This is a genomic window from Acinetobacter sp. TG2027 (assembly GCF_000302435.1).
Classification (GTDB): domain Bacteria; phylum Pseudomonadota; class Gammaproteobacteria; order Pseudomonadales; family Moraxellaceae; genus Acinetobacter; species Acinetobacter pittii.
This window is the reverse complement of the sequence record NZ_AMJN01000031.1, coordinates 115344-230686: the sequence shown is the minus strand read 5'-3', so window position 1 is coordinate 230686 and position 115343 is coordinate 115344. Positions and strand designations below refer to the sequence as shown.

Sequence of the window (115343 nt, the reverse complement as noted above, 5' to 3'; positions counted from 1 at the left end):
GACCGAGATGGCGAAGGTACAATATTTAGTAGTGTGTCATTGATAACTTTAAATCAGGTAAATACGACATTAGATGAGTTGTTGAATAATCAGCAACTCTTTGTTTAACATTAAAATTTATCTTTATAAAAGAGGCTATGAAAATAGCCTCTTTTATTTTGTGCTTTAAATTTAATAAAAACTCTTCACAACCTGTTAAAAAATGACCAAAAAAGATAAGTTTTTTTTCATTTTCCCCTTGAAGCCTTTTTTTTCATCCCCACAAAAGTGACATCTAAATATTTTGTTATTGCTCTGGATTAAAGCAATAACGATTAATCAAAAAGACTTAGTCTGATGGAGTTAATTATGAGCAACATTCGTCCATTACATGATCGCGTTGTAATTCGTCGCGTAGAAGAAGAAACCAAAACTGCTGGTGGTATTTTACTTCCAGGTTCTGCTGCTGAAAAACCATCTCAAGGTGAAGTAATTGCAGTAGGTAATGGTCAAATCACTGAGAATGGCGTACGTGCTTTGGATGTTAAAGTTGGTGACAAAGTATTGTTTGGTACTTATGCAGGTACAACAGTGAAAGTAAGTGGTGAAGAACTCTTAATCATGAAAGAGTCAGACATTTTAGCTGTGTTGGAAGGCTAATCAATCCATAACTCAATTCATTATCAGATTCAGTATTTAAAAAGATTCGGAGTTTAATATGTCAGCTAAAGACGTAAAATTTGGTGATTCAGCTCGCTCAAAAATGATTGCAGGCGTAAACGTACTTGCAGATGCGGTTAAAGTGACTTTAGGCCCTAAAGGACGTAACGTTGTTATCGATCGTTCTTTCGGTGCTCCGCATATTACTAAAGACGGTGTAACTGTTGCTAAAGAAATTTCATTAAAAGACAAGTTTGAAAACATGGGTGCTCAACTTGTTCGTGAAGTTTCTAGCAAAACTAACGACATCGCTGGTGACGGTACGACAACTGCAACTGTACTTGCTCAAGCAATTTTAAATGAAGGGATCAAATCTGTAACTGCAGGTATGAACCCAATGGATTTAAAACGTGGTATTGATATCGCAGTAAAAACTGTAGTTGAAAATATCCGTTCAAATGCAAAACCAGCTGACGATTTCAAAGCGATCGAGCAAGTAGGTTCTATCTCTGCTAACTCTGATACTACTGTTGGTAAACTTATCGCTCAAGCGATGGAAAAAGTAGGTAAAGAAGGCGTAATTACTGTAGAAGAAGGTTCTGGCTTCGAAGACGCGTTAGACGTTGTAGAAGGTATGCAGTTTGACCGTGGTTATATCTCTCCGTACTTCGCAAACAAGCAAGATACTTTAACTGCTGAACTTGAAAACCCATTCATCCTTCTTGTTGACAAGAAAATCAGCAACATCCGTGAATTGATTTCTGTTTTAGAAGCAGTTGCAAAAACTGGTAAACCACTTCTTATCATCGCTGAAGATGTTGAAGGTGAAGCGCTTGCTACACTTGTAGTAAACAACATGCGCGGTATTATCAAAGTATGTGCTGTTAAAGCTCCTGGTTTCGGTGACCGTCGTAAAGCAATGCTTCAAGATATCGCAATCTTGACTGGTGCAACTGTTATTTCTGAAGAAGTTGGTATGTCTTTAGAGCAAGCAACTCTTCAAGATTTAGGTACTGCGCACAAAATTACTGTTTCTAAAGAAAACACTGTTATTGTTGATGGTGCTGGTGATGCTGCTGGTATTGCTGAGCGTGTTCAACAAATCCGTGCTCAAATTGAAGAATCTACTTCAGAATATGACCGTGAAAAATTACAAGAACGCGTTGCTAAATTAGCAGGCGGTGTTGCTGTAATTAAAATCGGTGCAGCGACTGAAGTTGAAATGAAAGAGAAGAAAGACCGTGTAGATGACGCGCTTCATGCAACTCGTGCAGCAGTTGAAGAAGGTGTTGTTGCTGGTGGTGGTGTTGCTCTAGTACGTGCTGTTAATGCACTAGATGGCTTAAAAGGCGCTAATGAAGATCAAACAGCAGGTATCAACATTTTACGCCGTGCGATCGAAGCTCCACTTCGCCAAATCGTTGCAAACGCTGGTGATGAGCCATCTGTAGTGATCAATGCTGTTAAAGGTGGTGAAGGTAACTTTGGTTACAACGCTGCAACTGGTGAATATGGCGATATGTTAGAAATGGGTATTCTGGACCCAGCTAAAGTAACTCGTTCTGCTCTTGAGCATGCAGCTTCTGTTGCTGGCTTAATGTTAACTACAGAATGTATGATTACTGACATTCCTGAAGATAAACCAGCTGTTCCAGATATGGGCGGTATGGGTGGTATGGGCGGCATGATGTAATAACGCATCAACGCTTTAACCAAAAAATCCCTGCTTATGCAGGGATTTTTTATTTTTCACGTAATTTTAAGAAATAATTAAGTTCCATTATTTATATTAAAAACAGGAACAGCAGCTAGAAGTTCCTCTTTTGTTACAACCATGCTTATTTACTTGTAGGCATGGTTTTTTTTTAACCTAATAAAATAATTAACCATGTAATAGCAATGATAGAGAGTGCAACAAATTGGGCAGCACTTCCCATATCTTTTGCATTTTTAGAAAGCTGATGTTTTTCAAGTGAGACTCGGTCAACCACAGCCTCAATAGCAGAGTTGAATAGCTCAACAATCATTGCAAAAAGACATACAATAATCAGTAACACATGCTCACTACGGCTCACATCAAGAAAAAAACTAACCGGAATCAAAATAATATTAATCAAAACAATTTGGCGAAAAGCTGCCTCATTTTTATAAGCTGCTTTAAATCCTGAAATAGAGTAGCCCGTTGCATTTAATATGCGCTTAAGACCGCTTTTACCCTTATAGGGAGAATAGCTATTCATATACTTATATTTCTGACACTTTTCATGCATTATATAATTTGGGTCTTAAAAAATTATTAAATCTTTTTTAAAGATTTCGACTTTATAACTCAATAGAGAAGAAAAGATGAAAAAATTATGTGTAGCGTTGGGCCTTGCAATTGGAAGTATCCATGCAAGTTATGCTGAGCCAACAGCAACCCCGCAAGTACCAGGATATTATCACCATCAATTTGGAAACTACCGCGTAACCTCTTTACTTGATGGTACGATTTATTTAAATCCTGATTTATTCAAAAATTTAAATCAGGCCCAGAAAACTAAAATCTTAACGAAATATGCTGCTGTTAATGAAAAAGGGATTCAAACCTCGGTAAATGCATTTTTAGTTGATGATGGAAAAAGCTTAACGCTTGTAGACAGTGGTGCAGCAAGTTGTTTTGGCCCGCAACTTGGCTCGATTGCAAAAAATATTGAATTGGCTGGTTATAAGCTTGCTGATGTAAAAACTGTTTTACTTACTCATCTACACCCAGACCATGTATGCGGTATTGCTCAAAATGGAAAAGCCGTATTTCCAAATGCAACTGTATATGCACATGAGCGTGAAGCTGATTACTGGTTAAATCCAGCTTCTGAAAAAACAGTACCAGCAGACAAAAAAGAAAATTATTTGGGTACTGTTAAAAACGTAAAAACTGCTCTTGCTCCATACCAAGCAAAAAAAGCATTCAAGACATTTAAAGACGGTGATGTTATTCAAGGTTTTGAAGTGATCGATACGCGTGGTCATACACCAGGCCACCATAGCTTCCGCTTAAAAAGTAATGATCAGCAAATCATTTTTGTTGGAGACATTGTCCACTCACATTCATTGCAATTTGATGCTCCAAAAACTGGGGTAGATTTTGATGTGAATTCTGAGCAGGCGATTAATACACGTTTAAAAATGTTTGCTGAAATTTCAAATAAGCAACAATGGGTTGCCGCACCACATTTACCATTTCCGGGCATTGGCCATGTTTATAAAGTAAATGCTGAGCAATATCAGTGGATCCCACTTTATTTTGATAATGTTGTAGAGAAATAAAAAAACAGGGCATTTATTGCCCTGTTTTTTGTTAGAAACTTTATTTATTTTGCAGCTTTTTCAAAATTAATAACGGCTTCACGGCCAAGTGCTGGGTCATCTGTAAATACACCATCAACACCAGCTTTAAAATAGGCTTCAAACTCTTTTAAAGCACCAGATGGACAGCGCTCCGCTGGTTTATCTTGACTGCACTTTAAATGCGTTGGTAAATAATAATTTTCTGGGCGGAAAGTATAAGGATGTACTTTTAACCCAGCTGTATGTGCATCAGTGATAAACGAAGTTGTTTGAACTGAGCCACTGTCATTAAAGTTAAGAATATAGCCTTTGCTTGGCCCTACACCGTTTGCATATTTAGCCACGTCTTTTAAGCCTTGTGCTGTGGCTAAATCGGCATAAGTTTTAGTTTCGCCAGATTCAACGAAGTCGGCTGGTTGAGAGGTTTTAGCGTCATATAATTGAATGATTTGTGCATGTTTAATCGTTTTATGAAGGTCGAGCTGATCTTTTAAATATTTTAGATTACTCACTTCAAAAGACTGTAAATAGACAGGTGCAATATCACGTGTATATTCGTATTTGGCTAAGGTTTTAAGAAGGGTATCTTCCATTGCCAGTTTCTGATTTTTAAAGTAAGTCGGATGTTTGGTTTCAATATATAAACCAATAATTTTTCCCGTTTTCTTATAATTTGCTTCAGCCAGTTCAATCACTTGCTCTAGAGTCGGGACAGGGTAGAGGTCATTATAGGCTGTGTTTGCTGGACGGAACTCTGGAATGCGTTCACGCGCTTTAAGCTGCTGTAATTCACTTAACGTGAAGTCTTCTGTAAACCAGCCTGTTAAGTCTTTACCATCAATATTTTTTGTTGTTTTACGATCTGCAAACTGGCTTAAAGTGCTTACATTGGTTGTTCCACCAATCTCATTTTCATGGCGAGTAACCAATACGCCATCTTTTGTAGAGACTAGATCAGGTTCAATGAAATCTGCGCCATCATCAATCGCTTTTTGATATGAAGCTAATGTGTGTTCAGGACGCAAAGCGCTCGCGCCGCGATGTCCTACCACTAAAATTTTAGGAAGTTGATATTCTGGTGTGGTTGGTGAGTTTTCAGTTTTATCGTCATCATTACAACCAACCAAGCTAATTAAACTTAAGCATAAAAGTGCTCTTTTAAACATAATTCTACTCATATTGTTTTAGTCGAAACGTATTTAGTCTGATGATTGAACTTGACGTGATCATGAAGAATTCATGAATTTTCAGTGACACTTGTTAAAACCTTGTTTATGGGTTTGTAGGAAATGCCAGTTCTTGCTTTGTTTTTGTTCTAATTGCATTTATTGTGTTAATTCTACTTGTCTTTTTTATATCGCTCGTTGATGATCAAGAGGGCAAATTTGGTATTGCCATCTGTTAATTGACGACCTAATTCTGAGCAGCCATGCTATCTAAATTTTTTATTCAGCGTCCCATTTTTGCCAGTGTACTCGCAATTATTGTTATGGCATTTGGTATTTTCTCGGTGCTGAATTTACCCGTAGAGCGCTATCCTGATATTGCCCCTCCTAAAATTACAGTCTCGGCAAGTTATAGTGGTGCGGATGCACAAACGGTTGAGCAAAGTGTTACTCAGATTTTAGAACAACAAATACAAGGTATTGATAATTTACTTTATTTCAGCTCTACCAGTGATTCATCAGGACGTAGCCGAATTACTATTAGTTTTGATAATGGAACAAATCCAGATACAGCACAGGTCCAAGTACAAAATAGTATTAGTGGCGTCATAAGACGCTTACCCGATGAAGTACAACGCCAAGGGGTGACCGTGAGTAAGTCACTCGGCGATACTTTTATGGTGGTAGGCTTATATGACTCAACTGGTAAATCGGGCAATATTGAGCTATCGGACTATTTAACTACGCATGTGGTAGATGACCTGAACCGTATTGAAGGGGTGGGTGAGTCTGATGTTTTCGGTTCGCAATATGCGATGCGAATCTGGCTAAATCCAGAGAAATTAAAGCAATATAATTTAATGCCAAGTGATGTAGCGAATGCAATCACTGCTCAAAATACACAAGTTGCCGCAGGTGCAATCGGTGATTTACCTGTCATTGATGGACAATATTTAAATACGAAAGTCACCGCAGGATCTCGACTAAAAACAGTCGAAGATTTTAAAAATATTGTAGTGAAAGCAAATCAAACAGCGAGCTATGTCTACTTAAAAGATATTGCTAGAGTCGAGTTGGGTGCAGAAAATTATCAGTCTTTTAACACCATTAATGGTTATCCGGCCGCTGGTTTAGGCATTTCACTATCTTCTGGTGCAAACGCGATTCAGACCTCTAAACTCATCCATCAAACTCTAGATCAGCTTACAACCAAGCTACCTGCTGGCTATAAAATTGTTTATCCACGAGATAATACGCCGTTTGTTCAAGAGTCTATTAAAGAAGTTGTAAAGACGCTTATTGAAGCCATTATTTTAGTTATTTTGGTGATGTTCCTATTCTTGCAAAGCTGGCGCGCTACACTCATTCCGAGTATTACCGTTCCTGTTGTTATTTTAGGAACTTTTGCTGTTTTATATGTGCTCGGTTTTAGTATTAACACCTTGACGCTGTTTGCATTGGTGCTCGCCATTGGTTTGCTAGTAGATGATGCGATTGTGGTCGTTGAGAATGTTGAACGGCTCATGCATGAACAGCATTTAACGCCGAAAGAAGCAGCCATTGAGTCGATGGGCGAAATTAGTGGTGCCTTAGTCGGAATTACATTGGTTTTAACGGCCGTTTTTATTCCAATGTCGTTTTTAGGTGGTTCAATTGGCGTAATTTACCGTCAGTTTTCCATTACTTTAGTTGCCGCTATGGCGTTATCACTCGTCGTGGCATTAGTCTTAACACCCGCTTTATGTGCTTTAATTTTAAAACCGAATCCAGAGCCTATGCGCTGGGCAGTTTGGTTTAATAAAAAAATTGATCAACTTAAAAATCAATATATAAAAATCGTTCAAACAAGCATTCGCTACAGTAAATCGGTTATCGTGATTTTTGTGGCTTTGATTGCTGTTTTTGCACTGTTCTATAGTGGTTTAAAAAGTGGATTTATTCCTAAAGAAGACCAAGGCATTTTAAGTGTTCAAATTAAGCTTGTTGATAGTGCGCCAATCTCGCAAAGTCAGAAAATTGGAGAACAAGTCCGCCAATATTTCTTAACTCAAGAAGATAAGAATGTAGATCTGGTTTTAATCCGCTATGGCCGAAATTATTCTGGTACAGGCCAGAACTTGGCTCAAGGATTTATTGCCTTAAAACCTTGGGATGTGCGTACTGGAAAAGAAAATTCAGCTGACGCTATACAAAAGCGTGCGATGAAATATTTCAGTCAATTCAATAATGCACAAATTAATGTGACATTACCTGCTTCAGTCAATGGTTTAGGCCAAACAGATGGTCTGGATTTATGGATTCAAGATTTAAATGGCCAAGGGCAAGATTTTCTAGATAACACCTTCCGTCAGTTGCAAACACAGAGCAAAAGCTATTCAAGTTTTGAAAACTTTGATAAGCAATCTACTAACAGTAAAGCAAACCTCAATATCAAAATTGATCAGAAACAAGCATTAGCAAATGGATTAGAGCTACCCGCGATTAACAACACTTTGTCGAGTGCGTGGGGTGGAACGTATGTAAATGACTTTATTGACCGTGGTCGTATCAAGCGTGTCATGATTCAAGGTGATGCCCAGTTCAGATCAAAACCGGAAGATTTATATAATTGGTCTGTACGTAATAACCAAAATGAAATGGTACCTTTTAGCTCATTTGCTAACTTCAGTTGGGGCGGCGCTCCTGAAATTGTAAAACGTTATATGGGTTATAGTGCCTTACAGCTTCAAGCAGATGTTGCAAGTGGTAGTAGTTCAGGTCAGGCAATGAAAGATGTTGAACAACTCGTAAATCAGCAAAAAGACGTTGGCTTGGCATGGACAGGTTTATCTTTTGAAGAGCAAAAGTCGACAAATCAGGCCGTCTGGTTATATTTAATCTCGGCAGGCTTTATCTTCTTATGTTTAGCTGCTCTATATGAAAGCTTGAGCATTCCAGCCGCTGTGATGACCTCTATTCCACTTGGTGTAGGAGGAAGTGTCATATTCTCTTATCTTTTTGGACTGCCCAATGATGTGTATTTCCAAATTGCACTGTTAACCACAATTGGATTGTCATGTAAAAATGCCATTTTAATTGTTGAGTTTGCTGCCTTGGCTCAGGAAAAAGGTCAGAATGCAATTGAAGCAGCTTTAGAAGGCGCAAGCTTACGTTTAAGACCGATTTTAATGACTTCTTTGGCCTTTGGTGCAGGTGTAATTCCTTTGGTCTTTGCACAAGGCGCAGGGGCTGTAAGCCGTCAAGAAATCGGTATTAGTATTTTAGGTGGCGTAATGTTCGGTACAGTACTGGTTCTTTTCTTTATTCCAGTCATGTACGTGTTACTGCGTTCGCTGTTTAGATCGAAAACTACTAGTTAAAAGTAAACGATTTAAAAAGAGGTATTAAATCAAGTATATTAAGATTAACTTTCTCTTCATATATTTGATTTAAATGCCTCAAGAAAAAAAATTAACAGAGCAACAGGTCATCGCACTAGAACGAGATCTGGCCAAGTTTGCAACCATGATGGATAGTGCGGTTCGCATTCCTTTTACAAAGCAGGGCATTGGTGCCGATGCTGCGCTGAGTACGATTCCAATTGCAGGTGATGTCGCTGGTTTCGCATTGACCTGTTATGCCATCTATAAAGCCAAACAAATTGGTGTGCCTCAGCATAAGTTGACTCCAGTCATCAAACTAGCAGTTGTAGATGCTGTAGTCGGATTTGTTCCTGTGGCTGGGACTATTTTTGATATTTTTATAAGACCCAGTCGAAAAGCACTAGATGTAGTTCATACGCATATACGCGAAGAATATGCGATTCAGAGTGATATTCATGTCGTTCATCCATACTTACATGAAAAGCTCGAAAAGAAGCAGCAGAACTCAGCTTTCTGGCGAAATCCTGTTGTCAGTTGGTTATGGTTGCATATTCCCGATTTAGTAGGTGTGCTTGTACTGCTTTTAATTGGATTAGCTGTTTGGTGGGGCACAAGTTACCTGTGGGGTGTCTATCAAGCCATGTAATAAAAAATAAAGCCTCCATTTGGAGGCTTTATTTTTTACATTAAACGTTTTATGGGCAATCTAATTGATGTAAAGCTGCCACACGTTGTTCAATTGTTGGGTGGGTTTGGAACAAAGCAGCTAAGCTGAAACCTTGTTCTTTACCTTCCGCAATTGCGAAGGCTTTCATTTCTTTTGGCATTTGATCTGGCATTTCAGTCTCAGCTTGGAGACGTAATAATGCAGAAATCATTGCTTGTTTACCTGCTAAACGTGCACCTGCTTCATCAGCACGGTATTCACGATAACGAGAGAACCACATCACAATGGCAGAAGCGAGAATACCAAAGACGATATCCAATACCATGGTAATAATGAAGTAACCCATACCCGGGGCTTCATCGTCTTGACGACCAAAGACATTACGGTCGATAAAGTCACCAACTACACGAGCAAAGAACATAACAAAGGCGTTCACAACACCTTGGATGAGCGCTAGGGTAACCATGTCACCATTCGCAACGTGACCAATCTCGTGCGCAAGCACTGCACGTAGCTCATCTTTGTTCATACGTTCAAGTAGACCAGATGAAACGGCAACTAAGGCATCATTTTTGTTCCAGCCTGTTGCAAAGGCATTGGATTGATATGATGGAAAAATACCAACCTCTGGCATGTTGATACCAGCACGTTGAGAAAGTTCAGCGACTGTTTGCAATAACCAGCTTTCAGCTTGGTTACGAGGAGCATTCGGGTCGATCAGTTCTGTACCGGTCGTTTTCTTAGCCATCCATTTTGACATGAATAACGAGATTAAAGATCCCACCATACCAAACACAAAACAGATCACTAAAAGGTTGCCTAGATTCAAGCCACCCGCGCCATGGTAACTACCGACACCGAAGAGTGACAAAATAATGCCAGCTACAACCAGTACCGCGAGGTTGGTAAGCAAAAACAAACCAATCCGCATCATTGAGAAAATCCTCTTATAAATAAAATGTTATCTGATTTACAAATTCGAAATCATGAAGCTAATATGCGGGGCTTGGGGGAAAAATTCAAGAAAAAAATAAGGAATTGATACATTCTTTCATTTAGCAGAATGTGCCTAAATTTAAAGAATAATTGGCTAAGTTCGTCAAAATGGTAAAGATCAGGTAATAGATCATTACAATTTAAAACATCTGAACTTACCTAAATAGAAATGCGAGCCGCCGTTCTTCTTTACTGTTTATTCAATTCGTATATGAGCAATTGCGGTGGCATTATTGGTGACATAAGTGCCTGTTGGTGCATCGGTATAGGTACCGTCAGATAAAGTCACGATTTGACGAGAAGATGAATATTTAGGTGATTGAGTCGTGATTTGAGCTGTTGTGTTTTCTGCCAAATTAGAAGGATGTGAAACGGTTTGTACTGAAGTATTTGTAAAAGATGAAAAACCTGAACCCGATGCATATAGGTTTTGGTATCGACTTGTTACACGGCGCACATAATCTTGTGTTTCACGGAAAGGGGGAATACCGCCATATTTGTCGACATTACCTTCACCGGCATTGTAAGCCGCAAGTGCCATTTGCGTGTTTCCATTAAAACGCTTGAGTAACCAGCTTAAATATTTAGCGCCTGCAAAAATATTTTGTTGCGGGTCATAGGCGTTAGAGACATTAAAACGACGGGCAGTCGCAGGCATGAGCTGCATTAACCCTTGAGCACCTACTGGCGAACGAGCTCTTACGTTAAATCCTGACTCGGTGTGCATAACGGCTTTAATTAAACCTTCCGAGACACCATGTTGTTGTGCAGCTTGTCTAATAATGTGGTCGAAAGCATTTTTATTCTTATTGTAGCTTGGCAAAACAGAAGCTTCTGATGCTCCCCAGTTTGTATAACTGTGAATATTACTATCAGGGTAATAGGTCACTTTTACTTTTTTAAGAGAGTGGTCATAGCTTTTTCGGTTGGTGAGTAATGTACTACCGTTTTTATCTTGGTAAATATACATTTGACCTGCTGAACTCGAAATTATGCCGACCGTAAAAGTGGTCATCCCCAGCAAACAAGAAACAAGAAATTGAACCGAATTTTTCATTTTATGTTATTCACAATTTTTAGGTACTCAAAACTTGGAAAAGAGTTTATCAAAAAATATTACTTAAAGAAGATTTGTGTAATTTTTTTTATTTCGACTCTTTCAAAAAATCAAGCTGATTTGTTCGAATGCTCATCAAAAAAAATTAAAAAATTTTTTTAAAATGATTCTATTGACATGGTTAACTTGTTGATTATTAATAATAAAAAACATTGGTTAAAAAATGATCAATTTAAAGAAAACCCTTAACAGAAGGCCAAAACAGTTTGTCAAGTACGAAGAAATCCACAATTTTATCCACAGGTTTTGTGGAAAACTGTGGAAAAGTCCAAAAAGTAAGCATTTTGCACAAATTTTGAACGCTTCAGTCAAAATAGAGCATGTGTTTTGCATCATGCACGAGCAATGTGACGACTTCAAGAATTGAAACTATTCTTTTGATGCGATTCTCTTCTGAATCATATAAAATTGCGCGGTATTTTTATTTATGGGTATATCTCGTCTATGTACGCGCCAGTTGAGTCCAATCAGGGATTTAATTTTAAGCCTGAACTTCCAACAAGCTCGGCCTATTACCGTTTGCTCAAGAAGCTTCGCCGTCAAGTTGGGCATGCTATTCGTGACTTCAATATGATTGAAGATGGCGATAAGGTCATGGTGTGTGTGTCTGGTGGTAAAGACAGTTATACCTTGCTCGATATTTTGTTGCAGTTTAAGCGTATCGCACCGATTAATTTTGAGGTGGTTGCGGTTAACCTCGACCAAAAACAACCAGGCTTTCCTGAAGATGTTTTGCCTCGTTATATGGAAGAGAACAACATTCCATATTACATTTTAGAAAAAGACACCTATACCATTACTAAACGCTTAACGCCGGAAGGTAAAACCTACTGTGCAGTATGTTCACGTTTACGCCGTGGTTCTTTATATGGCTTTGCACAAGAGATTGGTGCCACTAAAGTTGCTTTAGGTCACCACCGTGATGACATCATTGCAACGTTCTTCTTGAATTTGTTCCATGGCGGTAGCTTAAAGGCGATGCCTCCAAAGCTTTTATCGTCAGATAAAAAGAACATTTTGATTCGTCCTTTGGCATATGTTGAAGAAAAAGACATTATTAAATATGCCGAGATTCGTCAGTTCCCAATCATTCCATGTAATCTTTGTGGTTCGCAGGAAAACTTACAGCGCGCAATGCTTAATGAAATGCTACGTGAATGGGATAAACAATATCCGAAGCGCTTACACAGCATTTTCGGGGCATTACAAAACGTATCTCCGTCTCAGTTAGCAGACCGCGAATTGTTTGATTTCGAGGCTCTAGATTCTCAGCGCGAGTTGGATATTAAAGATCCGGAAGAACTTAAGAACCGTTTAGATGTCGTGAACTTAAGCTTCGCTGCTGAATAAACGCTAGTATAAAGAATGTTAAAGGCACTTTATAAACAAGTGCCTTTAATGTATCAAAATACTAAAAAATGAATGTTCCGTACAAAAAGTCATAGCCCAAAATTTAAATTACATGCTATAACAAGCCACAAGCAGAATTGCTTCACATGATGTTGTCTGGATAGACAACCAGAGAAATTGAACAAATAAATTTGAGGAAGAATCATGCCTGCATTTTTAACTGAAGATTGGTTTGCGACTGTCGAAAAATTAACTGCTGAAGCAGGTGATCTTAATTTGCCACCCGCTCTTGCGAATTTGGCAATTAATTTAGTAGTTACAGATGCTGCTGGAAATACCGAATTAGCTTTAGATGGGGGTAAAATCCAAAAAGGTTTGTCTTCAAATGCCAAAACAACTTTAAATATGGATGCTGAAACTTTACGTAAAGTATTCTTAGAGTTTGATATGGCTGCTGCTATGCAGGCATTCATGACTGGTAAAATTAAAGTTCAAGGCGACATGTCTCAATTAATGGCTTTACAAACAGCTAAGCCAAGCCAAGAACAAAAAGATTTGTTTAAGAAAGTATTAGAGCATACTGCTTAAACTTAAAAGAATTCATATAAAAAGCTTACCCAAAGAGGTAAGCTTTTTATTTGTACAAACAATGAATTTATCAACTTTTAAAAATAAAAATTAGATATTGATTCGTGTTTGCGCCGTTTTGATATGTTCAAGATAAGCACGGATACGAGTGACATATTGAACTGCTTGCTTATATCGACCATTTCGCGTTTTATTACTTTGCAAATAGTCATAGAGATTGACCCATTTGTTCGGATCTTTCCCTTGAGATTGCAAGCGCTTCTGAATCTGACTTACCGCACCTGGTCCCATGTTATAGGCCACAAGTGCATACCAGTTCCGATCAGGGAACGGAATATTATCAAATTCAGTTAGCATCAGATCGTAATACTTCGCGCCGCCCTGAATACTCTGAGCAGGATCGCTACGATTACTTACACCCATTGCTCTAGCAGTGCTATTAGTTAACATCATTAAGCCGCGAACACCTGTAGGAGAAACAGATTCTGGCTTTAAATATGATTCTTGATAACCAATTGCGGCAAGTAAATGCCAATCTAGATCATACTTCGCTGCGCTTTGCTTAAAGCTCGCTTTGTAAATCGGTAAACGTGTGCTTAAGTCACGTTGAATGGTTGACCATGCTTCTGGTTTCACCACATTGCGGTTATAAAAAGAGGCAAGCTGTTGGGTCACACCATTTTGCTTACTTTGGCATACAAAGCCGCTGGCGGTCTGTGTGAGTGGGTCATCAGCCTGTTTAAATACCCAACTCAACTCAGGATTTAAGCCATTTTTTTGCAAATTTGCTGTGTCACCACAACTTGCAGAAAACGACATTAAACCTTTGTTTTCGATTGTGCTTAAACCTGCTGTAGTCATCGCAAAGTTTGCTTTACCTTGCTGAACCCATCTAAGTGCAGTGGCATTGTCTGCCACGATTTTAAAGTCCAGCTTTACATTTAGGTTCTGTGCATAGTTACGTGCTAAGTCGTAACCAAAACCATGTAAAAACTGATCTTCTTTGAAAACGGTTGTCGGGCTTTCTACCGCAACAACAGTTAAAGTGTTTGTGTTAACTACAGTATTGTACTGTAGGGTTTTTCCTGCATTAAGACTATGAAATGGGAGAAATATAGTACTGAGTGCAAGCGCTTTTAACGGGAGAGAAGAAAATAAAGAGTTAAGGCAAAGCCTCGACCCAGAACTTGAATTACTGTGCATGTTGTCTCCGCTACAGATAATTTATGCCCTAAAAGTCAGACAAAAAGCTGCCATAACTTCTAAAAGTTGATAAATTCAATAAGGGGTGGGCAGTCATGACGTCATTCAAAATGACATGAAATGAAAAAAACAAACTGTGTAGAAAATCTACATAGTTTTCGAGTGGGTTAAAAAATGCTCAACATTTAAACTGCGCGCATCATAATATTGAAAAAAAGTAATGTCAAATTTTGTACAATTAAAACTTCGATATATCATCATAAACACATGAATTTCTTAAGGAAGAAAATTTATACACTTCTGATGTGAGAAAATAGGGTATAAAATGCTACATCTTGTAAGCGATATGTTGTTGAACAGTGGTTTTTTATCATGAAATCTAACTTAATCACTCGGTCAGGGCATGACAAATTAGTTGCTGAATTAAAACAACTTTGGCATGAAGAACGTCCGGAAATCACCAAAAAAGTAAACTGGGCTGCAAGCTTAGGTGACCGCAGTGAAAACGCGGATTATCAATATAATAAGCAGCTCCTCAGAAAAATTGATCGACGTGTACGTTATTTAGGAAAACGCTTAGAAGAATTAAAAATCGTTGATTACTCACCTGAGCAAGATGGCAAAGTTTACTTTGGTGCTTGGGTCGAGATTGAAAACGAAGAAGGTGAGCAAAAAACTTTACGTATTGTTGGAATTGATGAAATTTATGATCATCACCCTCAACATATCTCGATTGAGTCACCCATGGCGCGCGCATTGCTCGGCAAAGAAGTCGATGATGAGATTGAAGTACACACGCCATCTGGAAAAAAGCTGTGGTATATCAATAAAATTCGCTATGAAAACACAGAAAACTCAGAAATTTAAATAGATATGTGTTTATTTTGAGCGGTTGAATTAAAAATTAAATAAAAGATTTGCCAACTTCAATTTTTATTTATATTATAGCGCTCGTTGGAAGCGTGGCAGAGCGGTTTAATGCACCGGTCTTGAAAACCGACGAGGGTGTGAGTCCTCCGTGAGTTCGAATCTCACCGCTTCCGCCAGATTCTTAAAAGGCCCTTGTTAATGACAAGGGTTTTTTTTATACCTAGTGTCTACATTACAGTAAGATTTAGCTTAAATACTGCTAATAAATCCTGAAAATTTCATATAAATCAAACAAGTATATATTTTAATCAAAATTACTATATTTATATAATATATTTTTTATTTTCAATATCTTACCAATTAAGCTTCTATATATCAGAATCGAACAAGTTATTTGTAGAATATTCATTTATTGATATATGATGAGCCAATATTTAGAAACTGTTTCAAAACATAATTCTATTGTTCAGCGAGCAAGTTCAAGGAAGGAATGATGCTGAATTCAGTTTTCTAAACCCGATATCTGGAAATTATTTCCGCCCCAAAATTGTATTTTGACCCATTGGTTGGCAATGCCTGACTCTTTTGTAAGATAGGCGTTTCCTATTTTAGGATGTATCTATGAAAAAATTATTTAGTGTTCTGTTCAGCGCATCTGTTCTAACACTGACTGCATGTAATAAAGAACCTGCAAAAACTGAAAATACAGCATCAGCTAAAGATAAAACTGAATCAGTACGAACTATTAAACTGGTTTCTACAGGTTCAGACACTGACGTATGGAAATATGTTGCAACGCTTCCTGAAACTGCTCAAGCGGGCATTAAACTCGAAGTGACTAACCTGACTGACTATGTTGTATTGAATACATCTGTAGCAAGTGGCGAACAAGACGTAAATGCGTTCCAGTCATTTAACTATTTGGCAGCTTATAACTCTTCAAATACCGCTAAAGTTGCTGCTGTTGCGACAACTTACCTAGAGCCAATGGGTATTTATGCAAATAAAGTTAAATCTGTTGAAGAGTTCCCACAAGGCGCAACTATCGCGATTCCAAACGATACTGCCAACGAAGCGCGCGCTTTAACATTATTACAGTCTGCTAAACTGATTAAACTCAAACCAGACTTTGACCCTGTAAAAGGGACGACCAATGACGTCGTTGAAAACCCGAAAAACTTACAATTAAAACCAATTCAAATGACTACAGCCATTCGTATTAAAAACGATGTAGATGCTATTGTGTTGGGTAATACATTGGCACTTGAGGGTGGCCTCAATGTAATGAAAGATTCTATCTTCCGTGAACCTATTGACCAGTCTACAAAGCTTTATGTAAATTTGTTGGGTGTTGCTGAAGCGAACAAAAACGACCCGATCTATACAAAACTTGGTGAACTTTACCACTTACCTAAAGTTCAAAAATTTGTGAGCGAAAAATTCGGTGGCACAAAAGTTGAAGTGAACAAACCTGTTTCTGAATTTGCAGACATCAAATAAGTAATTTTTTAATTTAAAAGTTATTTTTTTCAAAGCTAAGCCGCGTTAATTATGGCTTAGCTTTTTCTATTTGAATATTTATTTAACTAAACGTTCTGCTTCTTTATATTGAATCACTGTATTATTTGGACTGTTTGGTGCTTCAATTATCTCTACTGGAATAAATCTAATTTGGGCAATGGTGAATTTTTTATTTGAATCTTTCGGTAGCAATTGATTAAGTCTTTTGATATCTGATGCTGTTGGGGGAGTATCTCCTCGAACTACGATACGAACGAGAGTAAAAGTATTTCGTTTATCGAACTGAATTGTATCGACAACATTATTATTAATATTAAAAAATGCATTAACATCTGATTTTACTTTATTTTCATAAAATTGTTTATTTAGCATATGTGTAAAATTGAATGTTAAATAAATCGCTAAACCCACTAAAAAGAATAAACTAACTATATTTCTTTTTATAAATTCGAAGACATTACTTTTCACTTCAATATCAGAACCTCGTCGAAAACCGGCGATCCACAACACCAGTGAGGAACTGACTTGAATGGCAATAATATTTGTTATAGCTAAAATCAGTGCATTCGCTGCATTCCTCCATTCTAAATGAGCAACTAAGATTCCACTTGCAACTAACGGTGGAACTAAAGCAGTCGCCACCGCCACACCTACAACAGCAACAGAAAGTCTAGGTGATATAGAGGCAAATGCTCCTGCTGCTCCACCTGCAAGAGCAATCATGAGGTCCATTATAGTAGGCTGTGTTCTAGCCAAAATTTCGCCAGTAATTGGTATGTTGATATTAATTAGTCCCAAAATAATACCAATCGAATAAATCATTACTAACCCTAAAATAAGGGTTAAGAATGATGTTCTAAATAAAATCCATCTATTATCAATGAATGATAAAGCTATTCCTGAAATAGGGCCAAGCATCATTGCGACTAACATTGCACCAATAACTACAGCAGCTGAATCTGCAAGAAGCCCATATCCAGCGATGATGGCAGCCAGTGCATTCATTATAAAAAATGTTTTACTAGGTAAAGCATCGGCCTGAATATTTAAGCGGACATTCTTATGGTCAATTTTTCTTGTATTGGCTCTAAGTGCTTGTTTATACCTTAGTTTTTCTTTTAAGACTTCATATTTTTCCTGCTCTGGTTTTTCTTTTACAATAATTGTAGCATTGTCTTTTTTATCCATATTTAAGCTACTCTTTAGTTTGATTATTATAATTTATTATTAAAAAATGGGTAGAAAGCAAGTTTTTTTAAATTAGTATATTAATTATTATATGAAATTTCTCATAATTTTATTCCCCCTTTATAAACTCCCATTTAACAATAACTCACGCATTATTTACCCTTACTTTTTAATGATCTAAATTAAAACAAATGTCATTTTGTGTGCTTGACTGCAAAAAGGTTGGGCACTATTCTTTGCCTGCTGGCCACATTGCCAGCCGGTTTTAGCAGACCGTGTATTATCTCCCGCATCAGAGTTTTTCCTACTGAGGAATAGTCTTGTGTGGTGAACTACTCCTTCCTTTCCCGTTGCGGTAGGACGGGAGAGGGACACCTTCGGGTGTGCTAGTTTGAGATAATACTAGTCTGCTAACCCTTTCTCGTTCTGCCACCATAATTCTATAAATGTCTGGCAGAACTCCCAATAAAAAGGAGTTGGCTTTGCACATTCTTAATTTCTTGGCAGCCTTTGCCAAAGTCTATATCGACACAACTTAAACTTTTAAAGCAGTTTGATGGCCATTGGGCTTTTCAGGCTTTAAATCGTCACGACCAAAAAACTTAATCAACAATAAAACTTGAGATGTGCAAAACACAGTCTTAACGGCTTTGCTATGCCTTTTTTTCTCCCAAAAAAGTATCTCGTTTACATACAACAAGAATTTTTATAACGGTAAAACTATGCCACATTTAGTGATCTCCCCACGTGCCATACAAGTCGTAAATAAGTCGATTGATCTGTTTCACCATCACGGATTTCATACGGTTGGAGTCGACAGAATTGTGAAAGAGTCTCAAATTCCCAAGGCGACTTTTTATCATTACTTTCACTCTAAAGAGCGATTTATTGAAATCTGCATGATCGTGCAAAAAGAACGTTTAAAAGAAAAAGTAGTTTCAATGGTTGAGTACACCAGTCAAACAAGTGTGGTGGATAAACTTAAGAAACTTTATCTTTTGCATACCGATTTGAAGGGACTTTACTATCTATTATTTAAAGCAATTTTTGAAACAAAACTGACCTATCCAAAAGCCTATATAACCGCAATGAGATATAGAACATGGTTGCTTAATGAAATCTATAGTCAGTTAATAAAACTAAAAAAAGATGTTACCTTTCAGGACGCCAAACTATTTTTATATATGATTGAGGGAACCATTATTCAGCTTTTAAGCTCGGGTCAAGTAGGGGATAGAGAGATGATATTAGACTTTTTTTTGAAGCAGTTTAAATAGGATTTAAAGTCCGCTTTAAAACGTTTGCCAAATTAAAGGCTTCCATCTATTTATAAAAAAAGAACAAATAGTATGAAAGCCTAAAAATTTAAAACTTAGAATGTATTTTGAATAATGACATCGTCGTAAGGAAGTTTGCCTACACGTGGGTAAGGCTGAGATGCTGACTTACCAACTGCAATCATTAAACATACTACGTGATCTTCAGGTAAGTTAATGAGCTTCGCCATTGCGTCAAAGTCAAAACCATCCATAGGGCAACTGTCTAAACCATGCTCTTGAGCAAGTAACATTAAAGTTTGAGCAAAAATACCCGCACTACGCATCACTTCGTCACGTTGGGTTTGTGGACGATCACGGTAATATTGGTCAATTGCGCCAGCCATAATATTTTGAACTTCTGGAGTTGCACCATCCCACACACGCTTAGCATCAACTTCCCATGTATTTACTTTTGCACACAACACAATCAGTAATGATGACTCTGTAACTTGTGGTTGATCCCAAGCAATGGTGCGAATTTTTTGTCTTAACTCAGTATCTTCAATGATGACTGGACGCCAATGTTGTAAGTTAAAAGCGCTTGGTGCATTGGCTAAAACTTCTTGTAATAACTGCTTTTTGTTATCTTCAGAAAGTTGAAAAGCAGGGTCGAAGCGTTTAACTGCGCGGCGGTTACGGATGGCATCAATAACATTCATAAGATTTTCCTACTTAAGAGTTGGGTAGCGGTACTCGTTAGTTTTTATAACGTTGGGCTACATCAGCCGAAGAAAAGTTTGGTAGTAATGTGATACGTGATTTTTCAAAATTATTCCATTGATTTTCGTCTTTCAGCACAGGAATTGTGATTGTTTCTTTACGATCAAAACCAACCAGAGCCGCATCGATCAAATCATTGACATCCATTAATGGTGGGACTTGGCTTAAGTCGATGCCAGAACGTTCCCAAATTTCGGTTTTAGTAGCAGAAGGCAATACGGCTTGAACATGCACGCCATGATCTTTTAATTCTAAATATAAGCCTTGGCTAAAAAATTGGATGAAAGATTTACTTGCACCATAAATGGTAGAACCTAATTCAGGGGCTAATCCAAGCACAGAGCCTAAATTAATAATGGCACCTTTACCTTTATGTATAAGTGATTGCGAAATTGCATGAGACAAACGAACAACTGCAGTCATATTTAAAGTAATGAGTTTTTCAATATCTTTAATATCTTGAGTTAAAAAGGTTCCGTTTAGTGCAATGCCAGCATTATTTACCAAAATTTCAATATCAGCATCGTTTTTGAGTACATCTTCAATTTTACTAATGTCTTGATCGTTTGATAGATCGGCTTGAATGAACTCAACTTGTACGCCGTATTTTTCTTGAAGATCTTTTGAGATTTTATCTAGGCGGTTTGTGTCTCGTGCAACCAAGATTAAGTTATGGCCACGTTGAGCAAATCGGTCTGCATAGACAGAACCAATTCCTGACGAAGCTCCTGTAATAAGTACTTTTGATTGAGCTGACATGCGATGTCTCCACGCTTTAATTTTTAGATTATGACTATAATCTAAAATATGCAAGTTTTGATGTCAACCATAATCAATGTATAATTGTGACGAATAGGGTGAGTAAAAGTGGGTAGGCCAACATGAAAGTCAGTAAAACTCAGGTAAAAGAAAACCGAGATAAAATTGTCGATAAGGCGACTCAACTGTTTCGTAGCAAAGGCTACGACGGCGTCGGCATTGCTGAATTAATGTCTAGCGCAGGCTTTACTCATGGCGGCTTTTATAAACATTTCAGCTCTAAAACAGACCTTGTCTCAATTACCGTTAAACATGGACTTGAGCAGGTTTTAAAAAGAATAGAAGGTTTAAACTTAACTCAATTTATTCAGCTTTATGTGTCTCGTACTCATCGAGACAACCGAGATTTGGGCTGCACCTTAACAGCGCTATCTTGTGATGCCGCAAGACAGCCAGACGAAGTAAAAGTCGAATTTGAAGAGGGCATTGAGCAACTTATTCAGTTCATTATGAATGAACGAGCAAAACAAGTTTCTTTAGAAACAGAAGAGTTGAGAAAGCAAGCCATCAATATTCTTGCTCAATCTGTGGGGGCAATTGCCTTGTCTCGCGCATGCCCAGACCAATCTGTGCTTAGCGATGAAATATTGGAAAGTTGTAGAGAGAGCCTTTTAAAGTTAGCCGATTAAACTTTCTTATCTCTCAAACTGGTTTGGCTAAGCTGAATTAACCTCGCAATATCCACTGTGCGCTCATAAATGAGTTCTGCCGCATGTTCGCAGGCTTGTTCTAATGTGATCGGGCCATTTGCTAATGAGAAAGCAGCCGTAACGCCGTGCTCATAAAGTGCTTGATAGCCTTGGCCTAAAGTTCCTGCAATCACAATGACAGGGATGCCATGAAATTTTGCAATTTGGCTTACCCCAAAAACGGTTTTACCGCTTAAGGTTTGCTGGTCAAATTTACCTTCGCCTGTAATGACCCAATCTGCATTAGAAATTTTATGCTCAAGTTGATTCAGTTCAGCCACGACTTTAACTCCAGCTTTAAAGACTGCATCTAAATAACTTTTGGCTGCAAAGCCCAAACCGCCAGCAGCGCCAGAGCCTGCTTCATCTCTTTTGTCGAAACCTAAAAGTTGTGCCGAGACATTGGCAAAATGGGCAAGCGCTTCATCAAGTAACTTTACTTGAGTAGGGGAAGCCCCTTTTTGTGGGCCAAAAATATGAGATGCGCCGTTTGGACCGCAAAGTGGATTGGTCACATCGGCAGCTAGTAAAAACCGCGTGTGCTGAATACGTGAGTCGAAATGTGTTAAATCAATTTTTGATAGGTTGCTTAGAGCGAGACCACCTGCGGATAAAACCTTTTGGTTGGCATCGAGCAAAACAGCACCTAAAGCACTCAGTAATCCTGTGCCACCATCATTAGTAGCACTACCACCCACAGTTAAAATAATGTCTTTTGCACCTGCGTCTAAAGCATCCAGAATGAGCTGGCCTGTTCCAAACGTTGTGCTGTGGCGGGCATCACGTTCTGACGGTGGAACTAACTGTATGCCGCTCGCTTGAGCCATTTCAATGATGGCGATTTTTTGTTTTTCTAACCAGCCCCATTTTGCTTGAACAGGCTGACCTAATGGCCCAACCACAGTTTTTTCACGCCATTGTCCTTCGCAGACTTCTAAAACAGCTTCAATAGTTCCTTCACCACCATCTGCCATCGGGCATAAAATCGTTTCTGCATAAGGAAAAACTTCTTGCCATCCTTTGGCAATGGCCTGAGCTACGTTTAAAGCAGATAAGCTGTCTTTAAATGAGTCAGGAGCGATCACAACCTTCATAAGTGCTCTAATGTGGATAGATTTTTAATTGTTTTATACTGCTTAATCCAAAAAAACCATACATAAAGACATGTAAGCATCAATTTTAAAGAGTTTCTCTTCTGTTAAGAATGAAAACTAATAATGTTTTGATCTGTAAAAGGCGGAGTTTCTATCTTTTTAACTCATTGTTTTATATATTTTTCTATAAATAGCGCGGTTGGCTTGAATGATTGTAATTGTAAAAAATATGGCACATATTATAAGAACAGTTGAGCCAGCTTTTTAAAATATGGTGAATAACATACCATGCGGACTCTACCCATAAGCTAGACAGCAGCGATTCTTAATATAAGCATAATTAAATTTGTGGTTTTATTGGATCTGTTGAATGCCTAAGAAGAATTAAGAGGATGACAAAGTGGATAATTCAGAAGAACAAAAGCACATACAGGAAAATAACGGTTTTGCGCGAATTGAGCCATATACTCATCCTGCTGGCGGGTGGGGCGCACTGCTAAGTGTTGCTCGAAACTTAAAGCGACAAGATATTTTAGGTAAAGGTTCAATTACCTTACTCAACATTAACCAACCTACAGGGTTTGACTGTCCCGGCTGTGCATGGCCAGAAAAGAAAGATGCTCACGCATTTAACTTCTGTGAAAATGGTGCAAAAGCAGTTGCCTTTGAAGCAACCAGTAAAACAGTAACCCCTGAATATTTCGCAGGTCATACCGTCAGTTGGCTGTCAGAGCAAAGTGACTTTTTTCTAGAAGACTTAGGCCGTTTAACCGACCCTGTTCGCTACGATGCTGCAACCGATAAATATGTGCCTATTTCGTGGGACGATGCATTTAAACTCATTGCTCAACATTTACATGCGCTAGACAACCCAGACCAAGCGACATTTTATACTTCGGGTCGTGCCAGTAACGAAGCAGCATTTTTATATCAATTGTTTGTGAGAAGCTTTGGTACAAATAACTTTCCAGACTGCTCGAACATGTGTCATGAAACCACAAGTGTTGGCTTACTTGACTCGATTGGTTTAGGAAAAGGCACAGTCACCCTAGAAGACTTTGACGTAGCCGATGCTATTTTTAGTTTTGGGCACAACCCCGGAACCAATCACCCGCGTATGTTAGGTACTTTACGTGAAGTGTCTAAACGTGGCGGCAATATTATTGCGATTAACCCAATTAAAGAACGCGGCTTAGAGCGTTTCCAAGACCCGCAAGCACCGCTTGAAATGATGACCAACGGCAGTACGCCAATTAGTCGTTATTATTTCCAGCCGAAAATTGGCGGTGACTATGCACTCATGTTAGGGATGTTAAAGCACTTAAATGAGTGGGATAAAAAAACACTTGCCTCAGGTAAACCAAGTGTTTTTGACCGAAACTTTATCGCGGTGAATACCGTTGGTTTTGTTGAGATGATTGCTGAGATTGAAAGAACTGAATGGGCAGATATTTATAAACACTCAGGGTTATCGCCTGAACATTTAGAAAAACTGGCTAAACTCTTTTTAGAATCAGAGCGTTCAATTTTCTGTTGGGGAATGGGTATCACTCAACACCGCCACGGCACAGCTAACGTACATATGCTTGCAAATTTATTGTTGGCGCGTGGTCAAATTGGCAGACCGGGTGCAGGGCTTTGTCCGGTTCGTGGGCACAGTAACGTGCAAGGTGACCGCACCATGGGCATTAATGAACTGCCTAGCCCTAAACTACTCGACAACATTGACCGCGTATTTGGAATTAAATCACCGAGAAAAAATGGGCATGGTGTCGTTGAAACTATTAAAGCCATGGCAGAAGGTGAGGTCAAAGTCTTTATTGGTTTGGGTGGGAACTTTGCAGTTGCAACGCCTGATACACCATATACCCAAGAAGCACTTAGAAAGTGTAATTTAACCGTTCATGTCGCAACCAAGTTAAACCGTAGCCATTTGGTGTGTGGTAAAGATGCACTAATTTTGCCATGTTTAGGGCGTACCGAAATTGATGAGCAGCTTCATGGACCGCAGGCAATTTCAGTCGAAGATTCAATGAGTAATATTCATTTGTCAGCAGGGCGTAACGCTCCAATTTCTGAAAATATTTTGTCTGAACCAGACATCGTGGCAAGAATGGCTGAAGCAGTGCTTCCAGACAGTCAGATTAAATGGAAATGGTATATCGAAAGCTATGACCGTATTCGTGACTCTATTGCCGATGTATTTGATGAGTTCCATGACTTTAATTTACGCGTCTATAAACCGGGCGGTTTTCATCTAGAGCATCCAGCCAATCAGCACATCTGGAATACAAAAAGTGGCAAAGCTCAGTTTATGATTACACCGCTGAGTGAGGTTTATGCCGATAAAGAAAATCAGTACGCTGCGGCATATACCGACAGTAAGGTTTATACCTTAATGACCACGCGTTCTCATGACCAATACAACACTACTCTATATGGTCTAGATGACCGTTACCGTGGGGTATTCGGTCAGCGCCGTGTGTTGTTTATGAACCAAGCTGATATTGATGAAGCAGGTTTTGAAGCAAATCAGTGGGTGGATATTGAAAGTGTTTTTTCAGACGGTGTAAAGCGTATTGTGCATAGTTTCCGTATAGTGCCGTACAACATTCCGCGAGGCAGTTTAGCCGCTTACTATCCGGAAACTAATCCTTTGGTGGCATTAAGTAGTCATGATAAATATGCCAAGATTCCTGCTTCAAAAAGCGTTCCTGTGATTTTGCATCCCGGAAATGCGCCAGAGCATTTTAACTTGGCAACAGCAGTAGCCCCTGAAGATGCTGATAAGAAAGTAAGCAACCTTTAATCAAAGGCAATATTAAAAAATATCATCCAAACAAATGGCGCTCTAAACAAGCGCCATTTTTGAAATAAAGGAAATAATTTTGACACCACATTCTTATGGGGTTGAGACATTACTAGTACAGCGGTTTAACAAAACCGACTCTGAAAATGTTTTAGATCATATTGTGCAAGAGTACCCAATTGCCTTGGTGTATAACGGAATTTCACATGCGGTGATGATGGCGACACCGACCGATGTAGAATTATTTGCCAAAGGTTTTAGTCTCTCGGAAGGAATTTTAACTAGCTTAAAAGAGCTATATGCACTTGATGTACATCAAAATGAATTGGGCATTACGGTGGAAATGACTATTTCATCGAGAGCATTTGCTGACTTAAAAGAACACCGCCGCATGATGGTAGGCCGTACAGGATGTGGTTTGTGTGGAATTGAGAGTTTAGAACAGTTTCAGTTAGATGTTCCTAAAATTACAACGCATGCATCCAGAATATGGCTTGAGCAAATTCCGAGTGCCATTTCCCATTTAAAAGTCCAGCAAGAAATTACCGCTTTAACGGGTGGCGCACATGCCGCAGCATGGGTGTTTGACGCTCAAATCGTGGCTTTATTTGAAGATGTTGGCCGCCATAATGCTTTAGATAAATTAATAGGTTATTTAGCACAAGAAAACTACGACACCAGTTTAGGTTTTGTGGTGATGACCAGTCGTGCAAGTTATGAACTGATACGAAAATGTGCCCAGCTGAATATAAGTCTACTGGCGTCAATTTCAGCACCTACCAGCATGGCTATTCAATTAGCCAAACAATCTGGCCTGACTTTGGCGAGTTTTTGTAGAGGAGATAGATTTGTTTTATATACAGAAATTTAAAATATATTGTTCAAGATGATGAACCTAAAATAGAGCTCATCTGACATTTCTTTGGCTTTTAAGCTAAGGATAGGTTTTATGGATTATTATAAAACTCTAAAGGTTCAGAGTCTGTCCAAATGTCTTGGTTACAATCACTAAAAGAATGGGCAAAACGTCTAAAAAAACAAATTATTATGCTTTGGTTTGCATCAAAGCATCCTCAAATGCCATGGTTCCCAAAAGTTATTGCTGTGGTGGCTGTGGCTTATGCCTTTAGTCCGATCGATTTAATTCCAGATTTTATTCCTATTTTAGGCCTTTTAGATGAGGCCATTATTCTACCGATGCTGATTTGGTTAGCTGTTCGTTTTACGCCTCAACAAGTCATTTTCGATGCAGAACAACAAGCTGAAGAATGGCTGGATGAACATGAAAAACGACCAAAAAACTATTTGGTTGCCGTACTCATTATTTTAATTTGGCTCACACTCGCGGTCATGGCTTACTTTTATTTTGGTGGTGGGTTGTGACTAAACTGAGTCTTGAGACCCTGTACTAATTTATACCCTTAACATTGTGCTTTGCTACAACTCAAAGGATAATAATGTTTTTATAAGCTATGGGTTGCAGACAATGAAAATCGTCGCAGATGAAAATTTGGCATTTACCGATTACTTTTTTTCTGAGTTTGGCGATATTCAACACAAAGCAGGGCGTACTTTAACCCATGCAGATGTAAAAGATGCTCAAGCTTTACTGGTCCGCTCGGTTACTGCGGTTAACGCAAGTTTAATTGAAAACACAGCATTAAAATATGTGGGCAGTGCCACAATAGGGACCGATCATTTAGATATTGCGGCGTTAGAAAAACAAGGAATTACATGGGCAAATGCGGCTGGTTGTAATGCGCAAGCGGTTGCTGAATATGTCATTACTGCTTTACTTCATTTAGATGCAAACCTTTTAGAACAACAAGAAAAATTTACCCTAGGCATTGTCGGTCTTGGCAACGTCGGTAAGCGCTTGGCTTATATGGCCCAGTTGTTGGGCTGGAACGTAATTGGCTTTGACCCATATGTGAAACTAGACACAATTGAGAATGTAAGCTTAGAAACTCTGTTGCAACAAGCTAATGCCATTTCAATTCATGTGCCGCTGACCAAAAACGGTGAACATCCCACATATCATTTGTTTGATGAAAAAGCTTTCGCAGCGCTTCAACCTGACACAATTTTAATTAATAGTGCACGTGGTCCAGTCGTGAAAGAAGCCGCTTTAATGGAAGACATTCAACGTACCCAGCGTAAAGTGGTGCTTGATGTATTTGAGCATGAACCAGTCATATCAGAAGAACTTATAGACATGTTGGCTTTAGCAACACCGCATATTGCTGGTTATAGCCTTGAAGGAAAAGCCCGCGGTACACAAATGATTTATGAAGCTTTTTGTCAAAAGTTTGGATATGACATGAATAAGCGTTTTGAAACTCAGCTACCTGCATGCGAAGACTATTTTTCAGGACATGATTTAAAAGCTGTGTTAAAGCAAAAGTTAGCTCAGATTTATGATATTGCTCAAGATGATGCCAACATCCGTGCTTGTATTAAAGACGGCAAAGTAGAGCAAAAAGCATTTGATTTATTACGTAAAAATTATCCGCTGCGCCGTGAATGGGCAGCACATGGGGGACCACAGGCATGAGTTTAAGCTATCAACCTACTTGTTCAATTGATGCCTTAAAAGCACGTGCCAAGCTCTATACCCAAATTCGTCAGTTTTTTGCTGAACGTGATGTCATGGAAGTCGAAACACCAATCGTTTCACAGGCAGGTGTCACCGATGTACATTTAGCTTCGGTTCAGGCTTTGCGCCATATTAATGGCAAATTGCAAACTCAATATTTACAGACTTCACCAGAGTTTGCCATGAAGCGTTTATTGGCGAGCGGTAGTGGGCCGATTTATCAAATCTGTAAGGTGTTCCGAGATGATGAACACGGGCGTAAACACAACAGTGAATTTACCATGCTTGAATGGTATCGCCCCGGTCTAGACTTAAAAGCGTTAATACATGAAACAGCCGATTTATTGCAAACCTGTTTGCAGCATCGTTTTGGTGAAGTTCGTCCGTTTATTCTAAGTTATAAACATGCCTTTCAAGATCGTCTTGATATCAACCCTTTGCAGGCAACCTTGAAACAACTCAAAGATACCGCAAATCGTGTGGGATTAAATCTCGACTTGGGCGATGATCGCCTAGCTTATATGGATTTGTTATTTTCTCATTTTGTTGAACCAAGTTTGGGTTTTGATGCTCCAGTTTTTTTAACTGACTTTCCACCAGAAATGGCCTCTTTGGCAAAAGTGAAAGTAGATGAAGATGGGGAAGAGGTCGCGGCGCGTTTCGAGGTTTATATTGAAGGCTTAGAGCTAGCCAATGCCTACGATGAATTACTCGATGCAGATGTGTTACGTTCACGCTTTGAAGCAGATAATGCAGAGCGGGCTAAGCAAGGGCTTCATGTTATGCCTTTAGATGAGCATCTGTTAGCAGCATTGCCTCATATGCCGGAATGCTCAGGTATTGCTTTAGGTGTAGACCGTTTACTCATGGTTGCAATGGATCAGGTCAAAATTGAAAAAGTAGTGACCTTTCCAGCAGAAATTGCTTAAACGCTGACAAATAAAAAAGCCACTATATTGTGGCTTTTTTATTTAGGATTTATTTAGCTTAAGCTTGTTGGATACCTGCAACAACCCAGTCTTGCTGAGAGCCAGCAGGTTTAACAAAATGCCAGATTTCGGTAAACGGTTGTGGCAAGCTGTTTAGATCTTCACTTACTGTACCAGTGAAACGTACGCTTACTACGTATTGACCATTTTCAGTTGCACTGTCTACAACCATCGCATTCAAGTTACTAAATTCAGCAACGTCTTGATCTTGGTTTTCCATGATATCGTTATACATAGAACTATAAAGTTCTGGTGTCAAGTAACGGCGAATTTCTTCAATGTTACTTGCAGTATTCATCGATTGGATATGATTAAAACGTTGACGTGCAATACGTAAGAATGCAGCTGGTTCACTACCATCTGGAAGTTGATTGCCATTGCTCGTTGTTACACCGCCAAAAGGCGCTTGCGTTGCTGCACCGCCACCCACAGATTGACCAAAGATATTTGTATTATCGCCGGCATTACGTGGAGCTGCTTGTGGTGCAGCAGAACGGCCAAATGGGTTTTGACCGTTACTATTTGGTGCGTAAGGGTTGTTACCCGCTAATTTTTTTTTTGATCCCAATTTACGGAATACAAAGAAAGCAAGAGCTGCGGCAAGCAATACCCAAATCCAACCTGGGATTCCACCTTTTTTCTCTTCTTGAGCTTGCGCCTGAGTGGCTTGCTGCTCAGTTGATGTCGGTTTGTCATCAGCTAAAGCATTTGCTGCAACAGCACCTACGGCAGCACCAGCCACACCAGCTGCAACCATTGAACCAACGCCTGGACCAGATTTCTGAGGCGCTGTAGTGGTTTGTTGAACTGGAGTCACTTGACGAGGTTGTTGATAAGACTGGCTTGAAGTAGTAGAACGTGCCATACCGTGGCTTTTACCACCACCTGCACGTTTAGCTTCAGCAAGAGGAGAAATTGCTAAAGCAGCCATTAAAATACCGGTAATCAAGCCACGCTGGTGTACTTCCATAGGAAATTCCTGTTTAAAGTTAATTTGTAATAGTATTTATGCAGGCTTTTACTCTAAATTTCAACTATAAAAGTATGTTTTTTTATGTCAATTCATCACTGAGTTGCATAGCTTCTGTCAATGCTTCATGTAAGCGCGCAACAGCAATAACTTGTACGCCCGGAATTGCCTTTTGAGGGGCGTTTCCTCTTGGTAAAATGACATATTTAAAGCCATGTTTCGCTGCTTCTTTTAAGCGTTCCTGACCGTTAGGAACAGGGCGAATTTCACCAGAAAGACCAACTTCACCAAAAACTGCAAGCTGTTGGGGCAAGGCTTTGGTACGTAAACTTGAAGCACATGCAAGTAAAACAGCCAAATCAGAACCTGTTTCGGTAATTTTTAAGCCACCTACAATGTTGACGTATACATCTTGTCCAGTGGTTTGCACGCCACCATGACGATGCATTACAGCAAGCAACATGTTCAAACGGTTTTGTTCAAGACCAAGTGCAACACGTCGTGGTTGTCCTTGAGCATCATCAACTAAAGCTTGCACTTCGACCAAAAGAGGGCGAGTTCCTTCACGGCTAATCATCACAATTGAACCGGGAATCGCTTCATCATAACGACTTAGGAAAATAGCAGAAGGATTGGCCACTTCACGTAGGCCTTTATCAGTCATGCCAAATACGCCAAGCTCATTCACTGCACCAAAACGGTTTTTAACAGCACGAATCATTCGATAACGTGAGTCTGATTGACCTTCAAAGTAAAGTACGCAGTCCACCATATGCTCTAAAACACGCGGACCTGCCAGTGCACCTTCTTTGGTCACGTGACCAACAATGAATAGCGCCGTGCCACTATTTTTTGCATAACGGGTTAATAAAGCAGCAGATTCACGAATTTGTGAAACACCACCCGGAGCAGATTGGAGGGTTTCTGTATAAAGAGTTTGAATCGAATCTAGAATAGCGACTACAGGTTTTTCTTGTTCTAAAACTTCACAAATGCGTTCTACACAGGTTTCAGCCATGACTTTTAATTGGTCGGTTGGTAGATCAAGACGTTGCGCACGAAGCGCCACCTGAGATAAAGATTCTTCACCCGTAATATAAAGTGCAGAGCTTTTTGCGCTTGCCATGTGCGTTGCAGTTTGCAAAAGAATGGTTGATTTACCAATACCGGGGTCACCACCAATCAGCACCACAGAACCTGTCACCAAACCGCCGCCAAGCACTCGGTCAAATTCGCTAATGCCTGTAGGTAAGCGAGTTTCATGAGAAACGGAAACTTTATTTAGCGTTGTAATGTTAGCAACTTGACCCGCATAGCCCCCAATTTTAGGACGTGCGCGGTGAGCAGTGGTTGGCTCAAGTTTAACTTCAGTCAGAGAATTCCATTCACCACACTCTGAGCATTGACCAGCCCATTTAAGATGATCGGCACCACATTGCTCGCAACGGTAAACAGTTTTGACTTTGCTCATAAAAAATTGAAATTTTGCTCGATATTATATAAATATAGTTCTTAGGAAGTTCTTCATTCTTGTTTCCTAAAATTTTCATAAAAGATAATGAGGAAATTTGAAGGGATCTTCTAAGGAACTAATAAGGGAAAGACACCAAAAATAACACGATATTGGATTTTTACAAGTCAGATAAAGTTTGTTTTCAGTGGATATAAAAAATCTAATCTATTCCCCAAGGACGGTGTTTTTACTGGAGTATGTATCTAGCTGTTTATTATAGATATGGCATGGATATTGCTGAAGTGAAAACGAACAAAATAATATGAGTATTGTATTTTAAAAATACAAAAGGTTGATATCTATGAGTGCAGCAGAAATTGTTGATTGGATTAATGGCATTATTTGGAGTAAGGCACTTATTTACCTGTGCTTAGGCGCGGGTTTATTTTTTTCTATTTTGACAAGATTTGTTCAAGTGCGTCAAATGAAGGAAATGGCCAGACTATTAATAAAAGGTACTTCTTCAGAACAGGGGATTTCATCATTTCAAGCCTTAGCTGTTTCATTATCGGGACGAGTAGGTGTAGGTAATATTGCGGGTGTAGCGGCAGCAATTGGCTTTGGTGGGCCCGGTGCTGTCTTTTGGATGTGGTTGGTTGCATTTTTAGGAGCAAGCACGGCATATGTAGAATCAACTTTAGGTCAAATCTATAAAGTCGAATATCAAGGGCAATATCGTGGTGGTCCTGCTTTTTATTTTGACAGAGGGCTAGGACAGCGTTGGTTAGGCATCGTATTTGCTATAGCAGCAATTATTTCTTGTGGTTTGTTCTTACCTGGTATTCAAGCAAATGCGGTAGGTAAGGCATTTACACAAATTACTGGTGAAGGGGCAATTATTTTTGGTGATATTGGCCTGTTTAAAATTGTAGCACTTGTGGTGATTGTTGGTTTACTCGCTATCATTATTTTTGGTGGTATTAAACGGATTGCACGTTTTGCTGAATTCGTTGTTCCTTTTATGGCAGCTGGTTATATTCTAATGGCTGTTGTTATTGTGATTGCGAATATTCACGAGCTACCTGGTGTAATCAAATTAATTTTTGAAGATGCTTTTTCTCCTATGGCTGGTCTTGGTGCTGCAATCGGTTGGGGGGTAAAACGTGGTGTTTATTCAAATGAGGCAGGGCAAGGAACAGGGCCACATGCAGCCGCCGCAGCAGAAGTTCAACACCCAGCTCAACAAGGTTTTGTACAGGCATTCTCGATTTATGTCGATACATTATTCGTCTGCTCTGCAACAGCATTTATGATTTTAATTACAGGTATGTATAACGTACAAGGTACATTAGAAGCTGGTCAATTTATTGTACAAAATGTTGGAGCTACTGTAGAAATAGGTTCTCCTGCTTTTACCCAAATGGCAGTGAGTACAATGTTTGGTAATTTTGGCCAAATCTTCGTAGCGTTGGCTGTGTTCTTCTTCGCTTTTACAACAATCGTTGCGTATTACTATATTGCTGAAACTAACATTACTTATCTCAGCTATATTACTAAATCTCCATCGTTATTATTTGTAACCAAGTGCTTTATTATTCTCTCTGTATCTTATGGGGTTTTAAGTGCAACCGGTTATATATGGGGTATTGGTGATATTGGTGTCGGTCTAATGGCATGGATTAATATTGTCGGAATTATTGTGACTTATTTTGTATGGAAGCCAACAATTAAAGCTCTTAAAGATTATGAAGCGCAGCAAAAAGCTGGAGTAACAGAGTACACATTTGACCCTGTTAAATTAGGAATTAAAAATGCGACATTCTGGGAAGAAAGATTGAAGAATAAACAAAAGTAAATTTTTCAAAAGATAAATTTATTTCCTGATCCTTAATAGAAAAGGCTACCTCACTGGTAGCCTTTTTATATATGTGAAAGTTAAGCAAGTACGACAAAAGTTGACTTGAGAGTCCGTTGTATTGCAATAGGCTTGTGCGTATTATCGGCCATAATTGTATGTAGCTTGGAATCATCAGCAATACAGACAAAATTGGTTAGCTGAAAAGTTGTCAAAAAATATACATTTAAAAGATACCTGCAAATGGTGCGATATCGTCTTTTTGATTTGAATTTAGCTAACGGACTAAAAAAATTACTGGAGTGTATTTATAAAATGTCGAATCAAAATCTGAGCGAGCCTCATGAACAAGGTGAGCTCCATCGAAGCCTCTCCAATCGGCATTTACAGCTGATCGCGATTGGTGGTGCAATTGGTACCGGATTATTTATGGGATCAGGCAAAACAATTAGCCTTGCTGGTCCGTCGATCTTATTCATTTATTTGATTATTGGTGTGATGGTGTTTTTTGTCATGCGTGCGCTTGGCGAATTACTTCTTTCAAACCTTGCCTATAAATCATTTATTGACTTCACAACAGATTTAATCGGTCCATGGGCGGGTTACTTTGTAGGGTGGACATACTGGTTATGTTGGATCACGATTGGTATCGCTGACCTTTCTGCAATTATCTACTACTTACAATTCTTCAATAATGGTCTACCTTTCTCGCCTGTCGAAGGGGCAATGATCAGTGTTGCCGCGATTGTATTTATTATGGGTTTAAACCTGTTAACAGTTCGCTTGTTTGGTGAGTTAGAGTTCTGGTTTGCGCTCATTAAGATTCTTGCGATTATTATTTTAATCGCTGTTGGCCTATGGATGATCTTTACAGGCTTTACCTCAAGTACAGGTGAAGTTGCATCATTTACTCATCTTTGGGCTAACGGTGGTTTCTTCCCAACAGGTGTACATGGTTTCTTGGCAGGCTTCCAAATCGCAATCTTTGCTTTTGTTGGTGTGGAACTTGTGGGAACAACGGCTGCCGAAACCAAAGACCCAGCACGTAACTTACCAAAAGCAATTAACTCAATTCCAATCCGTATCATTATTTTCTATGTATTGGCATTGTTGATTGTGATGTCTGTAACACCTTGGAATAAAATTGATCCAGCGATCAGTCCATTTGTAAACTTGTTCAGCCAAGCTGGTGTGGCAGCAGCAGCGATCTTGATGAACTTGGTGGTATTGTCATCAGTGATGTCATCAATGAACAGTGGTGTCTTCTCAACAAGCCGTATGTTATTTGGTTTATCTCGTGAAGATCAGGGTCCAAAAGCTTTTGGTAAATTGAACAGACGTGCGGTACCGGCAAATGCATTGTATTTCTCTGCTGCGTGTTTATTGTTAGGTGCGGCATTACAGTATTTTGTTCCAAATACAGTTGAGGCATTTACGCTTGCAACGACGCTTTCAACGATTTTGTTCATTTGCGTGTGGTTACTCATTATCTGGAGTTATATCCGTTATTACACTACGCGCCCTGAGCTACATGCAAAATCAACATTTAAATTACCGGGCGGTCTATTTACATGTTGGATCACGATTATTTTCTTTATTGGCATGATTTATGTGCTGTCTTTAGAACCGGATACGTTCAAAGCGCTGAAAGTCAGCCCAATTTGGTTTATTATCTTGATCATTGGTTATTTCTTCTTCTATAAACCGCGTCATAAAAAGTAATTAAATTTATTTAGTTATGATCAAACGCCAGCTGAAAAGCTGGCGTTTTTTATGCATATTGTTTTTCTCTTTAAGTTTACTCTTTAGCCGCCTGCATGATCACGGTATACTGCATCGAATTGTTTAAATCAGGTGCTCAGATGCGTCGTGTCATTTGCCTCATCAGTTTATTGAGCAGCAGTATTTTGCTTAGCGCTTGTGGTCAGTCAGGAGCATTACAGCTACCTTCTGATCCGAATTATGACAAACGTGCGAAATACTTGCTCTATCGTAATAAAGAACAGAAACAAGTTGTGCAACAGGATGAACAAGCTGAACAGTCAGTTGAAGCATCAGCCCCAACCCAAACAACTTCACCTTAAGCTTTGAAATAAGGACACATTCATGAGTTTCACTCGCATTAATGGAGTATTGCACGCAGAGCAATGTTCTATGGAGCAGCTTGCGCAGCAATTTGGCACACCTTTGTATGTTTATTCAAAAGCAGCTTTTGAAAAACATTACTTAGATATGGACCGTGCTTTTGATTTTATTGATCATCAAATCTGTTTTGCGGTGAAATCTAACTCAAATATAGCTGTTCTTAATGTCTTGGCAAAACTTGGTGCTGGTTTTGATATCGTATCAGGTGGTGAACTTGCACGGGTTTTAAAAGCGGGTGGAGATGCGTCTAAAGTTGTTTTTTCTGGTTTAGGTAAAACCGAAGCCGATATCGAAACATCGTTAAATGTGGGTATTGCTTGTTTTAACGTTGAGTCTTATGCAGAACTAGACCGTCTTCAAAAGGTTGCAGCTCGTCTAGGCAAAAAAGCGCCAATTTCTTTACGTGTAAATCCAGACGTAGATGCAAAAACTCATCCTTATATTTCAACAGGTTTAAAAGAAAATAAATTTGGTATTCCTAGTGATACTGTTTATGAAACCTATCAATATGCTGCATCTTTACCAAACCTTGAAATCATAGGCATTGACTGTCACATCGGTTCGCAATTGACCGAGACTAAACCGTTTGTTGACGCTTTAGATCGTGTAATGTTGATGATCGAAGAATTGAAAAAACTTGGTATCAATCTTAAACACATTGATATCGGTGGCGGGCTAGGTGTTTGTTATAAAGATGAAACACCGCCAAGTGTTGAAGAATATGCCAACTCAATGAAACCTGCTTTAGAAAAATTAGGTCTCAAGGTTTATATGGAACCGGGTCGTAGCATTAGTGCAAATGCAGGTGTGCTTTTAACAAAAGTTGATTTGCTCAAACCAACGAGCCACCGTAACTTTGCCATTATTGATGCTGCAATGAATGATTTAATTCGCCCTGCTTTATATGAAGCTTGGATGGATATCCAACCTGTAGTGCCAAGTTCAGATACTGAAGAAAAAACTTGGGATCTCGTTGGAGCAATCTGTGAAACAGGTGACTTCATTGGTAAAGATCGTTTATTGGCTTTAAAAGAAAATGACTTGTTAGCTGTTCTTGGCGCTGGCGCTTATGGATTTGTAATGAGTTCAAATTACAACACACGTGGCCGTGCCGCAGAAGTGATGGTGTCAGGCGATAAAGCCCATTTGATTCGTGAGCGTGAAACGGTTGAATCCCTGTGGGAAAATGAACGCTTGTTGCCTGAGGAGTAAATGAAATGTTGTTAGAATTTACTAAAATGCATGGCCTAGGCAATGACTTTATGGTGGTTGATCTGATCAGCCAATGTGCCTATTTGGATACAGAAACAATCCAACGCTTAGCTGATCGCCATTTTGGCATCGGTTTTGATCAGCTTTTAATTGTTGAACCACCAGATTTACCGGAAGCAGATTTTAAATATCGTATTTTTAATGCAGATGGGTCTGAAGTTGAACAATGTGGTAATGGTGTACGCTGTTTTGCTCGTTTTGTACATGAGCGTCATTTAACAACCAAAACAAGTATTACTGTCCAAACCAAAGCAGGTATTGTAAAACCTGAATTGGGCCAAAATGGTTGGGTTCGCGTCAATATGGGCTACCCGAAGTTCTTGCCGAATGAAATTCCATTCATTGCAGAACAACCAGAAGCTTTATATACACTTGAGTTAGCTAACGACCAGAACATTAATATTGATGTGGTCAATATGGGCAATCCTCATGCTGTCACTATTGTTCCAGACGTACTAACTGCTGATGTTGCTGGCATTGGCCCACAAGTTGAATCACATAAACGTTTCCCTGAGCGTGTTAATGCTGGCTTTATGCAAGTGATTGATGAAAAACATGTTCGCTTACGTGTATTTGAACGTGGTGTTGGTGAAACATTAGCTTGTGGTACAGGGGCATGTGCTGCTGCGGTAAGTGGTATGCGCCGTGGTCTACTTGCGAACTCAGTTGAAGTTGAACTTGCTGGCGGTAAGTTACAAATTGAATGGCAAGAAGGCGATGTGGTTTGGATGACTGGTCCAACAACTCATGTATATGATGGGCGTTTGGATTTACGTTATTTTCAAGGCTAATCGCATTACCAAAATAGAAGTCTCTTTTATTATCTAAAATGATAAAAGAGACTTTCTTTTATATGTAGAATAATTTTTTAATTTTATAACTTTATAAAAATATGAATAATTTAATTTTCTTACCCGGTGCATCAGGCAGTACGACATTTTGACATCCCTTAATTGAAAAATTACCTCAGCAGTATCGTACAAAAATTATTGGTTATCCGGGTTTTGGAGATACACCAGAATCCTTAGAAGTCAAAAGTTTTGAAGACCTAACAAATTATGTGGTCAATCAAATTAATGAAGAATCTGTAATTGTTGCTCAATCAATGGGTGGGATTTTTGCTGTTGCCGCAGCGCTAAAAAAACCTCATTTGGTGAAAGGGCTGGTCTTAATTGCAACTTCTGGTGGAATTAACCTTGAATGATTTAATGTTCAAGACTGGTGTGAAACATACCGCCAAGCATTTTTAAAATATCCTGATTGGTTTATTACTACGAATGCCAACTATGAAGAATTTCTATCAGATATAAATGTTGAAACTTTACTAATCTGGGGCGATAACGATCCAGTGAGCACCGTTCAGGTGGGGCAATATTTAAATCAAAAGTTTGAAAAATCGACGTTATATGTTGTGAAAGGTGGGGGCCATCAATTAGCAGAAAAACATGCCGATGAAGTTTCAGTTCAAATAAAAAAACTACTTAGAAAAACTAAAGTAAGTTTTTAAGTCTTATTTAGCGTGCTATCTATCAGCACGCTTTTTAAAATTTATCTTTTACTCAAAGCCAATTTCAAAGCAAACAACACAAAAATACTGCCAGTAATTCGGTCCATATATTTCACAAATTTAGGTTGCTTAAGATAACGTGACAGTGGTTGCATAGCCAAAATTAATAAAGTTGACCATAACATTCCAATCACCACATGAATCATTACCAGTCCCATCACCCAAGTAACTGCCGATGCTTGTGGTGGAATAAACTGTGGAAGAAATGAAATATAAAAAATACCAACTTTGGGATTAAGTAAATTACCCAAAAAACCCTTAATAAACCAATTTTGTGAAGGAGAGGTATTTGAACTATTCTCTTGCATATCTGCAAGCTGGGTACGTGGTTTTAAAATCATATTTAAACCTAACCATGCTAGATAAGCTGCTCCCATCCATTTTAGAATATTAAAAGCGAGATCAGATGCCATGAGCAAGGCACCTAGACCACAGGCAACCACAATTCCCCATACAATACAGCCAAGACAAATACCTACTGCTGCTTGAAACGCTTTCGATTTACCTTCAAGTGTTGCTGTACGAATAATTAAAGTCGTATCTAAACCAGGGGTCAGTGTAAGTAAGGTAATCGCAATTAAATAAGGAATGAGTATGGTGGTCATGGCAGCAAGGTCCAATGAATACTTGGTTTAAATTGTAATATATAAATTAGATCAGCATTAGGTTGTGCGGTATCAAATTTTCATGATCACATAGTTTTTGGTACACTCAAAAAAATGAGTAAATAAATGGAGAGCAATTTGGATTTTGCATTACAACTGCTCTCAATGTGGTTAAAAGAAAGAAAAATACAGAATCAATCTGAGCACACGATTACTGCTTATGAACGAGATGTTAAAAGCTTTCTTGAGTTCTGCGAGCACAAACAACTAGATTTGAGAAATATTGAAGCTTCAGATTTAAGAGAGTATTTAGCGCAGCGTGTCGAACAGGACCAGTTAAGTTCAAGTAGTATGCAACGCCATCTCACCTCAATTCGTCAATTTATGAAGTGGGCTGAACAAGGTAAATATCTAGAAATTAATCCTACCGACGATTTTAAGTTAAAACGCCAACCTAGACCTTTGCCAGGTATGATCGACATAGAAACGGTTAATCAAATTTTAGATCAACCTATGCCGGAAAAACCAATTGATCAGCAATTGTGGTTACGTGATAAAGCCATGCTTGAGTTACTTTACTCAAGTGGTTTACGTTTGGCTGAATTACAGGGTTTAACAGTTAAGGATGTAGATTTTAATCGCCAACTTGTTCGTATTACAGGTAAAGGAAATAAAACCCGTATAGTACCATTTGGGAAAAAAGCAAAAGAAAGCCTATTGAATTGGTTGAAAGTTTATAGAATTTGGAAAGGACATTTCGATCAAAACGATTCTGTCTTTATTTCCTTGCGAGGAGGAGCGCTCACTCCAAGGCAAATTGAAAAACGTGTGAAGCTTCAAGCACAACGAGCAGGTGTAAATGTCGATTTACATCCGCATTTACTCAGACATTGTTTTGCTAGCCATATGCTATCGAGTAGCGGTGATTTGCGTTCAGTACAAGAAATGCTAGGCCATAGTAATTTATCTACGACACAAATTTATACGCATATTGATTTCGATCATTTGGCACAAGTGTATGATCAAGCTCATCCAAGGGCACATAAAAACTAAAATTTAAAAATAAACTCAATAAATAGATAATTAAATTGAGAAGTTTTAGGTGAATGTAGAGATCATTTGTATTTTTTTACAAATTTGTTTAAGAGAAATAGTCAAAACAGCCAAATTGACAATTTTGATCTTTGAGTATTTTGTGGACGACTGGGTCTAAAAAACGTCGGATTTATGGTTTTTAAAAGTAATCTTATGTTTCTAGCTAATATGCTAAATAAGATAAAAAGATAATAAAAATCAATGTATAAAATAGAGTTTAAAAAGAATAAAATAGGCCCTCATAGCAGTCTAAAATTTTTTTATGAACTGATGATTTCATTTTTTTTGTGCTGTTCCAGAAAATTGTGACTTGACCGAAATGCCAAACACATTGCAAGATAGGGTACCTAAAAAATTTTAATTGAAGAGTTAATATACTTTTCTCAACATTTACTTTTGCTAGAACAGCCGAGGATTACATGAAGGCTCTTGTTGCTGTAAAACGCGTGGTTGATGCCAACGTTAAAGTTCGTGTTAAGCCGGACAATAGTGGGGTTGACCTTACCAACGTAAAAATGTCAATTAACCCATTTTGTGAAATCGCAGTGGAAGAAGCGGTTCGCTTAAAAGAAAAAGGAACAGTATCAGAAATCGTTGTTGTTTCTGTAGGTCCTAAAGAAGCTCAAGAACAAATCCGTTCTGCAATGGCTCTAGGCGCAGACCGTGGTATTTTGGTTGAAACTACTGATGAAATTGGCGCTTTAGAAGTTGCTAAAATTTTAAAAGGTGTTGTTGAAGCTGAAAAACCAGAACTTATCCTTCTTGGTAAACAAGCAATTGATGATGACTCTAACCAAGTAGGTCAAATGCTTGGTGCATTATTAGGTGCTGGTCAAGGTACATTCGCTTCTGAAGTGAAAGTTGATGGCGGTAAAGTACAAGTGACTCGTGAAGTTGACGGTGGTTTACAAACTGTTGAACTTACACTTCCTGCAATCATCACGACTGACTTGCGTTTGAACGAGCCACGTTATGCAGCATTGCCTAACATCATGAAAGCTCGTAAGAAGCCACTTGATACAAAATCTCCTGCGGATTATGGCGTTACAGCTGGTACTAAGCTTAAAACTGTTAAAGTTGAAGCTCCAGCAGAACGTAAAGCTGGCGTACAAGTGAAATCTGTAGATGAGCTTGTTGAAAAATTGAAAAATGAAGCGAAAGTGATCTAATACGGAAGGATAAAATCATGAGTATTTTAGTTATCGCTGACCACAACAACCAAGTACTTAACGGTGCTACTTTAAACGTTGTTGCTGCAGCACAAAAAATCGGTGGTGATATTACTGTATTAGTTGCTGGTTCTGGTGCTCAAGCAGTTGCTGATGCTGCTGCTAAAGTTGCTGGTGTAAGCAAAGTTTTACTTGCTGACAACGCTGCTTATGCAAACCAATTAGCTGAAAACGTAGCTGGCTTAGTTGCTGACTTGGCTAAAGGTTACAAATACGTTTTAGCTGCTTCTACAACGACTGGTAAGAACATTCTTCCACGTGTTGCTGCTCTTCTTGATGTAAGCATGATCACAGATATTATTTCTGTTGAATCTGCGAACACATTCAAGCGTCCTATCTACGCTGGTAACGCGATTGCAACTGTTCAATCTGACGAAGCAATCATTGTTGGTACCGTTCGTGGTACAGCATTTGATCCAGTTGCTGCAGAAGGCGGTTCAGCTGCTGTTGAAACAGTTGGTGAAGTAAAAGATGCGGGTATTTCTCACTTCGTATCTGAAGAAATCGTTAAGCTTGATCGTCCAGAATTAACTGCGGCTCGCATCGTAGTTTCTGGTGGTCGTGGTGTAGGTTCTGGTGAGAACTACCATAAAGTACTTGATCCATTAGCTGACAAGCTCGGTGCAGCACAAGGTGCTTCACGTGCAGCAGTTGATGCGGGCTTTGTACCTAACGATTTCCAAGTTGGTCAAACTGGTAAAATCGTTGCGCCTGAGCTTTATGTTGCTGTAGGTATTTCTGGTGCGATCCAGCATTTAGCTGGTATGAAAGATTCTAAAGTTATTGTTGCAATCAACAAAGACGAAGAAGCGCCAATCAACAGTGTGGCTGACTACTGGTTAGTTGGTGATTTGAACACTGTAGTACCAGAATTGGTATCTAAACTTTAATCTTTACTGATTAAAGCTAAAAAACCCTTAGTTTTTACTAGGGGTTTTTTTATTATGGATAGTGTCCTGAAATGTATAACTGAGACTTTTATCTCATTTGAGGTTTGATTTTTATAGAATAAAAATCACATAGTTTTACGAAGATGAGAAGATGCCTGTTATAGCGATATGATAAGAATAATATGCAATTAAATTATACAAATATCACCAGATTAGCAGTGTAGATTCCGCACATTACAAAGTGCTTTTATGCTATAGTATACAGCTATATTTTTTTCGATTTTAGTTCAGTTTCCGGAACTAAATTTTTTGCAAGATCAAGACATATAAGCAGATGGAACTTTCTATCTGTAAGAAGGAGTATGCATGAGCGTATCGGAAATCCGACCGATTGCCATTGAGGACGAACTCAAGCATTCATATTTAGATTACGCGATGAGTGTAATCGTATCTCGTGCATTGCCGGATGTGAGAGACGGTCTGAAACCTGTTCACCGTCGTGTGCTTTATGCCATGCACGAATTGGGCAATGACTATAACAAAGCCTACAAGAAATCTGCGCGTGTTGTTGGGGACGTAATCGGTAAATATCACCCTCATGGTGACTCAGCTGTTTATGAAACCATTGTACGTATGGCTCAGGACTTTAGCTTACGTTATTTATTGGTAGATGGTCAGGGTAACTTCGGTTCGATTGATGGTGATAGCGCAGCTGCGATGCGTTATACCGAAGTCCGTATGACCAAGCTTGCACACGAGCTTCTTGCAGATCTAGAAAAAGACACGGTTGACTGGGAAGATAACTACGACGGATCTGAGCGTATTCCTGAAGTACTTCCGACACGTGTTCCTAACTTGTTAATTAATGGTGCTGCTGGTATTGCCGTAGGTATGGCAACCAACATGGCACCGCATAACATGACAGAAGTTGTGAATGCGTGCTTAGCCTATGCTGACAATCCGAATATCTCGATTGAAGGATTGATGGAATACATTACGGGTCCTGACTTTCCTACAGGCGGTATCATTTACGGTAAATCAGGTATTGTTGATGCCTACCGTACAGGTAAAGGCCGCTTACATATTCGTGGTAAGTACCATTTCGAAGAAGATGAAAAGACAGGCCGTACAACGATTGTCTTTACTGAAATTCCATATCAAGTAAACAAAGCAAGAGTTATTGAACGTATTGCCGAGTTAGTGAAAGAGAAAAAACTTGAAGGTATTTCAGAACTTCGTGATGAGTCTGACAAAGAAGGTATGCGTATTGCAATTGACTTAAAGCGTGGTGAAAACGCTGAAGTCGTTGTAAATAACTTATTCTTAAATACCCAACTTGAAAACTCATTCAGCATCAACATGGTTTGTCTAGACAATGGACAACCAAAATTGATGAATCTGAAAGATATTATTGCGGCATTTATCCGTCACCGCCAAGAAGTTGTGACACGCCGTACCATGTTCGAACTGCGTAAAGCACGTGAACGTGGTCATATCTTAGAAGGCTTAACAGTTGCTTTAGCCAATATCGATGAAATTATCGAGACGATTAAAACTTCTGCTAACCCTGCTGAAGCGCGTGAGCGTTTACTTGCAGGTGAGTGGGCAGGTGGTGGTGTTGTTTCATTACTTGAAAAAGCTGGCGCAATTTCTGTTCGTCCAGATGAAATTGAAGGTGAAGATCCAAATCGTCCATTTGGTCTAACCGATTCAATTTACCGTTTATCACCAACACAAGTAGGCGCAATTTTAGAATTACGTTTACATCGTTTAACTGGTCTTGAACAAGACAAATTACATGCAGAATATACTGAGATCTTAGGTCAAATCGCTGAACTTACTGCGATTTTGAATGATTTCAATTTATTGATGGCTGTAATTCGCGAAGAGTTGGCACTAGTACTACAACAGTATGGTGATGGACGTCGCACTGAAATTATTGAATCACGTATTGATTTTAGCCGTGAAGATTTAATTCCTGAAGAGCAAGTTGTATTAACGGTTTCACAAACAGGTTATGCAAAAACTCAACCACTTTCAGATTATCAGGCTCAGCGCCGTGGTGGACGTGGTAAGTCTGCAACTTCAATGAAAGATGATGACTTTATTCAACATCTCATTGTAGCTTCAAACCATGCGACTGTGCTGTGCTTTACCAACGTAGGTAAAGTATATCGCCTTCGTGTGTTTGAAGTGCCTCAAGCATCACGTGGTGCAAAAGGCCGTCCGATCGTGAACCTGTTACCTTTAGATGCGAATGAAACAGTAACAGCTATCTTGCCGTTGACTGAGTTCCCAGAAAACCATTACGTATTTATGGCGACAGCATCAGGTACGGTTAAACGTGTTGATTTAGAGCAATTCGCTAATATCCGTTCAAATGGTTTACGCGCAATTGAACTCAATGAAGAAGATACCTTAATTGGTGTTGCGATTACTGATGGTAATCAGCAAATCATGTTGTTCTCGAACGAAGGTAAGGCAATCCGTTTTGCTGAGACTGACGTACGTGCAATGGGTCGTACTGCGAAAGGTGTTCGTGGTATGCGCGTGAGCTTTGCAAGCAGTACTTTAAGTGAAGAAGATGCAGATGTTGAAAATGATGAATCAGATGACAATGACGATTCAGCAGATTCAAATTTAGTAAGCCGTATCGTATCGCTTGTAGTTGTACCTGAAACAGGTGAAGTACTATGTGCAAGTGCCAACGGTTATGGTAAGCGTACTCCAGTAAATGACTTCCCGACTAAGAAACGTGGCGGTAAGGGTGTCATTGCGATTAAGACAAGCGAACGTAATGGTGAGCTTGTTGGTGCAGTGTCTATTGATGAAACCAAAGAATTGTTACTTATTTCTGATGGCGGTACATTAGTTCGTACCCGTGCAGCAGAAGTTGCAATGACTGGTCGTAATGCACAAGGTGTACGTCTAATTCGCTTAAGCGAAGAAGAAACTCTAGTAGGCGTTGTGTCTATTGAAGCTGTCGAAGATGAAGAAGAGTTTCTCGAAGGCGAAGTAGATACTACCGAGACTGATAACGAAGAAGCTGTATCAAATAATGAAGATGCTTCTGAAGAGTAAGTAAAACTTAAATAAAAAAGGAAGCATAAGCTTCCTTTTTTATTTTATGAAGAAGATTTTTTAACAAGCCGATAATAAGATAAACTCACCAATATTAATCCAAGGGTCCCAAGAAATATCAGTTTTGGTACAACCGTGGCTAATGGAACGCCCATCTGGTTAAGTTGCACAAACATTTGTACCGCATGTGTTGAGGGTAAACACCACGCAAACCATTGTAACCATTCAGGCATTGCTTGATGAGGCCAAGCAGCTCCAGTTAGTAAGAATAAAGGTACAGAGCTAAACACAATAATATGTCCGGCACGTTCCGGCATATCCAAAAGCGAACCGATCAACATGCCTAGTCCAATAATACAACTAATAAAAATTGGAACGGCAATGAGGAGACCTATAAAATTTCCACCGTGTGGATAGTCATTGAACCACAGCGTAAAACCAAAAAGATAAAAACTACTTAAACAACCAATGGTAAATATACTTGCGAAAATTCCAGCGAAGCGAACAGTTGTAATTTTTTCATTTTGTTTACAGTAACTTGCAATTAGCATTGCCAAACCGAGCACAATCGTTTGATGGATAATTAAAGAGGCAACAGCCGGAAAAATATAACTTCCATAGCCTGAAAGCGGGTTAAATAATGGCACTTGATGAATAGAAAGCGCTGGCTGGAAATGCGTGCGTTGTCCGAATTTTTCAATATATTCTTTTAATGTAGCTTCTATCGAGGTTGCTAAACCTAAACCAATTTCTTTAGTTTTTAAAAAGTTGGTTGTGCTTAAGTATAAGCCGATTCCACCTGTTTCTCCTCTGCGTAAGCTTTGGGTTAAGTTATTTGGTAAAAGTAAAATACCATCGGCTTTTTGCTCACGGACCATTTGTTCAGCTTGTAAAAAATTGCTGGTAACGGTAACGATATGAACATGGGGGCTATTTGCACTTTGGCCAATCAATTGAGAAGTTAAGAGGCTTTGCTCTTCATCAACAATCACAATAGGAATAGATTCTGCCCGCTCAGCTTTATAGGCGGTAGGGTAAAAAAAACTATAAAGAATGACCGATAAAATCAGAGTTGTGAAAACTGAACTGTTTCCTACAATATCTTTAAAAGTTTGCAAATATGCCTTTAAAAATTCTTTCATTGCACTGTCCCCCGAATTAATTTTTTAAGCAGTAGAGAACTTAAAAAGAAATAAATAAGGCAGTAGCCAATGAGTATTAAAAAAGGAATCATTGAAATGAAAACTGGACTTCCAATCACCCATTGTTCAGTTTGCAGCTTGGCATAAGGGGTATAGGGAATAATAAGTGACCAAAACTTAGTGAAAATCGGTGCATTATTTAAAGGCAGGGTAACGCCTGCGAAACTTAAAGATGACCCACCATAGACAGCGATAAAGCCAAAAGTTTTGCTTAAATTTTTGGTTGCAAGAATGACGGTGCTACTAATCAAAGCGTAAGCAAAATAAAGTAAAAACTGTGCGCATAGCAATAAACTAAGAGAACCTGCTACGAACCAGCCACGGATTTCGACTAGCCAAAACATCCATACCCATGTCCATGCACAAAATATAAGGCTATAAAGCAGATTTTTAGCCAGTAAGCCTTGAATAAAACTTTCTCGGTTTACCCATGCTGTTAATGTGCCACGTTTAAGCTCTTGTCCAATAGCAAAGGCAACACAGCAACACAGCAATAAGTGCAATACAGCAGGAACCATGAAAGGTTCTAAATAAAACTCATAACTCATACTTGGATTATAAAGCGTTGAAATTTTGACATGAGCTGTAGGAACATCTAAATAGGGAATACTATTTACAAGATAACTTTGACCAGCATAGTCTGCTAAAGCATTGAGGGTACTGACCAACATTGCGGAAGAAATGGTATTTCCGACACTAAAAAAAGACTGGTTAAATGCAATGCTGATTTGAGCATCTTGTGCTTTAACGAAGCGTTTTTCAGCACCGTCTGGAATAAAAACGTAACCCCATATTTTAGTTTCGTTAAGTAATTGTTCAGCTTCAGTTGAGCTTGCCGTAATCGTTTTAATATTTACCGTATGATTCAACGAAAGATATTTTTCAATATTACGGCTGAGTTCACTTTGGTCCTGATCAATAATCGCAATTGGTAAATGTTCAGCTTTACCTGCATAAAACATGCTGCTAAACAAAAAAATGATAAAAGCAGGGATGAGTGTCACCATACACAAATCCCATTTATTGCTTTTTAGATAGTTTAGTTCCCGTAATATACTGGCAAACATGCTTTATTTTTCTTCTTTAATTTTAAATAGAACACTCATACCAACCTTTAAATCTTTGACAGGACTTTCAGGCACCAGATGCAATTTAAAGCTACGTATATCATAGCCCCCAGTTTGGCGAGTCGTTTTAATAGTGGCAAATTCACCTTCAGCATCAATATTCTTAATTTTAAAATTCACATCCTGATTAAGAGCAGGTATGAATCCTTCAAGGGTTTTACTTTTATAAACAGAAGCGTATTGGTTTTCACCCACGTTTAAACTTACCCATAAATCATCATCTTCTAAAATGCTGACAACAGGCACGCCCATAGCGACTAATTCAGAAGGTTTACCATAAGTTTTTGAAACCGTACCTGAAATAGGTGAGAGTAAACGTGTCTCTGCTTCCAGTGCTTTTGCTTCGCTTACCGCTGCTTTTGCAATTTCAACCTGTGCATCTGCTGTAGATTTCTGTTGGCTGGTACTGCCGCGTTTAGCACGAGCATATTGTTGATAAGAGGCCTCACTTAATTCTTGAGCAGAGGTCTGTGCAGCAAGCATTTCATCTCGTCTTTGACGTGAAATGACACCTTGTCTATATAAATTTTCACCGCGTTGGTAAGTAGTTTTGGCAAGGTTTGCTTGTGCTTTTGTGCTTTGCCAGTTGGCATAGAGAGTATCGATATTTTCTTGTTGCGAACCGCGGTCTACCGTAGATTGAAATGCTAAAGCCGATTGTAAGGTAGCCAAAGCTTGTTGCTTTTTAGCTTCTATTTCTGGACTAACCAAACGAACAAGGGGTTGGCCTTTGGAAATTTTCTGGCCTTCTTGTACATAAATTTCTTCAATACGACTCGGGACTTTTGTACTTACGTGAATAGTTTCAGCTTCAACACGGCCTTGTAGTTCAATAGGTTTCGGTTGATAGCTTTTCCACAAACCAAAAATAATTAAACCTAATAAGGCAATGATGATCAGGCCAATAATCAGTTTAATTTTAGAGTTTTTAGGTGGTTTTGGATCATCTTTATTTGTACTTGATTCTTGATGGTCACTAACTTGATCATCTTTATGAACTTGGTTGGTTTCTGCCGTATCCGCAACAGGAGAATCTTGTTCTGAATGAGCTGAGTCTTGATTCATTTTATACTCCCATTAACGAATATAGTCGGTATGTGGTTGATTAACGTAAGCTTTAAACTGGTCAATTGAGCCGTGACTTTGCAGTAAAGTTGCGAGTGACATGACATATTTATAAGCATTTAAAGCCATTTCAGTTTTTAACGCACTTAATGCATTTTGTGCATCAATCACTTGGGTTGCTGTACCCATTCCTTCGCGGAAAGAAAGTTCTTGAATACGTAGGTTTTCTTGAGCAGCATTTACGTTTCTTTGTAAAAGCTGATGACTTTGTTGAGCAGAGTTAAGCTCGTTATATGATTTATTCAAAAGTGCTTCAATCTCTTGTTTAGTTCGTTCAGTCATGAGCTCTGAAGCGTAGCGCTTCAATTCTGCAGCGTGAATATTCTTATTTTTATCTACCCCAGAAAATAGGTTGTATTTTGCCATTACACCGACAATCCAGTTTTCATTTTCATCAAGCGCATATTCACCAAATGCAAATAGACTTGGTTTTTTTGCTGCTTGTTGAGCTTGAATATTTACGTTAGCCAGTTGAGTATCCATTTGCATTTTTTGTACAAGGCTAGATTTTTGTGAATAACTGGTTAAAAGTGATTCTAGAGACTGGCTTGGAGTGTTATTTACAAATAAAGGTGTACTTAAATCTACATTATTTTGTTGATGTAAAAGGTTATTAAGGCTAAAGCGGCTGGCGTTTAAGTTAGCTTGAGTATTTTGTAAAGTACGTTCTGCATTATTACGAGCGACTTCAAACTGCATGCGTTGCCCTTTACTAATAAATCCTTGTTGTTCCAGCTTTAGGGCATTGCTGTAATGTTTTTGCATCGCATTAAAGTTAAATAAGCTACTTGCGACCAGTTGCTGCTGTAATTGCACATTAAAGTAACTTTGTACTACTTCAAATCGCTGTATATCTTGTTGTTGTTGGCTTGAAAGTTCAGAGCGCTGTGCTTGTATATTTGCTATTTTTTTAGCGCTGCTGGTTAAGCCGCCTGTATAGAGTGGCATTACGACTGAAATGGAAGGGCGTACGACCTGATCTTCTATGGTCAGATTCGCATAATCGGGAAAGCGATTTATACCATCATGTATGGTTTGGTTTGCGCCTTCTTGAACTTGTCCCAGCACATCTGATGGAATGACATTGTTCCACTGTGAAAGTTTGTCATTTAGTCCTTGGCTTAAATCATTTTCAAGTTTTTGTTTAAAAGCCCCAAGAGGTACATCTGTTTCACTATGAAAAGCGTAGGCTCTGACATTCAAATCAACTCTAGGTAATCCCAGGCCCTTTACTGCTTCAGCTTCTAATTGAGATGCTTGCTGTAATACTTGGTTGGCTTGAGTACTGTATGAACTTTTTAAAGCTTGTTGTTCTGCTTCAGCATAACTTAAGCTTCCGGCATATAAATGATTAGTGAAAAAAAAGCCTAAAGCCAAAGCAAGATGTTTTGGTTTAAATGAAAAGGGAAAAATAGAATGTCTATATCGATGTGTTGGCATTTTAAATAACAATTTTTGGCATCCCTTATAGTTTAAATTTCTTGTTATTAAATTCAATTATCATCTTGTTTATTATACATTTGTATAAAAACATAGTGGTTTTTAGCTCCTTTAATTATTGAATTTACTAAGCCAATATTTTTGTAATAGCTATCAAGGTATGTGAAATGATAATCACAAGTCAAGTTGATCTTTTTGCTTAAAAATTTTTTTAAATGATGAAACTGGTTATTAAAACTAAAGAAATAACTGCCACAATAATTGAAAAAATAAACCTAAATACAGTCCAGCATTGAAATATTTACTTGAGAAGCTGCTGCAAGCTTAAGCAATCTGTGGTTAAATGCCATTTTTATTGTGTTTGACTTTATACAAGGGAAAAATCATGCGCGCGTACAATTTCTGTGCTGGTCCTGCTGCATTACCTACTGCCGTTTTAGAAAAAGCTCAACAAGAATTGTTGGATTGGCAGGGTAAAGGTCTATCCATCATGGAAATGAGTCACCGTAGTGCTGACTATGTTGCTGTGGCTGAAAAAGCTGAAGCAGATTTACGCAAGTTAATGAACATTCCAGAAAACTATAAAGTACTGTTTTTACAAGGCGGTGCGTCATTACAATTTTCTGCTATTCCTTTAAACCTTTTAGGTAAGAACAGTAAAGCCGATTATATTCACACCGGCATCTGGTCTGAAAAAGCGTTAAAAGAAGCAAAACGTTATGGCGATATTAATGTTGTAGAAGCTGGCATTAAAGTAGATGGCAAGTTCGCAATTTCTGAACAAAGCGAATGGAATTTATCTGACAATGCAGCATACGTACATTATGCGGATAATGAAACGATTGGCGGCTTACAGTTCGCAGGAATTCCTGATGTAAAAGCGCCACTTGTTTGTGACTATTCATCAAGTATTTTATCTGCTCCATTAGATGTGACCAAGTTTGGTTTAATCTATGCTGGCGCACAGAAAAATATTGGTCCTGCTGGTTTAACAATTGTCATTATTCGTGATGACTTACTTGATCAGGCTAAACCAGAAATTCCAAGTATTTTAAAATATGGTGACCAAGCGAAAAATGGTTCTATGGTAAACACACCATCGACTTACGCTTGGTACTTGTCTGGTTTGGTATTTGAATGGTTGCTAGAGCAGGGTGGGGTAGAGGCTATTCATAAAGTGAACCTTGAAAAAGCTCAGTTGTTATATGGTTATATCGACTCAAGCGATTTCTACAATAACCCGATCGCAATTCCAAACCGTTCAATTATGAATGTACCGTTTACCTTGGCAGATGAAGCTTTAGAAAAGCAATTCTTAAAAGAAGCGGAAGCTAACCACTTGTTGAATTTAGCTGGTCATCGTTCTGTCGGAGGTATGCGTGCAAGTATTTATAATGCCGTACCATTAGAAGGCGTACAGGCTTTAATCAACTTTATGGATGATTTTGCAAAGCGTAATGGTTAAGCAAATCAAATAAATAAAGCCCTCAAATGAGGGCTTTATTTATTGAATAAGTTATAAATTAAAAAGGCACTAAACCAAACTGGTGCATGAATATGGCAGCTAAGAACATACCCAAGACAAAAAAGCAAAACGCACCAGTATCGACCTTTACGCGCAGGCTACTGGATTGAATGAGGCTGGTAGTTTGTTCGGGTATAATCTTCATTCAATAACCTAATTATTAAAATATTAGTGAAATTCAATTAGTTTCACCCTTTTTAGCACAAATAGTCGCCTGAATCCAGATATTACCGCGAATATATTCGCCAATATTAAAGTTTTTATACAAATCGTTTTTGGTCGCAATGCGCACTAATATGGCAGGAAGATCATCTTCTAAAACCAAAGTGACATCATAAAGGGTATATTCTGCCCCCATAAATGTCATAGAAGTTTTACCAACAATATTACCTTGGAACCATGCTTCATCTTCTTGACCAAGATTTTCGCCATATAAATAAGCGACCATTTTAGAAAAATCAACGGTTACAGGTTCTTGATCTTCTGGAGTTTTTGGTTGCCATTCATTAATGAGTTCCTGTAAGTTTTCAGGAGCAACACCATTATGTTCAGTTAAAATTGCATTTAATGCACGGTGATGTTTAATCGAAGCTGGGTCATCAACAATAATTTTTTCGCCTGCTGGAACAGGTTCTAATTCATAAGCCCATGCATTAAATTGGACTTGATAGTTTTGATTTTTGTCATATTGACAGTAGTTAACACTAAATAAATTATCAAATGCATAAACAGTTGTATTTTTATTTAGTCTTAAACTTAACACGGCTTGTGTTGCAGAGTCACAAGTAATGATGCGTTCAATTTTTGCATTATATTGGTACGGACTTTCAAAACTTGGGAAGGCTGTTTTAAGCGCGCGAGGTTTTTGATTTTCAACAGCAATAATTTGATTGATGGTAACTTTTTGGTCTTGTGGACCTTGAATGAGCCAAAAAGATTGGTCCATGTCTTCTTCATGTTCACACAAACCCATTGGCATTACAGGTGCATCAAGTGCCAGTCCTAACCATTTTGGTACATCTGTTTCGGGATGGGACGTCAATAGATTCCAATGTTCTCCATGACTACCAAAATTTTGGTCATTTACTTTAATAACTTCTGGACTGTTTTGATTTTTCATAAGCACGATGCTGTTGGGTTCACATTACTTGTTATATTAAATCGAGGGTGTTTGCTATTTTTCAAGTCACCATATGTAAATTCTCTTGTAAAAGCGCGTATTTAGTCATTTAAAAAGAAGCGCCGTTTCTATTTATAAGTTAAAAGTACGTTTAACTTAAAAAAACTTTAAATGTTGAAATTAAAAATCAGTTTAATCGTTATTTTTACTCACCTTAGAAAAGCATCTGTTAGACTAATATTTTTAGTGGAAATAGAGAATAACGTGCTGCCATTTAAGCTATGGGTAGATGCAGACGCCTTACCGAAAATTTTACGTGAAGTGATTTTACGTGCTTCAGATCGTTATCAATTAGAAGTCATTTTTGTTGCTAATCAGAATGTTGGGATTACGCCTTCAGTACGAATTAAATCAATACAAGTTTTAAGTGGTGCCGACCAAGCAGATAAAGAAATAGTTGATCGTATGGTTGAAAATGACATTGTCATTACGCAGGATATTCCACTGGCAGCTCAGGTGATCGAGAAAGGTGGAGTTGCTATTCATCCCCGTGGTGAAGTCTATACAACGGCGAATGTTAAAGCGCGTTTACATCTACGTGATTTCATGGATACGCTCCGTGGTGCAGGTGTGCAAACTGGTGGACCGCCTCCTATTTCCGAACGAGATAAACGTGAATTTTCAAGTTCATTAGATCAAACGATTTTAAAGCAAAAACGTAAAACAGCTAAGTGAGCATCGCATGCCATCGCAAACCAATTTGGCTCTAACCTATGCCTTGTTAGTGTTTATCTGGGCAACAACTCCGTTGGCAATTGTCTGGAGTGTGTCTGATCTACATCTGATGTGGGCATTGTTATTACGCTTTTTTATTGCATTGCCTTTGGCTGTCATCATATTACTAATTTTGAGAACACCTTTTCCGACGCATCGACAAGCAGTTCATAGCTACATTGCTGGATCTTTTAGCTTAATTGGTTCTCAAATTTTCACTTATGCCGCAACCCAATATTTAAGTTCAGGCATGATTGCGCTTATGTTTGGCTTAGCACCGATTATGGCGGGGCTTATTGGTCGGTTTGCTTTTGGCCAACAACTTTATAAGCTGCAATGGTTGGGTATGGCAATTGCGGTCTGTGGGTTAGCTATTATTTGTCTGAGCGGTGCGAATCAGCATGTACACCCGTTTGGTATTGTTCTTATGCTGATCAGTGTATTTGTTTATTCTTTTTCAATTTTTTGGGTTAAGAAAGTTAATGCACAGATCCAGCCGATGGCTCAGGCAACAGGCTCTATTTTAGTGTCTTCTATTTTTGCTAGTTGTTTTATTCCATTTATTTGGCAATATGCACCAACACATTTGCCAGAAGCCAAATCACTATTTGCCCTAATTTATACGGTACTTATGGCTTCACTCGTTGCCATGTTCTGTTATTTCAAACTTATACAAAATATTCAGGCAACGACTTTATCTTTAACGACAGTTATTACCCCTATGTTAGCGATGATGATTGGGGCTGCTTTAAATCATGAACAACTTTCAATTATGGTTTTTGTAGGTGCTTTCATTATCTTGTCTGGACTCTTTTTATATTTCTATAAAGACATTCAGGCAAACCGGAACTTTGCTCAACATATGAAGTCTAAATAGGAGAAGATTTGGGTAATTTGTTGAGCTTATTCATTAAATTGTTCTAATTCGTAGCGAAATGCACGATCAAATTGATCTCCCAACTTAACTAGTAGAAAATAGCGCAGCAATATAATATTAGGATTGTTAAGGATAAGTCAGAACTTACTGATTTTTAAACCTTAATACAGCATCTAACGGTATGGCCAAATAGTAGATGTGGGTGCAATTTGCCATCAACATCTTATATTTTCCATCAATGACCTTGGATTTAGAAGGTATGTTTAAACCAATCTCACTGTATATAGGGTTGAGATATACTCGCGCAAGACGCAGTAATCATTTTATTTCTTTTATTGCATTGGTTTCGATGGTCGGTTTGACACTAGGTGTCGCTGTGCTGATTACAGTACTTTCTGTCATGAACGGTTTCGATCGCGAATTGAAAAACCGTGTGTTAGGAATGGTGCCGCAAGCAACAGTTTCATCTACACAAATCCTCACGGATTGGCCTGAACTCGTGAAGCGAGTTGAACATCATCCACATGTAACAGGGGTTGCACCTTTTACGCAATTGCAAGGTATGTTAACTGCGCAAGGGCAAGTCGCTGGTATTATGGTGACGGGTATTGACCCAAAATATGAAAAGAATGTCTCTATTATTCAAAATCATATTGTTGCCGGGAGTTTAGATTCACTTAAAAAAGGTGAATTTGGTATTGTACTTGGTAAAGATATGGCTGATTCATTGGGCTTACGTCTAAATGATAGTGTGACATTGGTTTTACCAGAAGCAACGCCATCTCCAGCAGGTGTTGTACCTCGTTTCAAGCGTTTTAAAGTGGTTGGCATTTTTAGTGTAGGCGCTGAAGTCGACTCTATGGTGGGTTATATCGCCCTATACGATGCTTCAACCTTATTACGCTTACCAGATGGTGCCCAAGGTGTCCGTTTAAAACTAGATGATATTTTTGCAGCGCCGCAAGTTGCTGACGACTTAGTAAAAAGTTTACCAAGCAATTTCTACGCGACGAACTGGACCTATACGCATGGTAATTTATTTAATGCCATTCAAATGGAAAAAACTCTAGTCGGTTTATTGCTTGTCCTTATTATTGTGGTTGCAGCATTTAATATTGTTTCATCATTGGTCATGGTGGTGACTGATAAAAAATCTGATATCGCAATTTTGCGTACATTAGGCGCTTCGCCATCGATGATCACTAAAATATTTATGGTTCAAGGTACCGTGATTGGGGTGATTGGTACAGTTGCAGGTACGATTTTAGGTGTAATTTTAGCTTTAACCATTAGTGATATCATTTCATGGTTTAACAATGTGTTGGGCTTAAATCTATTTGATGCTTACTTTGTACATTACCTTCCTTCTTATTTAAGATGGCAAGATGTGACGATTATAGTGATTGTTTCTTTACTTTTAAGCTTCTTGGCGACTATTTATCCGGCACTTCGTGCTGCCAAAGTTCAACCTGCCGAGGCACTGCGCTATGAGTAAAATTGTTTTAGAAGCGAAAGAAATATATAAACATTTTGATGACGGAAAATCTAAAGTTGAAGTCATTAAAGGTCTTTCTTTACAAGTTGAAGCAGGGCAGTTTGTTTCGATTGTCGGTGCGAGTGGTTCAGGTAAAAGTACTTTGCTTCATGTACTAGGTGGTTTAGAGCAGCCAACTCAAGGGCAAGTATTTTTAAATGGTCAACGTTTTGATAATTTAGGTGAAGCTGAACGTGGTTTTCAGCGCAACCAATACCTCGGTTTTGTTTATCAATTTCACCATTTATTACCTGAGTTTTCTGCGCTTGAAAATGTCGCGATGCCTTTAATGCTTCGTGCAGATAGCCAATTTAAATCGGTAAAAGCGCAAGCTGAATATTTACTTGATCGAGTTGGGTTGTCTCATCGTATGGATCATAAGCCAGGGGAGCTTTCGGGTGGTGAGCGCCAACGTGTGGCTTTAGCGCGTGCTTTAGTCACTAAACCTGCGGTTGTTCTGGCTGATGAACCTACAGGTAATTTAGACCGTAAAACAGCTCTAGGTATTTTTGAATTACTGACCGATCTTAAGAAAGAACTCAACATGGCAATGTTAATTGTGACCCATGATGAGCATTTAGCTCAGGCTGCTGATTCTATTTTGCACATGCAAGATGGACTCTGGGTGAGTGGTTCTTAAAAAATTGTCATTAAATCACATTGTTAAAGCCCACTTAGTTGGGCTTTAATTTTGCCCCTAGAAAGATAATGATATGACTTTGCATGTTAAAACTTATTTTAATGGGGTGGATTGGGGGTATTGCATTTATGGGGATAGATATCCCTTTAATAATGCAATATGGGTGGTTAGATAAAGTCTTGCTTGTTATGGGCTTTATTTTTTATATTTTTAAGAGAAATTTATTCTTAAATCGCCCCAGATTAAAAACCATTTACTGTTTAGTCTGCGCTATTAGTTTTTTTACTATAGGACATCAATATGCTCAGTATGCCTTAAATGAAAGATTAGAACTGCGACAAATGCAGCCTAAATCTTTAGATATTATTGTGTATGTCGACCGTATAAGTGAAGAAAAAGAAGATAAGACACAGCAACCCGTTCAGGTATTAGGGCAGTCCTTACATCCCGTCAATTGGCTATTATATTTAAAAAATCAAAAAGTAAACTCAGCCATAGATGAGCCAAAATTAAAATTAGGTCATTATTATCGAATTTCTGGCAAAACCAAACCTGCTCATAGTTACGCAGTGGCTGGTGTTTTTGACCAAGAACAGTGGTTCATTCAACGAAATATAATGTCTGGTTTTAGTGTTCAGCATATTGAGCCTTTAAGCTCTGATGAAATTTATCAGTTGGGTTATCAACATCATTTAAAAGAGCAACAAAAATTCTTTAACAGACAAAAGTTAAATGTAGAAAAGTTGCGCCTAACATTTAGATTAATGTTAAAACAATCTCCTTTGCAAAATAAAGGTCTGTTATTAGCTTTGTTAACAGGGGACGAAAGTCTCTTAAATGATGAGATTAAAAATCAATTTAAGGAATTAGGAATCTCTCATCTGTTAGCCATTTCAGGGCCTCATGTACTCATTTTTGCTATCATGTTGTCTTGGATATTACATCAATTAATAAGACGTTATTATCCGCAGCTTTATTTGCATCAACCTAAACAAATTTGGACCATGATTCCATTATGTTTCGGTGTTTTAATTTATACGGCATTTGTTGGTTTTGAAATTCCCGCCTTAAGAACTTTACTCTCAGTATTTTTATTTGCTTTTTTGGTATTGATTAAAGTGGCTGTTAAACCATTTTCACTCTTGGTTTATAGTGCAAGTCTACTTTTACTTTTCGATCCCTTCAGTGTTTTATCCGCAGGTTTTTGGCTATCTTATGGTTCTTGCTTTATTTTATTACGGATTTATCAAACTATAGAGCAGGCTCCAAATGTTGTTTCAACTAGTCTGTTATCTAGAATCATTCTTTTCAGTAAAATTTTAATTGAATCTCAAGGCAAAATATTTATTGCCTTGTGTCCCTTAATGCTGATTTTCTTTCAACAGATTTCATGGGTTGCTCCTTTTACAAATATTATTGCAGTTCCTTTACTCGGAGGAGTGATTGTTCCTTTAAATATTTTTGCAGCTTGTGTATGGCTTATTTTTAAATCATTCGGAAATTTACTTTTTCAAATTAATGACGTCCTGATTAGTATAGTACTGTCATGTTTTAATCTTTTAGAAAAGTTATCTCTACCATTACAAGGTTTTAGCCTCACACCACTTGATTTAGTGTGCCTTAGCTTCGTTATTATTATCTTATTTTTACCGCGTGGGGTTTTACCCAAATCTTGGGGGCTAATATGCTGTTTACCCTTGATCATTCCAGATAAGTCGTCCCAGCAAATTCAATTAAATATTATAGATGTAGGACAGGGGCAATCTATATTCTTGCAGCACACGCAGCAGACATGGCTCATCGATACGGGTGGGTCTTATGATGAGAAAGCTTTTAGTATTGGTCAAAATGTGGTGATTCCATATTTACGTCAAAAGGGAATTAAACAACTGGATCACGTCGTACTGTCTCATCTTGATCAAGATCATAGCGGAGCATTTCCTTCAATCGCTCAGGCTTTTCCTATTAAACAAGTCATACCAAATGAATTATGGGCAGAGCAAATTAAAGAACCATTTACCTATTGTCATCAAGGTCAAAAATGGCAATATCCACAATTAGATATTGAAATTCTTTGGCCTAAAGAAAAAGATTTAAACTTAGTTTCTTCAAATCAAAATCAATATTCTTGTGTGGTTTATATTCATTTAAAACAGATAAATGGCTATCAAAATTATTTAATTATGGGCGATGCAGGGTGGGAAGCAGAATATCAACTCATGAAAGAATATCCTGATTTAAAGGTAGATGTTTTGGTATTAGGACATCATGGGAGTAAGCATAGTTCAGCTTACGACTTTTTAGCGACTCTAAAACCAAAGCTTGTTATTGCTTCAGCTGGCTTCAATAATCGTTATGGTCATCCAAGCAAAGAGGTTTTAGCGAGAGTACAAGCACTTAATCTTGCGTTTAAAAGCACAGTTGAACAAGGAACATTAAGCTTTGTATCTCGCAATCAAGAGATGGTTTTATATACTCGACGTTTCGAGCGTACTTGGCTTCACAGGAGTTTGTGAAGCTTCTGCTTTAAGTCTATCTACAATTTGAAGTGCTTCATTCGGATCAATATTGTAAATATTATCTAAAGCGGGATTTGCTTTAAAACGTTTATAACTCCAGTGATAGTGTTCTGGATAATGTTGGATCAGTTGTTCAATGGCTTGATGAATAACAAAGGTTCCGTCATCCGCACTACCTTCGTAAATCTTCTCATTCATAGGCTCAATATGCATTGTAAAACCGTCGTGTTCATTACGAATCGCGTAAAGAAATAATGCTTTGGCTTTTGTTTTTTGGATGAGCTTGGCACTTAAATTACTTGATGCAAGTGGTACACCAAAATAATTGATCATATCCCCACCAACATTAGGTGTATGGTCGGGTAATATTACAGTGGTGTCGCCTTGTTTGAGTGCTTTAAAAATTTGTCGAACACCAGTTTCATCGGTAGGTACCAAGTTGGCTTGTTCACGACTACGTGCTTCTCGAACAAAACGGTCTGCATCTTCATTTTTTACAGGCTTGTATAAAATAGTCATGGAAGTGAACTGGGCACACCAAGCATTCATGATTTCCCACGTACCAAAATGTGGAACAATCAATACCACACCTTTTTTTGCTGCCAGTGCTTCATGAAAGTAATGTTCACCTTCAATATAGTGAATTCTTGAAATATTCTTACTATTTGATGAGCCCCAAATACTTAAAAACTCGAAGTATGAGGTTAACTCATTACGAATAGCTTGTTGTGTAATATCTATTCGTTGCTGTGGTGTTAAGTGGGGAAGAGCAATTTGTAAGTTAAGTTCTATACTTTTTGATGTTCTAGTAATTTTTAAAGTATTGACTAACCCTGCCAACATACGGGCAATAAAACGTCCAAATTGAATGGGTTGACGGCTAAAAGTTTTGAGTAAGTAATAATTCATGCTTTTTACATCTAGTTTGGTCATCTATCGCGGTAAAAAGGAGGCAACAAGTAAAAAAAGATAAAAATATTATAAATGAAATCATATAATTTAGACAGTTTTTATCAAATCAACGTATATAATGACATCATTTTAGATTGATTTGGATTGGAATTTTATGTCCGATTGGCCACCAAAACCACAAAATGAACCTATAATCCCTAAACAAAATGGACCAGAATGGCAAATTCTTGAGAAGGCTGTACTCGCTTCAGTAGAAGAGCAACGCCGTAGTCGTCGTTGGGGTATCTTCTTTAAAACATTAACTTTTATTTATTTACTATTCATTATTGTACTCATGGGCAAAGGCTGTTCAACCAGCAAAGAAGGCTCTACTGTAAGTAGCAGTAGTGCTCATTTGGCAGTGGTGGATATTATTGGAACGATTGATGCTTCGAGTAATCAAGCGGTAAATAGTGAAGATACGAATAAAGCGCTTAAACGTGCTTTTGAAGCCTCAAATAGTAAGGCTGTTGCACTTAACATTAACTCACCTGGCGGTTCTCCAGTTCAGTCTGATGAAATCTGGCAGGAAATTCGTTATTTGAAAAAACAGCACCCTGATAAGAAAGTTTATGCCGTTATTGGTGATATGGGGGCATCGGGTGCGTACTATATCGCTTCTGCTGCGGATGAGATTATTGTCAACCCATCAAGTTTAGTGGGCTCAATTGGTGTAATCATGCCTAACTATGGCATTACTGGTTTAGCTCAGAAGCTCGGTATTGAAGACCGCACTTTAACTGCCGGAACGAATAAAGACATTTTAAGTATGACAAAACCGATTGATCCTGCTCAAAAGCAACATATTCAATCTGTTCTTGATAATGTTCATACTCACTTTATTACCGCAGTGAAAGAAGGGCGTGGAAAGCGTTTGAAATCGAATGATCCAGCTATTTTTTCTGGTTTATTCTGGACGGGTGAACAAGCAATTCAATTAGGTGTTGCTGACCGTTCAGGTAATATTACGAGCTTGATGCGTGAACTAAACCTTGATAATAAAGTTGACTACACAATTGAGCGTAACCCACTACAATCCATTTTGGGTCGTATGGGGGCACAAATCGGGCAAGGAGTAAGTGAATCTATTGCTCAAGAGGTGCAGACTAGTCAAAGCGCAAAATTACAATAAATCTGTATTTTTAGGATAACGGTATGTCAGTAAAACCGGTTATACACTTTGCGCATGCTAATGGTGTGCCATCTATGGTGTATCAAAAATTGTTTGATCAATTAAAAGATGAGTATGACGTAATTTATGTTCCACTCATTGGTCCTGACAAACGTTATCCTGTGACTAACCATTGGCCTGCTTTGGTTGATCAAGTTATTGATAGTATTGTGCGTCAGGCGAAAGGACGTAAAGTCATCGGATTAGGCCATTCTCTTGGTTCGGTTTTAACATTGATGGCATCTTTTCGACGTCCTGAACTGTTTTCTCAAGTCATTATGTTAGATCCGCCTCTTATTTTAGGGCGATATTCGTTTGCTTTTCATATGGCAAAGTTATTTCGCCCTAAATTGGTTGATGCGATGACACCTGCAGGCTTATCTGCACGTCGTCGTGAACATTGGGAATCGAGAGAGCAGGCGGCTGAGTTACTTCGTCCTAAAGGATTTTATAAAGATTTTGATGAAGATTGTTTTCAGGCTTATATTGATTATGCTTTGAAAGAAGATTCGATTCGCGGTGGAGTAACTTTAACGATTTCTCGTGAAGATGAAGTTGCAATTTTCCGTAAAAATCCTTCTTGGTGGTGGCTGCCTATGCCAAAACCTAAGATGCCTGTGCATTTAGTTGTGGGTAAAGGAAGTGATTTCTTAAAAAGAGGCTTTCCTCAAATGGCAAAGCGAAAAATGGGAATCCCATTTACGGTGGTTGAAGGGGGCCATATGTTCCCTCTAGAGCATCCTATTGATACAGTAAACTCAATAAAGAAATTAATTCATCATTAATTAAATTAATTTTTTAAAGCTTATAAAAAAGGACATGCCAGCATGTCCTTTTTTATTTTTGTTTGTAAAATACTTTACCAACTTGCAAAACGAATAGGGTCTTTTAGAACTTGATTACGGAAATAGGCTTGCCCATCTTTCCATGTAAGTTGACCGTTACACAACCACTCGGCAACTTGTGGGTAGATAAAGTGCTCAAGTGTGTGCACTCGATCTGCTAACGAAGCGACAGTATCATGTTCTTTAACTGATATAGCTGATTGGGCAATAGATTGACCAGAATCCAGTTCAGCAGTTACAAAGTGTACGGTACAACCATGTAAACGATCACCTGTGTTTAAAACACGTTGATGAGTATTCACACCTTTGTAAGCTGGAAGAAGCGAGGGATGTATATTCAACATTTTCCCTTGCCATTTGTTGACAAAGGTTGGTGTTAAGATACGCATGAAGCCAGCTAAAATAACTACATCTACTTCCCAAGCTAAGAGTTGCTGATGCATTACCTCATCAAACACTTCGCGCGTTGGAAAGTCTTTATGGGAGATAACAGCGGTAGCAATATTGGCTTTTTGAGCACGCTCTAGGGCATAAGCATCTGCTTTATTAGACAGTACACCTACAATTTGCCCTGATAGATTTGCATCTATCAAGGCTTGTAAATTACTGCCATTCCCAGAGACTAGAACAGCAATTTTTATCATGCAAAGATCACACGAATTTTTTCGTCTGCACCTTCCACTGACTCAGCATTTTCTTGGATATGTCCGATTTTCCAAGCTTTTTCGCCTTGAGCATTAAGTACTTCAATTGTTTTTTCAGCATCATTTGCATCAACAGCAATAACCATACCTACACCACAGTTAAAAGTACGGTACATTTCAAAGCGTTCTACATTGCCTTCGCGTTGTAGAAGTTGGAACAATTCAGGCCATTCCCAAGAAGATTCATCAATAACCGCTTGAGCACCATTTGGCAATACACGAGGTAAGTTACCTGGTAAACCACCACCAGTAATGTGCGCCATAGCATGAACATCAACTTGTTTGCAGAGTTCAAGAACCGGTTTTACATAAATACGAGTTGGTTCCATTGCTACATCAGCAAGAGGACGACCATCAATCGTTTGAGTTAAATCAACGTTTTTAACGTCTAAAATTTTACGTAGTAATGAGTAACCATTCGAGTGAGCACCACTTGATGCAACACCAATAAGTACGTCGCCAGACTTTACTTTAGAGCCATCAATAATTTTGCTTTGCTCAACAACACCAACGGCAAAACCAGCAAGGTCGTAATCTTCGCCTTCGTACATGCCTGGCATTTCTGCGGTTTCACCACCTACAAGTGCACAACCTGCAAGCTCACAACCTTTACCAATACCGGTAACAACATTTGCAGCAACGTCAACATTTAAGTGACCAGTCGCGTAATAATCAAGGAAGAATAATGGTTCTGCGCCACAAACTAAAAGGTCATTTACACACATAGCCACAAGATCTTGGCCGATTGTGTCATGACGATTGAGATTAAGGGCCAAACGTAATTTAGTTCCTACACCATCGGTTCCAGAAACTAAAACAGGCTCTTCATAACCTTTAGGAATTTTGCATAGTGCACCAAAGCCACCAAGCCCGCCCATTACTTCAGGACGACTTGTACGTTTAGCGACTGACTTGATACGATCGACCAGTGCGTCGCCCGCTTCAATGTCGACACCCGCATCTTTGTAGCTTAAACCGGTATTTGGGGTAGAAGTTGAGTTGCTCATAAATGAAGTCTCCGCATTGGCGGCAGATTATAACCTGAATATACGAAACTCTTATGTTATTTATGCTCGAAAATGCTATCTTTAATAAAAATATTTTTTCATTTATAACGATTAAATCAAAAAAGGCTAGATTTTATGCAAGATCGTATACTGCGCCGTATTTTTTTACTCGCAGGTATTGTATTGCTGGTATGGGTGTTGTACTTACTCAAGCCTGTAGTCATTCCTTTTATCGGTGCTTTTTTCCTGGCTTATTTATTCAGTCCACTTGTTGATGTGCTGGTAAAAATGAAATTGCCTCGCTGGTTAGCAATTAGCGTGGTATTTGTTGGAATAGGTATAACCTTAACTATTGCACTCTGGTATTTAGTTCCACTGATTTGGAAACAATTAGTTTATGCCCGAGATAGTATTCCAGCAGGTATTCACTGGATTAACGCTACCTTTTTACCTTGGGTGTCTTCGACATTTAATGTCCAGCAAATGGAAATTGACACAGAGCAGTTGTCTAAAGCTGTCATGGAATATGTCCAAACAAACTACAGCGCAGACAGCATTCAGGCAGTGTTATTAAAACTGGCTCAATCTGGTTTGAATTTTATTCAGATTGGTGGAACAGTTGTTTTAATTCCAATTATTGCTTTCTATTTCTTGCTTGATTGGGAACGTATGTTACAAAACTTACGTCGTCTCATTCCGCGTCCATATGAAGCAACTACTTTACAGATCGTTGGTGAATGCCATAGCGTTTTAGGGGCATTTGTTAAAGGTCAGTTTCTTGTCATGCTATTGCTTGGCGTAGTGTATGCAGTTGGTTTACAGCTCATCGGTTTGGAAGTTGGCCTGATTATTGGTATGGTGGCAGGGCTTGCTAGTATTATTCCTTATTTAGGTTTTGCCGTAGGTATTATTGCCGCTGTTATTGCTAGCCTGTTCCAGTTTGGCTTGGATTGGATGCATCTATTACTGGTTGGTATTGTCTTCATGATTGGTCAAGCGGTAGAAGGCTATATCCTACAGCCATTCCTACTGGGTGATAAAATTGGTTTATCTCCTGTAGCAGTTGTTTTTGCAGTATTGGCAGGTGCACAGCTTGCAGGCTTCTTGGGAATGTTAATTGCATTGCCTGTTGCTGCGGTTATTGTAGTGTTGTTGAAGCATTTAAGAGAGAATTACGAAAGAAGCTCACTTTATGCTCCACCATCTACATTAGTGATCCAACATGGCGATATTGAGCAAATTCATGTACAAACTGAAAGTACTAAGCTTGATCTTGAAGTTAAAACACAGCAAGATACAGATGAACTAAAATCTCCTAACCAGAAATAATTTCAAGGTTAATTCAATATATGCGTCAACTCCAACTGGATATAGAACCTCAACTTGATGCCCGAATCAGTGATTTTTCGGGACCGGGTTGGGGGCATGTAGTCGATGCCGTGCGTCAACTACATGCTGGTCTGGTGAGTAGGTTCTATATTTACGGTGGAGCGGGGACGGGGAAGAGTCATTTACTTTCTGCAATTTGTGATTCTTATTTAGAAATAGGCAAATCTGCTATTAAAGTATCTTTGCTCGAACTGCTTGATGCACCTATTGAGGCAATTACGTCTTTAGAACATTATGATCTTGTTGCTTTGGATGATATTGAATCGATTAGTGGTGTACCTCACTGGCAAAAAGCTGTTTTTCATTTAATGAATAATCACGAAGGACAACTGGTATTCTCTTCGCGTGTAGCACCGATCGAATTAAAGCTTGAATTGCCAGACTTACAGTCACGACTTACACAGGCCGTTAGTGTAAAAGTGCCGAGTGGAAGTTTATATGCAGACCGCTATGCCTTGGTGACATCTGTAATGGCTAGACGTGGTATCCACTTTGATCAACAAATTGTTGATTACTTATTATTACATGGTCCTCACCAAGCATCTCTTTTACTGCAAACTGTTGCTCAGTTAGAAAAACTACTCAAAGGTGAAAAAACAAAACTTTCTAATGCGACTTTAAGACAAATTTATGCTTTGATTGATGAGTATCAACAGTAGAGTTTCTAGCTTAAATTTGCTGTTTTGCTTAAATTAAACTCATACAATTTAAAAAATGGCTTTCCCTACATAAGTTTTTTCATTTCTGAAAAGCTATATTTATAACTTATAAATTCTCTTTTAATTTTTTAATACGCCAATTTTTTGTATTTAAAAAACTTTTTTAGGTCTACGAAGCTTTTTGTAATCTAGCTCAAAAATGACTCTACAGACCGACCAAAATGTCTTGAGAAATTCTACTTCCTGTGACAAAGTACGCACAAAGGATGCGATTGCAAAAGCGGAAATTTTGCAATATTGACAAAGAAAAATGAAAAAAGATGTAAGGAGATGGGTATGCTCAAACGGAGCATTGCTTTTGCTTTATTGGCTGCTGCTGGACACGCTTATTCTGCCGATATTCAAGTCACAACTACAACTGATGAAGACGTCGATAACACAGTCTGTTCATTACGTGAAGCAATACAATTTCTAAAATATCGTGCATCTTCTAATGATGCGGAAGTTGAAAAATATGCAAACGGTTATAACGGTTGCGGAAATAAAGATGCTTCTTCAAATATTATTTTGCAGCGTGATAAAGAATATACTCTAAGTAAAAGTATAGTAATTACCGTTCCTGTAGTTATTAGTACAGCAAAAAATGACTCTACTCTGATTGAGGAAGGTGCACCCAATTCACATAATGCAACGATTAAAATGATAGGTACAGATCAATTATTCCGTATAGATGATGGTAGTGTTGAAAAAGCCTCTTTTACAGTTTCATTTATTGATGTCAATTTAAAGGGTGCTGGCCTAAAGAGCGTAATACCTCAAGGTAACGGTGGATTGATTTATAACCATGAACAATTGGTTATTCAAAATTCTCGTTTAATGGATGGATATGCAACAAATGGTGGAGCAATTTATAACGCTGGTAATTTATCAAATACTACAAAAACAGCGGGTTCGGTAACGATCACTAATAGCTTGATTCAGAATAATAAAGCGAGTCAGGGAGGCGTTTTATATAGTGATATGCCACTTTACTATATTACTCGCTCTGTAGTGCGTGATAATGAAGTAACTGCTGCAGATGGTGCATTATTTCATGCTGAAACTAAATTTGCAGATGAAAGTACGGGTGGATATTTAACCTCTCGTATTATTGGTTTAAGTAATAGTACGATTTTTCATAATAAGGGTAATTTTATTGCCAATGTCCGTGATGGAATGGTGATCAATAATATTACTATGATTAAAAATGTGGGAGGCTTGTATTTTGATGCTCCACAAGGAAAAGCATCTGTTTCTAATAGTATTTTAGTAGGTAATACGACAAACTGTAAGGTATCTACAACAGATAAAACGATTGTGCAGAGTAATTTAGTAACAACGGAATGTAACCGTAATGCTTCTGCAGAGTTACCAAATATTCTATACCCTGCAAGTGAAGAACTAATTGCTGGAAATGCAGATGAAGGAACCTGTGATGTACCACCAGCAGATGGTTTGTTATGTCCGTATTCAACACCGAGTGATAGTTTTTTAGGATTCTTTAAACCTCGAGTTTTAGATAAATATACTAGTCTTTCGCAATCATTGTTAATTAACAAAGGTCGTTTATATAGCGATGGAACTTCTGTCGGTTTGGCGAGTTGTGAAAAGCAAGATCAACGTGGAAAGAATCGAAGTGGTTATGACGAGTTATGTGATTTAGGTGCAATTGAATTAATTATCAACCGCGATGATATCAGTACACATGGTCAAGATATTAAGTATGGGGAAATTGCCAAATTTAATATTGCCGATGTTGTAGGTGATGGAGAGTTAGTTTCTCCACAAACATGTGAAAAAATGTTTGGAAAAAGAACAGATGGTCAAGCCTGGCAGTCTGGGTGTATGAAGATTGTTCAAACCAGTACACCATCTAAAGGGACTTTATCCATTGATGCTCAGGGAAATTTAACTTATGTTCCAAATGGGAACTGGCATGGAGCAGATGTATTTAATCTATTAGTCGTTACTACTACCACACGTTTTAATGATGCTGCGGATGTTTATCTAACTGTTCCAGTTCAAATCGTGCAAGATCCACCATCAGGTATTGAAGATAAATCTGTAAGCACGGGTGGCGGGGGAAGTGTAGGTGGTGGTTTAGTTTTAGGTCTATTTGGCTTAATTGCTTTAAGACGTTTAAAGTCATAATCAAGGATGATAAAGGCTATGAAAAATTATAAAAAGGCTTTATTAGCATTAGCTGTGATTGCTGCGATGCCATTATTTGCAGATACAACGACTGGAAGAATTGATGTTACAACTTTTGACGATGAAGATGGTGAAAATACTAATGCCTGCTCATTGCGTGAAGCGATAAAAACAGCTGAGTTGCGTAAATCGTATGGTGGATGTACTGTTATTGATACACGTGAAACTACTCAAAAATCGATTCAGCTTAAAGCAGGAATTTACACTCTAAATAAGGAATTAGTTCCAAATGCTAATATTGCTATTTTTGGTGCTGATCCCGTAGATTGGCAGAAAAAAAGTGTATTAACTAATGATTATCCTGCACAACTTGACTTACAAACACGTATTAATGCTCAAGGTAAATCACGCATTTTCAATACGACTACCTATAAACAGCCCTTGACCTTAAATAATGTAATTCTTGAAAATGGCGTTACAACTGGCCAGGGTGGTGCGATTTATGCTGGTGCTGATATCGCTTTGCAAAATAGCCAGATTTTATCATCTCAAGCAACAAACGGTGGAGCAATTTATTTAGCTTCGCCTAATATTACTTTGTCAGTAAATCATTCATTACTTAAAGGTAATAACGCAACACAAGGTAGTGTTTTATCAATGGGGTGTTTTAGCGACACTGTCTATGCACCACGTACTATTACTCTTACATCAAATAGTATTGTGAATAATGGTAATACAGCTTCAACAAGTACATTTGAGTTCTGTGGTAAACCTACTGCGACATTATCGGTTAATACCATTGCAAAAAATATAGCGAATAGTACTAGCGGCAGTATTATTAAGTTTACTGGTGGTAGCAATAATCCAGCCAATACATCAAGTATTTTAAGTTCAAGCAGTAGTTTAGTACTTTTAAATAATACAATTGTTGAAAACAACGCGAATAGTACTTTCCTCTACGATAAATTGGGCGCAAAAAAGCTAAGTTTTAACGTATTGGCTTATAATACCGGAAGTTATGCCTGTAAATATCTTTTAGGTGCGGCAGCAGAGCAAAAGAGTGTAGGTCTAACGCTAGATTTCAATGCACTTGACTGGACATCAGCAACAGCAAAATGTGATATACCAAAAGAGTCTTTACCAGATGGCCATACGAATATTGATATAAGTACACAATCTTTTAGTAATCTGCTAAGTCCTTTAGTAGAACCAGCAACAGCTTATACAGGCTTTTTACCTATTTACTATCCAAAAAATATTTCTTCTAGCACAGATTTAATTGACGTTGATCAAGATAGTAAAGGAAGTTGTGCCACAATTGACCAACGTGGTTTAAATCGTTTGGCAGACATTACCTCATATTATCAGCCAGAAAGTCGTAATAGTTGTGATATTGGCTCTGTTGAGTTAATGAAGCTCACTGCAGGTGATTTAGAGGATGTTAGTAATATTTCATTAACGACTTTAATTGATACTTATCAACAAAATTATGATTTATTTGATAATTATATTAAAGACCCTAAGACACCTTCTAACTTTATTACTTACTATAAAGTACGTTTAGCGGAGTTTAAGAATCTAATTGATACAACTAAGGCAAATCTTAAATATCGCGCAATCTATCTTGATTTAAAGAACTATGATTTACCTTTACCGACTGAAGACGCTAATCATGTGCTGAAGTTCTTCAACACCACAGATTATCGTATTGCAACTGAGCCATTAGGTATTGGATCTCTTGATGATAAATATGATGCTCAACAAGTTAAAGATCTATCTGATCAGGACAAGGTATTCTGTGAGTGGAATAGTGCTTTACAGCAAATTGTTTTTTATCGCAAAGACGATACGGTGACTCAAGCTGGTACCTATGCTTATTGTAAATATACAATTACAACAGCTGATAATAAATTAAGCTCAAGCGGTCTGATAAAAGCTCGTTTTAATAATATAGAACCAGTTTCTGGTGATGGGACAATTACCTTTAAATATCTTGCAAATGAAATTATTCCATTGAATTTACTTAAATATGCTAACGATGATGGTGACGGCCCTATAAATACGCTTTTAAAGCCTAAATCACAATTTTGGGTAAATGAAGACGGTGTAGAGTTACCTATTTATTTACCAAGCAAAACTTCGAAAGATGGTATTTTTAAAGTAATTAAGGCTGATCGAGAAGGGCCATGCCCGAAAGATGACAAGGATAAAATTTGTTATGGCGGAAATATCTATATTCAGGCAAATAACGTATTTAATACTTTTAATGACTCATTAAGTTATAACGTTTATGATGCTGATGGGAAAATCTCACCTAAAGCTGGCACAATTAACCTTGTAAGTACCGCTACTACTACAGATGATACGCGTGGTGGAGGCGGTGGTGGTAGCCTCGGAATTTTATCTTTAACCTCTTTACTTGGTTTAGCAGCTTATAGACGCTACCGTAAATAAACCTAAAGAATAAAAAGGCCTCCAATTGGAGGCTTTTTATAAGAAATAAAATCAAAATAATTAAGTGATTAGATGTCTTATCTTTGATAGCCAGATAAGAACTTAGTGTTCTAAATACTTGTTCATGTATTCTTCACGAATTGCTGTTCTTTCTTCACCACTCGCTTTAAGCATCCGCTCACGTAAGTCTTTACGCTCTTGCGTACTCATTTTTTGCCATGCTTCACGCATTTTTTGTTTTTCAGCTTCAGGAAGTTGAGTAAACCAGTCCATACGTTGCTGTAAGTTGGTGCTTTGATTCGCTGGTAGCTCTTTTAAACTCTGGTAACGTTTAATGACTGCACGTTGCTCTTCTTCGGAAAGGGCATCCCATGTGTCATCGACTTGTGCATTGGCATCTTTAGAAAAAATCCAAAAGCGTTCAAAACCTGCAAAACTTGTCTGCAAGAAACTTAATGAACACAGGATAAGCGCTAATTTTTTAGCTGCCATGTTGTACTTTATCCTCACCCAACACCATTAACATCTCTAAATCTTCCACCATTTGTGGAGATAATTTAGGATTTACGATCACTTGATTTTGTGGCTTATCCACAATTTCGACTGAGTTAGGCAGAATCACAAAACCTGTAATTGCTGCGGCAAGTGCGAAACCAGTCATTTTCCAGACACTATAATAAGAGGCTGGTTTTTGTTGAATATGGTCAAGCACATGATTCATGACCACTGTTTTATTTTTATGGTGATCTGCCAAACTATCAAGTTTGGATGTCACCTTTTTAGTGAAATCATCATGATTCATCAGAACCTCCCAAGGGATTTAAATGTGCCAAGTATTCTCTAAGTCCCTGAATTGCTCGGTGATAATGGGTTTTCACACTACCTTCGGTACAGTTCATGATCTGAGCTGTTGTATGGGTGTCAAACCCTTCCCACGCACGTAACATAAATGCCTGTTGTTGACGAACAGGTAGTTTTTCAATTGCTTCCCGAATCTCCTCTATCGTTACCGCTTGATCGAGAAAATCTGCAGGATTAATAGCTTTTTCATCAACTACATCGATAACTTCGTCGTCGTCATTATCCAGACTAACTTTTTTGAAGAATGAAAATGGGTTTGCTCTACGAGCTTCTTTGCGGCGCCAATCCTGAAGTTTGTTATTCAAAATAGTGTAAAACAGGGGATACCATTCTTCAGTACTTTTATCGGCGTAAGATTTGTGCAAAGCAATAAATGCTTCTTGTACCAAATCCATCGCAATACCTTGTTGACCTTGGGTAGCACTCTCCATCATCACCAAAGCACGACCAGTAACATCTTGCATAAAAACTTTCAGGCGTTGCTCAGCCGTGCTGGCATGAGCACTAGATGTTTCCGATCGAGACTTTTTCGGTGCTAAATCCATGGAGATGGAAAATCCTGTCATTGGACATACCCACCTTATCTTCAATATATCTCTTATATAACGTTGAAAAGAGGTGGGAGGTTGACAACAATCGGTTATTTTTTACTAGTGTAATTGATTTTTTTCACAAATATGTGCGATGTAAAATAAATTAACGTTTTATTGGCGCTGGCGAACCATCTCAAAAAAACAAATAGATCCTGCAATTGCCACGTTTAATGACTCTTGTCCACCTGGTTGAGGAATAGTCACTGATTGTGCGTGATCTAATGCATAATCACTAGCACCTTGTCCTTCATTTCCTAAAATCCACACACACGGTTTAGAAAGGTCTTTTGAGTAAAGACTAGTTGAGCGATGAGAGCTAGTAACAAAAACTGGAATTTGGAATTTTGGAAGGATATCTGTCAGCTGAAAGTTTTCAAAACAATGTAAGCTAAAATGAGCGCCCATGCCTGCTCTTAAAACTCGTGGTGACCAAAGTGATGCAGAGCCTTGTGTGCAAATGATTTGTTTAATATTTGCTGCTGCTGCTGAACGTAGCAAAGTACCTACATTACCCGGATCTTGAATATTTTCTAGAATTAAGGTGTCTACATTGTAGTCGATAGTTGATGCAGTTTTAGGTAAATCAATAATCGCTAAACAAGGTAAGCTTGTACCTAATGTGCTCAAATCTCTATATAAAACTTCACTAATAACAAAAATATGGCCTTGATGTAGCTCTGTTATTTTCTTTAAATCTTCGTGTTCTAATGCTTGTTCTGTCGTGAATAAAGAAAAAATCTTCTTTTGCTGTTGTAACCACGCCAAACAAAGATGTGTGCCTTCAAGAACGGTTTGTTGGTGCTTTTTTCGGGCGTTACTGAGTTCGATTAATCCACGCAAATGTTTAATTTTTGCATTGTCTTTTGATTCTAAAAAAATAACCGCCATAAGAAAATATCCAACAAAAGGGCACCATCATACTATGATGCCCTAAGTAATTAAAATTATTAGTGGTAGCTTGTTACGCGTTCAACTTCATTTTTAGAACCGATAATCACAGGTACACGTTGGTGAAGTTCTGTAGGTTCAATCTCTAGAATGCGTACACGGCCAGTAGTTGATGCACCACCTGCTTGTTCAATGAGCATACTCATTGGGTTCGCTTCATACATTAAACGTAAACGACCTGCTTTTTTCGGATCTTTTAAGTCGTATGGGTAAAGGAAAATACCACTACGACATAAAATACGGTGAATATCACCCACCATACATGCTACCCAGCGCATATTGAAATCTTTTTCACGAACAGATGTCTTGCCTGCGAGTAATTCATCAATATATTGTTTTACTGGTTGTTCCCAATGACGCTGGTTAGATGCATTAATAGCGAATTCTTGAGTGTCTGCTGGAACTTGTACATTCTCATTAGTAAGCAAGAAGGTTTGAGTTTCTGGATCTAAAGTAAAGAATGCTACGCCATTTCCTACAGTTAAAGCCATCATAGTTGATGGGCCATAAAGTACATAACCAGCAGCAACTTGCTGTGTACCAGCTTGCATGAAATCGTTTGCTTGTGTTACTGCATTTTTTGCAGGCAAAATAGAGAAAATCGTACCTACACACATATTGATATCAATATTGCTTGAGCCGTCTAATGGATCAAATAAAACGAGGTATTTACCATTTTCTTGTGCAGGTGTGAACTCATCAAGCTCTTCAGAAGCGAGACCGCCTACGTGCGGGTGTACTTTTAAAGCATCAATTAAGTAGTCATTCGAAATCACATCAAGTTTTTTCTGTGTTTCACCCTGAACATTTTCATTGCCAGCACTACCTAAAATACCAGCCAGAGCACCTTTTTGTAATGCTTGGTCGATTGTTTTACAGGTCGTGGCAATAGTATCGATGACTTGAGCCAACTCAGGTGTTAGATTCCCTTTTTGTTGTTGTAAAAATTGGGACAAAGTGAGGTTGGACATAAAAAAACGCTCCTGTGCTTCAAGCATCAAAATGAGTCAGATAAATACGTGGCATATTCTAGATGAGAATGTCACAAAATAAAAATTATCTTACTTTATTTGTGTTGGATTTATGCTTACAAGCCCCAATTAAAATGGTATGTTGATTGCATTACAAAGGATTGTATATTTTTAGGAGAATCGAAATGACAACAAAGAAGTTTGATGCGACCCCCACGGCAGGTGAACCAATCAATCTAGATGAAATTTCGAAAGAAAATGTTCAGGAAGCTTGGAAAGATTATGAGGCAAAACCTGAATATAAAGATTTTAATAAGCATGATTTGATTGAGTCCATGCAACATCCTGAAGAAGAAAAGAAATCTTCTTAAGTAATAAAAAAACGCTCATATTATTATGAGCGTTTTTTTATGCATATCCCTTATTTTAATAAAGGAGGGACTGCTTCGTAATTAATCTCAACGCGGCGATTTTCTTTCCACGCTGATTCATCATGTCCCGCATTGACAGGAGCTTCTTTACCATAACTTACAGCTTCAAGTTGCTGCGGGTTTACACCATTGGTAATTAAATAGCTTTGTACAGCTTTAGCACGACGCTCACCTAAAGCCATGTTGTATTCACGTGTACCACGTTCATCTGTATGGCCTGTTAATGCAACTTTTGAATTTGCATTTGCGATAAGGAACTGAGCATGAGCTTGAAGTGTTTGGTAGTCTTCAGTAGATAAATCGCTGCTGTCATAATCAAAGTGAACAACGCGTTTAGCCAAAGCCGCTTTATTTGCTTCAGTTACACCTTTAGATGAAGCACCTGCCAAATTTTGAGCATTTAATGCAGCATCTTCACTTAAACCAGAAGTGTTTACCGTGCTTGGATTTGTACCAGTCGTGGTCGTCGCTGCAGGTTTACGGCTAGCACAGCCTGTCATTACGAGTGCTACGCTAAGAAAGGGTAGAGCTAAATACTTGATTGATTTCATGATCATCTCCGTCAATGGAATTAAAAGTTATTTTGGTGCCCAGGCTGGTTCACGTACTTCACCTTGTTCGCTTGGCAAATTCATACGAAAACGTCCATCAGTAGACATAATAGACAACAAGCCACGGTTGCCTTCACGAGTTGCGTAGACCACCATTTGCCCATTTGGTGAGAAACTTGGTGATTCATCTAAACTAGTTGGGGTAAGAATATTGGTGATGCCAGTATTAATGTCTTGAATTGCAACTTTATAACTGCTGCCACTTGGGCGATGAACAAGTGCAATCTTTTTGCCATCTGCACTCAGAGTTCCACGTGCATTAAATGACCCTTTAAATGTTAAACGCTTTACTGAGCCATCAGCAAAGGTGTAACGATAAATTTGGGCAGAGCCACCACGGTCAGAAGTGAAAATAAAGGATTTTCCATCTGGTGTATAACGTGCTTCGGTATCAATTGCCGAGTCATTTGTCATGCGTTTGACTTGGCGAGTTGATAAATCCATTTGATAAATTTCAGGGTTGCCATTCATAGATGCTGTAAACAGCATTGATTGGCCATCTGGTGAGAAACTTGGTGCGCCGTTTAGGCCTCTGAAACTAGTAAGAACTTCACGTGTTCCAGTTGATAAATCCTGTAAATAAATTGCTGGACGTTTAGTTTCAAAAGAAACATAAGCAATTTTTTTAGCATCTGGTGTCCATGCCGGAGAAAGAATTGGATCACGAGACGATAAAACAGTCTTTGGTTGTTCACCATCCGTATCTGCAATTTGTAATGTATAACGCTCAGCAGGTGTTGCAGGGTTTCTTAGTACATATGCAATACGGCCACTAAAGTCACCTGGAATACCAGTAAGTGCTTGATAAATAGCATCACTTACCATATGACCAGCCTGACGTATGCGAGCAGCTGGTACATTTAAAAGTTCATTTAAAATGTATTGTTGCTTTTGTACATCATAAAGTTGGTAGTGAACTTCAAAACCTGTCGCTGTTTGTTTAATTTGACCCGTAACTACATATGGAATACCCGCGGCTTGCCAGTCAGAAGCTTGAATCTGATTAATTGCAGCATTGGCAGGTAAATTTTTAGATGAGCTTGTAAAGCGCCCAGAACGGTTTAAGTCTGTTTCAACAATAGGATAGAGCCCATTGTCGTTGGTAAACGGGACAATAGCAATTTTGGGTGCCTGATCTGGTGCTTTGGCAATTTCCAGATATAACTGGGCAAAAGCAGTGGTAGAAGCAATAGGGCTTAAGGCAGTGATCAGTGCTAAAGATAGCAGGTGTTTGCGGCTCGTATTCATAAGTTTAAAGTCATAGCAGGTATTTTTGTGACTGTTGATTTTGTAGCATAGTTACATGCCTTAAACTATTTAAAGCATGTAACTCTTTCAAAATTATTGCGCTCTAAATGTAGAGCTAACACTTCTTGCTTCACGTCTTGCATCTGGATCTGATGGCATAGGATAGGGCGCTGCGGCTTGAATTGCAGCTTTAATACTTGCGTCTAAGGCATCATCACCACTTGAACGTGTGATCACAATAGAGTTAACGCTTCCCGAATCGGAGAGAGTGAAGCGAACACCAACTGTTTTACCACTACTGCCAGTTGGAACGTCCCAAGAGCGTCGAATTTTTTGTTCAAAATCGCGTCTAGCTGAAGAAGCAACTTTTTTAGCTTCAGCTTTCTTTTGAGCTGCTTCTTCTTGTGCTTTTTGAGCAGATGCAGCTTTGGCTTCGGCCTCTGCTTCAGCTTTACGCTTAGCATCGTCAGCAGCTTTTTGCTTGGCTTTAGCGTCAGCCTCAGCTTTGCGTTTAGCATCGTCAGCAGCCTTTTGCTGTTTGGCTTTCGCATCGGCCTCAGCTTTACGTTTAGCTTCGTCAGCAGCTTTTTGTTGCTTAGCTTCAGCTTTGCGTTTAGCGTCGTCTGCAGCTTTTTGCTGCTTGGCTTTAGCATCTGCTTCAGCTTTACGTTTAGCCTCATCTGCAGCTTTTTGCTGTTTGGCTTTAGCAGCAGCTTCAGCTTTGCGTTTAGCGTCATCGGCAGCTTTTTGTTGCTTGGCTTTAGCATCTGCTTCAGCTTTTCGCTTAGCTTCTTGTTGTGCTTGAAGCTTAGCATTTTCGGCCTTTTGAGCTTCACGTTTTAATTTTGCATCAGCCTCAGCTTTACGTTTAGCGTCTTCAGCAGCTTTACGAGCTTCACTTTGCTCTTGCTTAGCTTTGGCATCTGCTTGAGCTTTTGCCGTTTGTTCGGCCTTGCGCTTTTGTTCGGCTTCTGATTTTGCTTTAGCTTCAGCCTGCTGTTTTTGTATTTCCTCTTTACGTTGCTGTTCCGCTGCTTGTTTCATTTTTGCAGCTTCTTCAGCTTTACGTTTTTGCTCAGCTAACTTAGCTTGTTGTGCCTGTTCGGCCTTTTGCTGTTGGGCAGCAAGTTGTTGAGCTGTTGGAGGAGGAGGCGTAGTCGGAAGATTTTGAGGAAGCGTTTCATCCACAACAGGGGCTAATACCTCTTTTGCTTCATTGGTAGCTGTAGTCTCTTGTTCAACTTCTTTTGCTAAAGGAGGAGGCAAATCTTCTGGCTTAACTAAAATAGTTGTTAGCTTTTTTGGCTGTTCAGGTGGTTTACTCAAGCCTAAAAAAAGCAAGCCAACAATGGCAATTGCATGAACTCCGAGTGTAAAGCTCAATGCAATCGCATTTTGTTTAAAGGGCGGCTTTTGATTTTTGTTCATAGCTTATTTTAAAGGCTCTGTCAGAAGGCCAACTTGAGTTAAACCTGCTTCTTGTAAACTCGCCATCAATGATACGACTTCACCATAAGGACGAGACTTATCACCATTGACTAAAACTGTGAGTTGTTTGTTTTCTTGTTCAGCTTGTTTTTGAGCATCGCTTAAAACTTCTTCAAGTTTTTCACGAGATAATGGTTCATTATCTTTGTAATTTTCATACTGGAGATAAATATTGCCATCTTTGCCAATTGTTACCATGGCTGGCATATCTTTTGATTCGATTGGATGGTTATTTGCTTGAGGTAAATCGACCTTGATACCACTGGTAATCATAGGGGCAGTTACCATAAAAATAACCAAAAGCACGAGCATAACGTCAATATAAGGTACGACGTTCATATCACTTTTTAATGGTTTTTTTATGCGCTCAAAGCGCCCTGAACGCTGAATTGCCATTATGCATCTTCCTGTGATGAACCCACAGATTGACGTTGCAATAAAGCAATCATCTCTTCAGCAAATAAAGCGCGATCAGAATAAACACTTTCACTTTTAGCAGTGAAATGGTTAAAAGCTAATACAGCAGGAATTGCGGCAAACAAACCAATTGCAGTTGCAATAAGTGCTTCGGCAATACCTGGTGCAACAGTTGCTAGAGTTACCTGATCAACCGCAGCTAAACCGATAAAGGCATTCATAATACCCCAAACAGTACCGAATAGACCGATGTACGGTGCTACAGAACCGATACTTGCTAAAGTACCTAAGCCGTATTCTAAATGGCTCTGATCACGACTCAAACCTACACGCAAAATACGTTCAGTGCCTTCAATTGTTTGTGAAACAGGAGCCTGACGCTTTTTAAGTTTAAAAAATTCGCTCAACCCTTGATAAAAAATATCTTCAAGCCCAGAGCGCTTTGAGTTGAGTTGAGCATTGTTATAAAGCGTATTGAGTTCGGCACCAGACCAGAACATTTTTTGGAAATGTTCATCGTCTTGATGTGCTTTTTTATAACTCATATGTAACTTGGCAATCAGATACCAACTAAAGATTGATGCTAACAATAAAATTAGCATGACCAACTGAACGACTGGACTTGCTTGTAAAATAAGGTCAGAAATATGCAGGGTTGATTCAATGTTTGTTGCCATAGGTTACATATGCCGGTTGTTTTTTTAGTCTTGTTCCAATTCTTTACGAATAAGATCACGTATTTCTTCTGGAAGACGACGAGCTACAAGTTCTTTACTTAAACATGCCAACTCAACCTCGCCAGAAGCAAGCAAGATTTCACCACGATAAATATTTTGTTGCAACACAAATGACGCAGCTTTACATGAAACTACACGTGCTGTAACAGTAATTAAATCATCCATTAAAATAGGACGCATGTATTTTACGTCAATTTTGTGTACGACAAAGTTGTAGTCTTTTTGATGCCAGTAATGATCAACGCCAGAAGCACGGAGCCATTCAGTACGGGTACGTTCCATATAGCGAATATGGTTGGCATGGTAAACAATACCACCTGCGTCCGTATCTTCAATATAAACACGAATGTTGAATTCAAAATGATTCGCCATGAGAGTATTCCGTTTTAGTTCACTATAGAGCTTTATATTTAAAATATGGCTTTGAATAAAACATCAGCTCTATTCAACAGCCATACATCTGCTTTTAAATACGGGGCAGTTTAGCAGATTGCATACTAAGTCCTATGGCACAACCTTTCAATTGCGGTTGCTGTATTTCTAATCTAAAAACGCTATATCTTATGGCTAGCAAGCTTTTTAAGTTAAGAAGGCTTCCATGAAGTTTGAACTTGTTTTGATATATTCGGATAATCTAATACGAATCTTACATGTAGCTCGGTCCCAGTTTTTAAAGCCTTGTTATCTACAATAAAATAAGGGCTATGATTTGGTGCCGCCTGAGTTAAGTCTTGATTTTCTGGTGTTGCACCCAAGAAAACAAAGAATGACGGCATTAACTTGCCATAATAGGCAAAATCTTCACTTGCGCTTGCATTATGATCTAAAACATGGAGTTTTGAATCGCCAACAACTTTGGCCAGGGTTGGCTGAATAAATTGAGTGAGCGCTTTGTCGTTCATGGTTACTGGAGCGTAAGGAGCAATTTCAACTTTGGCGGTCACGTCATTGGCTTGAGCGTTATGCTCTATCATGGCAGGTAAACTTTTTAAGATATTTGCCCGTATCTGTTCGTTATTAGAACGAATAGTACCGATCATATTGACCTGTTCAGGAATCACATTTCCTGCCGTACCCCCTTGAATGTTACCGATGCTGACAACGCCCATGCCTTGGGTGAGATCAGTTCTTCGACTAATAAGGCTCTGTAAATTATTAATCATTTGTGCCGATGCATAAATCGGATCTCTACCTAACCAAGGGGTTGAGCCGTGAACCTGCTTGCCGTTGACCTGAATACGCAAGTGATCTGCACTATTTAAAATGGCACCATCTTTATAATAAAGGTGCCCACTTTGCATACCAGATATGACATGCATTCCAAAAATAGCCTCGGGTTTATAATCTCTAAATGCGCCATCTGTGATCATTTTTCTTGAACCTATTTGATCACCCTGCGTAAAGTTGTCTATATCTGCTCCACCTTCTTCAGCGGGTTGAAAAACAAAGACAACCGTACCCGATATTTTATCTTTATTCGCAGCCAGAATTTTTGCTGCACCTAATAACATTGCTGTGTGTGCATCATGTCCACAGGCATGCATCACATAAGTTTCTTTACCTTGATAAATTGCTTTTTGTTTACTCGCAAAGGGAACACCACTTTTTTCTTCCATAGGTAGTGCATCCATATCGGCTCTAAGTGCAATAATAGGGCCGGGTTTATTCCCTTTTAAAATGCCAATAACACCTGTTTTCGCATAACCTGTTTTGACTTGAATGCCATAGGACTTTAATTCTTTTTGAACTAGTGCAGATGTTTTAAATTCCATATTGCCAAGTTCAGGATGCTCATGAATATGTTGTCTTAATTGAATTACCTGATTTTCATTTTGTTGTGCAGCATCTTTTACCCAATCTGCTAGGCTCAGCTGGCTCATTAAAGCGAGTGGAAAAATCAAAGCGGCTTTTTTGTACATATCCTTATCCTAAAAATATTATTGTTCATAAGATTTGCATCTAGATTTCTTATAATTCAGTTTTTTAAAATATTAAAAAATCAATAAGGTATAAAGAAAGACTTAAAAGGTATAGAGTGGCTAATTTATTGATAAGACAATTATTATTTTAATTGGATAGAGAGATTAAATTAAAAAAGGAAGAGAAAATTCTCTTCCTTTGATTAGTTTTTAGGCTCAGGCGGTGTCATTCCAAACTGTAAATAAGATTGGTTAGTTGCAATCCGACCTCTTGCAGTACGCATGACATAACCTTGTTGAATTAAATAAGGTTCAATCACGTCTTCAAGCGTACCGCTGTCTTCAGCCATCGCTGCTGCAAGCGCTTCAACTCCAGCAGGGCCACCATCAAAACGTTCGAGTAGCATGCTCAAATAACGTCGGTCTAGGGTATCTAGGCCAGCTTTATCAACATTGAGCATATCAAGCGCACGCTGTGCCATTTCATGGGTCACTTCGCCTGTGCCTTTCACTTGGGCATAGTCACGAACACGTCGTAATAAACGGTTGGCGATACGAGGTGTTCCGCGTGATCGGCGTGCTACTTCTTCTGCGCCTTCAACTGTAATGGGTACATCCATTAGGTTTGCAGAGCGTGACACAATGTGAGTCAAGTCTTCTACAGAGTAAAACTCAAGACGTTGCACAATACCGAAGCGGTCACGTAGTGGTGAGGTCAGTAAGCCCGCACGTGTGGTGGCAGCGACGAGTGTAAAAGGGGGTAAATCGAGTTTAATTGAACGAGCAGCAGGGCCTTCACCAATCATGATGTCGAGTTGGTAATCTTCCATTGCTGGATAGAGGATTTCTTCAATCACTGGTGAAAGACGATGAATCTCATCAATAAATAAAACATCGCCTTCTTCAAGATTAGTCAGCATTGCCGCTAAATCGCCTGCACGTTCCAAGACAGGCCCTGAAGTCGATTTGAGGTTGCCACCCATTTCACGTGCAATAATATTAGCTAGTGTGGTTTTACCTAAGCCGGGCGGACCAAAAATCAGTGTGTGGTCGAGAGCTTCACCACGACCACGAGCAGCGCCAATGAAAATTTCCATTTGCTCGCGTACGACTGGTTGCCCAATATAGTCGGCAAGAGAAGTTGGTCGAATAGCCCGATCAAAATGATCTTCAGGTTTTTCTGTTCCACTGATTAGACGGTCTTGCATAAGTGTTTTACTTCATCATGGATTTGAGAGCAGCGCGAATAATATCGGCTGATTCTGTGTAATCGGCTTTAACCGCAGCAACAGCTTTTTGTGCTTCAAGTGGCTTATAACCTAAAGATTGCAAAGCAGCTTCTGCTTCTGCAACAGGAGAGTTTGCAGCAAATTGAATTTGAGGCATGGTCGCCACAGTTGAAGTGCCTTGAGCCAATGTTTTGAAACGGTCACGGAGTTCAATCATTAAACGTTCAGCTGTTTTTTTGCCAACCCCTGGAACTTTGACCAGCGTATTAATATCATCATGTTCAATGGTGTGAACCAATAACTCAACACTTAGCGTCGATAAAATACCCAATGCCATTTTCGGACCGACACCGTTTACTTTTAATAAGGTGCGGAAAATTGTTTTCTCTTGAGCATCACTAAAACCGTAGAGTTGTTGAGCATCTTCACGAACAACCAAATGCGTCCATAACGTAACTTTCTGGCCTTTTTGTAATTGGCAAAATGTTGAAAGTGGCGTATCAATTTCATAACCCACACCGTTTACATTTAGTAAGACAGTAGGGGCTTCTAGGGCAAACACTTCGCCAATTAAACATCCGATCATAGCGTAATTTCACTTATTCATAACTGTAAATCTGGTCGTTCTAAAATGAATTGAAAACGACACTAGTTTTATTTCTTTCTATATCAAGCCAGCTTAAAACAAACCTATTTTATTGCCTTGTAGCTCTTGCGCCAAGCTATAAGCCTGATGATCTGAGAACTTACTGATAATATCGAGGACTTGCATGATATTGCTGTAGTGATTATTGCTAAAGTTAGCACCATATAGATTAAGGATAGACATTAAACGTTGTTCTTTAAAGCTTAAAGATTTATGCGGTGTTGTGAGCGGTACAAATGCATCCAAAATCGTTTGCAAACTTTGATGAGCAATAATTTCTAAACCCGACTTTTGTGGGTGCTCAAAAATTTTATCACGTGCCAGATTCTTGGCAGTTTCGATACCAATTGCAATATCTGGCGAACAATATTGCAAAAGATTTCCTTTAAGCTGACCTGTAATGATTTCGTAGTGATTTTTGGCAAAAGCCGTAGTGACTTCATCAACAAGACGTTTCATAACGCGGCCGCGTAATGCTGAGATTTTTTGTTGCCATGTACTGTTTGGATGAGACAACTCTTCAGGTTGACCATAGTCGGCAATAAGATTTAAGAAAATAGGTTCAACTTCTTGGTAACTCAGCATATTCAAGACAATGCCATCTTCTAAATCAATTAATGCATAACAAATGTCATCAGCAGCTTCTAGCAGGTAGGTGAGTGGATGACGGCAATAATGATATTCACCGAGTTGAATCAGCCCGAGCTGTTCAGCAATCTGTTTTAAAATTTCTTTTTCAGACTGATAACAACCAAACTTTGCTCTTTGATGGGAAGGGCGGTCACCCTGCGAAGCAATTGTTTTTGAAAGCCATGGATATTTTAGATAAGCACCTAAAGTTGCATAAGTTAAGCGCATACCGCCATCATTTGGATGATAGTCAATGCGACTTAATAAACGTAATCCTTGAGCATTACCTTCAAACTGACGTACATCGGCTTCTTCTTCGGGACTTAGCTTTTTTAAAAAATCATCATGTGAGGCATCATCGAACCATTCACGAATTGCATATTCACCCGCATGCCCGAAAGGGGGATTACCTATATCGTGGGCCAGACAAGCTGCCTGAATAATTGCCCCGACATCGGCAGGTGAAATCCAAACGGGTAATTCATCTTTTATTTTTTCTGCGGCAAGCATACCCATTGAGCGACCAATACAGGAAACTTCAAGGGAGTGTGTTAAGCGGGTATGAATGCCATCATGCTGTGCTAAAGGGTGAACCTGTGTCTTACGGTTTAACTGACGAAAACTTTGAGAAAATATAATGCGGTCATAATCTTTATGGAATGGGCTACGAGCCAGTTCTGTACTACTTTTTTTGCTACCTAAACGAACTGCAGACAGCAGCTCTAACCAACGCATTTGTTCCATTTATCATTATTCAAAACTATAAAACCTGATCATGCCAAAAAAAACTTAAAAGCACTAGCTTGGTGCGACATAGTTTGTCTTAGTTCGGGTTTTATTATGTTATTGAATAAACATGCAACAATTTATTTTTAGCAAGAATGACTAAAAAAATGATTTTGAACAAAAAACAAATCACTTCTTGCAGAATTAGGTTACAGAATACTGATTCTACATCTAGCTGATTTTAGCAAGAAGCAGTAGAATATGCGCTCTCTCTAAAGTCACATTGCGGTAAGGTTCACAAGACCTGCCCGTGGAGCCAAAATCAACATGTTTATCGTGGCCGGTGCAGCAGCACATTCTTCTTTTAAGAAAGCTCAACTATTAACACGTTTATCGTCAATTAGTTCTGTTCAATCTTTTGACAGCCAATGGGTCTATTTGTTTGATCAAGCGCTCAACGAGCAGCAACATCAATCTGCTTTGCAATTATTGAATGACGGTGAGTCTTTTGAACTTCGTCAATCTGCAAGTGATGAGATTCAGATTTTAGTTACACCACGTGTGGGTACTATTTCACCCTGGTCTTCTAAAGCAACTGATATTTTCAAAAACTGTAATACGCCAGTACACCGTTTAGAACGTGGTCTTTTATTCACGTTAAAAGGCGTTACTGAAATTACGAATGAAGTTAAACAAGTACTTCACGACCGTATGACAGAAACAGTTTTTGCTCAAATTGAAGATGCAAAAGCATTATTTTCAGAAACAGCTCCAAAACTATTAAATTCAATTGATATCTTGGGCCAAGGCAAAGAAGCTTTGGTTAAAGCGAACAATGAGTTCGGTTTTGCGCTTTCTGAACAAGAAATTGATTATTTAACAGAAGCATTCGGTAAGCTTGGTCGTAATCCAAATGATATCGAATTGATGATGTTTGCACAGGCGAACTCTGAACACTGTCGTCATAAAATCTTCGGTTCTGAATGGACAATTGATGGTGAAAAACAACCATTATCATTGTTCCAGATGATTAAAAACACTTACAAAGAATCACCAACTGACGTTTTATCTGCATACAAAGATAATGCTTCTGTAATTGTGGGTTATGACACGATGCGTTTTTATCCAAAAGCGGATGAAAATGGTCACTTTGTTTATAAATATAAGAGCCAAGCAGCTCATATTTTAATGAAGGTTGAAACTCATAACCACCCAACAGCAATTTCTCCATTTGCTGGTGCTGCTACTGGTTCAGGCGGTGAAATCCGTGATGAAGGTGCAACTGGTCGTGGTGGTAAACCAAAAGCTGGTTTAACGGGCTTTACAGTTTCTAACTTAAATATTCCTGGTTTTGAACAACCGTGGGAAGAAAACTACGGTAAACCTTCACGTATGGCATCGCCATTACAAATCATGATTGAAGGTCCATTAGGTGGTGCGGCATTTAACAACGAATTCGGCCGTCCTGCATTAAATGGTTATTTCCGTACTTTCGAACAAAATGTAAATGGTGAAGTGAAGGGCTTCCATAAACCAATCATGATCGCTGGTGGTTACGGTAACATTCGTCCTGACCATGTAGAAAAAGATGCGATTCAACCTGGTGACTTGCTCATTGTATTGGGTGGCCCTGCAATGTTAATCGGTCTTGGTGGTGGTGCAGCATCTTCTGTAGACAGCGGTACAATGGGTGAAAGCCTTGATTTCGCATCTGTACAACGTGAAAACCCAGAAATGGAACGCCGTTGTCAAGAAGTGATCGATACATGCTGGCGCTTAGAAGACTTCAACCCAATCGTTTCTGTACACGACGTTGGTGCGGGTGGTCTATCAAATGCTATGCCTGAACTTGTGAATGACCATGAGTTAGGTGCAGTTCTTAACCTTCGTAAGATTCCTTCATTAGAACCGGGCATGAGCCCAATGGAAATCTGGTCAAACGAAGCACAAGAGCGTTATGTTCTTGCAATTCGTCCAGAGTCTTTAGAACAGTTCGAATCAATCTGTGCTCGTGAACGTTGTCCATTTGCCGTGTTAGGTGAAGCAACTGAAGCTCGTCATTTAACTGTTGAAGATCCATTGTTCCAGAACAATGCAGTTGATATCCCAATGCAAGTAATGCTTGGTGGTACACCGCGTATGCAACGTTCTTATGAAACAATTGAGCGTAAAGGTAACGAGTTTGACGCTTCAAAAGTTGATTTGAAAAATGCGATTTTCCGTGTATTGAAAAATCCTACAGTTGCTTCTAAATCATTCTTGATCACCATTGGTGACCGCTCAATTACAGGTATGGTTGCACGTGATCAAATGGTTGGTCGTTGGCAGATTCCTGTTGCGGATGCAGCAGTAACGACGACAAGCTTACAAGGCTTCACTGGTGAAGCAATGGCGATGGGTGAACGTCCGCCAGTAGCATTGTTAAATCCAGCAGCATCTGCTCGTTTGGCAGTTGCTGAAGCAATTACTAATATTGCATGTGCAAACATTGAACAGATTAGCGATATCAAACTTTCTGCAAACTGGATGGCTGCTGCTGGTCAAAAAGGTGAAGACCAAGCATTGTTTGAAGGTGTGAAAGCGATTGGTATGGAAATGTGTCCTGCTTTAGGAATTGCGATTCCTGTAGGTAAAGACTCGCTTTCAATGCGTACTACTTGGAACGAAAACGGTGAAGACAAAGCTGTAACATCTCCAATGACAGGTGTAATTACTGCATTTGCTCCAGTAACAGATGTTCGTAAAACTTTAACACCTGAACTTAAGAATTTAGAAGATTCAGTACTTGTACGTATTGATTTATCTAAAGGCCAGTTCCGTTTAGGTGGTTCGATTCTTGCGCAAGTATATAAAGCAATCGGTTCAATCACTCCAGACGTTGATAGTTTTGATGATTTCAAAGCGTTCTTTGCTTTAATTCAAGATTGGAACAACCGTGGCTTGATTCAAGCTTACCATGACATCGGTGATGGTGGTTTACTCGCAACTGTTGCTGAAATGATGTTCGCTGCACGTTTAGGTGTTGCATTAGAAGACCAAACTCCAGCAAGTTTATTTGCTGAAGAAATTGGTGCAGTTCTTCAAATTAAGGCAACTGATTGGGACGCTTTACAAGCAGAAGTTGCTGCATCTAGCTTGAAAGATGCAATTGCTGTAGTTGGTCGTGTAAACAACACCGATCAATTATCTGTAAACGGTTTGACTTTAGAGCGTGCAGAATTGCAACAAGCTTGGTCTGAGGTATCTCATCAGATCCAACGTTTACGTGATAACGTAGAAACTGCTGACCAAGAATTTGCTTTAATTGCAGATAAATCACATCAAGGCTTAATTGCTAAACCAACATTTGACTTGAATGAACCTATTGAAGCACCGTTCATTAACACACGTCGTCCTAATATGGCGATCTTGCGTGAGCAAGGTGTAAACGGTCATATTGAGATGGCAGCAGCCTTTGATAAGGTTGGTTTCAATACCGTTGACGTGCACATGAGTGATTTACTTGCTGGTCGCGTTAGCCTAAGTGATTTTGAAGGTTTAGTGACTTGTGGCGGTTTCTCTTACGGTGACGTAATGGGTGCTGGCGGAGGCTGGGCAAAATCTGTATTGTTCAATGCGAAATTACGTGATCAGTTTGAACAGTTCTTCCATCGTGAAGACACGTTTAGCTTAGGTATCTGTAATGGTTGCCAAATGTTGTCACAATTAGCGCCACTTATTCCAGGTGCTGAACACTGGCCACGTTTCCACCGCAATATGTCAGAAGTCTTTGAAGCACGTAGCGTAAACGTTCGTGTTGAAAAATCTGTTTCTGTATTGCTTAATGGAATGGAAGGTTCGATTTTACCGATTGCTGTAGCACACGGTGAAGGTCGTGCAGTTGCGAGTGAAGCTGATATTGCAGGCTTGAATGCAGCTAACCAAGTTGCTTTGCGTTATGTTGACAGCCACGGCAACCCGACTCAACATTATCCATTGAACCCAAATGGTTCACCTGAAGCGATTACTGGTGTAACGTCTAAAGATGGTCGTGCAACAATTATGATGCCGCACCCAGAGCGTACATTCCGTGCAATTCAACACTCTTGGAGTCCAGAAGAGTGGACTGAAGATGGTGCATGGTTACGTATGTTCCGTAATGCACGTAAGTTTATTGGTTAATATAAAAATTGAAATAAGCCACCGCAAGGTGGCTTATTTGTATGTAGTACGATATTAATAAATAGCAGAGAAGAAAAATGAAATCAAAAATCCATTTCCATGAATTTGCACTTCTGATGGCATTGCTCATGTCTATTGTTTCTTTTTCAATAGATGCAGTCCTACCTGCTTTGGGCGAAATCGGACGAGTTTTTGACTTAAAAAATAATAATCAGACACAGTGGGTCATTATTGGTATTTTTTCCGGTATGACGATTGGTCAATTGATTGCTGGCCCTCTATCCGATGCGATTGGCCGTAAACGTATTTTATTCACAGGAATTTTTATTTACTTTCTAGGAAGTTTGTTGTGCTTTACCACACAAAGTTATGAATGGTTTCTAGTTGGACGTTTCATTCAAGGGGTTGGCGTATCAGGTCCTTACGTAGCTTCTATTTCAATTGTTAGAGATAAATACAGTGGGGCTCAAATGGCCCGCATCATGTCTTTAATTATGATGGTGTTTATGGTTGCCCCAGCAATTGCACCAAGTTTAGGACAGCTCATTATCCATTTCTTTGGTTGGCGTGAGATCTTTGTTTTATATATGGTCTATGCCACAGTTGTGGGGGCATGGGTTGCTTTACGTTTGGAAGAGACGTTGCTTCCCGAAAATCGGTTACCTATGCGCCTACAAGCATTTCAGGAAGGTTTTAAAGAAGTGGTGAGTAACAAAACCACTATGAGCTATTTGCTATGTGCAGGTTTTTGCTTTGGTGGATTCATTGGTTACTTAGGTACTTCTCAGCAAATTTTTATGCAGCAGTTTGGGAAAACAGGGCAAGAGTTTAGTGCTTATTTTGCTGTGCTTGCAGGTGTAATGGGAGTCGCTTCATTTACAAACTCTAAAATTGTTATGAAGTTTGGTATGCGTCCAATCTGTATTTACGGCTTTCTAGGTTTGTGCTTAATTTCTTTAGTTTTCTTAGGAGTTCAACTTTTAGGTGTGGCTGTTTCATTCTGGATGTTTATGCTTTATGCCTGCATTTTATTTTTATTATTTGGAACTTTATTTGGTAATTTAAACGCGATTGCAATGGAACCAATGGGGCATGTCGCTGGAATGGCATCGGCTATTATTGGTGCAGCTTCCTCTGTCTTGTCACTTATTCTTGCCTCTATTATTGGGCAGTTATATAACGGTACATTAATTCCAATGACTTGTGGTTTTGTCATTTTGTGTGGTTTGGCTTTCGCTATGACAATATATGAGAAAAAGTCATTAAGATTCACATAAAATATTGAATATAGAGGGTGCAAAATCTCTGTGTTTTCTAGTCCAATTACTAATGGCTGACTAATTTAGCCAGTTGTTTACTAATTATAATTAATATAGATATTCGATCCTTTAGGAATGGGCATATTAAACTTTATTCCTAGTTCATATTCATGACTGGTAATTTTCATTTCATTAATACTAATATTATTATCATGTAATGACTCAATTGTGGCTAGAAAACAATTATTGTTAGTTGAAACTAAAACTTTGGAATCTATATTGATAAAACAATCCTTATTACAACTTATAATATATGCCTCATGTTTCTTAAAGTATTCGGTAATAACTCCTAAAGGGGTAATTAAAGAAAGATCTTCTTTTAATAGAATTACCGATTTCCTAAAATAAGATGAAATAACTTGGATAATTGCAATAATTAAATCTAAATATCCATCTAATGAAGTATCTCCAGGTAGATTTTCGAGTGATCTATGAGAGGCTTCATTTCTTAAATCAATAAAATTTTTCAAATCACTTTCTAATGAAGCAAATTTGTTTTGAGGTGATGGAAAAATTTTTTCTAAAACTGGATGATGTGATACCCAAGAATGAAAATTTTTTAAATCAACTTTTATAAATGCAAGATTTATAGTTTGGAGTCTATAATTCTCTTCTTGTCTTGTTAGTGCTTCAGTTACAAAACGGTAATTCTTATTATTATGTATAGCATCATAATACCATTTTACGACATCTTCATGAGTTAAATGCTGATATCTTTTATGTTCCAGTTTGCTCAAAATGTGTGAAATACCAATCCGATATTCTTTATGGAATTCTGAAGATAATTTAGAAAATTCTTGTATTTCACTTAATATATCAAGATAGTCTGCGATAATTGTATTAATAAAATTTTCAAAAATCGCATAGGTCTTAGTAATTGTGGAAGAAAGATAAAACTCTTTAGTAATTAATCTTTCAAGTGATGGTAAAGTATCTGTAATTCCTTGATGAGTAGAAATCAGATTTTTTATAACTTCTATTTTTTGTATTGAGTTATTTTCTAAAGCATCAAACATCTTCGGTGCAAACCTTTTCAAAAATTTTTTTAAAGTAATCAATTCTATTTATTAAATCTTGTTTTGTACTTGCACGACCAGTTAAAGCAGAGATTCCTTCTTCATTAAATAGTTTTATAGTTAGTTCATTTATACGATCTTTCTTACTTATTAAAATTTCAAATTTATCAGAAAAATATGATAATGCGACCATTACACCATCATACACACCTTTAACGGGATTTTTTGAATATCGTCCTTCCTCATATGTTTTAAATATATTGATATTATAAATAGCATAAGCTGTATCTATTGTTTTATAATATAATTCTTTTAAAAATATACAATCTTCAGCAGTAAAATCCTTACTTCTAATCATATATAAGTCTAGAAAATCTTGTATTCCATAACGAAATTTATCCATATGCCTTAATGCAAAAAATCTTAAAACTACTTCAATATCTTCCATTTTTTTAAAAAAAGATTTTTCGTAAATTGGAAGCTTATGATTTTCAAGTTCTTCCTCAATAAATTCATCTAAGCCCCATATTTCTCTAAATAAATTATATCTTGCAATTTCAAAAAGAGTATCATTGAATAAACCAGAACCTAATGAATTCCTTAATTCTTGTCTTTCTAATTTAACACCGCCAGTATTCAATCTTTCAAAAACGAGTTGACGTAAGAATATTGCATCCTCATCATGAGGAGCTGATTCTTTTAATAGAACTATTGATGATATTGACCTTCTATCTAATCCAGCGCGAATTTTATTAGGTAAGTCAGAATATCTCATGCCATTTAATTCTGGCCATAGGTCTAGTTCTTGGAGAGCAAATTTATTAGCATAAAAGTCAGCTATAGCTGTGATACGTTGTTGTCCGTCCATTACCTCATATGAATTGTATGATTTTTCATATAGAAAAATAGGTGGTACAGGTATATTAATAATAAATGATTCGATCAATTTTGATTGTCTAGCTTCATCCCATCTTGATCGTCTTTGATAAAATGGGCGTACTTCCATATAATCATCTCGACGTAATGCATCTATGAAATTAGGTAGTTTTTCACGATTTGTCTCAGTGACAATGCGGTGCTCTCCCTTTTCATATTTTTCATTTATTTCAGAAGTTGACATTTTTTCTTTTCTATCACTAGAAGGAGTATCCCACATCTTTTTTTCTGAAGAAGATAAAATTTTTTCCATAAGAATTAAATATATATAATTTGCATAATATTATAGTAAAAATTACTTCAAATTTAAACGTTAAAAAGTAATTTTCATTTCACTATAATAATGAATAACTATGAAACGGATAGGAAATTAAATAAAGGATTATTTAATAGATGGCTTATTTTTTGCTTTATATTTTTAATGATAAAAAATCGGAGATCAAAATGATGAAGAATGAAAATCACATAAAAACGTTTTATAAAAAAGATATGGGCTGGCGTTTATTTGGCTTAGCGCTTGCGATTCAAATACTCTTTATTGGAGCAAATTATTTGGTAATGATGAGCTGACTTTGATTTAGAAGCTTTTTTAAAGGTATGATTTAAAGTAAGTTCACTAGTTTTGAGTCATTCTACCTATGTTAAAGCTGATTTATTACGTGCCTGATTCACATCTTGAGTCGACTAAACAAGCTATTTTTTCTGCTGGTGCGGGTGGTATCGGTAATTATGAACACTGCGCATGGCAAGTGAAAGGAATAGGGCAATTTAAACCAGTCAAAGGTGCAGATCCTTATATCGGAGAGCTGGGTGAACTTGAACAAGTTGATGAGTGGCGCGTTGAAACAATTGTAATTGAAGCAAATGCAAAGGCTGTAGCAAAAGCATTAAAGGCAAGCCATCCTTATGAAGAGCCTGCCTTTGAGTTTATTCAAATCATAGAAGTTGATTTTTAATTAAACTGCGAGAAATCTGGTTTACGTTTCTGCATAAATGCTTGTACAGCTTCTAGCATTTCTGGAGATTGAACGCGTTGCATAAAGATTTCAGCTTCATGGTCAATACATTCAATAATTTGATCTAAATCATGTTTCATCAATGCTTTGGTTTGTTTTAATGAGGCAAGTGGTAAAGCTGCTAAATGTTGAGCGGTTGCCTGAGCAGATGCATAAGCATCTTCAACGACTTCATTCACTAAACTTGCTTGTACCGCGGTTTCTGCATTAAATTTTTTCGTAGTAAATAGCAGTTCAGCTGCTTTGTGATAACCCGCTTGTTTAACCAATAGTTGGCTTGCACCGCCTTCTGGAGAAAGGCCAAGGCTTACAAATGGAATTTGGAAAAGGGCGGTATTGTCAGCAAAAACTAAATCTGCATGTAATAAAATCGTAACACCAATACCAATAGCCACACCTTTTACTGCAATAATAAGCGGCTTCGATAATCTAGCAGCAGATTTAAGGAGTACAAACGGAGGAACTTGACCTGCTGGGCCTAGATTAGGATTTTGTACAAAACCCATAAAATCTTTCATGTCATTACCAGCGGTAAAATCTTGCTCTACACCACGTAGAACGATTACTCGTACATCTTTGTCTTGGTCAGCTTCATCAAGTGCTTTGGCAATCCATAAGTAAAGTTCGCCATACAGTGCATTTTTTGCTTCTGGACGATTTATGGCTAAGGTGAGTACGCCACCTTCTAAATTTGCGTGTAAATGTTGATGAGGTTGTTGAATACAGCTAAGTGTCATCGTACTATCCTTGCTTTAAACCACGTTGTTAATTTTTAGGTTCTCATTATGGCGCATATTTTTTGTAATGCGGTTAACTGGTGAGTTCATAAAAAGTGAAAATCTAATTATGTATAAATTTGACTATCTCGTTTTTATAGGGCGTTTTCAACCATTTCATTTAGCTCATATGCAGACAATTGAAATTGCCTTACAACAAAGCCACTATGTCGTTTTGGCATTAGGTTCTGCTCAAATGGAACGTAATATTAAAAATCCGTTCTTAGCAGTAGAGCGCGAGCAAATGATCTTGTCAAATTTCTCGTTAGAAGAGCAAAAACGCATTCGTTTTGTACATGTAGTAGATGTTTATAATGACGAAAAATGGGTAAAACAAGTTAAATCTTTAGTGAATGGCGTAATTGAACCGAACTCAAAAGTTGGTTTGATTGGACACTTTAAGGATGAGTCTTCATATTATTTACGACTATTTCCTGAGTGGATTATGGTTGAACTTAATAGTTTAAAAGACTCTATCTCGGCAACGCCAATGCGTGAAGCTTATTATCGTGGTGAAATCCAAACGGAATTTTTCCCTGTAGGAACTATTCAATTTTTGGATGAATTTAAAAAAACACGCACTTATCAACAGTTGCAACAACGTTTTGAAGAAGATGATCGTTCTAATCTCGATGATTGTGAATAAATGTATATCGATTAAGCATCTGCCCAAAAGATAATTCGGTTTGAAAAAGGATCGGTGATACTGAGTTCAAGTGTCTCCCAATCTGTTTTTTCAACTTGAGGCTTAGAAAATTTATAATTTTTTTGGCTTAGTTCACTGTGCAACTCATAAATATGTTCCCAATAAATACGGATCGCACTATGTGGACTTACATCACCAAAATGCTCGGATAAATGAATTACGCAATCATCTTTAGAAATTTGTAAATATAATGGAAAGTTGTCTTCAAATTGGTGTTGCCAATCAAGCTGAAAACCTAAGAACTCAAGATAAAATGATTGAGCTAACTCGACATCAAAAATTCTTAAAATAGGGGTGATCGAACCTGATTGCATCTTTTTTCCTTTTAACGTGTACCAAATTGTTGAGTCCAATAGCTCTTTTGTTTTACAGATTGATCAGAAGCACAAGCAATTGCGTAAGTTGTAAATTTAGGGTTCATTAGGTTACTACAATGTAGGGGACTCGACAGCCATCTAGACATCACTTCATCTAATGTTTTCTGTACACTCGCGACATTTTCACCATTGGCTTTACCGAGTGTATTATAAATTTTCAAACGTGATTTTAAATCTAGTCCCGTGGAGCCAACATGTCCGAGAAAGTTGTGTGTTGCCATATCTTTACTATGAGAAAGTGCACCTTTATATAAATTATTACTCCAACTTAATGGTCTGGTTGCAGCGAAATGTTGTTGTCCACATTGGCGTGATTGCTGGCGAATCTGATTGATTATTTTAAGTACAGCTTGTTGATAGGCCGGGTTTTGTAAATCTTGGCAACTTATTTTTATAGGTGGAGTTTCAACTTGTGCGGTAGATGGTGTAATTGAGGGCGGCATACCGGATGAACTAACGGAGCAAGCAGAGATAACAAGACCACTAGACAGTAAATTACAAACTTTGAGCAGACTCATGTAAATACCTTAGCGTGAATTATTCTAATGTCTTTATCATACGCCAAAGTAAAGGAGTAAGTAATTTGTTCATATACAAAAAACGAGCATTATGCTCGCTTTTTGTTTCTTAAGTTTATTAAGCTGTTTGTAGAGCTTTTAAGTCTTCTAGAACTTGCTCTGCATGCCCAGCTGCTTTAACTTTGCGATAGCTTTTAACTAAAGTTTTGTTATGGAAAATAAAAGTAGAACGTTCAATGCCCATTACTTTCTTTCCATACATATTCTTTTCTTTAATCACATCAAAGTGATTACAAAGAATTTCTTCTTTATCACTGATCAGATCAATAGTAAGTGCTTGCTTCTCTGTAAAATTTTGATGGGCTTTTACCGAGTCACGTGAAATACCGAAAATACGGGCACCTAAAGCATCAAACTGATCTTTCAAACAAGAAAAACCCACTGCTTGTGTTGTACATCCTGGTGTTGAATCTTTAGGATAGAAGTAAATGATTAGCCATTCATTTTCGACTTCGGTCAAGTTCACTTCGCCGTGTGTAGTAGGGAACACCTGATTTGGCAATTGAATATTCTCAGACATTTCTTATCCTTTAAAAGTTAAATTTGATCTAATTCAAGTGGTAAAAAAGCGTATTCCTCATGATAAACAATATTGAGTTTTCTTACAGGGATTGCTTTGTTAAAAATTGGTCCATCAATCACAGTTGTATGAAATTCACCGCCCTCACCACATAGATCAATGCCACGGTTCTCAAGCTCTTGGATATATTCTAAAGTTAAGGTTTTACCTAAATCTTCTATCTTCATCCCAAGTTTAAGGTTTACGGTCACCACTACACTCTGGAATCCAAGTTGAATAAATTCTTCAACAACTTCACGATGCGGACGTAGCCAAAGAGGCATTCCTAATTGAAGACCTACTTGTTGCGTTACTCGATCATGCCAACAGCCGTGTTCAGGCAGATCAAGGTCACCTGTAACCAGTACCTCGGCTCCTTGTTGTTTTGCTTGATTGAGTAATTCAATAAACTTTACTTCATAGTCATTCCAACTTGATGAAGCCATAAACACGGGCAAGCCGATTGCTTTAGCTTGCGCTTGAATAATATCAAGAGGCATGGCATGTGAGCGAGAACGTTGGCCTTGTTCTTCTAGCATTACGATCAACCCAATCACTTCGCCTGTCTGCATTGCATGGTAGAGTGCTAGAGAACTATCTTTGCCTCCACTAAATGAGACAATAGACCTTTTATGGTTAGCATTAGTTTTCCATTGTTCTTGCATAGCTTACATCAAATGAATTGGTCAAAAGTGCTGTCATTTTAACAGAGCTATAAAAAAGCCTGCAAAAATGCAGGCTTAATTTGGAACATTAAAATCTTATTTTTTAGGAGCTTGTTGTTGAGCTGCCTTCATTGCATCTTCAGTTAACTTTTCAAGCTTAGTTGTTAACTGAGGACCAAAACATGCTTTAAGATCACGGTTTTGTTGTTGTACAAATCCTAGAGAACTTGGGCTTTTCTTCGCATTGATTGCGCTTTGGATTTCCCATTTTTGTGCTTCAGTCACTTTACCTTGTGCTTCAACTTGGCAGCTACAGAATTTGCTAACTTCAGATGAACTTAACTTGCCGCCTTTAGCAGTTTGTTCTTTACAAACGTTAACTAATGCACCTTTAACATTAGTGCTTTTATATGCCGCTTGAACTGGGTTTTCAGCTGCTTGAGCTGAACCCGCCATAAGTGCAGCTGCTGAGAATAAAGATGAAAGAATAAGATTTGATTTTAACAACTTCATAAATTTTACCTACTTATTACGGTATATAGCGTGTTGGATCGGTAACACCAGCATCGATAAAGCCTTCTTTACGCAAACGGCAACTGTCACATTTACCACACGCACGTCCTTGAGCATCTGCTTGGTAGCAAGATACCGTTTGACTATAGTCTACGCCATGTTCAATCCCTAAACGTATGATATTCGCTTTGGATAAATGTAACAGGGGTGTTTCAAATTTAAGTGGTTTTCCTTCTACGCCAGCTTTAGTTGCTAAACGGGCCATATTCGCAAAAGCATCAATAAATTCAGGACGACAATCAGGATATCCTGAATAATCAACAGCATTGATACCAATAATAATAGCTTCAGCATTAAATACTTCGGCTGCTGCTAGAGCATAAGAGAGGAAAATAGTGTTACGCGCTGGTACATAAGTTACAGGAATACCTTCTTGTAACTGTTCTGGTACTGCAATGTTGTGATCTGTAAGTGCTGATCCACCTAAATTAGCGAGATCAATATTAATTACACGATGTTCAACACCTGAACGCTGAGCTAATGCTTTTGCAGCATCAAGTTCAGTGGTTGAGCGTTGACCATACATAAAACTAATAGCAATACATTCATAGCGCGCTTGTGCCCAAGCTAGGCAAGTGGTTGAGTCTAAGCCGCCTGAAAGTAAAACAATGGCACGAGAGCGCATATTTTTCTCCATATTCGGAATGATTTATTTTATTGAGTGATTAACGACCTGATTCATCGTTCCAAAGCAGTTTATGTAACTGAAGTTGGAAACGAACAGGTAATTTATCATCAAGTATCCACTGTGCCAGATCACGTGCTAGACGTGGCAGGCCTACAGCACCTTTTTCAACCGCAAAGGCAGGGGAGAACCAAACGGTACTGACTTTGGTTTGCAGTTGATATTTTTCAACTTGTTGTTTTGACCATTCATAGTCTTCACGATTACAAATCACAAATTTGATTTGATCACGTGGTGTTAAATGGTCAAGATTACTGATGAGATTGCGATGTTCTTCACCAGAAGTTGGAGTCTTTAAATCTAGGACTTTTGAAACACGGGGATCCACTCTTGATACATCAAGAGCGCCACTGGTTTCTAAAGAGACGTCAAAATCTGCCTCACATAAACGTTGTAATAAAATCAAACAGTTTGGCTGAGCAAGAGGTTCACCACCTGTTACACAAATATAAGGTGTTTGAAATTGTGTAGCTGTTTCAATGATATGTTCAAGTGAAAAACGTTCGCCACCTTCAAAGGAATAGGTGGTATCGCAATAGCTACAACGTAATGGACAGCCTGTTAGACGGATAAATACAGTCGGTAGGCCAGAGGCATTTGCTTCACCCTGCAACGAGTAAAAAATCTCGGTAATGCGTAAACCGGACGCAGGGTCTGAGACAGGAATTGCAGAGGAACGTAAGGAAGCCATTCTAGAAATACCACACTATATAAAAAATAAAATCTCTACGATCAGTTTGATCGTAGAGATGAGGAGCGATTAAAGCTCCGCAAGAGAGTTATAACAAATTAGTCAGCGCGTAACAAATCGTTCAAGCTTGTTTTTGAGCGTGTTTGCGCATCAACTTTTTTCACGATAATTGCAGCATATAAGCTGTAAGTACCACATTTAGATGGCAAGCTGCCTGAAACTACAACTGAACCTGCTGGTACACGACCATAATGGATTTCGCCAGTTTCACGGTCATAAATTTTAGTTGATTGACCAATGAAAACGCCCATTGAAATGACTGAGCCTTCTTCAACGATAACGCCTTCAACGATTTCTGAACGTGCACCGATAAAGCAGTTGTCTTCAATAATAGTTGGGTTAGCTTGTAATGGTTCTAAAACACCACCAATACCTACACCACCAGACAAGTGAACATTTTTACCGATTTGAGCACATGAACCTACAGTTGCCCATGTATCAACCATTGTGCCTTCATCTACATAAGCACCAATGTTGACATAAGATGGCATTAACACCACGTTTTTAGCTTGGAAGCTACCACGACGTGCTACAGCAGGAGGAACAACACGAACACCTGCAGCTTTAAATTGCTCTTCAGTCCAACCAGAGAATTTAGTTTCAACTTTGTCATAGAAACGAAGATCACATGACTCGATTGGTTTATTGTCATTCAGTTTAAATGATAATAAAACAGCTTTTTTTAACCATTGATGAACAACCCATTCACCATTGATTTTTTCAGCAACTCGAAGTGTACCGTTATCTAAACCAGCAATTGCTTCTTCAACAGCTTGGCGAATTTCGCTTGAACAATCTGCTGCAGTAAAATTTGCGCGGTCTTCAAATGCTTGCTCAATGATCGTAGAAAGCTGAGACATGATCTTCCTTCCATAAAAAATTTTAAAGATTTTACACTAATTTGTGACAAGAATCTTTCAAAAAACGTGTTACGTTTAATTGATGATATAAATGAGGTAAATCGAAATAAGCTTATTAGATAATCAAGTGTTTTTTACACAAAAATGATTTGAAAATAAAAATTTAACTCAATTTGTATCAAAAAATAACAGAAATCTAGCATTTTTTGTATAAAAAAGAATCTAAGCTGTCATTATCATGATTTCAGTCACAAGATGAATAAATTAAAAACAAAGCCTTTTTGAGGAGAAAACTATGAAAGCATTACGTGTGTTAGTTACAACAACAGCTTTATTCGCTGCTGGTGCTGCAATGGCAGATGAAGCTGTTGTTCATGACAGCTATGCATTTGACCAAAAACAATTACTTCCTGTAGGGGTGCGTGCTGAGGTAGGTACAACTGGTTACGGTGGTGCTTTATTATGGCAAGCCAACCCATATGTAGGTTTGGCTCTGGGTTATAACGGTGGTGACATTTCGTGGACAGATGACGTCTCTGTAAATGGTACTAAATATGACCTAGATATGGATAACAATAATATTTATCTAAATGCTGAAATACGTCCTTGGGGCGCTAGTTCTAATCCATGGGCTCAAGGCTTATATGTAGCTGCGGGTGCTGCTTATTTAGATAATGATTATGACTTAGCTAAACGTATTGGTAATGGCGAAACATTATCAATTGATGGTAAAAACTATCAACAAGCAGTTGCTGGCCAAGAAGGTGGTGTAAGAGGTAAGATGAATTATGAAAATAATATCGCCCCTTATGTAGGTTTTGGTTTTGCACCGAAATTTAATAAAAATTGGGGTGTATTTGGTGAGGTAGGTGCTTACTATACAGGTAATCCAAAAGTTCAGTTAACTCAATATAATCTTGCTCCTGTGAATGGTAACCCAACGTCTGCTCAAGATGCAGTAGATAAGGAAGAAAATGAAATTCGTAATGACGATAAATACAAATGGTTACCAGTTGGTAAAGTTGGTGTGAACTTCTACTGGTAAGATCAAAAAGAAAAAACGAGCTACGGCTCGTTTTTTTGTACTTAATAAAAATAAATAAAAGAGCAAAAAAGCTCTTTTATTTATTTTAATTTTTATTCATCTGGATAAGCGATTTTCTTAAGCGCTTTAATATCTGCATCAGGTGAGCATAAAGAAATAAATTCGTAACCATAACCGCGTAATAGATGGCCTTTTCGAACCGCAATCCATGTGGTATTAACACCAAAAATATCAGTTTTGGTTTGCTTTAAACGATAATCACGTTCTGTGTCATAAGCCACGTCATTGACAATCCCGACACCCATGCCAAGTTCCACATAGGTTTTGATAACATCGGCATCAAGAGCTGACATTACGATATCTGCATCTAGATGAGCCTCTTCAAACGCTTTATCAATTTTAGATCGACCTGTAAAACCACCATGATAAGTAATGAGTGGATATTCTGCTAAAAGTTCTAGAGTGATCTTATCCGCTTGCACCAGAGGATGATTTTGCGGGGTAATAATACTGTGCTGCCATTGATAGTAAGGAATGCTAGCCAGATTTTCTTCAGTCGTTAAAGACTCGGTTGCAATTCCAATATCCGCTTCACCTTGTAAAAGCATTTCTGAAATTTCGACAGGGCTAGCTTGTTGTAAAATCAAATGAACTTTTGGAAATAATTTCTTAAATTGATTAACGATTGGAGGCAATACATAACGCGCTTGTGTATGCGTAGTTGCGATCGTTAGTGTTCCTTCATCAACCTTATTAAAATCTTCAGCAAGTCGTTTAATATTTTCAGCATCCACTAACATGCGTTCAACAATGCTAAGAAGTGACTGTCCTGGTTCAGTTAAACCTAAAAGGCGTTTACCTTTACGAACGAAAAGTTGAACACCTAATTCATCTTCTAAATCTTTGATGTGTTTACTTACACCCGATTGAGATGTGTAGAGTGCAGCCGATGCTTCCGTCAAGTTAAAGTTTTGGCGTACTGTTTCTCGGATAATTCTTAATTGTTGAAAGTTCATTTACACTTTTCCTCAAAAGAGGTGAGGAGCGTCTAAAGATCCGCAAGATATTTCCTCACCAAATATATTTCTTAAGCAACTTGGTCTGCAAATAAGTGCAATTGAGATGCGCTCACCCAAACAGTTTGATTAGGTTTAAATGCATGTAATTTTGCAGCTTCACTGCTCAGAGCAATTTCAATTAAACGTCCATTACGGTCTTGTAATTCGGCCACTACTTTTCCAGCAATCCAGATTTCACGTACAAAAGTCGCTTCAATGGTATTCGCTTGCGGTTGCGAGTGAATATGTAACTCATCTGGACGGGCAAAAGCAATCACTTTTCCTTGAGGCGCCTCAACTGCTGTTGGTAGTTGAATACGGTCATTACCGATACGGATGATACCTTCCGTATGTTCACCTTCAAATCGATTTGCCTGACCCAAGAAATCAAATACAAATGGCGTTGTAGGTTTTTCATAAACTTCACGAGGTGAGCCGATTTGCTCAACATTACCTTTATTCATGACAATAATTTGGTCTGCAACCTCAAGTGCTTCTTCTTGATCGTGAGTCACGAAAATTGAAGTGATATGCAATTCATCATGTAAGTTGCGTAACCAGCGACGTAATTCTTTGCGTACTTTGGCATCTAGAGCGCCAAATGGTTCATCGAGTAATAACACGCGAGGTTCTACTGCCAAAGCACGGGCTAAAGCAATACGCTGACGTTGTCCGCCAGAAAGCTGAGCAGGGTAGCGGTCTGCTAAAAAGCCTAGTTGAACTAGATCAAGTAAACGAGTGACACGTTTTTTAATTTCAGCTTCCGAAGGACGGGTTGCACGAGGTCGAACACGTAAACCAAAGGCAATATTGTCAAATACAGTCATATGGCGGAATAAAGCATAATGCTGGAATACAAAACCAACTTGACGCTCACGCACATGTACATTAGTCGCATCTTCACCTTCAAGTAAAACCTGACCGCCATCGGCTGACTCTAGACCTGCAATGATACGAAGCAGTGTCGTCTTACCACAACCAGATGGTCCAAGTAGCGCAACCAGTTCACCCTCTGGAAAGTCTAGGGAAATATTTTTAAGCGCATGGAATGCACCAAAGTGTTTTTCAATATTTTTAACTTGAATACTCATGATTTCATTCCTTACGAATCAGTTGAATGCGGTTCTGGTTTATCTTGATGTAGCTCTAACCAAGTTTTTAAGATCAGTGTTAAAAGAGCTAAGAAGGCAAGCAGTGAGGACACGGCAAAGGCTGCGCTAAAGGTGTACTCGTTATATAAAATTTCAACATGCAGTGGCAGAGTATTGGTTTCACCACGGATATGACCAGAAACCACTGATACTGCGCCAAACTCACCCATTGCACGGGCATTACACAAAATCACGCCGTAAATCAGACCCCATTTAATGTTAGGGAGGGTGACCTTCCAAAAAGTTTGCCAACCTGAAGCACCGAGTACAATTGCTGCTTCTTCTTCCTCTGTTCCCTGAGCTTCCATGAGTGGAATTAACTCACGCGCCACAAAAGGAACTGTAATAAAAATGGTTGCTAAAACAATTCCAGGTACGGCATATAAAATCTTGATGTCATGATCCATTAACCAGCCGCCGAACCAACCTTGCGCACCAAAAATAAGTACAATCATTAAACCTGCAATAACAGGTGAAACCGAAAAAGGCATATCAATGATAGTGGTTAAAATTGCCTTGCCTTTAAACTGGAACTTAGAGACAGCCCAAGCTGCAGCAATACCAAATATCACATTAATTGGAACTGCAATTGCTGCGGTGAGTAATGTTAATTTCACTGCTGATAAGGTATCTGGATCAATCAAAGCCTGAACATAGACTTCAAGTCCCTGTTTAAATGCTTCTACGAAAACCAAAATAAGTGGCAGCATGAGGCAACTGAGGAAAAAAATCAGTGCAATTGTAATAAGGGTATAACGTACCCAAGTTGGCTCACGTGTTGCATCACGAGACTGTAACTTCAAGGCAAGTGCATTGCTGTCGGTATGTAAATTCATGTGATGTTTCTCCCTGTACGACGGTTTGCCCATGCTTGAAGTAAGTTAATGACAAATAGAATGATAAAAGAGAGAACTAACATGACCGCTGCAATGGTCGTTGCACCTGCATAATCATATTCTTCAAGACGAGAAATAATCATCAGCGGTGCGATTTCTGTTTTAAACGGCTGGTTACCTGCAATAAAAATAACAGAGCCATACTCACCCACGCCGCGAGCAAATGCTAAAGCAAAGCCTGTAAATAGAGCAGGTAGTAAGATGGGTAAAATAATTTTAGTAATGGTCTGCCAACGATTTGCACCAAGTGCTGAAGCTGCTTCCTCAAGTTCGGTTTCAATATCGCTGAGTACCGGTTGAACGGTCCGAACAATAAAAGGAATACCAATAAATACCAATGCCAGCGTAATTCCGATAGGCGTATAGGCAACCTGAATACCAAGTGGTTCCAGATATTGACCTAACCAACCAGTAGGTGCATAGAGTGAAGTCAGTGCAATACCTGCAACTGCCGTCGGAAGAGCAAATGGTAAATCGACCAAAGCATCAACTAGACGCTTTCCGGGAAAGTTATAGCGAACAAGACACCAAGCCAAAAGCAGACCAAACACAACATTAATAGATGCTGCGATTAAAGCTGAACTAAAGCTGAGTTGAAGCGATTTTAAAATACGCTCAGAGGTTAAAATTTCCCATAATCCGTCCCATCCGATTCCAAATGATTTGATAAAGACTGCGGCTAATGGAATAAGCACAATAAAAGAAACGTAGGCGAGGGTGAAGCCCAAAGATAGACCAAACCCAGGCAGCACTCGGGATCGCTGCGACATGATATTTCCTCAAAGAGAAAAGCCTGCTGAAACCAGTAAGCGAATAAAAAAAGATAAACAGGGCGGTATAAAGATTGGTATTAAGCAAATTTCAGAGAGAAATGTGTTTTTACCGGGTCGATAGATGAGTGACTACACATCGAATCTTCTGGGATCAAATAGTTCAGCAAATCCGGGAATGGCCCAAAACCTGAGGCAACATTAATATGGCCCACTTCACCAAGATTAACGGGATTTAACTTCCATGATTTTGCAAGTTGTAACGCATCAAAAAAGCCGAGCCATGGATCATTTTCACTAATGAGTAGCGTTGCAGGCACATCAATTTTTAATTGATGAAAATAATCTTTGTAGTCGGTCAAGCTATGGCGAGCAAACCCTGCTTCCCCAAAGCGTGCCGGATTCGCTGGAGCGACTAAAATTAGTTTCTTAACTTGGCTTCTTAATTCTGGATGCTCAGCCAAAGCAGCTACACTCGTTAAGCATCCAAAACTATGTGCAACAATTTGAACAGGAGCTTGAGCTGCTTGAACTGTTTTAACGAATTGCTCAACCCATTCGCTTAATACAGGTCTATCCCAGTTTTTTTGCTCAACACGAGAACTAGACACGAGTTGACGCTGCAACCAAGATTGCCAATGCTGATGTTCACTGCCACCTACACCCGGAACAATTACAGTGTGAATCATGTCTGTTCTCCTTACCTTTAGTGCAAAGAATTACTTCTCTGCACTATTGATTTTCACGATTTGATCGAAAACACCACCATTATCAAAGTGTTGTTTTTGTACTTTTGTCCAACCACCAAATTCTTTATCGATTGTTACAAGCTTCAATGGCTTAAATACATTGCTGTATTTTTTAAGAACAGCTGCGTTACGAGGACGGTAGAAGTTACGTGCTGCAATTTCTTGACCAGCTGGCGAGTACAAATAGTTGAGATAACCTTTAGCAATGGTTAAGTTGCCTTTTTTAGCTGCATTCTTCTCCACAATTGCAACTGGAGGCTCAGCTAAGATCGAAAGAGACGGAGTAATAATTTCAAATTTGCCCGGCTGTTCACGAATAGCTAAATGAGCTTCATTTTCCCAAGCCAGTAATACATCACCAATACCGCGCTCAGCAAAAGTAGTCGTTGCACCGCGTGCACCCGAATCTAGAACTTTAGTGTGTTTATAAATTTGACGAACGTACTCTTGTGCTTTTGCATCATTGCCACCCGGTTGATGTTTTGCCCAAGCCCAAGCTGCAAGATAGTTCCAACGAGCACCACCAGAGGTTTTCGGGTTTGGTGTAATGATTTCTACACCTGGTTTGATTAAATCAGCCCAGTCTTTAATTTGCTTTGGATTGCCTTTACGCACCAAAAACACAATGGTTGATGTATATGGCGTTGAGTTTTGTGGCAGTTTTTTCTGCCAGTTAGTTGGAAGTAATTTTGCTTTTTCAGCAATTTCATCAATATCTGCGGCAAGTGCTAATGTCACCACATCTGCATTTAAGCCATCGATAACCGCACGAGCCTGTTTACCAGAGCCGCCGTGTGATTGCTTAAACTCAATATCTTGACCAGTACGTTGTTTCCAGTAAGTACCGAACTGTTTGTTGAAATCTGTATATAGCTCACGAGTAGGATCGTAAGAAACGTTTAAAAATTCTTGGGCTGCAAATGACGAAACAGAAAGAAGTGCAGCGATAACCCCGACTTTTAATTGAGAAAAACGCATGAGATAAGTCCTCAAAAAATATGAAATGTTCAAAACATGAACGCAGAATAGCGCTAGTCTTTATTCTAAAAAAATAATAAAAAACGAATTTAATATGAAAAAAATAGAAATAATAAAAAGAGATAAACTATTCTTAAATCTTGATATATAACAAGTTTCAAAAGCAGATACGAAATCGGTATAATTTTTTAAAATCAATCATTTATTATTTAAATGAAAGGTGTTGTATTGTTGTGTGGCTTTTAGCAAAGGATGGAACAAATATGTGGTGTTTTAAAAATGGGCAACCCGTTGAGACTATTCCTTTATTAGATCGAGCCTTTCATTATGGAGATGGATGTTTTACCACAATTCGTGTTTTTCAAAACCAAATTGAGCTTAAAGAAAGGCACTGGCAACGTCTAAGACTTGCATGTCAAAAACTGTCTTTAACTGTAAATTTTGAATTAATCGAACTGAGTTTACAGCAACTGCAAAAGCAGAACCTCGTACTCAATGGCACTTTAAAAATTGTGATTAGTCGTGGGGAAGGCGACCGCGGTTATAGTTTGCCGAAACATGAAGCTGATATTTATATCTGGTTTTATCCAAAAGCTTTAGAGCCGTTTGTGCCTGACTCTATCCAGTGTGGTGTTTTAAATCAGGCCCTAGGTTTAACCATGCCGAGCTTAGTGGGGCTTAAATCTTTAAACCGCCTTGAACAAGTATTGCTAAAAAAAGAAGCAGATCAACTCGGGTGGGCTGAAGCATTAGTTACTGATGTACAAGGTTATATTGTTGAAGGGATCAGTAGTAATTGTTTTATTCGTATAAATGATAGATGGATTACTCCTGAACTTCGCTATAATGGCGTCCACGGTGTAATGCGGGCAGAAATTCTGGCACGTATGCAGCACCATGGTATTGCCTGTGAAGTACGTGTGATTGAATTAGATGAAGTATCTGATATACAAAGTCTATTCTTCTGTAATGCTTTAAACCCTATGCGAGTGGTAACTCATTTAGGCGAAAAAACGCTAGATACACAGGCATGCATAGATTTATTTCATATCCTTAACTTAAATCAGATTCATTAATATGCCGAAGCCACCTGTGAATGCGAAAGCAAAAAACGCTAAGAAAAATAACAAAAAACAAGCTCCAAAATTTTCTAAGCGATTGGTTCTAATTGGCCTTTTTATTGTTTTAATCTTTACGTTTGCCATTTTATGGTCAAGTTTGTTTAAGGCTTATCCTATCGAAGGCAAAAAACAGATGTTATCTATTACATCCGGGGAAACCTATTCTGGTTTTATTGATCGTTTGGCAAAAGAAGATAAAGTTAGCTTTCCTATCGTATTAAAGCTTTATCAAAAGTTTATGATTCATGACAGCATGAAAGCTGGTGTGTATGAAATTGAACAAGGGATGAGCGTAAGACAAGTATTAGAGATGTTATCTGACGCTGATAATGCTCAGATGAATCGTGTTTTGGTGATTGAAGGTACAACTTTTAAGCAGCTTATTACTGCACTCAAAAATGATAAAAATGTAAAAAATACAATATTGGATTTACCTAATGATCAGCTTATGAAAGCGCTTGGGATTCCTTACGATCATCCAGAAGGCTTATTCGCGCCGAATACTTATTTCTTTGCCAAAGGCGAGACTGATAAGAAAATTCTTACCGATTTATATCATCGTCAAATAAAAGCTTTAGATACAGCTTGGGCAAATCGCGCGCCGAATTTACCTTATAAAGATAAATATGAAGCATTAATTATGGCTTCTATTGTTGAGAAAGAAACAAGTTTAGATAGTGAACTTACACAAGTTTCTGGAGTTTTTGTCCGCCGTTTAAAACTCGGTATGCGTTTACAAACGGATCCAACTGTTATTTACGGAATGGGTAATAACTATAAAGGCAACATTACCCGAGAAGACCTCCGTACTCCAACACCATATAATACTTATACCATTAATGGTTTACCGCCTACTCCAATTGCTTTGCCAAGCCAAAAAGCAATTGAAGCAGCATTACATCCAGATGATTCAAATAACATCTATTTCGTAGCGACTGGTAATGGTGGACATAAATTTACGGCAGACTTGCAAGCACATAATCAAGCTGTGCAAGAATATTTATCCGTGTTGAGATCGAAGAAATAAGGAAAAGAGATGTTTATCAGCTTTGAAGGCACGGAAGGGGTAGGTAAAACTACACTCATTCGAAAAATTCATCAGCATTTTGAAGAGCAAGGCAAACAAGTTATTTTAACTCGAGAGCCGGGGGGCACACCGTTAGCTGAGCAAATTCGTTCGATGCTTTTGGCGGTGAATCATGATGAAAATATGAGTCATGATACCGAGTTATTACTCATTTATGCAGCACGTGCTCAACACTTACAACAAGTTATTTTGCCTGCTTTAGAAGCTAACAAAATTGTATTAAGTGATCGCTTTACCGATGCGAGTTTTGCTTATCAATGTTCTGGCCGTGGTTTAAGCCAAGATAAATTACAACTTTTAAATCAGAACTTCGTTTCACGCATGCCGGAGGTGACTTTCTGGTTAGATGCACCGATTGAACTTGGTATGAACCGTGCACGTGAACGTGGAGCTTTAGACCGTTTTGAACAAGAAAAGTTAAGCTTCTTTACTAAAGTTCGTGAAGGATATGAAACCTTATCGAAAGCTGAGCCTGAGCGTATTAAACGTTTAGATGCTACACAAAGTCCAGATCAGGTGTTTGAGCAAGCTCTGCAATATTTACGGTAAGCAAATTGGATGAGCCACTCTTATAAAAATATGGGAGTGGTGAAAAATGATGCTAATTCTGATTTAAAAAGTCATAGAAAAGATCTGTTATTTTCTTATGCTATCTTAAATATGATTTATAGATTGAAGAATAACAAGGATGAAAAGCTCAAAAGAAGAAATCGTGGCATTTCTTGAAAAGGAATTTCCACCAAGTCTTGAACACTGCACGATTGAATCAGTCACCCCCAAAGCAGCGGTTGTTTATTATCGTGTCGATCAAAGACATCAACGTCCTGGTGGCACCATATCTGGTCCAACCATGATGACTTTGGCAGACTTTGCTTTATATATTGCGATATTAGGTGAGATCGGTATTGTTGGTTTAGCCGTAACCACCAACTTTAATATTAATTTTTTAAGAAAACCTGCGGGTGATCAAGACTTACGTAGTGAATGTAAACTCATGAAAGTAGGAAAGAGTTTAGTGGTGGGTGAGGTTTGGATTTATTCGGTCGGTTTGGATGAACCTGTTGCGCATGTGACCGCGACTTATTCAATCCCACCTAGAGCATAAATATCAAAGCAAATAAAAAAGCACAGCTAAAGCTGTGCTTTTTTATAGAAGAACAACTTAAATGTCAGTATTAACCAATGGCTGTTCTACTGCAAAATTTGGAGGAGTCAAAACAGTTTTACGAATCTCGCTGGAAGTTTCCGGATAGTCGAGTGTGTAATGTAAACCACGTGATTCTTTACGTTGCATAGCACAGCGAACAATCATTTCCGATACTAAAACAAGGTTACGCAGCTCAATCAGGTTCTTGCTAACACGGTAGTCTTGATAATATTCGGTGATTTCACGTTTTAACATTTCAATACGGTGTAAAGCACGTTCTAAACGTTTAGTAGTCCTTACAATACCAACGTAGTTCCACATGGTCGAACGTAACTCATCCCAGTTTTGTAAAATCACAACATCTTCATCAGGGTTGGTTACTTGTGAGTCATCCCAAGTTGGTACTTCAGGTAATTTGAAGTTTTCATCAAATTTATTTTCGATATCTTTTGCTGCACTCATACCGTAAACGAAGCACTCAAGTAATGAGTTACTTGCCATACGGTTTGCACCATGTAAGCCCGTATATGACGTTTCACCAATCGCATAGAGACCTTCAATATCCGTCTGGCTATTTGAGTCAACCACAACACCACCACATGTATAGTGAGCTGCTGGTACCACTGGAATCATGTCTTTCGTAATGTCGATACCTAACTCAAGCAATCTTGCATAAAGTGTAGGGAAGTGCTCTTTAATAAACTCGGGTGATTTGTGCGTAATGTCTAACCACACGTGACGAATACCGAGACGCTTGATTTCATGGTCAATGGTACGTGCCACAATATCGCGAGGAGCCAGTTCTGCACGATCATCAAAACGCAACATAAAACGTTCGCCATCAGGTAAGCGCAAATAAGCCCCTTCACCACGCATAGCTTCAGTAATTAAGAAAGAGCGGGCTTGAGGATGATAGAGACATGTTGGATGAAACTGATTAAATTCCATATTCGCTACACGGCAACCTGCACGGAAGGCCATTGCAATACCATCACCCGTGGCAATATCTGGATTAGATGTATACAGATAAGCTTTCATCGCACCGCCGCAAGCCAGCGCAGTGAATGGTGCTAGGAAGGTATGAACCTTTTCAGTATTTTCATCTAATGCATATAAACCAATAGCACGATTCGCTTGGTCGGTATGGCCTAATTTATGCGAGGTGATTAAATCAATCGCAATATAATTTTCAAAAATAGTAATATTTTTACGTTCTTTGGCACGTTCAACCAAAGTAGTTGAAATGGCTTTGCCTGTTGCATCAGCAGAATGGATAATGCGACGCTGCGAGTGACCACCTTCGCGAGTCAAATGAAGCTGTTCATCTTCATCTAAGGTAAATTGCACGCCTTGTTTTAAAAGAAAATCAACAGAAGGGCGGCCGCCTTCTACGGTATGTTGTACCGCGTCCATTTCACATAAATAAGCGCCTGCAATCATAGTGTCATTAATATGCTGTTGAATAGAGTCAGTCTCATCAAGAACAGCAGCAACGCCACCTTGAGCATAAAAGGTACTTGCTTCGGTTAGAGCAGCTTTGGCTAAAACTGCAATATTAAAATGATTTGGTAACGATAAAGCCAGACTTAAACCAGCGCCGCCGCTGCCCACAATAATCACGTCAAAGTGGTGAATTGTCTGTAAATTAGGCATGTCCATTCGCATCAATTTAAAACGTCCGCTAATGACACCCCTTTTTATCTAAAAAGGCAAGAGCTTAAGCGCTCTAACTCAGAGAAAAATTGCAATTGGCTTAAAAAGTTGCAATGCGTAAAATAATCCTTGTGATGACGTATTACAAATAAACATATTGTTACGCACAACCTCAAAGCGTTGTGATACAACAGTTTTATCCTTATTCTCGTAGACCAATTGTGGGTGAGCACCGAATGAAATCTCGCTATTTACAACAAGGAATGTATGCAGCGGTATTTACAGTTGCTGCTGTTCAAGCAAATGCTGCTGTTGATTTTTCAAATCTTGTTGAACAAGTTAGTCCAGCAGTCGTGAGTGTAAATGTCGTAAAAAAAATGACTCAGGATGAACTGTTGCAGCAGCAAGTTCCTGAAATTTTAAAACGTTTCTTTGGCAATCAGGTCATCATTCCACAGCAACAAGGTCCACAAGAAAAGACAGCTTACGGAAGCGCATTCTTCATTAGTAAAGATGGTTACTTACTCACAAACCACCATGTGATTGAAAATGCCTCGCGTATCAGCATCACTCTAAATGACCGTCGTGAAATTGATGCAACCGTAGTGGGTAGCGATGAGCGTACAGACGTTGCTTTGTTAAAAGTAAACGGAACTAACTATCCAGCTTTACGAGTAGGAAATGTTGACCGTTTACGTGTCGGCGAACCTGTTTTAGCAATTGGTTCGCCGTTTGGTTTTGACTACTCAGCTTCGGCCGGCATTGTCAGTGCAAAATCACGGAACATGAGCGGTGAAACTTCGGTGCCATTTATTCAAACTGATGTGGCTTTAAACCCAGGTAACTCTGGTGGTCCATTATTTAATCAAAATGGTGAAGTGGTCGGAGTAAATTCTCGAATATTTAGCGGTACCGGCGGTTATATGGGCTTGTCTTTCTCTATTCCGATTGACGTAGCTATGGATGTTGCAGACCAGCTTAAAACAAAAGGTAAAGTCACACGCTCTTATCTAGGGGTGATGATGCAAGATATTGACCGAAACCTTGCTGATGCGTACAAATTACCAAAACCTGAAGGTGCTTTAATTACTCAAATTTCTCCGAACTCACCTGCACAAAAAGCAGGGCTAAGAGCGGGCGACGTGATTTTAAAATTAAATGGTGCGCCTGTACTTCGTACGAGTGATTTACTGTACGCATTAAACAAAGTACAGCCAAATCAAACTGTTCAGTTTGAAGTGTTACGTGATGATAAAACACGCAATATTTCAGCGACTTTAACGACTGCACCAGATGAAACACCTGCTACTGGTTTACAAGGTGCTGCATCTAAGGGACCAGTTTTAGGCATGAGTATTCGTGATCTAGCTGAACCGGAAAAAAATGCGTTGAGCGTAAAAGGTGGTATTTATGTACAAGATGTTCGCCGTGGTGGTTTAGCATCATTGTCGAATATCATTCCGGGCGATGTGATTACTCAAGTCAATAATAATCAAATTTTAAATAGTCAGGATTTTGCAAAAGTTGTTTCTAACTTACCGAAAAATACCGTAGCACGTGTTGCTATTATTCGTCAGGGACAGCGCGCAATGCTTGGTTTACGTATTCAATAATCCTCAACAGAATCAATAAGCCACCCTGAAAATGGGTGGTTTTTGTTATTTATCTTGAGCGTTTAGCGATATCTACCTACACTTATTTTAGTTTTAAGGTTAATAAATAAGAGTGTTCATTTGTGAGTAGTATTTTTGATTTACATATTCAGGTGCAGCCACATCACATTGATGCGTTAGGGCATGTAAATAACGTAATGTATGTTCAATGGATGCAGGATGTAGCTGCTGCTCATGTTGAAACTTTGGGAGTAGGGGTAACTAAATATCTTGAGTTAAAACACGCCATGGTCGCGGTTGAGCATCATGTGCAATATCGTAAAGCTGCATTTGAAGGCGAACAAATTGTATTACGTACATGGTTAGATGACATTAATGCACTTTATTCATTCCGCCAGTATGTGTTTTTTCGTCCATCAGATCAGGCCGTATTATTTGTTGGAAATACCAAATGGGCATGTATTGAAATTGCTACAGGACGTCCAAAACGAATGTCACCAACTTTTACCCATGCATATAAGCCGCTTGACTCAAGCATAAATCCTTGTGATTTTACCGTTTCATATGCTCAATAGTTGGACGTAATACGCTTACTTTGACTGTCCTTTTTTAAAACATAAGTACAAAGCTCATGATTATTTTGGATACTTTAAAATATGCATCTGTTATAATCTCACGCAATTTATTTAACCGCTTTGGCTGTGTATTAAAACAAGCTACATAGCACTCTATATTTTCTCAAGGTAACCCATGGCGCAAGCTAAAAAATCCGTCGATATCAAAAATATACGAAATTTCTCGATTATTGCCCACATTGACCATGGTAAGTCTACATTGGCTGACCGTTTTATTCAGATGTGTGGTGGTCTACAAGATCGTGAAATGCAAGCTCAAGTCTTAGACTCAATGGAGCTTGAGCGTGAACGTGGGATTACCATTAAAGCCGCTTCTGTCACGCTGTATTACACCCATCCAAATGGTCAGGAATACCAACTTAACTTTATTGATACGCCAGGGCACGTTGACTTCTCCTATGAAGTTTCTCGTTCATTAGCTGCATGTGAAGGTGCGCTACTGGTTGTAGATGCTGCACAAGGCGTTGAAGCTCAATCAGTTGCAAACTGTTATACAGCAATTGAACAAGGTCTAGAAGTTCTTCCTATTCTAAATAAAATTGATTTACCACAGGCTGAACCTGAACGTGTAATTCATGAAATTGAAGAAATTATCGGGATTGAAGCGACAGATGCACCAACCTGTTCAGCAAAAACTGGTTTAGGTGTTGAAGGTGTACTCGAGCGTTTAGTCGATGTTATTCCGGCGCCAGAAGGTGATCGTGAAGCACCATTACAAGCATTAATTATCGACTCATGGTTTGATAACTACTTAGGCGTAGTTTCTCTTGTTCGTATTAAACAAGGTCGTATCCGCAAGGGCGACAAAATGTTGGTTAAATCGACAGGACAAACTCATCCGGTCACTTCTGTAGGTGTATTTAATCCTAAGCATACTGAAACAGATATTCTTGAAGCTGGTGAAGTAGGTTTTGTTATTGCTGGTATTAAAGATATTTTTGGTGCACCAGTAGGTGACACAATTACTCTTGCTTCTACACCAGACGTTGCAACTTTACCTGGTTTCAAAAAGGTTAAACCGCAAGTATATGCTGGTCTTTTCCCTATTGATGCGAGTGACTTTGAACCGTTCCGTGAAGCATTACAAAAATTGCAGATTAACGACTCGGCTTTATTCTTTGAACCAGAAAGTTCTGATGCATTAGGCTTTGGTTTCCGTTGTGGCTTCTTAGGTATGCTACATATGGAAATTGTACAAGAGCGTTTAGAGCGTGAATACGATCTTGATCTCATCAGTTCTGCACCTACCGTAATTTATGAAGCATTAACCAAGAAAGGCGAAACGATTTATATCGATAGTCCATCAAAAATGCCGGATGGATCGACCGTAGAAGATTTGCGTGAACCAATTGCTGAATGTCATATCCTTGTTCCTCAAGAATACTTAGGGAACGTAATGACGCTCTGTATCGAACGTCGTGGTGTACAAAAAGATATGAAATTCTTGGGTAACCAAGTTTCTATTACTTTTGAAATCCCGATGGCTGAAGTCGTTATGGATTTCTTTGATAGATTAAAGTCATGCTCTCGTGGCTTTGCATCTTTAGACTATAACTTTGTACGTTTTGAAAGTTCAGCTTTAGTTAAGGTTGATGTGTTAATTAATAGCGAAAAGGTTGATGCCTTGGCTATGATTTGTCACCGTAATGATGCACGCCATCGTGGTATTGCATTGGTTGAGAAAATGAAAGACTTAATTCCTCGCCAAATGTTCGATGTTGCTATTCAGGCAGCAATCGGTGCGCAAATTATTGCCCGTTCTACCGTAAAAGCGATGCGTAAAAACGTATTGGCAAAATGTTATGGTGGTGACGTTTCGCGTAAGAAAAAACTACTTTCTAAACAAAAAGAAGGTAAGAAACGTATGAAACAAGTGGGAAGTGTTGAAATTCCACAAGAAGCGTTCTTGGCTGTATTGAAAGTAGAAAGATAAGAAATGAGGGTGGGGAAAGTGAATAATTTCTTTTCCCCACTGTAATACAAGCAGCGAGGCTGCGAGTGAGGTCATGTGGATTTTGATTTTAATTTAATTCTTGTTCCAGTTACGCTGATTCTATTTGCAGTGTGGTTGTTAGATAAACTTGTATTAAAACAGCGTGCAAATAAAGGACGCGGGAACGAAAATTTTGTCATTACATGGGCCTATGACTTTTGGCCAGTTTTAGCTGTAGTACTTGTGCTTCGTTCATTTCTTTATGAGCCATTTAATATTCCATCGGACTCTATGGTGCCAACTTTAGAAACTGGTGATTTTATTCTGGTGAATAAATTTGATTATGGTGTACGTTTACCTATCGTTAATAAAAAAATTATTGATGTAGGCGAACCGAAACGTGGTGATGTAATTGTATTTCGTTATCCACCTCAACCGACTATTAGCTATATTAAACGTGTAATCGGTTTACCTGGTGATCATATTATTTATGACCATGGGCAATTGATTATTAATGGGCAGAAAGTACCGAAAGTATTAACACAGTTCAGCCGTGAAAAAGACATGATGGATACGCCAACGTCTATTTATCATAAAGAGACGATTGGTGAGCATACCTTTACGATG

Annotated in this window: 106 protein-coding genes, 1 tRNA gene and 2 pseudogenes (2 of these 109 cut by a window edge); 55 read left to right on the top strand and 54 right to left on the bottom strand. The window is 38.5% G+C overall.

Translation table 11 applies throughout. The features are described 5' to 3' along the window. The 3 genes from blp1 to groL form a co-directional block, all read left to right on the top strand. Positions 1-108, top strand: the end of a protein-coding gene (blp1, locus tag B806_RS0107360) for a biofilm-associated Ig-like repeat protein Blp1 (protein WP_017385782.1). Its footprint begins 9723 nt before the window's first position; 108 of the gene's 9831 nt are visible here — the last part of the coding sequence; the start codon falls outside the window, past its left edge; its stop codon occupies positions 106-108. Between the two features lie 240 nt (positions 109-348). Beyond that, positions 349-639, top strand: coding sequence for a co-chaperone GroES (locus tag B806_RS0107355; RefSeq protein WP_002120604.1), 291 nt, complete (start codon positions 349-351; stop codon positions 637-639). A 58-nt stretch (positions 640-697) separates the two neighbouring features. Further along, positions 698-2332, top strand: a complete 1635-nt coding sequence (gene groL, locus B806_RS0107350) for a chaperonin GroEL (protein ID WP_002120607.1) — start codon at positions 698-700, stop codon at positions 2330-2332. A gap of 172 nt (positions 2333-2504) precedes the next feature. Here groL and B806_RS0107345 read toward each other — a convergent pair whose 3' ends face one another. Beyond that, a complete protein-coding gene (locus B806_RS0107345; protein ID WP_002118962.1) occupies positions 2505-2879 on the bottom strand; it encodes a diacylglycerol kinase in 375 nt (124 codons plus the stop codon). Between the two features lie 106 nt (positions 2880-2985). On the opposite strand from B806_RS0107345, the gene B806_RS0107340 reads away from it, so the two are divergent. Next, positions 2986-3948 carry an MBL fold metallo-hydrolase gene (locus B806_RS0107340; RefSeq protein WP_017385783.1) on the top strand — a complete coding sequence of 321 codons (963 nt, stop codon included), beginning with the start codon at positions 2986-2988 and terminating at the stop codon, positions 3946-3948. A 44-nt stretch (positions 3949-3992) separates the two neighbouring features. On the opposite strand, the gene B806_RS0107335 is transcribed toward B806_RS0107340, so the two are convergent. After that, entirely contained in the window at positions 3993-5135 is a 1143-nt protein-coding gene (locus B806_RS0107335; protein ID WP_017385784.1) for a glycerophosphodiester phosphodiesterase, read from the bottom strand. Positions 5136-5398: 263 nt separating this feature from the next. Between B806_RS0107335 and B806_RS0107330 the strand changes: the two genes are divergently transcribed. Then, positions 5399-8494 carry a multidrug efflux RND transporter permease subunit gene (locus tag B806_RS0107330; protein ID WP_017402804.1) on the top strand — a complete coding sequence of 1032 codons (3096 nt, stop codon included), beginning with the start codon at positions 5399-5401 and terminating at the stop codon, positions 8492-8494. 73 nt (positions 8495-8567) lie between these two features. Continuing rightward, the gene (locus B806_RS0107325) at positions 8568-9143 is read left to right on the top strand and encodes a DUF4112 domain-containing protein (RefSeq protein WP_017402803.1); all 576 of its coding nucleotides are present in this window, start codon (positions 8568-8570) and stop codon (positions 9141-9143) included. 49 nt (positions 9144-9192) lie between these two features. Here B806_RS0107325 and htpX read toward each other — a convergent pair whose 3' ends face one another. Both htpX and B806_RS0107315 read right to left on the bottom strand, forming a co-directional pair. Beyond that, positions 9193-10098 carry a protease HtpX gene (htpX, locus tag B806_RS0107320; RefSeq protein ID WP_002118851.1) on the bottom strand — a complete coding sequence of 302 codons (906 nt, stop codon included), beginning with the start codon at positions 10096-10098 and terminating at the stop codon, positions 9193-9195. A 258-nt stretch (positions 10099-10356) separates the two neighbouring features. Further along, the gene (locus B806_RS0107315) at positions 10357-11217 is read right to left on the bottom strand and encodes a lytic transglycosylase domain-containing protein (protein WP_017402802.1); all 861 of its coding nucleotides are present in this window, start codon (positions 11215-11217) and stop codon (positions 10357-10359) included. Between the two features lie 504 nt (positions 11218-11721). Here B806_RS0107315 and ttcA point away from each other — a divergent pair. Both ttcA and B806_RS0107300 read left to right on the top strand, forming a co-directional pair. Further along, complete coding sequence (ttcA, locus tag B806_RS0107305; RefSeq protein ID WP_002118895.1) at positions 11722-12627, top strand: tRNA 2-thiocytidine(32) synthetase TtcA; 906 nt, start codon at positions 11722-11724, stop codon at positions 12625-12627. Between the two features lie 204 nt (positions 12628-12831). Further along, positions 12832-13215 (top strand): SCP2 sterol-binding domain-containing protein, encoded by a 384-nt coding sequence (locus B806_RS0107300; RefSeq protein ID WP_016140203.1) that lies wholly within the window; start codon positions 12832-12834, stop codon positions 13213-13215. A 90-nt stretch (positions 13216-13305) separates the two neighbouring features. On the opposite strand, the gene B806_RS0107295 is transcribed toward B806_RS0107300, so the two are convergent. Beyond that, positions 13306-14418, bottom strand: coding sequence for a transglycosylase SLT domain-containing protein (locus tag B806_RS0107295; protein ID WP_005067642.1), 1113 nt, complete (start codon positions 14416-14418; stop codon positions 13306-13308). A 372-nt stretch (positions 14419-14790) separates the two neighbouring features. Between B806_RS0107295 and greB the strand changes: the two genes are divergently transcribed. The 3 genes from greB to B806_RS0107280 all read left to right on the top strand — a co-directional run bounded on the left by greB (position 14791) and on the right by B806_RS0107280 (position 16788). Continuing rightward, positions 14791-15285, top strand: a complete 495-nt coding sequence (gene greB, locus B806_RS0107290; protein ID WP_017385788.1) for a transcription elongation factor GreB — start codon at positions 14791-14793, stop codon at positions 15283-15285. A gap of 89 nt (positions 15286-15374) precedes the next feature. Then, positions 15375-15464, top strand: a tRNA-Ser gene (locus B806_RS0107285). Between the two features lie 445 nt (positions 15465-15909). Beyond that, positions 15910-16788, top strand: coding sequence for a MetQ/NlpA family ABC transporter substrate-binding protein (locus tag B806_RS0107280; protein WP_017385789.1), 879 nt, complete (start codon positions 15910-15912; stop codon positions 16786-16788). A 78-nt stretch (positions 16789-16866) separates the two neighbouring features. On the opposite strand, the gene B806_RS0107275 is transcribed toward B806_RS0107280, so the two are convergent. Continuing rightward, positions 16867-17997, bottom strand: a complete 1131-nt coding sequence (locus B806_RS0107275) for a DUF389 domain-containing protein (protein ID WP_017385790.1) — start codon at positions 17995-17997, stop codon at positions 16867-16869. A 722-nt stretch (positions 17998-18719) separates the two neighbouring features. Between B806_RS0107275 and B806_RS0107270 the strand changes: the two genes are divergently transcribed. Then, positions 18720-19274, top strand: a complete 555-nt coding sequence (locus tag B806_RS0107270) for a helix-turn-helix domain-containing protein (RefSeq protein WP_017385791.1) — start codon at positions 18720-18722, stop codon at positions 19272-19274. Between the two features lie 95 nt (positions 19275-19369). Here B806_RS0107270 and B806_RS0107265 read toward each other — a convergent pair whose 3' ends face one another. Both B806_RS0107265 and B806_RS0107260 read right to left on the bottom strand, forming a co-directional pair. Further along, a complete protein-coding gene (locus tag B806_RS0107265) occupies positions 19370-19975 on the bottom strand; it encodes a nitroreductase family protein (protein WP_017385792.1) in 606 nt (201 codons plus the stop codon). Positions 19976-20012: 37 nt separating this feature from the next. Continuing rightward, a complete protein-coding gene (locus B806_RS0107260; protein WP_017402801.1) occupies positions 20013-20795 on the bottom strand; it encodes an SDR family oxidoreductase in 783 nt (260 codons plus the stop codon). A 122-nt stretch (positions 20796-20917) separates the two neighbouring features. Between B806_RS0107260 and B806_RS0107255 the strand changes: the two genes are divergently transcribed. Further along, a complete protein-coding gene (locus B806_RS0107255) occupies positions 20918-21484 on the top strand; it encodes a TetR/AcrR family transcriptional regulator (protein ID WP_017402800.1) in 567 nt (188 codons plus the stop codon). Here B806_RS0107255 and B806_RS0107250 read toward each other — a convergent pair. Next, positions 21481-22638, bottom strand: a complete 1158-nt coding sequence (locus B806_RS0107250; protein WP_017385795.1) for a glycerate kinase — start codon at positions 22636-22638, stop codon at positions 21481-21483. The genes B806_RS0107255 and B806_RS0107250 overlap by 4 nt on opposite strands. 400 nt (positions 22639-23038) lie before the next feature. Between B806_RS0107250 and B806_RS0107245 the strand changes: the two genes are divergently transcribed. From B806_RS0107245 to epmA, 5 genes are all read left to right on the top strand, one after another. Next, positions 23039-25447 carry an FdhF/YdeP family oxidoreductase gene (locus tag B806_RS0107245; RefSeq protein WP_017385796.1) on the top strand — a complete coding sequence of 803 codons (2409 nt, stop codon included), beginning with the start codon at positions 23039-23041 and terminating at the stop codon, positions 25445-25447. A gap of 79 nt (positions 25448-25526) precedes the next feature. Beyond that, positions 25527-26318 carry a formate dehydrogenase accessory sulfurtransferase FdhD gene (fdhD, locus tag B806_RS0107240; RefSeq protein ID WP_017402799.1) on the top strand — a complete coding sequence of 264 codons (792 nt, stop codon included), beginning with the start codon at positions 25527-25529 and terminating at the stop codon, positions 26316-26318. Positions 26319-26437: 119 nt separating this feature from the next. Further along, entirely contained in the window at positions 26438-26830 is a 393-nt protein-coding gene (locus B806_RS0107235) for a DUF1232 domain-containing protein (RefSeq protein ID WP_017385798.1), read from the top strand. 103 nt (positions 26831-26933) lie between these two features. Further along, positions 26934-28001: a 4-phosphoerythronate dehydrogenase gene (locus tag B806_RS0107230; RefSeq protein WP_017385799.1), complete on the top strand. Its 1068-nt coding sequence runs from the start codon at positions 26934-26936 to the stop codon at positions 27999-28001. Further along, positions 27998-28972 carry an EF-P lysine aminoacylase EpmA gene (gene epmA, locus B806_RS0107225; RefSeq protein ID WP_017385800.1) on the top strand — a complete coding sequence of 325 codons (975 nt, stop codon included), beginning with the start codon at positions 27998-28000 and terminating at the stop codon, positions 28970-28972. The genes B806_RS0107230 and epmA overlap by 4 nt, the downstream gene beginning before the upstream one ends. A gap of 58 nt (positions 28973-29030) precedes the next feature. Here epmA and B806_RS0107220 read toward each other — a convergent pair whose 3' ends face one another. Beyond that, positions 29031-30002, bottom strand: coding sequence for a TIM44-like domain-containing protein (locus tag B806_RS0107220; protein WP_002118912.1), 972 nt, complete (start codon positions 30000-30002; stop codon positions 29031-29033). 82 nt (positions 30003-30084) lie between these two features. Continuing rightward, positions 30085-31473, bottom strand: coding sequence for a DNA repair protein RadA (gene radA, locus B806_RS0107215; RefSeq protein WP_005073053.1), 1389 nt, complete (start codon positions 31471-31473; stop codon positions 30085-30087). A 343-nt stretch (positions 31474-31816) separates the two neighbouring features. On the opposite strand from radA, the gene B806_RS0107210 reads away from it, so the two are divergent. The 6 genes and pseudogenes from B806_RS0107210 to B806_RS0107185 all read left to right on the top strand — a co-directional run bounded on the left by B806_RS0107210 (position 31817) and on the right by B806_RS0107185 (position 38234). Beyond that, complete coding sequence (locus B806_RS0107210; protein WP_005067705.1) at positions 31817-33310, top strand: alanine/glycine:cation symporter family protein; 1494 nt, start codon at positions 31817-31819, stop codon at positions 33308-33310. A 315-nt stretch (positions 33311-33625) separates the two neighbouring features. After that, positions 33626-35032 carry an amino acid permease gene (locus B806_RS0107205; protein ID WP_031944527.1) on the top strand — a complete coding sequence of 469 codons (1407 nt, stop codon included), beginning with the start codon at positions 33626-33628 and terminating at the stop codon, positions 35030-35032. A gap of 140 nt (positions 35033-35172) precedes the next feature. Continuing rightward, entirely contained in the window at positions 35173-35394 is a 222-nt protein-coding gene (locus B806_RS0107200) for a lipoprotein (protein ID WP_016140224.1), read from the top strand. Between the two features lie 22 nt (positions 35395-35416). After that, positions 35417-36667: a diaminopimelate decarboxylase gene (lysA, locus tag B806_RS0107195; protein ID WP_017402798.1), complete on the top strand. Its 1251-nt coding sequence runs from the start codon at positions 35417-35419 to the stop codon at positions 36665-36667. 5 nt (positions 36668-36672) lie between these two features. Further along, positions 36673-37518, top strand: a complete 846-nt coding sequence (dapF, locus tag B806_RS0107190; RefSeq protein WP_017402797.1) for a diaminopimelate epimerase — start codon at positions 36673-36675, stop codon at positions 37516-37518. Positions 37519-37679: 161 nt separating this feature from the next. After that, positions 37680-38234, top strand: a pseudogene (locus B806_RS0107185) (alpha/beta fold hydrolase). Positions 38235-38275: 41 nt separating this feature from the next. Here the strand turns inward: B806_RS0107185 and B806_RS0107180 are convergent. Continuing rightward, positions 38276-38899, bottom strand: coding sequence for a LysE family translocator (locus B806_RS0107180; RefSeq protein WP_017385803.1), 624 nt, complete (start codon positions 38897-38899; stop codon positions 38276-38278). A gap of 165 nt (positions 38900-39064) precedes the next feature. On the opposite strand from B806_RS0107180, the gene xerA reads away from it, so the two are divergent. From xerA to gyrA, 4 genes are all read left to right on the top strand, one after another. Then, on the top strand, positions 39065-39952 hold the full coding sequence (xerA, locus tag B806_RS0107175) for a site-specific tyrosine recombinase/integron integrase (protein WP_078221489.1): 888 nt from the start codon (positions 39065-39067) through the stop codon (positions 39950-39952). Positions 39953-40413: 461 nt separating this feature from the next. Next, on the top strand, positions 40414-41163 hold the full coding sequence (locus B806_RS0107170) for an electron transfer flavoprotein subunit beta/FixA family protein (RefSeq protein WP_002118903.1): 750 nt from the start codon (positions 40414-40416) through the stop codon (positions 41161-41163). A 17-nt stretch (positions 41164-41180) separates the two neighbouring features. After that, on the top strand, positions 41181-42113 hold the full coding sequence (locus tag B806_RS0107165) for an FAD-binding protein (protein WP_002118921.1): 933 nt from the start codon (positions 41181-41183) through the stop codon (positions 42111-42113). Positions 42114-42479: 366 nt separating this feature from the next. Next, positions 42480-45194: a DNA gyrase subunit A gene (gyrA, locus tag B806_RS0107160; protein ID WP_017385805.1), complete on the top strand. Its 2715-nt coding sequence runs from the start codon at positions 42480-42482 to the stop codon at positions 45192-45194. Positions 45195-45238: 44 nt separating this feature from the next. Here the strand turns inward: gyrA and B806_RS0107155 are convergent, their stop codons facing one another. The 4 genes from B806_RS0107155 to B806_RS0107140 are packed head-to-tail and all read right to left on the bottom strand — an operon-like array spanning position 45239 to position 50088. Beyond that, a complete protein-coding gene (locus tag B806_RS0107155; RefSeq protein WP_017402796.1) occupies positions 45239-46336 on the bottom strand; it encodes an ABC transporter permease in 1098 nt (365 codons plus the stop codon). Continuing rightward, on the bottom strand, positions 46333-47463 hold the full coding sequence (locus B806_RS0107150; protein WP_193786207.1) for an ABC transporter permease: 1131 nt from the start codon (positions 47461-47463) through the stop codon (positions 46333-46335). Before B806_RS0107150 ends, B806_RS0107155 begins: the two co-directional genes overlap by 4 nt. A gap of 3 nt (positions 47464-47466) precedes the next feature. After that, positions 47467-48588, bottom strand: coding sequence for an efflux RND transporter periplasmic adaptor subunit (locus B806_RS0107145; protein WP_017385808.1), 1122 nt, complete (start codon positions 48586-48588; stop codon positions 47467-47469). A 12-nt stretch (positions 48589-48600) separates the two neighbouring features. Further along, a complete protein-coding gene (locus tag B806_RS0107140) occupies positions 48601-50088 on the bottom strand; it encodes a TolC family protein (protein WP_017385809.1) in 1488 nt (495 codons plus the stop codon). Between the two features lie 385 nt (positions 50089-50473). On the opposite strand from B806_RS0107140, the gene serC reads away from it, so the two are divergent. Then, positions 50474-51553, top strand: coding sequence for a 3-phosphoserine/phosphohydroxythreonine transaminase (serC, locus tag B806_RS0107135; RefSeq protein WP_017385810.1), 1080 nt, complete (start codon positions 50474-50476; stop codon positions 51551-51553). 238 nt (positions 51554-51791) lie between these two features. Here serC and B806_RS0107130 read toward each other — a convergent pair whose 3' ends face one another. Beyond that, positions 51792-52733 carry a hypothetical protein gene (locus B806_RS0107130; protein WP_002118998.1) on the bottom strand — a complete coding sequence of 314 codons (942 nt, stop codon included), beginning with the start codon at positions 52731-52733 and terminating at the stop codon, positions 51792-51794. Positions 52734-52979: 246 nt separating this feature from the next. On the opposite strand from B806_RS0107130, the gene B806_RS0107125 reads away from it, so the two are divergent. Further along, entirely contained in the window at positions 52980-53468 is a 489-nt protein-coding gene (locus B806_RS0107125; protein ID WP_078210287.1) for a YaiI/YqxD family protein, read from the top strand. Positions 53469-53475: 7 nt separating this feature from the next. Next, positions 53476-54384, top strand: a complete 909-nt coding sequence (locus tag B806_RS0107120) for an EamA family transporter (protein ID WP_002118971.1) — start codon at positions 53476-53478, stop codon at positions 54382-54384. A 29-nt stretch (positions 54385-54413) separates the two neighbouring features. On the opposite strand, the pseudogene B806_RS20045 reads toward B806_RS0107120, so the two are convergent. Further along, positions 54414-54521: pseudogene (locus B806_RS20045) on the bottom strand (PilZ domain-containing protein); the annotation flags it as partial. A 122-nt stretch (positions 54522-54643) separates the two neighbouring features. Here B806_RS20045 and B806_RS0107115 point away from each other — a divergent pair. From B806_RS0107115 to B806_RS0107105, 3 genes are all read left to right on the top strand, one after another. Beyond that, positions 54644-55879 (top strand): lipoprotein-releasing ABC transporter permease subunit, encoded by a 1236-nt coding sequence (locus tag B806_RS0107115; protein WP_031944528.1) that lies wholly within the window; start codon positions 54644-54646, stop codon positions 55877-55879. Further along, positions 55872-56558: a lipoprotein-releasing ABC transporter ATP-binding protein LolD gene (lolD, locus tag B806_RS0107110; RefSeq protein WP_002118798.1), complete on the top strand. Its 687-nt coding sequence runs from the start codon at positions 55872-55874 to the stop codon at positions 56556-56558. Before B806_RS0107115 ends, lolD begins: the two co-directional genes overlap by 8 nt. 83 nt (positions 56559-56641) lie before the next feature. Continuing rightward, positions 56642-59074, top strand: a complete 2433-nt coding sequence (locus tag B806_RS0107105) for a DNA internalization-related competence protein ComEC/Rec2 (RefSeq protein ID WP_017402795.1) — start codon at positions 56642-56644, stop codon at positions 59072-59074. On the opposite strand, the gene B806_RS0107100 is transcribed toward B806_RS0107105, so the two are convergent. Beyond that, positions 59027-60010 (bottom strand): lysophospholipid acyltransferase family protein, encoded by a 984-nt coding sequence (locus B806_RS0107100; protein WP_079381031.1) that lies wholly within the window; start codon positions 60008-60010, stop codon positions 59027-59029. The two genes, B806_RS0107105 and B806_RS0107100, sit on opposite strands and share 48 nt — an antisense overlap. A gap of 133 nt (positions 60011-60143) precedes the next feature. Between B806_RS0107100 and sppA the strand changes: the two genes are divergently transcribed. Together sppA and B806_RS0107090 are read left to right on the top strand one after the other, a co-directional pair. Continuing rightward, positions 60144-61160: a signal peptide peptidase SppA gene (sppA, locus tag B806_RS0107095; RefSeq protein WP_017385814.1), complete on the top strand. Its 1017-nt coding sequence runs from the start codon at positions 60144-60146 to the stop codon at positions 61158-61160. A gap of 23 nt (positions 61161-61183) precedes the next feature. After that, a complete protein-coding gene (locus tag B806_RS0107090) occupies positions 61184-61984 on the top strand; it encodes an alpha/beta hydrolase (protein ID WP_017385815.1) in 801 nt (266 codons plus the stop codon). Between the two features lie 74 nt (positions 61985-62058). Here the strand turns inward: B806_RS0107090 and purN are convergent, their stop codons facing one another. Together purN and purM are read right to left on the bottom strand one after the other, a co-directional pair. Continuing rightward, positions 62059-62688, bottom strand: a complete 630-nt coding sequence (gene purN, locus B806_RS0107085) for a phosphoribosylglycinamide formyltransferase (protein ID WP_017385816.1) — start codon at positions 62686-62688, stop codon at positions 62059-62061. Beyond that, entirely contained in the window at positions 62685-63755 is a 1071-nt protein-coding gene (purM, locus tag B806_RS0107080) for a phosphoribosylformylglycinamidine cyclo-ligase (protein WP_017385817.1), read from the bottom strand. The genes purN and purM overlap by 4 nt, the downstream gene beginning before the upstream one ends. 135 nt (positions 63756-63890) lie before the next feature. Between purM and cxpE the strand changes: the two genes are divergently transcribed. The 4 genes from cxpE (at position 63891) to B806_RS0107060 (ending at position 70447) form a co-directional block, all read left to right on the top strand. Continuing rightward, positions 63891-65084, top strand: coding sequence for a chloramphenicol efflux transporter CxpE (gene cxpE, locus B806_RS0107075; RefSeq protein WP_017385818.1), 1194 nt, complete (start codon positions 63891-63893; stop codon positions 65082-65084). A gap of 20 nt (positions 65085-65104) precedes the next feature. Continuing rightward, a complete protein-coding gene (gene hda, locus B806_RS0107070; protein ID WP_002118656.1) occupies positions 65105-65803 on the top strand; it encodes a DnaA regulatory inactivator Hda in 699 nt (232 codons plus the stop codon). Positions 65804-66133: 330 nt separating this feature from the next. Continuing rightward, on the top strand, positions 66134-67993 hold the full coding sequence (gene rbtA, locus B806_RS0107065; protein ID WP_079381030.1) for a rhombotarget A: 1860 nt from the start codon (positions 66134-66136) through the stop codon (positions 67991-67993). 18 nt (positions 67994-68011) lie between these two features. Beyond that, positions 68012-70447: a CSLREA domain-containing protein gene (locus B806_RS0107060; RefSeq protein WP_017402792.1), complete on the top strand. Its 2436-nt coding sequence runs from the start codon at positions 68012-68014 to the stop codon at positions 70445-70447. A 102-nt stretch (positions 70448-70549) separates the two neighbouring features. Here the strand turns inward: B806_RS0107060 and B806_RS0107055 are convergent, their stop codons facing one another. From B806_RS0107055 to B806_RS0107035, 5 genes are all read right to left on the bottom strand, one after another. Next, the gene (locus B806_RS0107055; RefSeq protein WP_017385821.1) at positions 70550-70939 is read right to left on the bottom strand and encodes a DUF3106 domain-containing protein; all 390 of its coding nucleotides are present in this window, start codon (positions 70937-70939) and stop codon (positions 70550-70552) included. Further along, the gene (locus tag B806_RS0107050; RefSeq protein WP_002118556.1) at positions 70929-71249 is read right to left on the bottom strand and encodes a hypothetical protein; all 321 of its coding nucleotides are present in this window, start codon (positions 71247-71249) and stop codon (positions 70929-70931) included. The genes B806_RS0107055 and B806_RS0107050 overlap by 11 nt, the downstream gene beginning before the upstream one ends. After that, on the bottom strand, positions 71239-71853 hold the full coding sequence (locus B806_RS0107045) for an RNA polymerase sigma factor (protein ID WP_002118814.1): 615 nt from the start codon (positions 71851-71853) through the stop codon (positions 71239-71241). The genes B806_RS0107050 and B806_RS0107045 overlap by 11 nt, the downstream gene beginning before the upstream one ends. Before the next feature lie 159 nt (positions 71854-72012). Next, a complete protein-coding gene (locus B806_RS0107040; protein ID WP_002118372.1) occupies positions 72013-72789 on the bottom strand; it encodes an RNA methyltransferase in 777 nt (258 codons plus the stop codon). A 59-nt stretch (positions 72790-72848) separates the two neighbouring features. Continuing rightward, a complete protein-coding gene (locus B806_RS0107035) occupies positions 72849-73820 on the bottom strand; it encodes a class 1 fructose-bisphosphatase (protein ID WP_002118934.1) in 972 nt (323 codons plus the stop codon). Between the two features lie 185 nt (positions 73821-74005). On the opposite strand from B806_RS0107035, the gene B806_RS0107030 reads away from it, so the two are divergent. Next, positions 74006-74191 carry an NF038105 family protein gene (locus B806_RS0107030; RefSeq protein ID WP_002118730.1) on the top strand — a complete coding sequence of 62 codons (186 nt, stop codon included), beginning with the start codon at positions 74006-74008 and terminating at the stop codon, positions 74189-74191. 50 nt (positions 74192-74241) lie between these two features. On the opposite strand, the gene pal is transcribed toward B806_RS0107030, so the two are convergent. From pal to B806_RS0106980, 10 genes are all read right to left on the bottom strand, one after another. After that, positions 74242-74802 (bottom strand): peptidoglycan-associated lipoprotein Pal, encoded by a 561-nt coding sequence (gene pal, locus B806_RS0107025; protein ID WP_002118513.1) that lies wholly within the window; start codon positions 74800-74802, stop codon positions 74242-74244. 27 nt (positions 74803-74829) lie between these two features. Further along, a complete protein-coding gene (gene tolB / locus B806_RS0107020) occupies positions 74830-76110 on the bottom strand; it encodes a Tol-Pal system beta propeller repeat protein TolB (RefSeq protein ID WP_002118491.1) in 1281 nt (426 codons plus the stop codon). 93 nt (positions 76111-76203) lie between these two features. Next, positions 76204-77538: a cell envelope integrity protein TolA gene (tolA, locus tag B806_RS0107015; protein ID WP_017385822.1), complete on the bottom strand. Its 1335-nt coding sequence runs from the start codon at positions 77536-77538 to the stop codon at positions 76204-76206. A gap of 3 nt (positions 77539-77541) precedes the next feature. Further along, complete coding sequence (gene tolR, locus B806_RS0107010) at positions 77542-77994, bottom strand: protein TolR (RefSeq protein WP_017385823.1); 453 nt, start codon at positions 77992-77994, stop codon at positions 77542-77544. Further along, positions 77994-78692: a protein TolQ gene (gene tolQ / locus B806_RS0107005; protein WP_016140259.1), complete on the bottom strand. Its 699-nt coding sequence runs from the start codon at positions 78690-78692 to the stop codon at positions 77994-77996. Before tolQ ends, tolR begins: the two co-directional genes overlap by 1 nt. 24 nt (positions 78693-78716) lie before the next feature. Next, on the bottom strand, positions 78717-79124 hold the full coding sequence (gene ybgC / locus B806_RS0107000) for a tol-pal system-associated acyl-CoA thioesterase (RefSeq protein WP_004699892.1): 408 nt from the start codon (positions 79122-79124) through the stop codon (positions 78717-78719). A 212-nt stretch (positions 79125-79336) separates the two neighbouring features. After that, complete coding sequence (locus tag B806_RS0106995; RefSeq protein ID WP_017385824.1) at positions 79337-80671, bottom strand: M20 family metallopeptidase; 1335 nt, start codon at positions 80669-80671, stop codon at positions 79337-79339. Between the two features lie 203 nt (positions 80672-80874). Beyond that, a complete protein-coding gene (gene ruvB, locus B806_RS0106990) occupies positions 80875-81879 on the bottom strand; it encodes a Holliday junction branch migration DNA helicase RuvB (protein ID WP_002052424.1) in 1005 nt (334 codons plus the stop codon). Positions 81880-81886: 7 nt separating this feature from the next. Continuing rightward, the gene (gene ruvA / locus B806_RS0106985; protein ID WP_002118762.1) at positions 81887-82486 is read right to left on the bottom strand and encodes a Holliday junction branch migration protein RuvA; all 600 of its coding nucleotides are present in this window, start codon (positions 82484-82486) and stop codon (positions 81887-81889) included. A gap of 93 nt (positions 82487-82579) precedes the next feature. Beyond that, complete coding sequence (locus B806_RS0106980; protein WP_005067780.1) at positions 82580-83920, bottom strand: deoxyguanosinetriphosphate triphosphohydrolase; 1341 nt, start codon at positions 83918-83920, stop codon at positions 82580-82582. A 309-nt stretch (positions 83921-84229) separates the two neighbouring features. Here B806_RS0106980 and purL point away from each other — a divergent pair, with 309 nt between their 5' ends. Together purL and B806_RS0106970 are read left to right on the top strand one after the other, a co-directional pair. After that, positions 84230-88063, top strand: coding sequence for a phosphoribosylformylglycinamidine synthase (purL, locus tag B806_RS0106975; protein WP_017402791.1), 3834 nt, complete (start codon positions 84230-84232; stop codon positions 88061-88063). A gap of 77 nt (positions 88064-88140) precedes the next feature. Further along, the gene (locus B806_RS0106970; protein WP_017402790.1) at positions 88141-89340 is read left to right on the top strand and encodes a multidrug effflux MFS transporter; all 1200 of its coding nucleotides are present in this window, start codon (positions 88141-88143) and stop codon (positions 89338-89340) included. Positions 89341-89420: 80 nt separating this feature from the next. On the opposite strand, the gene B806_RS0106965 is transcribed toward B806_RS0106970, so the two are convergent. Continuing rightward, positions 89421-90398 (bottom strand): HEPN domain-containing protein, encoded by a 978-nt coding sequence (locus B806_RS0106965; RefSeq protein ID WP_017385827.1) that lies wholly within the window; start codon positions 90396-90398, stop codon positions 89421-89423. Then, the gene (locus tag B806_RS0106960; RefSeq protein ID WP_017385828.1) at positions 90391-91554 is read right to left on the bottom strand and encodes a DUF262 domain-containing protein; all 1164 of its coding nucleotides are present in this window, start codon (positions 91552-91554) and stop codon (positions 90391-90393) included. Before B806_RS0106960 ends, B806_RS0106965 begins: the two co-directional genes overlap by 8 nt. Positions 91555-91778: 224 nt before the next feature. Here B806_RS0106960 and B806_RS20170 point away from each other — a divergent pair, with 224 nt between their 5' ends. Continuing rightward, positions 91779-91904 (top strand): KGW motif small protein, encoded by a 126-nt coding sequence (locus B806_RS20170; RefSeq protein WP_005307535.1) that lies wholly within the window; start codon positions 91779-91781, stop codon positions 91902-91904. Positions 91905-91972: 68 nt separating this feature from the next. Continuing rightward, positions 91973-92290, top strand: a complete 318-nt coding sequence (locus B806_RS0106950; RefSeq protein WP_017386330.1) for an NIF3 1 — start codon at positions 91973-91975, stop codon at positions 92288-92290. On the opposite strand, the gene B806_RS0106945 is transcribed toward B806_RS0106950, so the two are convergent. Then, positions 92287-93087, bottom strand: coding sequence for an enoyl-CoA hydratase-related protein (locus tag B806_RS0106945; RefSeq protein WP_017386329.1), 801 nt, complete (start codon positions 93085-93087; stop codon positions 92287-92289). The two genes, B806_RS0106950 and B806_RS0106945, sit on opposite strands and share 4 nt — an antisense overlap. Positions 93088-93196: 109 nt before the next feature. Between B806_RS0106945 and B806_RS0106940 the strand changes: the two genes are divergently transcribed. Beyond that, positions 93197-93772: a nicotinate-nicotinamide nucleotide adenylyltransferase gene (locus B806_RS0106940; protein ID WP_079381036.1), complete on the top strand. Its 576-nt coding sequence runs from the start codon at positions 93197-93199 to the stop codon at positions 93770-93772. An 11-nt stretch (positions 93773-93783) separates the two neighbouring features. Here the strand turns inward: B806_RS0106940 and B806_RS0106935 are convergent, their stop codons facing one another. The 8 genes from B806_RS0106935 to dapD all read right to left on the bottom strand — a co-directional run bounded on the left by B806_RS0106935 (position 93784) and on the right by dapD (position 98880). Beyond that, complete coding sequence (locus B806_RS0106935; RefSeq protein ID WP_017386327.1) at positions 93784-94146, bottom strand: glyoxalase/bleomycin resistance/extradiol dioxygenase family protein; 363 nt, start codon at positions 94144-94146, stop codon at positions 93784-93786. An 11-nt stretch (positions 94147-94157) separates the two neighbouring features. Then, the gene (locus tag B806_RS0106930) at positions 94158-94727 is read right to left on the bottom strand and encodes a CAP domain-containing protein (RefSeq protein WP_017402789.1); all 570 of its coding nucleotides are present in this window, start codon (positions 94725-94727) and stop codon (positions 94158-94160) included. A gap of 118 nt (positions 94728-94845) precedes the next feature. Next, on the bottom strand, positions 94846-95307 hold the full coding sequence (locus B806_RS0106925; RefSeq protein WP_002118936.1) for a peroxiredoxin: 462 nt from the start codon (positions 95305-95307) through the stop codon (positions 94846-94848). Between the two features lie 17 nt (positions 95308-95324). Then, positions 95325-96011: a diphthine--ammonia ligase gene (locus B806_RS0106920; RefSeq protein ID WP_017386325.1), complete on the bottom strand. Its 687-nt coding sequence runs from the start codon at positions 96009-96011 to the stop codon at positions 95325-95327. Between the two features lie 96 nt (positions 96012-96107). Beyond that, entirely contained in the window at positions 96108-96524 is a 417-nt protein-coding gene (locus B806_RS0106915; RefSeq protein ID WP_005073124.1) for a hypothetical protein, read from the bottom strand. Positions 96525-96540: 16 nt separating this feature from the next. Next, positions 96541-97209: a 7-cyano-7-deazaguanine synthase QueC gene (queC, locus tag B806_RS0106910; RefSeq protein WP_017386324.1), complete on the bottom strand. Its 669-nt coding sequence runs from the start codon at positions 97207-97209 to the stop codon at positions 96541-96543. Between the two features lie 40 nt (positions 97210-97249). Then, entirely contained in the window at positions 97250-97960 is a 711-nt protein-coding gene (queE, locus tag B806_RS0106905; RefSeq protein ID WP_017386323.1) for a 7-carboxy-7-deazaguanine synthase QueE, read from the bottom strand. A 98-nt stretch (positions 97961-98058) separates the two neighbouring features. Further along, positions 98059-98880: a 2,3,4,5-tetrahydropyridine-2,6-dicarboxylate N-succinyltransferase gene (dapD, locus tag B806_RS0106900; protein ID WP_002118664.1), complete on the bottom strand. Its 822-nt coding sequence runs from the start codon at positions 98878-98880 to the stop codon at positions 98059-98061. Between the two features lie 295 nt (positions 98881-99175). On the opposite strand from dapD, the gene carO reads away from it, so the two are divergent. Continuing rightward, positions 99176-99925 (top strand): ornithine uptake porin CarO type 1, encoded by a 750-nt coding sequence (carO, locus tag B806_RS0106895; RefSeq protein WP_014207379.1) that lies wholly within the window; start codon positions 99176-99178, stop codon positions 99923-99925. Between the two features lie 92 nt (positions 99926-100017). Here the strand turns inward: carO and B806_RS0106890 are convergent, their stop codons facing one another. The 6 genes from B806_RS0106890 to B806_RS0106865 form a co-directional block, all read right to left on the bottom strand. Continuing rightward, entirely contained in the window at positions 100018-100941 is a 924-nt protein-coding gene (locus B806_RS0106890; protein WP_002118601.1) for a CysB family HTH-type transcriptional regulator, read from the bottom strand. A gap of 71 nt (positions 100942-101012) precedes the next feature. Continuing rightward, a complete protein-coding gene (locus tag B806_RS0106885; RefSeq protein ID WP_014207378.1) occupies positions 101013-102074 on the bottom strand; it encodes a sulfate ABC transporter ATP-binding protein in 1062 nt (353 codons plus the stop codon). 11 nt (positions 102075-102085) lie between these two features. After that, positions 102086-102970, bottom strand: coding sequence for a sulfate ABC transporter permease subunit CysW (gene cysW / locus B806_RS0106880; RefSeq protein WP_017386322.1), 885 nt, complete (start codon positions 102968-102970; stop codon positions 102086-102088). After that, on the bottom strand, positions 102967-103800 hold the full coding sequence (gene cysT, locus B806_RS0106875) for a sulfate ABC transporter permease subunit CysT (RefSeq protein WP_005067805.1): 834 nt from the start codon (positions 103798-103800) through the stop codon (positions 102967-102969). Before cysT ends, cysW begins: the two co-directional genes overlap by 4 nt. A gap of 80 nt (positions 103801-103880) precedes the next feature. Then, positions 103881-104489, bottom strand: a complete 609-nt coding sequence (locus B806_RS0106870) for an alpha/beta hydrolase (protein ID WP_005073133.1) — start codon at positions 104487-104489, stop codon at positions 103881-103883. Positions 104490-104519: 30 nt separating this feature from the next. Next, a complete protein-coding gene (locus B806_RS0106865; protein ID WP_001212602.1) occupies positions 104520-105527 on the bottom strand; it encodes a sulfate ABC transporter substrate-binding protein in 1008 nt (335 codons plus the stop codon). Positions 105528-105790: 263 nt separating this feature from the next. Here B806_RS0106865 and pabC point away from each other — a divergent pair, with 263 nt between their 5' ends. The 4 genes from pabC (at position 105791) to B806_RS0106845 (ending at position 108840) form a co-directional block, all read left to right on the top strand. Next, positions 105791-106603, top strand: a complete 813-nt coding sequence (pabC, locus tag B806_RS0106860; RefSeq protein WP_017386234.1) for an aminodeoxychorismate lyase — start codon at positions 105791-105793, stop codon at positions 106601-106603. Between the two features lies 1 nt (position 106604). Then, positions 106605-107675 carry an endolytic transglycosylase MltG gene (gene mltG, locus B806_RS0106855; protein ID WP_001125866.1) on the top strand — a complete coding sequence of 357 codons (1071 nt, stop codon included), beginning with the start codon at positions 106605-106607 and terminating at the stop codon, positions 107673-107675. 9 nt (positions 107676-107684) lie between these two features. Next, positions 107685-108284, top strand: a complete 600-nt coding sequence (tmk, locus tag B806_RS0106850) for a dTMP kinase (protein ID WP_017386235.1) — start codon at positions 107685-107687, stop codon at positions 108282-108284. A 139-nt stretch (positions 108285-108423) separates the two neighbouring features. Beyond that, positions 108424-108840 carry a PaaI family thioesterase gene (locus B806_RS0106845; protein WP_017386236.1) on the top strand — a complete coding sequence of 139 codons (417 nt, stop codon included), beginning with the start codon at positions 108424-108426 and terminating at the stop codon, positions 108838-108840. Between the two features lie 57 nt (positions 108841-108897). On the opposite strand, the gene nadB is transcribed toward B806_RS0106845, so the two are convergent. Next, positions 108898-110541 (bottom strand): L-aspartate oxidase, encoded by a 1644-nt coding sequence (gene nadB, locus B806_RS0106840; RefSeq protein WP_017386237.1) that lies wholly within the window; start codon positions 110539-110541, stop codon positions 108898-108900. 230 nt (positions 110542-110771) lie between these two features. Here nadB and B806_RS0106835 point away from each other — a divergent pair, with 230 nt between their 5' ends. The 4 genes from B806_RS0106835 to lepB form a co-directional block, all read left to right on the top strand. Then, positions 110772-112148: a Do family serine endopeptidase gene (locus B806_RS0106835; RefSeq protein ID WP_017386238.1), complete on the top strand. Its 1377-nt coding sequence runs from the start codon at positions 110772-110774 to the stop codon at positions 112146-112148. A 122-nt stretch (positions 112149-112270) separates the two neighbouring features. Further along, positions 112271-112723, top strand: a complete 453-nt coding sequence (locus B806_RS0106830; protein WP_017386239.1) for an acyl-CoA thioesterase — start codon at positions 112271-112273, stop codon at positions 112721-112723. 175 nt (positions 112724-112898) lie between these two features. Next, a complete protein-coding gene (gene lepA / locus B806_RS0106825; RefSeq protein ID WP_002118606.1) occupies positions 112899-114716 on the top strand; it encodes a translation elongation factor 4 in 1818 nt (605 codons plus the stop codon). 75 nt (positions 114717-114791) lie between these two features. Then, positions 114792-115343: the 5' portion of a signal peptidase I gene (lepB, locus tag B806_RS0106820; protein WP_017386240.1), read on the top strand. 276 nt of this gene lie beyond the right edge of the window; the window shows 552 of its 828 coding nt (coding positions 1-552); the start codon lies at positions 114792-114794; its stop codon lies off the right edge, out of view.

Coding starts and splice junctions, on each gene's coding strand:
- B806_RS0107355 (WP_002120604.1), top strand. CDS start 349: ATGAGCAACATTCGTCCATTACATGATCGCGTTGTAATTCGTCGCGTA.
- groL (WP_002120607.1), top strand. CDS start 698: ATGTCAGCTAAAGACGTAAAATTTGGTGATTCAGCTCGCTCAAAAATG.
- B806_RS0107345 (WP_002118962.1), bottom strand. CDS start 2,879: ATGAATAGCTATTCTCCCTATAAGGGTAAAAGCGGTCTTAAGCGCATA.
- B806_RS0107340 (WP_017385783.1), top strand. CDS start 2,986: ATGAAAAAATTATGTGTAGCGTTGGGCCTTGCAATTGGAAGTATCCAT.
- B806_RS0107335 (WP_017385784.1), bottom strand. CDS start 5,135: ATGTTTAAAAGAGCACTTTTATGCTTAAGTTTAATTAGCTTGGTTGGT.
- B806_RS0107330 (WP_017402804.1), top strand. CDS start 5,399: ATGCTATCTAAATTTTTTATTCAGCGTCCCATTTTTGCCAGTGTACTC.
- B806_RS0107325 (WP_017402803.1), top strand. CDS start 8,568: ATGCCTCAAGAAAAAAAATTAACAGAGCAACAGGTCATCGCACTAGAA.
- htpX (WP_002118851.1), bottom strand. CDS start 10,098: ATGATGCGGATTGGTTTGTTTTTGCTTACCAACCTCGCGGTACTGGTT.
- B806_RS0107315 (WP_017402802.1), bottom strand. CDS start 11,217: ATGAAAAATTCGGTTCAATTTCTTGTTTCTTGTTTGCTGGGGATGACC.
- ttcA (WP_002118895.1), top strand. CDS start 11,722: ATGTACGCGCCAGTTGAGTCCAATCAGGGATTTAATTTTAAGCCTGAA.
- B806_RS0107300 (WP_016140203.1), top strand. CDS start 12,832: ATGCCTGCATTTTTAACTGAAGATTGGTTTGCGACTGTCGAAAAATTA.
- B806_RS0107295 (WP_005067642.1), bottom strand. CDS start 14,418: ATGCACAGTAATTCAAGTTCTGGGTCGAGGCTTTGCCTTAACTCTTTA.
- greB (WP_017385788.1), top strand. CDS start 14,791: ATGAAATCTAACTTAATCACTCGGTCAGGGCATGACAAATTAGTTGCT.
- B806_RS0107280 (WP_017385789.1), top strand. CDS start 15,910: ATGAAAAAATTATTTAGTGTTCTGTTCAGCGCATCTGTTCTAACACTG.
- B806_RS0107275 (WP_017385790.1), bottom strand. CDS start 17,997: ATGGATAAAAAAGACAATGCTACAATTATTGTAAAAGAAAAACCAGAG.
- B806_RS0107270 (WP_017385791.1), top strand. CDS start 18,720: ATGCCACATTTAGTGATCTCCCCACGTGCCATACAAGTCGTAAATAAG.
- B806_RS0107265 (WP_017385792.1), bottom strand. CDS start 19,975: ATGAATGTTATTGATGCCATCCGTAACCGCCGCGCAGTTAAACGCTTC.
- B806_RS0107260 (WP_017402801.1), bottom strand. CDS start 20,795: ATGTCAGCTCAATCAAAAGTACTTATTACAGGAGCTTCGTCAGGAATT.
- B806_RS0107255 (WP_017402800.1), top strand. CDS start 20,918: ATGAAAGTCAGTAAAACTCAGGTAAAAGAAAACCGAGATAAAATTGTC.
- B806_RS0107250 (WP_017385795.1), bottom strand. CDS start 22,638: ATGAAGGTTGTGATCGCTCCTGACTCATTTAAAGACAGCTTATCTGCT.
- B806_RS0107235 (WP_017385798.1), top strand. CDS start 26,438: ATGTCTTGGTTACAATCACTAAAAGAATGGGCAAAACGTCTAAAAAAA.
- B806_RS0107230 (WP_017385799.1), top strand. CDS start 26,934: ATGAAAATCGTCGCAGATGAAAATTTGGCATTTACCGATTACTTTTTT.
- epmA (WP_017385800.1), top strand. CDS start 27,998: ATGAGTTTAAGCTATCAACCTACTTGTTCAATTGATGCCTTAAAAGCA.
- B806_RS0107220 (WP_002118912.1), bottom strand. CDS start 30,002: ATGGAAGTACACCAGCGTGGCTTGATTACCGGTATTTTAATGGCTGCT.
- radA (WP_005073053.1), bottom strand. CDS start 31,473: ATGAGCAAAGTCAAAACTGTTTACCGTTGCGAGCAATGTGGTGCCGAT.
- B806_RS0107210 (WP_005067705.1), top strand. CDS start 31,817: ATGAGTGCAGCAGAAATTGTTGATTGGATTAATGGCATTATTTGGAGT.
- B806_RS0107205 (WP_031944527.1), top strand. CDS start 33,626: ATGTCGAATCAAAATCTGAGCGAGCCTCATGAACAAGGTGAGCTCCAT.
- B806_RS0107200 (WP_016140224.1), top strand. CDS start 35,173: ATGCGTCGTGTCATTTGCCTCATCAGTTTATTGAGCAGCAGTATTTTG.
- lysA (WP_017402798.1), top strand. CDS start 35,417: ATGAGTTTCACTCGCATTAATGGAGTATTGCACGCAGAGCAATGTTCT.
- dapF (WP_017402797.1), top strand. CDS start 36,673: ATGTTGTTAGAATTTACTAAAATGCATGGCCTAGGCAATGACTTTATG.
- B806_RS0107180 (WP_017385803.1), bottom strand. CDS start 38,899: ATGACCACCATACTCATTCCTTATTTAATTGCGATTACCTTACTTACA.
- xerA (WP_078221489.1), top strand. CDS start 39,065: ATGTGGTTAAAAGAAAGAAAAATACAGAATCAATCTGAGCACACGATT.
- B806_RS0107170 (WP_002118903.1), top strand. CDS start 40,414: ATGAAGGCTCTTGTTGCTGTAAAACGCGTGGTTGATGCCAACGTTAAA.
- B806_RS0107165 (WP_002118921.1), top strand. CDS start 41,181: ATGAGTATTTTAGTTATCGCTGACCACAACAACCAAGTACTTAACGGT.
- gyrA (WP_017385805.1), top strand. CDS start 42,480: ATGAGCGTATCGGAAATCCGACCGATTGCCATTGAGGACGAACTCAAG.
- B806_RS0107155 (WP_017402796.1), bottom strand. CDS start 46,336: ATGAAAGAATTTTTAAAGGCATATTTGCAAACTTTTAAAGATATTGTA.
- B806_RS0107150 (WP_193786207.1), bottom strand. CDS start 47,463: ATGTTTGCCAGTATATTACGGGAACTAAACTATCTAAAAAGCAATAAA.
- B806_RS0107145 (WP_017385808.1), bottom strand. CDS start 48,588: ATGAATCAAGACTCAGCTCATTCAGAACAAGATTCTCCTGTTGCGGAT.
- B806_RS0107140 (WP_017385809.1), bottom strand. CDS start 50,088: ATGCCAACACATCGATATAGACATTCTATTTTTCCCTTTTCATTTAAA.
- serC (WP_017385810.1), top strand. CDS start 50,474: ATGCGCGCGTACAATTTCTGTGCTGGTCCTGCTGCATTACCTACTGCC.
- B806_RS0107130 (WP_002118998.1), bottom strand. CDS start 52,733: ATGAAAAATCAAAACAGTCCAGAAGTTATTAAAGTAAATGACCAAAAT.
- B806_RS0107120 (WP_002118971.1), top strand. CDS start 53,476: ATGCCATCGCAAACCAATTTGGCTCTAACCTATGCCTTGTTAGTGTTT.
- B806_RS0107115 (WP_031944528.1), top strand. CDS start 54,644: ATGTTTAAACCAATCTCACTGTATATAGGGTTGAGATATACTCGCGCA.
- lolD (WP_002118798.1), top strand. CDS start 55,872: ATGAGTAAAATTGTTTTAGAAGCGAAAGAAATATATAAACATTTTGAT.
- B806_RS0107105 (WP_017402795.1), top strand. CDS start 56,642: ATGTTAAAACTTATTTTAATGGGGTGGATTGGGGGTATTGCATTTATG.
- B806_RS0107100 (WP_079381031.1), bottom strand. CDS start 60,010: ATGACCAAACTAGATGTAAAAAGCATGAATTATTACTTACTCAAAACT.
- sppA (WP_017385814.1), top strand. CDS start 60,144: ATGTCCGATTGGCCACCAAAACCACAAAATGAACCTATAATCCCTAAA.
- B806_RS0107090 (WP_017385815.1), top strand. CDS start 61,184: ATGTCAGTAAAACCGGTTATACACTTTGCGCATGCTAATGGTGTGCCA.
- purN (WP_017385816.1), bottom strand. CDS start 62,688: ATGATAAAAATTGCTGTTCTAGTCTCTGGGAATGGCAGTAATTTACAA.
- purM (WP_017385817.1), bottom strand. CDS start 63,755: ATGAGCAACTCAACTTCTACCCCAAATACCGGTTTAAGCTACAAAGAT.
- cxpE (WP_017385818.1), top strand. CDS start 63,891: ATGCAAGATCGTATACTGCGCCGTATTTTTTTACTCGCAGGTATTGTA.
- hda (WP_002118656.1), top strand. CDS start 65,105: ATGCGTCAACTCCAACTGGATATAGAACCTCAACTTGATGCCCGAATC.
- rbtA (WP_079381030.1), top strand. CDS start 66,134: ATGGGTATGCTCAAACGGAGCATTGCTTTTGCTTTATTGGCTGCTGCT.
- B806_RS0107060 (WP_017402792.1), top strand. CDS start 68,012: ATGAAAAATTATAAAAAGGCTTTATTAGCATTAGCTGTGATTGCTGCG.
- B806_RS0107055 (WP_017385821.1), bottom strand. CDS start 70,939: ATGGCAGCTAAAAAATTAGCGCTTATCCTGTGTTCATTAAGTTTCTTG.
- B806_RS0107050 (WP_002118556.1), bottom strand. CDS start 71,249: ATGAATCATGATGATTTCACTAAAAAGGTGACATCCAAACTTGATAGT.
- B806_RS0107045 (WP_002118814.1), bottom strand. CDS start 71,853: ATGGATTTAGCACCGAAAAAGTCTCGATCGGAAACATCTAGTGCTCAT.
- B806_RS0107040 (WP_002118372.1), bottom strand. CDS start 72,789: ATGGCGGTTATTTTTTTAGAATCAAAAGACAATGCAAAAATTAAACAT.
- B806_RS0107035 (WP_002118934.1), bottom strand. CDS start 73,820: ATGTCCAACCTCACTTTGTCCCAATTTTTACAACAACAAAAAGGGAAT.
- B806_RS0107030 (WP_002118730.1), top strand. CDS start 74,006: ATGACAACAAAGAAGTTTGATGCGACCCCCACGGCAGGTGAACCAATC.
- pal (WP_002118513.1), bottom strand. CDS start 74,802: ATGAAATCAATCAAGTATTTAGCTCTACCCTTTCTTAGCGTAGCACTC.
- tolB (WP_002118491.1), bottom strand. CDS start 76,110: ATGAATACGAGCCGCAAACACCTGCTATCTTTAGCACTGATCACTGCC.
- tolA (WP_017385822.1), bottom strand. CDS start 77,538: ATGAACAAAAATCAAAAGCCGCCCTTTAAACAAAATGCGATTGCATTG.
- tolR (WP_017385823.1), bottom strand. CDS start 77,994: ATGGCAATTCAGCGTTCAGGGCGCTTTGAGCGCATAAAAAAACCATTA.
- tolQ (WP_016140259.1), bottom strand. CDS start 78,692: ATGGCAACAAACATTGAATCAACCCTGCATATTTCTGACCTTATTTTA.
- ybgC (WP_004699892.1), bottom strand. CDS start 79,124: ATGGCGAATCATTTTGAATTCAACATTCGTGTTTATATTGAAGATACG.
- B806_RS0106995 (WP_017385824.1), bottom strand. CDS start 80,671: ATGTACAAAAAAGCCGCTTTGATTTTTCCACTCGCTTTAATGAGCCAG.
- ruvB (WP_002052424.1), bottom strand. CDS start 81,879: ATGCAAGACCGTCTAATCAGTGGAACAGAAAAACCTGAAGATCATTTT.
- ruvA (WP_002118762.1), bottom strand. CDS start 82,486: ATGATCGGATGTTTAATTGGCGAAGTGTTTGCCCTAGAAGCCCCTACT.
- B806_RS0106980 (WP_005067780.1), bottom strand. CDS start 83,920: ATGGAACAAATGCGTTGGTTAGAGCTGCTGTCTGCAGTTCGTTTAGGT.
- purL (WP_017402791.1), top strand. CDS start 84,230: ATGTTTATCGTGGCCGGTGCAGCAGCACATTCTTCTTTTAAGAAAGCT.
- B806_RS0106970 (WP_017402790.1), top strand. CDS start 88,141: ATGAAATCAAAAATCCATTTCCATGAATTTGCACTTCTGATGGCATTG.
- B806_RS0106965 (WP_017385827.1), bottom strand. CDS start 90,398: ATGTTTGATGCTTTAGAAAATAACTCAATACAAAAAATAGAAGTTATA.
- B806_RS0106960 (WP_017385828.1), bottom strand. CDS start 91,554: ATGTGGGATACTCCTTCTAGTGATAGAAAAGAAAAAATGTCAACTTCT.
- B806_RS20170 (WP_005307535.1), top strand. CDS start 91,779: ATGATGAAGAATGAAAATCACATAAAAACGTTTTATAAAAAAGATATG.
- B806_RS0106950 (WP_017386330.1), top strand. CDS start 91,973: ATGTTAAAGCTGATTTATTACGTGCCTGATTCACATCTTGAGTCGACT.
- B806_RS0106945 (WP_017386329.1), bottom strand. CDS start 93,087: ATGACACTTAGCTGTATTCAACAACCTCATCAACATTTACACGCAAAT.
- B806_RS0106940 (WP_079381036.1), top strand. CDS start 93,197: ATGTATAAATTTGACTATCTCGTTTTTATAGGGCGTTTTCAACCATTT.
- B806_RS0106935 (WP_017386327.1), bottom strand. CDS start 94,146: ATGCAATCAGGTTCGATCACCCCTATTTTAAGAATTTTTGATGTCGAG.
- B806_RS0106930 (WP_017402789.1), bottom strand. CDS start 94,727: ATGAGTCTGCTCAAAGTTTGTAATTTACTGTCTAGTGGTCTTGTTATC.
- B806_RS0106925 (WP_002118936.1), bottom strand. CDS start 95,307: ATGTCTGAGAATATTCAATTGCCAAATCAGGTGTTCCCTACTACACAC.
- B806_RS0106920 (WP_017386325.1), bottom strand. CDS start 96,011: ATGCAAGAACAATGGAAAACTAATGCTAACCATAAAAGGTCTATTGTC.
- B806_RS0106915 (WP_005073124.1), bottom strand. CDS start 96,524: ATGAAGTTGTTAAAATCAAATCTTATTCTTTCATCTTTATTCTCAGCA.
- queC (WP_017386324.1), bottom strand. CDS start 97,209: ATGCGCTCTCGTGCCATTGTTTTACTTTCAGGCGGCTTAGACTCAACC.
- queE (WP_017386323.1), bottom strand. CDS start 97,960: ATGGCTTCCTTACGTTCCTCTGCAATTCCTGTCTCAGACCCTGCGTCC.
- dapD (WP_002118664.1), bottom strand. CDS start 98,880: ATGTCTCAGCTTTCTACGATCATTGAGCAAGCATTTGAAGACCGCGCA.
- carO (WP_014207379.1), top strand. CDS start 99,176: ATGAAAGCATTACGTGTGTTAGTTACAACAACAGCTTTATTCGCTGCT.
- B806_RS0106890 (WP_002118601.1), bottom strand. CDS start 100,941: ATGAACTTTCAACAATTAAGAATTATCCGAGAAACAGTACGCCAAAAC.
- B806_RS0106885 (WP_014207378.1), bottom strand. CDS start 102,074: ATGAGTATTCAAGTTAAAAATATTGAAAAACACTTTGGTGCATTCCAT.
- cysW (WP_017386322.1), bottom strand. CDS start 102,970: ATGAATTTACATACCGACAGCAATGCACTTGCCTTGAAGTTACAGTCT.
- cysT (WP_005067805.1), bottom strand. CDS start 103,800: ATGTCGCAGCGATCCCGAGTGCTGCCTGGGTTTGGTCTATCTTTGGGC.
- B806_RS0106870 (WP_005073133.1), bottom strand. CDS start 104,489: ATGATTCACACTGTAATTGTTCCGGGTGTAGGTGGCAGTGAACATCAG.
- B806_RS0106865 (WP_001212602.1), bottom strand. CDS start 105,527: ATGCGTTTTTCTCAATTAAAAGTCGGGGTTATCGCTGCACTTCTTTCT.
- pabC (WP_017386234.1), top strand. CDS start 105,791: ATGTGGTGTTTTAAAAATGGGCAACCCGTTGAGACTATTCCTTTATTA.
- mltG (WP_001125866.1), top strand. CDS start 106,605: ATGCCGAAGCCACCTGTGAATGCGAAAGCAAAAAACGCTAAGAAAAAT.
- tmk (WP_017386235.1), top strand. CDS start 107,685: ATGTTTATCAGCTTTGAAGGCACGGAAGGGGTAGGTAAAACTACACTC.
- B806_RS0106845 (WP_017386236.1), top strand. CDS start 108,424: ATGAAAAGCTCAAAAGAAGAAATCGTGGCATTTCTTGAAAAGGAATTT.
- nadB (WP_017386237.1), bottom strand. CDS start 110,541: ATGGACATGCCTAATTTACAGACAATTCACCACTTTGACGTGATTATT.
- B806_RS0106835 (WP_017386238.1), top strand. CDS start 110,772: ATGAAATCTCGCTATTTACAACAAGGAATGTATGCAGCGGTATTTACA.
- lepA (WP_002118606.1), top strand. CDS start 112,899: ATGGCGCAAGCTAAAAAATCCGTCGATATCAAAAATATACGAAATTTC.